We start from the raw sequence: 97,811 nt of genomic DNA, 5'->3' as shown, positions 1-97,811 counted from the left end.
TGGCGAGGACACTTTCGACGTGCTCATGTCCTCGGGGGCGGAGGGGCTGCTCAGCCTCATCCCCGGCGGCAAGGCGGGCAAGCGACTCGGGGATGCCGTCGATGCGGTTGCCGACGTCGCAGACGCGGCGGGGGACGTGCGGAAGGCCACGAAGGGGAGCGACGTATTTCACGTTACGCCTGATGGAGTGGCATTACCAAAGGGCCCGAAGCATGAGATTCCCCAGAGCTACGTCCAGAACCGGCATCGAGCCGGGAGTTATGGCGAGATCGTCGACGGAAAATTCAAGGAACGCTTACGGATCGATTCTGCCACCCCGGCGGGTCGAAAGGGGCCGAATCACAGTCACTATCATCTCGATGGCAAGGGCACGCACTACAGTCCCGCGCCAGGAGACAAGGACCCAGGATTTCAGCCATGACAGATGATCTCGAGCATGCCTTCAATGGGCTTCAGTGGCACGATGCGGTGCTTCTGAATCTATCTATTGATCGAGGCAACCCGGGGGAGCGTGACGAATTGCTGGTGGCCATTGAATGGCCAGATGGTAGGAGGGAGAGCATCCGCTTTACGGACTGCTACGGTCTTGATGTTCAGATGAACTTCGGGATGATCGTGCAGGAGTCGATCTTGGATGCAACGTGCACAGCCGATTCTCCGATGCTCTCTCGGGTCAGGCAATTCTGGCTTTCCTATGATGTTAGTCTCGATGATTTGCGTTACTTCGAGATCGTGATGAATTCCACAGCAAGTGTGATCCGTGTTTGTGCTCGAGGATTCGAGATCGAATAGGACTGGGGTAACGGGCAGCCATCACTCCTCGACCGCGGCCGCTCCTTCGTACACCCCGTGCCGCTTCGAGCGCTCGCGCAGCGCCCTGCGGGTGAACCCAGACCGCCGTGCCGTCTCCGCTGAGGTTCCCACCCAGTCCACCATTTCAGCTGCTTGAAGTATTCCGTTCTCGCTCCACAGCCATGATGCACGCGTCGATCTTCTTCACCCCGCCTCGCCCAGCGCCGACCGGGCGCGGTGGTCCGCCACCGCCACCACCACGTCCTCGGCAACCCGCTCGACCGTCTCCCGCACGGCTCGCTCGCTCAGTCGCTGCGCCGATCCGTGGTGATAGTAGAGCCCCTCGGCCATGCGCTCGTCGAAGCGATAGATCTTCTGGAAGATCGGCTCGCCCCTCGCATCGGCGGGCGCCACGGTCACCTCGAGCCGCATCTCGTGGCGCGAGAACACCACGGGCACGCCGAGCAGGGCCACCATCCCGAGCGCGAACGACGAGTGCTGGGTGGCCGTGGACTGCAGCACGCGCCCATCGACCACGTAGTCCCACGAGGGCTCGCGGCGCGCCCGGGGGTCGTCGTCGGCCAGGGCGTGGCTGCCCGGCAGCGCCCGCGCGATCAGGAACGGAAGCTCCGTCTCGAGGCCGCCGATCCTCCGCACGGGCTGCTTGCCATCCTTGCCGTCGAGCAAACCCGCATGCTCGGGATACTCGGCCTGCCCTCCGCTGTGCAACAGGTTGACCATGGGGATCTGCGCGGTGGCGAAGGCCCGGCCGTACTCGGGGGTACGCAGGTCGTCGAAGCGCTCGATCAGCACGCGGGTCCCCTCCCATGCCACGTGATCGTCGTCGCCCACGGTCGCCACCGGCAGCTCGCGCAGCCGCTGCACATGGGTGGTGGTGCCACAGGCGGCCGCCCCCACCAGAGTCGCCAGCCCCACGATCATCGACATTCGCGCTCTCACTCGACCACCGTAGGGGAAGTCGATCCCTGCTCGTAGAGATCCAGCGCACAACGTGCGGTACTGCACACCTCGCACGAACGCGATGACGTCATCCCTCCCTTTGGCCTCGACGGCGCCAGATGATCGGCACCACACCCAGCATCCACGACCAGCCGCCCGCCGTCCCTCGAGAGCGACAACCACAACCGCCGCTGTCGTCCGAGTCCTCGCTCGTCGTCCCGGTGGAATCGCCCGCGCCGGTGCTGCTTCCCTGGTCGCCGCTGGTCGCACTGGGCCCGCTCCCACCGGTGTCGAGCTCGGGTCCCGCGGTGCCCGTCACCTCCATCCCGTCTCCGGTCGAGCCGCCCGTCTCTTCACCAGCCCCCGTCGAGCCCGTACCACCCGGATCCTCCTCGACCACGCCTGCGATCACGTACACGCGATCGTCATTGGCCCCGGACAGCACCAGGTCATCGCGCCCATCTCCGTTCACGTCGCCGATCGTCACCACGTCGAAGCCGACCTGCTCCATCGCGGTGGTACCGGTGATCGTGCGGAGCACGTCGCCGGTGGCCCCGGAGAACACGGTGATGAAGCCGGCCTGGCTCACGCCCGCGGGGCTCGCGGAGTACGAGCCGATCGCGAGATCGGGGATGCCGTCGCCGTCGGCATCGCCACCACCGCGGCCGCACCCGAGCCCGTCGCCCGCGGCCACGCCACCGAACGTGAAGAGGCGCTCCCCGGTCGCACCGGACCACACGTAGGCGCGACCGGTCCCCGGCCCGAGCGCACCATCCCCGTAGTCGCCACCGTAGATCTCCGGCACGCCATCGCCATCGAGGTCGCCCACCCCCGCCACGAAGAAGTGCCCGAGGTTCACCGCGCTGGCGTCACCGAGCAGCGGTGGATGCACGTCGCTGCCGTCGTCGCCCGAGAGCACCCACACCGCACCTCCGTTCCCGGACGCGCCGATCACCACGTCGGCGATGCCATCGCCATCCACGTCGCCGATGGGACCGGTCCCACCACCGAGCTGCTCCCCCACCGCGCCATCACGGATCCATCGCGGCGTCGTCCAGTCTGCGGCACCGAACAGCGCCACACGCCCCGCGCTGGTCCCCATCGTGGGATCACCGGGGGCGCCCACGAGCACGTCGGCCAGGCCGTCGCCATCCACGTCGCCCACGCCGGTCACCGCCGCACCAAAGCGATCGCCGGGGACGTTGCCGATCAGCACGGCGATCTCCGAGCCATCGATCCCGGAGTAGAGATACGCCCGACCCACCGTTCCCATGGCCCCCGGAGCGCCCGGAGCCCCGGCCAGCACATCGGGCGTACCGTCACCATCCACGTCGCCCGCGTCGGCGATCGCATACCCCAGACGATCACCGGCCACCCCGGTCCAGGCCTGCAGCTCCGCTCCCGTGGCTCCCGAGTACAGGTACACACGGCCGGCATTGGCTCCGCCCCGTGGGTCGAACGGGGCGCTCGTCAGCGCCTCGCTCACGCCGTCGCCGTCGACGTCTCCCACGGCGCTCACCGCCCAGCCGAAGGACCCGCCCTCTCCCTCGAACGTGTGCAGGACCTCGACCTCGGGCTCGACGAACGTGCCCGGCTCGGCCAGGGCTGGCGTCGACCACGAGAACAAGGCCAGCGCCAGCGCAATTGCGATCTCGACGAGTCGTTGGACGTGCATCGACGAGAACGCTAGCGATACGCGCCGCGCTCTCGCTTTCAAGATCGTGCTCGATGCGGCCCGGCCGGCGGCCGGTGCAGGCGTGCCACCAGCTCGCGCAGACACCGACGGTCGAGGCGTCCTCGCCAGCGTGACGGCGGCGCCCCGAACATGCGGCGAAAGGCCTCGGTCAGGTGGCTGTGGCTGCAAAACCCGGTCTCGAGCGCGAGCGCGGTGAGATCCACGCGCGAGTCGCCCAGGCGCTCGAGCACCGCGTGCAGGCGAAGGCGGTGGCGATAGGCGTGGATCGTCAGGCCCGTGTGCTGCCGAAACACGCGCGCGGCATGGAACGGCGACGCGCCCACGCTCGACGCCAGGGCTTGCAGCGAGCGCGCCTCGCAGTAGCTCGATGCCAGCTCGCGCTCGAGCGCCCGCGAGAGCTCGGCTCGTCGCGCGGCGCTGCGCGAGCCCTCGCGCGGGGCCGCGACGGCGGCCCGCGAGAGCACGCTTGCGAGTACTCCGAGCAGCGACTCTTCCACCATCAGCGGATCGGGCGGCAGATCGGGCGGCGACTCGGACACGACCGGCGCCTCCCGTCCCCGCACGGAACGCTCGATGTGCCGCGCCAGCATCGACACCGCGAGCACGAGGTTCGACGGGGCGGGTGCCCACGCCGTGTTGAACGGCCGCTCGCCACGCTCGGCGAGCGTCGGCGCCACCTCCATCGCCACCTCGGTCAACAGCTGGTCCTGGACCGCCACGAACACGCAGTGATCACCGCGGGGATCGACCAGACGGCGACGGTAGGGCTGCCTTGGATTGTAGAGCACCACATGGTTGGAGGTGGCCACGAGCTCGCGGCGCCCGGACTGAGCGATCTCGACGGCCGTGCCCGGAAACGCCAGCAACGGCCATGGGCCCGAGCGATTGTCCCTCGACCACAGCGGATGGCCCGCGTCACAGTCGAACCGACCCATGTGCAGCTGCGCACCCGCGTGGAGCACGGTGTCGACGTCGGCCACCAGCGTGGATGCTAGCCGATGAGGTGCGGCGGCGAAGGGCGATTGGGATGAAACCGCGGCGCGCGAGGAACCCCCGCGAGAACGTGCGTTTGGGGCTCCGATCCCTGGCTCGAGATCCCCGCACTCGACACCACCCATGGGCCCTGCGATCCTCGGTGCGGAAGGGCATGATCATGAATTCGCGCAACATCGGAGGGTGCTTCGCAGCGGCGCTCTCCCTGGCCGCCTGCGGCGGCGAAGGAGGTCGCGAGGACGAGGGCGGCGAGGCCGGCTTCCCCACCGCGACCATCACGGCCACCGCGACCGCGGGCTCGGCCACCGAGGGCGAGGACGCCGATGCCTCGGCCACCCAGGGCAGCGCCACCATGGGCAGCGCCACCATGGGCACGGCCACCACGGTCGACCCCGACGACACGGGCTCCTCGGTCTACTTCGACGTGGGCTCGCCCGACGGCGGCGCCGACTGCAGCGGCATGATGGGCGACGGCGACACGCACTCGTACATCTGGATCGCCAACTCCTCGCAGGGCACCGTGTCCAAGATCAACACCGAGACCCTGGTCGAAGAGGGACGCTATCGCGTGCGCCCCGACTCGGCCGGCAACCCGTCGCGCACCTCGGTCGCGCTGTCGGGCAACGTGGCGGTGGCCAACCGCGCGGGCGGGGTGGTGAAGATCTACACCAACACCGACGAGTGCCAGGAGAGCAACGGGATGCCCGGGATCCAGACCAGCACCGGGGCCGCGGACATCCTCGCGTGGGGCGTGGAGGAGTGTGTCGCCTGGTACACGCCGTTCGACTACCAGACCCAGCGACCGCTGGCGTGGGCGCAGGGCACCATCAACGACGCCACCTGCCAGTGGGAGAACGAGAAGCTGTGGACGTCGGGGCGCTACGGCGCGGGCAATGCCGACGTGCTGCTGCTCGATGGCGAGACCGGCGTGGTCGAGGCCACCGCGGTGGTCCCGAGCGTGATCGGCTGGGCCGGCCTCTACGGCGGCGCGGTCGACAGCGAGGGCAACTTCTGGTCGGTCGACCACAACTGGGACGGCCCCAGCACGCTGGTGCGCGTGGAGCGAGCCACCATGGCCGTCTCCACCTGGCCGGTCACCGGTAGCGTTCACTACGGCCTGGCCGTCGACCCGCAGGGCCGCGCGTGGCTGTGCGGCAACGGCGGGGTCTCGCGCTTCGACCCGATCACCGCCACCTGGACGCACTCGCCACCGATCAACGGCGGCAGCGCGCTGGGCGGCTGCATGACCGACGACCAGGGCACGCTGTGGCACAGCCCCTACCCCACCGCGGCGATGTACGGCTTCGACACGGAGACGCTCGCCATCACCCATCAGATCCCGATCCCCGCCTACTGCCACGGCGTGAGCATCGACTTCGACGGCAATGTGTGGGGCGTGCAGTTCGGCGGCTCGGATGCCTATCGCATCGACCCCGTCACCCAGACCGTCGACACGGTGACCGGCTTGGTCGGCGCCTACACCTACAGCGACATGACCGGCTTCGCGCTCAGCTCGGTGGGCGTCCCCAGCGGCTGATCCGCATCGCCGCCGTCGGCGCCCGCACGAGCCCTTCGCGAGGCCGCCCGGTCCGGCCCACGGCCCCCGGGCGTACGGGTTTCGTGCCCAAGCACGCATTTCGGCCTATGATCCGCACCAGCCAAGCTCATGTGCGGAATCGTCGGGTACACCGGTCACCATGAAGCTGCCCCCTTGCTGCTCGAGGGCCTGCGCCGCCTCGAGTATCGCGGCTACGACTCGGCCGGCGTCGCCGTCCACGACGGCAAGGCCACCCGCATCGTCCGCGCCGAGGGCAAGCTCTCGAGGCTCGAGGAGCAGCTCGGCAAGACCCCGGTGACGGGGTCGTGCGGCATCGGCCACACGCGCTGGGCGACCCACGGCCGCCCCTCCGAGCACAACGCCCACCCCCACCGTCAGGGCAAGGTGAGCGTGGTGCACAACGGCATCATCGAGAACCACCTGCAGCTGCGCTCGCGATTGCAGGAGCAGGGGCGCCGCTTCGACAGCGACACCGACAGCGAGATCTTCGCCCACCTCATCGAGCAGGAAGTGGAGCGGCACGGCAGCGACCTGCGCCTGGCCGTGGCCCGCGCGCTCGATGGCGTCAAGGGCACCTGGGCGATCTGCGTGGTGCACGACGACCACCCCGGCGAGATCGTGGCCGCCCGCAACAACGCCCCGCTGCTGCTGGGCCTGGGCGGAGAGGCCAACGCCGCGCCCGGAGCCGACGGCGAGAACTTCGTGGCCTCCGACGTGGCCGCCATGCTCAGCCACACCCGCCGCGTGGTCGACCTCTTCGACGGCGACACCGCGCTGGTCACCCGACGGGGCATCTCGGTGTTCGACGCCGAGGGCGAGCAGGTGCAGCGGTCCGAGCGCTACATCGACTGGAGCCCGGTGGCGGCCGAGAAGCAGGGCTATCGCCACTTCATGCTCAAGGAGATCCACGAGCAGCCGCGGGTCATCAGCGACACCCTCGCCGGTCGCGTGGAGATGGACCGCGCCGACGTCAACCTCGACGGCCTGGATCTGTCGGTCGGGTCGCTGAAGCGGCTGACCATCCTGGCCTGCGGCACCTCGTGGCACGCGGGGCTGGCGGGCAAGTACATGATCGAGCAGCTCGCCCGCATCCCGGTCGAGGTCGACCTGGCGTCCGAGTTCCGCTACCGCGATCCCATCGTCAAGGACGGCGACCTGGTGATCGCGATCTCGCAGTCGGGCGAGACCGCCGACACCCTGGCGGCGCTGCAAGAGGCGCGGCGACTGGGGGCCAGGAGCCTGGCGATCTGCAACGTGGTGGGCTCCTCGATCGCGCGCGCCTCGGAGCACGTGATCTACACCCACGCCGGGCCCGAGATCAGCGTGGCCTCGACCAAGGCGTTCACCAGCCAGCTCACCATGCTCACGCTGCTGGCGATCTACCTCGGCAAGCGCACGGGGCACCTCGACGAGGCGCGCATCCGAACGCTGCTCGAGGGGCTGTCGGCCCTGCCCGAGCACGCCACCAACGTGCTGGGGCAGCTCGCCGCCATGCAGGTGGTGGCGCGGCGCTACATGAACGCCCGCGACTTCCTCTATCTGGGCCGCGGCCTGGGGTACCCGGTCGCGCTCGAGGGTGCGCTCAAGCTCAAGGAGGTGAGCTACGTGCACGCCGAGGGCTACGCCAGCGGCGAGCTCAAGCACGGACCGATCGCCTTGGTGGACGAGGAGCTGCCGGTGGTGGGCATCGCGCTGGCCGGACCCGGCTACGACAAGGTCGTGTCCAACCTCGAGGAGGTACGGGCCCGCGGGGGCAAGATCATCGCGCTGGGCACCGTGGGCGACAGCCACATCGCCGGACTCGCCGACGACGTGATCCTGCTGCCCAGCGTGAACGAGGTGCTCCAGCCGATCCTCGCCACGATTCCGCTGCAGCTGCTCGCGTATCACATCGCGGTGCTCAAGGGCACCGACGTGGACCAGCCACGGAACCTCGCCAAGTCGGTCACGGTGGAGTAGGCAAAAAGGCGCCGTTTCCCGCAGGTACGTGTCGCGTTAGACTCCGCCGGGTGACGCCCGAGGAGATTGGTGCGCTCCAGCAGCAGCTCTACGCGCTGCAAGCCGAGAACGCCGCGCTGCGGCAAGAGCTGCAGCGCCTGGCCGCCCAGCAGCAGGCCTCCGCACAGCGGCGACAGCAGGTGATCCGGGGCGGCGGCCGGCTGCTCATCCCGCTGCTCGACCGGCAGAAGGTGGTGCGCTCGTTCGGCAAGCTGGTCGAGACCACCGGTGGCTTCACGGCGGCCCGCGAGCAGTGGCCCACGCGCGACGAGGTGCTGACCGATGCGCGGCTGTTCCTCGAGTCGCTGGTGCGGTTCTTCATCCGTCGCCGAATGTTCTTCCTGATCCTCGGCCTGCTCGGGGCCGTGATCCCGGGGATCCAGATCTGGCTGGTGGTGCAGCAGAACCAGATCATCGACAAGCAGACCGTGCTCATCGAGGAGCAGCTCCATCAGTCGGAGATCCAGGTGTTCGACGTGGTGTCGCGCTCGCTGACCGAGGGCGACCGCAACGCCAAGCTGATGACCGGTGCGCTCTTGTCTCGCGCCGAGCCTCGGTTCCTCGAGGGCGTGATCGAGGAGGCGTTCGATCCCGAGCTGCAGGGTGCGTACCAGAGCGACGCGATCCATGCGGCCACACGCCGGCTGGAGGACGCGGCCTTCCGCGGCCACCTGGCCCGCGCCGCCGTGCGGGCGTTCCACCGGCAGCTGCGGCCCGAGGACGGCACCGCCGTCGATCCGAAGGCGGTCGAGGCCATCGTGAGCACCTCGCTGCCGCCGCTGCGCTTGATCCTCCGCGACGCCGCCGATCGCGTGCCCGAGGTGCTGCGCATCGGCGCCCAGGGCTCGGCCAGCGACGGCGCGCTCGACGAGCAGGTCAATGGCTACCTGGTGCAGGTGGGCATGACGATGCGGCTGCATGCACGCCTGCTGCGCGCCAGCGGTCGCGAGACCGAGCTGTTCGAGGATCTCCGGCCCCTGCTCCAGCGCGTGAAGTGGTCCGAGCTGCCCGGCAGTCGCTTCGCCAAGTCGTGGACCCGCGCCATGGAGGAGCTGCTCATCGAGCTCGCGCTCGCACCGGACCTGGGCGCCGAGCTGACGGCATCGTCGGATGACGCGACCCCGGCCAAGGGCCTGGCGATCCTCCGCGAAGGCGTGGCTGGTGAGGGCGTGCAGTGGGACGACCTGTCCGCACGGGTGGGCTCATGAGGATGCGATCGCGCTGGTGGCCAACGGGCGCCCCGCTGGCGCTGACCGGGCTGCTCGGGCTCCTCGGGCTCCTCGGTATGGGAGGCTGCCCCGACCGCTCCACCCCGCCCACGGTCGTGCCGACCGAGACCGAGACCGAGCCCACGCCGTCGCCCTCGCTGGGGCCCGACGCATTCGTGCGCGCCACGGGCCGCGGCGCCAACGAGGACGAAGCCTATGCCGCCGCTCAACGTGCGCTGACCGAGGCGGTGCTGGGCGATGTGGCATGGCTCGAGCTGGCGCCGCTGTCGATCCACCGCCGCGGGGTCGACCTCCAGCTCGTGACGGCCGAAAACGGCGGGATCGAGGTCGCGGTGGGGCTGCCCCGCGAGCGCGTGTCGGCGCTGGTGCTCGAGCTCGAGAGCACGGTGCCCCCACCGCGGGGCCCGCTGGCATGGCAGCAGGCGATCCAGGCCTATCTGCAGGCCCACCTGGCGGCGCATGCCTGCGTGCGCCGCAGCCTGCTGTTCACCGTGCGCTGCGAGACCGGCGACACCGGCACGGCCGACGACGATCTGCGGCGGCTGGCCGACGGCCTGGTGTTCGTGTCGGCTCATCCCGATGGCGTGCCCGTGGACGTCGAGGGCCACCCCTTCCGCACGCCCACCGTGTTCGCGGTGTGGAACGGCGTCCCGCTCGCCGGGCTTCCGCTGCACCTCGACGGGCCCGGGGTGGCCGCGCTCGAGGCGGACCACCTGCTCACGGACGAGCACGGCCGGGCGGTGCTGCGATTGCGGGCGGACGAGCGCCTCGAGTCGATGAGCCTGCGCATCGACGGCGCCGCGCTGCTGGGCCCGCGCGCCGATGCAGCGCCGCAGACCGAGCTCCGCATCGAGCCGCGCCGCGTGGGCCTGCAGCGCTGGTCGCTGGTCACCATGCGTGGTGGCCGGGCGCCCAAGGCCGACGATGACGCCGAGCTCGTCGTGCGTACGCGCCTCCAGAACGCCGGCATGGGCATTCCGCTGCCGCTACCCTCGCGCGACGCCGAGGCGCTGCGCACGGCGACCGACGATCGCCGCGCCGAGCGACTCTCCGCAGTGGCCGATGCGATGAAGGGCAAGCTCGATCTCCTGCTCGTGCTCGCCTACGACACCCGCTTTGCCAGCCGCATGGGTGGGGGTCGCGTGTGGTACGAGGCCGAGGGCACCCTCGAGGCTCGCGATGCCTGGACCGGTCGGGTGCGCACGCTGGCCAAGGCGAAGGTCGAAGCCGACGGCAAGGGCGACGCCAACGCCGAGGCCGCCGCCGCACGCAAGCTGGCCGAAGCACTGGCGGCCGAAGTGCTCACCTCGCTCCGCGGCGCGCGCTGACTGGTATCATCGCCTCGGCATGCCCGCTGAACCCAAGCTTTCCCTGTGCCTGTCGGTCGCCGCCTTGTTCCTCGCCGGCTGTGCGGGCAAGCGTGGCGACGCCGATGCTCCCGTGACCACGCGAGTCAAGTGCCTGGGCGTCAATGCGTGCTCGGGCCAGGGCCAGTGCGCCGCCCAGGCGACCGACGGCAGCGAGCTCAACGCCTGCGGCGGGCAGAACGCGTGCTCGGGCAAGGGCTGGCTCGAGGTCGAGCAGAGCGAGTGCACGAGCAAGGGCGGTACCGTGCTCGAGGTGGTGAGCCAGAGCGCACAGACCTGCGTCGCCGATCCCTCCGTGCCGCGCCTCTCGGCCGACGGCGCGGGGACCCACTACAACCTCGGCGACGGCGGCCTGGCGATCGAGGGCTACGATCCAGTCGCCTACTTCCCCGAAGGGGGCGGAGCACCGCAGCCGGGTCGCGCCGACCTCGAGCTGCAGCACGAGGGCGTGACCTACCGCTTCGCCACCCCCGAGAACCTCGAGCGCTTCCGGGCCGCTCCCGGCCGCTACGAGCCGGCCTACGGGGGCTGGTGCGCCTACGCCATGGGCAAGACCGGGCGCACGGTGAAGGTCGATCCCGAGGCGTTCCTCATCGAGGGCGATCGCCTGCTGCTGTTCTATCGCACCAAGATGGCCGACACCCGCGAGAAGTGGGCCGAGGAACCAGGGCAGCTGCGGCCACGAGCGGAGCGCGAGTGGTCCCAGCGCACGGGCGAGTGCCCCACTGAGGCCGCCAAGGACTGACGCCAAGGGAGACTCGATCATGACGATGCGACGGCTGATCGTACTGCGCCACGCCAAGAGCGACTGGGACACCAAGGCTCAGGGCGATCACGCCCGACCGCTCAACGAGCGAGGGCGCCGCGACGCTCCGCGGATGGGCAAGCGCCTACGCGAGCTCGGCTGGGTCCCCCAGGTGGTGGTGAGCAGCGACGCCGTGCGTACCCGTGAGACCTGGGCGCGCATCGAGGACGCCCTCGGCGGCGAGCCGACCGTGACCTTCACCAGTGCATTCTATCTGGCGGGCATCGAGGCGATCCGGGCGGCGCTGTCCGAGCTGCCGGGCAACGTGGAGACCGCGATGGTCATCGGCCACAACGACGGCTGGGAGAACGCGCTCTACGAGCTGAGCGGGGTACGGGTGCGGTTGACCACCTGCAATGCGGCGCTCTTGCACACCACGGCCGAGCACTGGAGCGACGCGGCTGCGCGCAGCGACTGGGCGCTCGAGGAGCTGCTACGCCCCAAGGAGCTGTGAGCACGGCCGCGCTTCGTTCATGGCGCCGCTTCCCTCGGCTCCTCGAGCCAGGCCCGGGCCTGCTCGAGCCCCGGGTGCGCCTTGCCGAGCTGCTGCTCGAGCGCGGAGAGGAGGGCCTCCCGGAGATCCGCCCGCCCCTCGGCCGACCGCTGAAGCTGCATCCGCGCCGCCCCGCGCACCAAGAGCGCCTCGACGCGCAGCGCCCCGGGGTCGTCGCCGATGGCATCGAGCACCTCCTGCGCCCGCTCCTGTGCCCCCCTGGCATCACCACCCCGTAGCCTGACCCGCGCCCCGACCATCCGATCCAGCCGCTCGATCGCTGGCGCCTCGATGTCGTCGCAGCGCTCGAGCTCGGACAGTCCGCTCATCAAGGCCGCCGCGTGGTCGAGCGTGTCGGGGGTGGCTCGAGTCAACACCTCCACCGTCTCGCGCAGCTCCACCCGCTGCACATCGAGGCACGCACGACGAAGCATCGCGTCGCTCGGCTCCGCCTCCCCCGACTCGCAGGCGTTGGCCTTGCGCTCCATCCACCCCGAGGCCGCCGCATCGAGCTGCGGCTCGATCTCCTTCCAGATCGCCACGGCATGAGGACGCGACGTCGCGAACAACGCGTCCCTCACCGCGTGCCGCTTCGCGTCGTCCCACACCCCATCGAGCGAGGGCTCGCCCTCCGGGCACGGCGGCACCGTGACACCGGGCTGCTCACCGCCCAGCTCCGCGAGCCCGAGCCACGACAGTCCCCCCGCCGCCAAGCCGACCGCAACCGCGAGCCCGAGCCACCGCGCGCGCCCCGTGCTGGTCCCCTCGGTGGTCCGCGCCGTCCGTCCCATGCGAGCGGGCAGCACGGCCCGCAGCTCGTCCCTCAACGCCGCCATCGAGGGCCAGCGCCCCTCGGGGTTGCCCACCAGCCCGCGCAGCAGCACCTTGCTCAGGGCCTCGGGGATCTCGCCCTGCCCCGCCGTCGACCGCCCCGTGGCGGCCACGGCCTGCGCAAAGCCGGCGATCCCCTCCCGCGCAAAGGGTGGCTGTCCCAGCAGCACCTCGTAGAGCGACAGACAGAACCCGAATTGATCGCTCGCCGCGTCGTATGGCAACCCGCGCAGCAGCTCCGGCGGCAGGTAGGTCGAGTCCATCGTGACGCTCGACTCGTTGACCGAGACCAGCGCCGAGACCTCCATCGACGACAGCGGCATGAGCCCACCGGGCGATGCCTGGGGGAGCGGACCGGACTGGCGCGCCCGAAAGCGCGCCATGAGGGTGGCATCGCTACGCGAGCTGTGGCTCGCCTCGCTCCTGCGATCGAGCCCAAATTCCACCAGGTGCGGCACGCCCTGAGCATCCACGCGAATCACCTCGGGACTGATCCCTCGATGCACCAGGCCGAGATCGTGCGCGGCCACCAGTGCATCGGCGATCTGCACGAACAGCGCCACGACCTTCGACCACTCCCACGATCCCTCGCGCTTCCAGTCGCGCACGGCGATGCCCTCCACCAGCTCCATCGCCAGGTAGACGTGCCCCCGAGCGATGCCCACGTCGTAGACGGCCTGCGCATTGGGATGCGAGAGCCGAGCGAGGGCACGGGCCTGGTCCCGCAGTCGGGTTCGTTCCTTCGCCCCTCCGCGTCCCACTCGCAGCGACCGGATCACCACGCGGCGGTCGAGGTCGGGGTCGTACCCCAGCTGGAGCTCTTCACGGCTGCGCTCGGAGATCCGCTCGAGCACGACGTAGCGGCCGATCCTGCGCTCGCGCTCGCTACCGAGCCACTCGCGCAGGCGATCCCAGCGGCGAATGAGCGCCTCGTGGGCGATCTCCGCCGTCGCGCCCCCTCGGTTGCGATCGTCGCGAACGACCAGCCGCTCGTCGACGAAGTGTCGCAGCACGGCCTCGGCCACGGGGCGCTGCCGCGGATCATCGGGCCACAGCTGCTCGATCGGCACGCGCCGACGCGTGTCGCCGGTGTCGTCCTCCCCCAGGCCCACCAGCTGCGTCAACAACAAGCGTGCCAGCTGCAGCTCGTCGTCGGACAGCGCGTCCACCAGGGCATCGGCCCGACGCTCGAGCGACCCGATCACCCCGCCGAGCTCCTCGTAGACCTCGACGCCAAGCTCCCGCCCTCGCCGGCGCTGCCACATCAGGTCGAGCGTGTACTGCAAGAGCGGCAGCGCCCCCGGCTCCACGCCCACCTCGGACACGATGCGCTCGGCCAGGCCCTCGGGCAATCGAAGACCCACCTGCTGCGCGGGGAGGGTGATGGCTGCCTCGAGCTGCGGCTGTGACATCTGGGCCACGAACACGCGATGGACATGATCGTAGGCGACCGAGTCGAGGCGAGGGCCGTGCTCGGAGAGCCGCAGCTCGCCGCAGCGCCCCAGGAAGTCGACCCGCAGCAAGAGGATGCAGCGAACGCCGGTGTCGTCGCTCACCAGCGACCACAGCCGTCGCACGTACTCGAGCCGAACCTCTCGGTCGGCCGTGTGCGTGAAGATCTCCTCGAATTGATCGATCACCAGCAGCAGCGGCTGCGACTCGTCCTTGCGCGCGGCCAGGGCAGCATCGAGGGCCGCCAGCGGGTCGCTCCCCGGACGAACGAGCGCGTGCTCCCAGTGGTCCCCGCGAGTGGCGAGGATGTCGGGCACCGCCCCGGCGAGCACCAGCGACGACTTGCCCGTGCCCGAGGCCCCCGCAACCACCACCAGGCGCGGCTTGCCCTCGCGCTCCAGCCCCTCGAGGCAGCGAACGATCTCCCGCCGCTCGACCTCGCGACCGTGGAAGAACGACGCGTGCGCGGCGTCGAACGCCAGCAGTCCACGGTAGGGGCGGAACACGAACGGGCGGGTGTCGAACCCGTCCTCCTCCCGCGCATAGAGCTGCACCGCTCCCCAGTCGAGGTGCGTCGGGTCGAGGGCCAGCCGGGCACGGCCGTGCATCAGCGCATCCTCGAGCGAGGCGTGCCGTACCAGCAGCTGCTCGTAGAGCGACTCGGTCAGCGTGACCGAGCCCTTGGTCGACAACGGATGGCGAGACGCCACCACCGCCTCGAGACCCACCGCGTGCAGGGCCTGGGCCACGCTGCCGAGGTGGTTGCCCGGCTCGCCCGCATTGCCACCTTCGCACGCCGCGAGCACCACCAAGCGCAGCCCTCCGACGCGTGGAGACAGCATGGTGCGCCAGGTGTCGGCCGCGACCGTCACGGGGCGATCGTCGCCGTCGAGCACCAGTCCGAAGCTCTTCCCCTTGCGACCGCCGTGGCACAGCAGGTGGAGCGCCGCGAACGGGCGGCCCTCTCGCTGGGCCCGTGACAGCGCATCCACGATGCCCTCGACGCTCGCGTGCGGCAGCACCTCGAGCGCAGCCTCCCCCTCGGGATGGCCCTTGGCGCAGGCGCGTCGCAGCGCCGCGTCGTGGGCAGCGGCCGGGACGGCACCCGCGGCCGCCGACCACGCCAGCAGGATCCGCCCCCCCTCGGGTCGTGGCGAGGGGCTCGCCTCCCTGGTGGTCGTCTCGGGTCGCTCGTAGCGCAACAGCACCCGCGGCAGCGTGCCCACGTGCACTCCACGACCGGGCAAGGTGAGCAGCTCCCAGGGCAGCGCATAGAGCTCGGCCGCTGCGGACCGAATGGTGATCAGCACCCGACCGCCTGCATCGTGCGTCCTCGAGATCGCGCTGGCCCGGCTGGGCCACGACGCGCGCTCGAGGAATCGAGCCAGCACGTCGCCCACGCGCTGGACCACCGAGGGCTCCCGGTCGGGCCGCCGTAGCGCCTCGAGATCACCGAGCAGCTGCTCGCTCCAGTCGATCTCGAGCACCTCGCGCCCCCCACCGTCGGTCCGCAGCGTGTACGTCTGCGGCTCGAAGCGAAACGCATAGGGATCCTGGGGCTCGTGGGTACGCGCGAGCTCGAGGGTCAGGTGCAGATCTGCCGCATCCATCGTCCGGCCGTGCGAATGATACGGCGGCCGCGTCGCGGGCGCGACGAACCGCCACGACGGGGCCGTGCGCTACTTCTTGCCCCCGAACAAGCCCTTGAGCCCGCCGCGAAGGCCCTTGGCCTCGGATGCGGACGTCGACGACTGCGCCGCACGCAGCTCGATGGCCCGCGCCTGTCGCTCGGCATCGATGAGCCGCGGATCGAGCCTGGCCGCCCGACGAAACGCATCCACGGCCGCCGAGCTGCGCCCTTGATCCGCGAGCACGAAGCCCATGAAGTACTGGGCCCGAGCCAGACGAGGCGATTGCTCGATCACCCCCACGAGGTTGGTCTTGATCCGCTCGATGTCCGCCGGCCCCTTGTCCGAGAGCTGGTACTCGCACCAGGCGATCGCCGCCATGAGATCGGGCTCCTCGGGGTCGTACCGGGCGGCCTCGCGGTAGCGCTCGAGCGCGCGATCGAACCGGTGCGCGCGCAGCAGCTTGTCGGCCTCCTTGGCCAGCAGCTCGCTCTGGAACACGGCGTGGGCCTTCGCGGTGGCGTCTCGCCCGTCCTCGTTGGGCTCGTGCTCGCCCCTCTCGATCCTCTCGCGCAGCTTGTCGCGCTGCTCTGCATCGCCGAGCAGCTGCTGGGCCTCGCTGAGAGCCGCGAACACGTGGTTGACGCGCTCGTGCAAGTGCTCGCGCCCCTGGCTCTTGAGTGCATCGGGATGGAATTTGCGGCTGAGGTCTCCCCACGCCTTGCGAAGGTCCCGCTTGGTGGCGGTGAGCGGCAGTCCGAACAGCTCGAAGGCGTGGGCTCCGGCGGTGATCTTGGACTCGAGCGCCTCGAGCTCGGCGTCGAAGCCGTCCTCGGCGACCGCTCCGGCCTCCACGGCGGGGAGGTCGTCCCGTGTGCGGTGCACGGGCGTGGGCACCGGCGTGGGCGCGGCCGCCCGTGGCGTTGGAGGAGGCGTGGGCGCGGCCACTCGTGCCGTCGCTCGCGTGGTCGGAGCAGGAGTCGGGGTCGTCGCTCGCGGCGGGGCCGAGCCGACGACCTCCGCGCCCGTGCGCAGCATCTGGCACGCCCACAGCGTGTAGACCAGCTGCGCCGCCCGCCGCACGCCGGTCCCCGCCGCCAGTCGTTCCAGCGTCGAGCCTTGCTCGAGCGCCCGCAGGATCGCCTCGTCGCCGGGACGAAAGCCGAAGTGCGATCGATAGCGGGCCAGCGCGCTGGTGGTCTGCAGCGGCCCCTCGAGCGCAGCTCCCATCTCGCTCTTCACCCGCACCTCGTCGTAGGTCACCCCCACCGCGGCGAGGATGAGGCCCAGGACGTTGAGCGGGAGCAGATCGTCGTCGACCCCCGCGCCGTCGCCCACCACCACCGTGACTTCGCCGCTGCGCAGCCCGAACAGCTGGGCCAGCTTGTGCGTGCACTGCTGCCGCAGCCCCTCGAGCAGCCGCGGCCGATCGAGGATCCCCAGCGTCAGCAGGTGCTCGCCCAGCAGGCCTCCCGAGACGGCCATCGCCTCGAGGGCCTGCAGCAGCCCGTCATCGTCGACCAGCCGCATCCCCAGGAGCACCTGGCCCAGGACGTCGGAGGGCGCGGCCCAGTCGGTGAACACGGGCATCCCGCCGCGAAACCACACCGTGCGCATGCCCGGATGTGGTGCTGGCTGCGGCACCACCATCGTGCCGGTGAAGCGCTGGCGCAGCAGCGCAAACATCAGCCGCGGCATGCTCACCTGCTCGAGGCTCACCCGCTTGGACGCGCCCGCCCCGGCCTCGGATCCGCTCATCCCCGTAGAGCCTAGCATGGGGCTCATGGCGGGAGCGGGGGCGGGAGCGGGAGCCGGGCTCGTCCTCGGGCCCGCTCGCCAACCGGCTGGTCGACGCCCACCGGCGCTTGGTACCGTTGGCCTGCGCATGAGCATCAGCTTCCGTGACGGCCAATTCCGCGTGCGCTTCTCGGGCGTGACCGACATCGGCCGAGTGCGGGACCACAACGAGGACAACTTCCTCCTGCCCGAGGTGATGCCGCTCGCCGTGGTCTCCGATGGCATGGGCGGGCACGCCAGCGGCGAGGTCGCCAGCTCCATCGCGGTCTCGACGATCGACGAGTACTACCGTCGTACCGCCACCGATGCGCCGATCACCTGGCCGTTCCGCGTGCCCCCGCTGCACGAGCAGCGCGATCGCATGACCACCGCGGTCAAGCTGGCCAACACGCGGATCTACGAGACCGGCCGCGCCGACCCCAACAAGAAGGGCATGGGCTGCACCGTCGACGCGATGTTCTTCGCGCAGGGCCGCTTCTACATCGGGCACGTGGGCGACAGCCGGGTCTATCGCATCCGCCGCGGACAGATCTCCCAGCTCACCGAGGACCACTCGCTGCTCAACGACTACCGCCGCATGAAGGAGATGAGCGGGGCCGAGATGGAGGCGTTCCCGCACAAGAACGTGGTGGTGCGCGCCCTGGGCCTGGCCGAGCAGGTCTACGTGGACATCCTCGTCGACGAGTACCAGCGCGACGACCTCTACCTGCTGTGCTCCGACGGCCTGTGCGGGATGCTCGACGACGAGACCATGCTGCAGACCGCGACTCGCTTCAACAGCATCGACACCGCGGCCACCATGCTGGTCAAGCTCGCCAACGAGGCGGGGGGCAACGACAACATCACCGCGATGCTGGTGCGGATCGAGCTGTAGGCCCGCCCACGACCTGCCGCGTCAGCTCGGCAGCCGCAGCCCTGGATGCAGGTAGGGCGCCACCTCGGCCACGTTGCCCTCGGCCATCCGGCGCAGGGCAGCCACCGCATCGAAGCCCTCCACCCCATCCTTCGGGGGCGTGAACGGCAGCTCGAACGCTTGCTCGCCGATGCCAGCCTGGTCGTCGATGCGGATCGCCCGCAGCCGCAGCCCACCGCTGTCATAGCGCAGCGGCAGACCCGTTGCCTCCCACAGACACAGCTCGATGGTCGCCACGCGCGTCACATGACACGGCACGTCGAGGATCCGCTCGGGCACGCTCGGATCCTCCGCACGCCCGCGGTCGAGCAGCTCCCGCCGGGCACGAAGCCGCTCGACCACCAACCGTCGCTCGTCCTCGGCCAGCCCCAGATAGGCGTCGGCCAGCGTACCCAGCGGGGACGGCAAGAACTCGGTCGGGGCGCTGCCCACGATCCATACGCCGTCCGGGGTCTGGATCGTCGAGCCCATCAGCTGCCGGGTGCCCTCGGCGCCCAGCGGCACCTGCACCGTCCAGTTCTCGCGCCGGTAGCCGCCGGGGCGCGCGAGCACCTCGAGACTTCCGACCACCCCGGCCGGGCCCTCCACCGCGTAGACCACCGCGAGCGCCTCGGTGGTCAGCGGCGAGAGCTCCCGCAGGATCGCCTCGCGGTCGGCCGGCAGCGACGTACCCTGGCTCGAGGCACGGGGCAGGAGATCGTCCATCCGCTCCAGAACCTCGTCCCGATCGGGGCTGATCGGCGGAGCGCGGTCGCACGCACCGAGGCTCAGGCCCAGGCCCAGCCCCAACGCCGGGGCCCACTTCCGCACGCGCCGCACGAGGGCCATCGAAGGACGAGGCATCCCGAGGGCGCATAGCACGGCCGGGGCGGCTCACGAACAAACCAGCGAATCTCGGGCACCAGTCGCTGGCCTGCGGCGGTCGACCCTCCGTATGCTCTGCTCGATGGCCGTTGCGCCTGGGCAGAGCTCCACCCCCCTCTACGCGTTCGAACAAGGGGTGGGCCGCGGCAACCACCGCGATCTCGCCGCCGCGCGAGCCCAGCTCGCGGTGCTGTGGGCTCGGCTCGACGGAGACGTGGAGCAGCTCGAGGCGATCGAGCGCAGCGACCCCGAGTCCTGGAAGCTGTTGCTGCGCTACGCAACCGACAGCCCCCTGAGCATCAAGTGGTACGACGACCGCCGGCCCGAGCTCGAGAAGAAGCAGCGCCAGTACAACCTGCTGGTCATGTCGACCGTGCTCGGGGTGTTCGGGCTGGCGTTCATGCTGCCGTTCCTGCCGCTGCTCATGGTGGTGCTCCAGGATCGGCTCGCGCTGGGGGAGAGCGCCTCGTCCGGCGGCCTCGTCGACATGGCGGCCCTCATCGGGGTGCTGGTCAGCGGCACCACCATCGCGCTGCGGTTCTCGGCCGTCGGCGTGCGCTTCCGGCAGCAGGCGGCCGTGTTCCACAAGGCCAGCGCGGCGCTCAAGGACCAGCTCTATGGGCTGGAGACGGAGTGGCGCCACAAGCCCCTCGTGGAGACGATCGAAGAGGGCGAGGGCGGCACACGGCTCCACCCCGAGCTCGAGATGGCCATCCGCAGGGCGGTGGGCGATGCACGAGCGATCATGGATCAGGAGCGCGACGACTACTTCGACACCCTCACCATGGACGTCAGCGCGCTGACGGATGGCGCCTCGGACGTGACCAGCCTCGGCTCGAGCGCGGTGTTCCGCAACTACACCCGACAACGCCGCGCACTCCGGGCCCAGCTCGCCGAGGCCAGGAGCGACGCACACGCCGGGCGGTCGCTCGCGACCTCCCACCACGACGACCCGAACGACGCATGAGTCAGGGATCCGGGGCCCGGCCACGAGCCGGGGCCCCTGGTCGGGCCCGGAAAATCCGAGCAGCGCATACTGCGGGCTGAGCCCGCTCACACGCGCCACGGGATCGAACCCCGACCGCACCCCGGCGGGGGACTTGAGCCGGACCCCCTGCGAAGCCGACACTCGTGTCGTGCGGGAGCACGACGGTGGGGGACGATGATGGACGGGCTGACCGGGTTCCGCTTGTGGGCCGTGATGGTGATGGTCGCGACCCTGGGCGGGCACGTGATCTACTTTGGCTTCGGTACGTGGCTCTACCGCCGCTACTACGTCGCGCGGCGCGATCGGGCCGCCGAGTGGAAGATCCAGAGCCGCTGGGTGCCCGACAAGCTGCATCGCTGGGGCATTCGAGTCGCGGCCGTCAACATGACCATCGGCGGCGCGCTGTCGGGCACCTTCGCCTACTTCTACATGACCGAGGGGGTCTCCCAGCTCTACCTCGACGTGGACGAGTACGGGTGGACCTACACCCTCGTCAGCGCCGTGGTGCTCTACGTGCTGGTCGAGGCCGCGGCGTACTACACCCACCGCTGGCTGCACGTGCGCTACATGTTCAAGCGCTTCCACCAGTGGCACCACCGCGTGGTGGCCCCCACGCCCTACATCACCGTGACCATGCACCCGGTGGAGTTCACCCTGCTGCAGCTCACCGCGTTCCTCCCGGTGTTCGTGCTGCCGGTCCACGCCGTCGCGTTCATCGTGGTGCTGGTCTACAACCTGCTGTTCAACCTCATGGACCACTCGGGCATCGTCATGGAGCACCGGCTGCCATGGCACTCGTCCAGCCGATTCCACGACGACCACCACCTCCACTTCCACTGCAACTTCGGCCAGAGCCTCGACTGGTTCGACCGCTTCCACGGCACCCATCGCCGCCACGGGCGGCGCTACGGCAAGGACGTGTTCGGCGGCCACGGTGAGGCCTCGGCCCCGGGCGAGCAGCCCGGTGCCTACGTGGAGTACTGACCATGCAAGACCTCCCCCCGCCCCTTCGCACCGCGGAGCAGCGCGGCCTGCCGCCGATCCCCTGGGGTTGGTTCGTGGTGGGCCTGTCCGATGAACTGGCGGCCGGTGACGTTCGGCCCATCCGTTACTTCGATCGCGATCTGGTGCTGTGGCGCACCGAGGGTGGCCAGGCGCAGGTCTGGGACGCCCACTGCCCTCACCTGGGCGCGCACCTGGGCTACGGAGGAACGGTGCTGGGCGAGAGTCTGCGCTGTCCGTTCCACCACTTCCGCTTCGACACCGCCGGTCGCTGCGTGGAGGTTGCGTCCTGCGACCGCATTCCTCCCACCGCCAAGGCCTCGCCCTGGCCGGTGGCCGAGCACAACGGCGCGATCATGGCGTGGTTCCACCCCGAGGGGCACGCACCCAGCCACGAGGCTCGCGTGCTCCCCGACGAGGGCTGGACGAACGACCGCAGCATCCGCTGGACGCTGCGCAGCCATCCGCAGGAGATCGGCGAGAACACCGTCGACACCGCGCACATGAAGCCCGTGCACGAGACCGGACAGTCGCGCGTGCTGTGGGGACCGAGGCTCGAGGGCCCCTACATGCGGATCGGCCTGCGCTTCGTGGCGCCCGGCTCCATCGTGGGCATGGACGGCGACAACGACGTCGAGCTCGACGTGACCATGGTGGGAGTGGGCCAGATCCAGGTGCAGGCCCACGTGCTCAACGCCGACGTACGCGCGCGCTATCGCATCTGCAGCACGCCGATCGATCGCGACACGATCCACGTGTACGGCATCGCCAACATGATGCAGACCGGCGATCCCGAGTTCGACGAGGAGGTCAGCGAGCTGTTCTTCGAGGCGCTGACCTCCGACTTCGCCAAGGACTTCGACATCTGGGAGAACAAGGTCTATCGCCCGCGCCCGGCGCTCTCGGCCGCCGACGGTCCGATCGGGGCGTATCGTCGCTGGTCGCGGCAGTTCTACCCGGCGTCGTGGCAGGCCGACGGGCGCGCGCCGGAACCAGCGGCGGGCGTGGTGGAATCGCCGGCCGAGCCGAGCGCGCGAGCGTCATCGATGCGCGGGCGAGCCGTGGATGCGCTGCACTCGGTCCAGGGGCTGCTATGGCGGGTTCGAGGGGTGATCGACGGCGTGCGCGGGGTCGACCCGGGGATGCACGACGACCATGGGCACGTGGGCTCCAACGGACATGCGTACCGGGCAAACGGTAGCCACGGGGCGAGCAGCACCAACGGACACACCGACTCCAATGACGCGAGCCCCAGGGGGACCGTTCCCAAGATCACGGGTCCCAAGATCGGCAGCGTGGCCGAGTACTTCGACACTCTTCCTCAGCGCTTCGTATCTTCGGCCAGCCGGGGAGTCGACGCGGTGTTCCAGTGGGACATCCCGGGGGAGGACGGAGCCACCATCCATGCGATCGTCAAGGACGGCACCATGGAGCTGCGCGAGGGCAAGCACCCGCAGCCCACGGTGACCATTGCGATCCCGGCCGCCGACTACCTCAAGCTGATCAACGGCGAGCTCGACGGTGCGCGGGCCTTCACCACCGGCAGCGGCAAGGTCTCGGGCAAGCTGCGGATGGCGATGAAGATGCGCAACATCTTTCCGGTGGCGAGCTGACGGCCGAGCCGGTCGTGGTTCAGCGCCTCGACCGCCCGCCGAGCCCAAGACCGACGAGGTGATCGCAGCTTCGAGGCGAGGATCGCCAGCAACGGCAAGGGGCTCACTTCGCGGTACCCATGCCCGCGGAGAGCGACTCGTCGGGTGCGAAGATCTCCTCGACCGACGCAGCAGCGAGCGCCCGCCGGAACCACCGCTCGAGGAGATGCTCGTCCTTGGTGGAGAGGATGCGCCGACGCGTGGCGGGAGGCATCGGCAGGGACCGTAGATCGAGCACGTCGAGCAGCGAGCGAGCGCGTCCCTTGACGAGACCTTCGGTGAGGCCCTCCGCACGACCCTTTTGCATGCCCTCGGCACGGCCCTTTTGCATGCCCTCCGCACGACCCTTTTGCATGCCCTCGGCACGGCCCTTGCGTAGGCCCTTGCGCATGCCCTTGTCGATCCACGGCTTCATCAAAATGTCTTCGTCGGTCATCGATAGGCTCCCGGGGTTGATGGCACGGTGAAGAGCCGCATGGATCGGCGAGCCCTTCTTGAACACTCCGTTGGTATAGGCCCAAATCGTGATGACGTCATCTGAGCTCTTTGGGTCCAGCATGAGGGTCTCGACCAGGGGGACGAGGCTCGCGGCTCGTTCTTGGGTTTGCGCTGGTGGGTTGCGGTATGCGTGCAACAGGGCGCGGGCGAGCTCGACGAACGCGACGGTGGAGCGATCGGGGTGAGGATCGTCGAGCACGGATCGACTGAGATCGTCGGCGATCATCTCGAGTTCCACGGGTGGGCCGAAGGCGGCGAGGACCTCGGGCGGGAGATCGATGATCTCGGAGAGGCGAGTCGGCGAGGTCCAGGCGCGGCGCTGGAGCAGGACGATGGGGAGGATGAACGGGAGAGTCTGGGCGCGGCGACGGCGGTGCCTTCGATGGCGGTTCCACAGGAGGAGGAGGTACTCGAGCTCTCGCAGGGGCAGCAGGCGATCGCGCGTGGACTGGTGTTCGAGGGCGATGTAGAGGCCGATGCGCCGCGAGGTGCCGCGCAGACGCACCGTGAAGAGGAGATCGGAGCTGCGCCGGCCGAGCTTGCGGCTGGTGTAATCGGCGGATGCGAGCTCGAGGGTGTTGAGATCGAGATAGGCGAGGCATCGCGGAGGAAGCACGTGCCGCAGGAGAATGGACACCGTATCGGTGCGCGCGAACACACGCCGAACGAAGGCATCATGGATGTCTCGGGGGTACCGACGTGTTCGCATGGCCCGGTGGCCTTGCGAATTCGGTTCCGGGAGGTGCGTCGAATGATCTCGGCGGGTTGGCGAGGCGAATCATCGAAGGTGGTCCACCCGTTGGCCGGCTCGTGGCCAACGGGTGGGCCGGCGTGGCCCGAAGGGGATGAATTCGAGGGGTGATGGAGGTGACTCACGAAGGGCCCAAATCGTGAGACGGACTACCGTAGCGGCTGCCCAACCGGTCAGGCACCCGGCGGGTTTGACCGCCAATCGGCTCCCCCCCGATGATTGCCCCACCCGTGACGGAGCCCAGCGACGAAAACGCGCACCCGATGGTCGGCCAGACCCTCGGCGAGCGCTACCGCATCGATGCCCTGCTGGGCGAGGGCGGCATGGGGGCCGTGTTTCGGGCCACGCACCTGAGCCTCGATCGTCCGGTCGCGGTGAAGGTGCTGCATCCGCGCGTGTGCAGCGACGAGCAGATCGCCAAGCGCTTCGACCGCGAGGCACTCGCGATCAGCAAGCTCGACCACCCCAACTGCGTGCAGGTGATCGACTTCGGCACCACGCCCAAGGGGATGAAGTACCTGGTCATGCAGTTCCTCGAGGGTCGAGAGCTGCGTGATCTGACCGGCTTCGGGCTGCCCGTCGTGCAGGTGGTGGACTACGGGATCCAGATCCTGCGTGCACTCGAGCACGCGCACAAGCGTGGCCTGGTGCACCGCGACCTCAAGCCCGAGAACATCTACCTCGTCGAGGACGATGACGGGCGCACCGTGTGCAAGCTCGTCGACTTCGGCATCGTCAAGCTGCTCGAGGGCGAGGGGCAGGAGAAGCTCACCCGCATGGGCATGGCGTTCGGCACGCCCACGTACATGAGCCCGGAGCAGGCCGCGGGCGGCAAGATCGACCCGCGCACCGATCTCTACGCGGTGGGCGTGCTGCTCTACGAACTGCTCACCGGGATGCCGCCGTTCGACGCCGACGAGCCCGGAATCCTGCTGCGCATGCACATCCTGGCCGAGCCGCCGCCGCTGCCGGAGACCGTGCCCAAGGCGGTGGCCAACGTGGTGCTCAAGCTCCTCGCCAAGGAGCCCGACGATCGCTACGCCGATGCCCGTGAGGCCCGGCGCGCCCTGGCTGGCTCGTACCGGCTGCCCGCGAGCACGACGGGGAGGCTCGGGGTGGCGGTCGGCGCCGTGCTGGCCCCCAACGCGTCCACCGATCCCGCCGTCGTGCCCGCGGCGTCGGACGCCCCGGACAGAGCGCCCACCAGCGCCGATGCAGGGGCAGCAGACACACGAGCAGAGGCCGCAACGCCGCCGCTCGTCGCAGGGGCGGCCGCCGCCGTGCCCGAGCCCGCGTTGCCGATCACGAGCGAGCCCACGCCCGAGCCCGAGCTGTTCGTACGCTCGGGCGGCACCGTGCTCGCAGGCTCGGACGCATCCATGAGCTCCATGAGCCACGGAGCATCCCCCATGATCGTGCCCGGCCCCGGTGCCCCCATGGGCCACGGCGCGGCCATGAGCCACGGCGCAGCCATGAGCCACGGCTCATCCCCCATGGGCCCGATGAGCTCCGGTATCGCGCCCTACGATCCCCTCGCCGCCTCGAGCACCAACGTCCCCATGGTGCCGCCCCCCTCGGGCATCTACACATCGGGCGCGCACTCCATGTCGGGCTCCTACCCCATGATGCCGGCCCCGGCGATGCGGCGCCCGACCAAGCAACGCAGTCCCGCGGTGGCGATCGTGATCGTGCTGTTGCTGCTGACGTGGGTGGGAATCGCCGCGGTATGGCTGCTGAAGAAGGACGAGGACGCGAGACCCGGGGCCCCCAGCACCCCGGGGGAAGCTCCCGGGCTCTATCGCTTCGCCGATAGCGGCAGCGATCGTGATGCCGAGGCCGGCGCCACGACCGATCCGGGCGATGACCGCGGTGCAGCCGAGCCCGACCAGCCCGCGGCCGTGCCCGACCAGCCCGGGCCCACGCCCCGCACCACCACGACGTCCTCGAAGGGCAAGGGCAAGGGCAAGGGCAAGAGCAAGAAGCCCAAGAAGAAGGACGACGACTAGTCATGACCATCGACGCGGCCGCCAGCCCGTTGCAGCCCGGGGACGTCTACGAGGGCTTCGAGATCCGCCGCGTCTTGGGCCAGGGCGCGTTCGCGTGGGTGTACGAGGCCAGCCACGCCAACTTCCCGCAGCCGGTGGCGCTCAAGCTCTCCAAGGCGCCGGTCGACTCCGAGGAGACCGCGCTGCGAGCCCTGCGGGAGATCCGGATCCTGGGCACGCTCTCCAACCCGCACGTGGTGCACATCTTCGACCACGGGCTCGGGGAGGACGAGCGCTGGTACATGGTGATGGAGCTGCTGCAAGGGGGCGAGCTGACCTCGCTGCACGACTTCGACCAGCCCATGCCTCCATTGGAGGCGGTGCGCTTGATCCAGCAGGCGTGCCTGGGCCTCGACGAGGCCCATCGCGAGGGCATCGTCCACCGCGACGTCAAGCCCGACAACCTGTGGCTGCAGCCCGATCGCAGCGTGAAGGTGCTCGACTTCGGGCTCGCCCGGGCGTGGGACACCGACAACACCATCGGCGCCAACGCGACCATGGGGCACATGCTGATCGGCACCCCCCACTACGCCCAGCCCGAGCAGATCAAGACCGGCAAGCTCACCCCGGCCAGCGACGTCTACAGCCTCGGCGTGGTGCTCTACGAGCTGCTCGTGGGTCGCACACCGCTGTTCGTCGACCAGCGCGTCTCACAGGTGCGCGAGAAGCTGATCGACGATCCGCTCAAGTGGCTCGTGGCGCACGTCAAGGAGCCGGTGGTCCCGCTCGAGCGCTACCCCGAGGGCCAGCGCCTGCCCCGACGCCTGCTCGAGCTGGTGGCGAGCACGCTGGCCAAGGATCCCGTCGGACGTCCCGCCACCGCGGGCGTGCTGGGCAACCGGCTGGCGTGGATCATGCACCACGATCTCGGCCACACGATGGGCGCGGTGCTGCGGGTCATCTACCCCAGCGGCGCCGAGCAGCGGCACCTGGTGCTGCCCGGCGTGCATCGGCTGGGCGTGGGCACCGGACCCGACATCAAGCTGGCCAACGACGAGAGCCCCACCGTGTTCGCCTCGCTCGAGTGGGCCGGGGCCCCGCACCAGGCCGAGCTGCGCCCGCTGGTGGTCGACGGCAGCGTGCGCGCCAACGGGAGCCCCGTCACCCAGCGCGTGCGATTGCCCGCCGGGACCATGATGGAGATGGGCGCGTTTCGGCTCGAGCTGCGCTACCCGGCTCCCAAGCCCGCCCCCAGGCCCCAGCCGCGGCGGTGAGCCCGGTTGCAGGGTCGGCAGCGGAGTCTGGCTGCCACCAGGCTCCGCCCCCTGTACCATTGTCGCCCGATGGCACTCGAGCTGAAGGTTGGAGACACGCACGAAGACTTCCAGGTGCTGCAGGTCCTGCGCAAGTACCCACACGCGTGGGTCTACAAGGTGCGCGCCCCGGGCCACGACGAGCCGGTCGCGCTCAAGCTCTCACTCGATCCCGTGCGCGACGAAGAGGCGGCACGCCGAGCCCTGCGCGAGGTCGCGGTGCTCGAGTCGCTGACCAACGCCCACGTGCTGAAGGTGCACGGCAGCGGGCTCACCAGCGCCGAGCACTGGTTCATCCTCATGGAGCACCTGCCCGGCGCGCAGCTCAATCACTGGCACGACTTCGATCGACCGCTGCCCGCCGCCGATGCCGTGGGCTTCGTGCACCAGGCGTGCCTGGGCCTGGCCGAGCTGCACGCCGTGGGCGTGGTGCACCGCGACCTTCGACCCGAGCGGCTGTGGATCACGCCCGATGGCACCGTGAAGCTGCTCGACTTCTCGTCGGCGCGCTCGTGGGGCGAGGGGGCCACCGCCGACAACGTCACCGTGGGGGTCCAGGTCGCGGGCTCACCCGAGTACACCGCCCCCGAGCAGGCGTTCGGCACCGAGCTGAGCCCCGCCACCGACGTCTACAGCCTCGGGGTGATGCTCTACGAGATGCTCACCGGCAAGTCGCCGCTGTTCCCGGCGCTGTCGTGGAGCGAGTCGCGGAGCAAGCACGCCGACGATCCCGGGGCGTGGATGCGAGCCCACGCCCGGGTGCCGCCCGCGCCGCTGCGCGAGCACGCGGTGGCGGCCGAGCTGCCGCAGAAGCTGGCCGACGTGCTGGCCGCCGCGCTCGCCAAGGACTCCAAGGCGCGACCCGCCACCGCGGGCGAGCTGGCCAACGAGCTGGGCTGGGTGCTGCACCACGATCTGGGCGCCGCCCAGGCCGGGATCCTCAAGGTGAGCCCCGTCGAGGGTCTCGTCGAGGAGGGGCTGCGGCCACGCTACGCGCTGGTGCTGCCCGGCAGCCACCGCGTGGGGACCGGAGCGGTCGAGCTGCGCGTCGCCGACCAGGGTGACGATGCCGTGCTGGCCGTGATCGAGTGGGCCGGCGCGCCCAAGCCCGCCGAGCTCGTGGCGCACGCCGAAGGGATCACGATGAACGGCAACGCCGTGACCGAGCGGGTGGCCTGGGAAGCCGGCAGCACGGTCGTCGTGGGCGGGGTTCGGCTGCAGCTCACGTATCCCAAGGGGTGATGGCCCAGCGGCAGATGGACCACGAATCCACGCGCGACGCTCCAACGGCCTCGGCCTCGATCCGCGACGGATCGGCCCTCGACGGCTTGGCCCTCGACCCCACGAGCCCCATTGGTGCCGGGACCATGGTCGGGCGCTACGTGGTGCTGCAGAAGCTCGGCGCAGGGGGCATGGGCGTGGTCCATGCGGCGTATGATCCCGAGCTCGATCGCAAGGTCGCGCTCAAGCTGGTCGTGCCCGAGAAGGCGGGCCGAACCAGCCGCGTGCGGCTGATGCGAGAGGCGCAGGCGCTGGGCCGGCTCTCGCACCCGCACGTGGTCGCGGTCTACGACGTGGGGGCCTTCGACGATCAGCTCTGGATCGCCATGGAGCTGGTGCAGGGGACGACCCTGGCCAAGTGGCTGAAGACCACGCGGCCGTGGCACGAGGTGCTGGCGGTCATGCGCAAGGCAGGCGAGGGCCTCGCGGCGGCCCACGCGGCGGGGCTGCTGCACCGCGACTTCAAGCCCGACAACGTGATGATCGGCGACGATGGCCGCGTCCGCGTGATGGACTTCGGACTCGCGCGCGAGCACACGGCCGAGGACTCGAGCGGCTCGCAGTCCGGCCTGGCCGGGCACGGCGCCCTGGCGGCCACCGTGACCCGAGCGGGTGCCGTGGTGGGAACGCCGGGATACATGTCGCCCGAGCAGTTCGCCAACCAGCCGCTCACCGCCGCCGTCGATCAGTTCGCATTCTGCGTCACCGCCTGGGAGGCGCTCTACGGGCAGCGGCCGTTCCGTGGGCGCTCGGTCGAGGAGCTGGCCACCAACGTGCTCCATGGCAATCTGCGCCCACCACCCCGGGGCAGCGCGGTGCCCGGATGGCTGCGGCGTGCCTGCGAGCGTGGCCTGGCCATCGATCCCGCGCAGCGGTGGCCGTCGATGACCGCGTTGCTCGACGTCCTCGCCAGGGGTCATGCCCGCGTGCGCACGCGCCGGGCCGTGGCCGCGGTGGGCGTGCTGGTGCTGCTCGGGGTCGGTCTCGAGGGACAGCGACGCTGGGACCTCGCGCGCCGCACCACCGCCTGCGACGCCACCGCGGCCGAGCTCGACCCCGTGTGGAATCCCGAGCGCGAGCAGGCGATGCGGGCAGCGCTCACCTCCGCCACGGCCGATCGGGTCACGCCCTGGATCGAGCGTCGGGTCTCGGAGTGGCGCGAGGCTCGGGTGGAGACCTGCCTCGACGCCGAGGTACGCCAGCAGTGGGCCGCCGGCACCGTCGATCGCTCGCTGTGGTGCCTCGATGCGCGGCGGACCGGGCTGCAATCGCTGGTGGAGGAGCTGTCTTCTGCCGACGCTCGGCTGGTGCACAAGGCGGTCGTTGCCGCGGCCACCCTGCCGTCGACCACGGCTTGTCGTGATCCCGCGGCGTTGGCCTCGATGACCTCGCCACCCGACGGCGATCGCGAGTCGGTGCGGCTCATCCGAGCCGACGTGATCCGTGCCGCCAACCTCGAACGCGCCGGCGAGTACGAGCGCGGGCTGGCGCTCGCCCGCGACGCCCTGACCCGCGCCCAGGCGCTGGGCTGGGCCCCGCTGGTGGCGGAGGCTCGCACGCGCGTGGGATGGCTGCTGCAGCGCAGCGGGACCTTCGCCGAGGCCGAGGCCGAGCTCGAGCGCGCGTACTTCGAGTCCGCTCGCGGCGTGGCGCCAGAGGCCGGCTTCGAGGCCGCCGTGGGCCTCGCCCGCACCGTGGGCTTCGACCAGGATCGCTACGCCGAGGGACGGCGCTGGGCTCGACTCGCCGACGTCGCACGGGAGGACGTCTTCGACGGCGAAGGCCTGCGCAAGGCCCTCCTCGCGAGCGTGCTGGCCAACGTCGAGCTCGACGCCGGCGACCTCGACCAGGCGATGGCGGGCCAGCGCGAGGCCCTCGAGCTCTACGAACGAGCCGTGGGCAACGAGCACCCCAGCGTGGCCACGGTCCTCTCCAACCTCGCCAACGTGCACCACGCGAAGGGTGAGTTCGAGCAGGCCAACCAGCTCTACGCACGGGCGGTGGCCATCTCGAAGCAGACGCTGGGCAACGACCACCCCGACGTGGCCAATGGCCTGAACAACCTGGCCGCCATCGCGACCCGCATGGGCGCGCATGCGGATGCCCTGGCCCACGGCGAGGAAGCGCTCGCGATCCGCGAGCGAGCGCTGGGCAACGAGCACCCCGACGTGGCCGACACCCTCAGCAACCTCGCCGTCGCACACATGTCCATGGGGGCGATGCCCCGAGCCCTGGAGCACGGCGAGCGAGCGCTCGCGATCCACGAGAAGGTGCTGGGACCCGAGCATCCCCGCATGGCGGCGATCCTCGCCAACCTCGGCCTCATGCACGAGGCCATGGGACACATGGACGAGGCCCGAGTGCTCTACGAGCGGGCGCTCGCGATCAGCCGTGCCGCACTCGGGCCCCACCACCCCAACGTGGCCCTGTGCCTCAACAACCTCGCCAACCTCCACCACGAGGTCGGCAACCTCGCCGAGGCCGAGCGGATCTACGCCGACGCCATCGTCGCGTGGGAGCAGGGCCTGGGACCCGAGCACCCCAACCTGGTGCCGTCGCTGGGGGGCAAGGCCAAGGTCTTGCTCGAGCAAGGGCGCGCCGCCGAGGCCGTCCCGCTGGCCGAGCGGGCGGTCGCCCTCGGGGAGCAGGTGGGCACCCTCCCCGCCGAGCTGGCCGACGCCCACTTCACGCTCGCCGAGGCGCTGTGGGACGCGTCGGCCGACGCGGGGGCGGGGCGCGTGCGGAGCATGGAGCTGGCTCGACGGGCGCAAGACGAGCTGCGCGGAGCCGGGGATGTGGACGCCGAGTTCTCGAAGGAGCTCGAGACCTGGCTCGCGACCCGCCGCGACGGACCGTAGCGACGGATCGGATCCGGCGCGGCGACCGACGCGACCACCGATGAACGCCGCTGGATCCTGGTCAGAGCCTTGCAGCGGTCGGGTCCCGGATCACGCCGTGATTCGTGAGCACGGCACGGAGGATGATGACTCTTTCCTTCACGAGCGCCGCCGTCCTGCTCCATGCCGCAACCACCGCCTGCATCTCCGGCGTCGACCTCGACCACGAAGGCAGCCTCGACTCGTCCGACGGCGCTCTTGGCACCGCGAGCGAGCCCGAGCCCACCTCCGTGCTCGACCCTGCCGGCTGGATTGGCGTCTACCACTTCGAACACCCCGACCTGCCCCTCGGCGAGCGCGGTGATCCGCATGGCACCTACTCCCTGGTCAACTTCGAGCTGCACGCCAGTGGTCGGGCCACCGTCGTCTTCGACGACTGTCACTTCGATCATCCCCTGACCCATCACTACCGCTGGGCCCCGTCGCTCGAGCCGGGCTGGCTCGAGCTCCAGCCCGGCCCGAGCGAATACGACCTGCGCCTGCTGGGCATCCAGAAGGTCGACACCCTTCGCATCGAGCTGCTGCCGCGGGATCATGCGCTGCGGTTCGAGGCCGATGGGGAGATCAATCCCTTCTTCGTCTTCTGGCCCGGGGAATCATGCTGGATCGACCGGTGCACCACGCCATCGATCATGCAGGTCGACTACTGCGAGGGCGAACGGCCGGAGCACTGAAGCGGTGGCCAACCGGCGGCCGCCCGGTCTATGCTGTTGGTCATGCGACCCATGGCCCTTCGCGTCTCGATGATGACGGCCTTGGTGGCATTGGCGTTGGCGGGCCCCACCGAGCCCACCGCACACGCCTGCGTATGGGACTACGAGACCTATCACGCCGAGGCCGAGTCCCTGCCCTGCGTCTTGGATGCCATCCTGGGCTTTTGGCCCAAGCACACCGATCGCTATCACGAGGTCCGGCTCGAGGCGACCGAGCATGCCCTGCGCTGGGTGCCGGGCTGGGCCGAAGGCCTCGATGCCAAGGGAGTCTCACTGATGAAGCTCGGTCGCATGGAGCAGGCCGAGGCGGTGATGAAGCAGCGACACGCCCTCGACCCCGACGCCTACCCCGGCCACGCCAACCTCGGCACCCTCTACACCTTCACGGGCGACTACGAGCCCGCGCTCACCCACATCGACCGGGCGATGGCGATCGAGCCCAAGGCCCACTTCGGGCGCGAGAAGTACCACCGAGCCCTGGTCGCGTTCCTGCAGCGGGTGAAGGCCGACCCCTCGGTGGCCAAGTCCGAGAACTTCCTCGGCGTCACCCTCACCGACGAGCAGCGCCTCGGTGGCTCCAAGGAGGTCTTCGATGGCCTGGGTCTCGACGAGGACGCCTTCGATGCCCTGGTCTCCATGATCACGGTCTATGGGGCCGAGGAGGTCGGTGAGCTCTACCTGACCCTGGGCGAGCTGCTCGCTGCGCGGGGTCACAGGCGGCTCGCCTACTCGGCCTATGCTCGCGCCAAGGGCCTGCTGCACCCGCGTCGCCGCGAGCTGGACCGATGGATGCAAGCGCTCGACGACGCGATCTTCGAGCAGTTCAAGAAGGACGCCAAGGCCGGGAAGATCGAGTCCGCCAACGACCCCGAGGATCTCGCTCGTGGCGACAACTACGAGGGAATCAAGAGCCTGTACTCCGGCAGGCGTCGCCGCGCGCGAGGCTTCCGCAAGGACTACGAGAAGTGGGAGCAGCAGCAGCTGAAGAAGGGGCTGCCCATATGGACCCGCGAGGGGCTCGATCAGATCTATGCGCACATGCAGCGGGTCTCCAATCGCTGTGCGTCGCCGGGGCTCATCGAGGACGACATGGCACCGCCGATCGGAGGCGAAGGAAGCGAGCCCGGTGAAGCGCTCGAGAACGAGGCGACGCCATGAGACGGATTGCGAGCGTGTGGTTGGGTCTGTTGCTGGTGGTGGCATGCGAGCGCAACGAGCCCTCGGCCGAGCCCACCGCGGTGGGTTCCGAACGCACGCCGACGTCGAACGGACCGCCCAAGCCGGCACCCGATGAGCCGTCCGCGGCAGAGCCAGAGCCAGAGCCCGCCGGGCCCTCTCCGCAGGAGCAGGCTGCGATGGCCCTGCTGCAGACCGTCGAGGCGCTCGGCGAGCTGCACCTGTCCCGGGCCCACGACTGCGCCGGCCTGGCGACCGCCCTCGAGGGCTTCCACCGCGACCACGGCAAGGACCTCGCCGAGGCCGACGCCGAGACCCTCGCGTGGATCGACGCTCATGACGAGGCCCGGACTCGCATGAGCGCCGCAATGGGCTCGGTCATGACGGCATCGATGCGGTGCCGCGACGACGCACAGTTTGGAGCCGTGCAGGATCGCTTGTTCGGAGCGAGCGCGAAGTAGCCGACCTGCTCACTTCTCCTTGAGCGGATTGCGCTCGGGCGCCTCGTCCACCGGAATCATCGGAAACAGCTCGCGCAGCACGAAGTTGAACGCGGGCACGCGGTGGCGCATCCACACGTGGGCATCGACCGGCTTGGCCCCGAGGTTGGCCTTGGGCTCGAGTGCGGTGCGTCCCAGCGAGATCGTGGTGCAGCCGGCCGCCGCCCCGTCGGCGATCACCAGCTGCAGCAGGCGCAGGTACACGGGCAGCTCGGCATTGACCGAATAGTCGACGCCCACGTAGTAGCCGATCGCCTCGGCCCCATCGATCACGGTGGTGACGAACCCGACGATCGCCTCGTCGTTGCGGATGACCGAGCACACGAAGCGGTCGCCCAGCGCCGCCTGCATGGCCGAGAAGTACCCGCAGGGGATGGTGGCCAGCCGCACCGCCGCCCGGGACTCGACCTGGAGGTAGAGCGCATGCAGCTGCTCCTCGATGGGGTGGAGGTCGGCCACGCGCTCCACCCGGTAGCCCGCCTGCTCGAGGGTCTTGCCGATCTTCTTGATCTTGCCGCGATACTTGGCGGTCAGCCGCGACAGGTAGTCCTCGAAGCTGCGACAGGGAGGATCGAGCGCCAGCACCATGGTGGGGTCGCTCTTGATCGTGCGGTAGCTATAGCGCTCGAGCACGGTCGAGGGCGCGTAGCTCTCCCCCACGAGATCCTTGATCATCACGAAGTCGATGCTGCCGTGGAGCTTCTCGCCTCGTCGGATGCGATAGAGGATCTCCGCCACCGCGCGCCAGCCCAGCTCGGGGTCGAGCCCCTCGGCGAACGCGATCCCGTGCAGGCCGCTCGACACCAGGTTGCCGCAGACCAGCACCCGCTCGCGCACCTGCCCCAGGATTCGCTTCGCGGCCTTGCGCCCACCACCGCTGCCCACCAGCTGCTCACCGCCAATCCGGGCGATCTGACACGCGAGGATCACCGCCGGCGTCTCCTCCCGGTAGACGATGGCGTAGCGGGGCTCGGTATTGCTCGGCGCGTTGCGCTCGAGCGCGCCCAGGTAGGCTCGCCCGAGGAACACGCTGGCCCCCGCCGCGATCGCATCCCAGTGGGCCGGGTTCAGGAAGTCGATGCCGTCGGCGATCACGTAGCGCAGGCCCAGCGGCGTGTGGCGCTCTTGATGGCGTCGTTCGGCATCCTGGAGCTTGGAGATGACCTTGTCGAGCATGGGACCCTCCGCGGGATCGATCGATGGTAGGTCGCCCGCCGCACCCGAGACCAGCGTCACGATCGAAGGGGATCGATTTCCAGCGATCGACTCGCGGTCGGTCGCGACTCGTACGCCGCCATGCATCGCCAGCCATTGGCACCCGCGCAAGTCGCGCGAGATCGGCCCTTCGAGACCATGACTTACGGACCCATCCAATCCGAACCTGCGCGCTTGCTGTTGCCGCTGCTCCTGCTCACCCCGCTTGCCTGCGGCTTGCCTTCGGCGGGCACGGACACCGACTCGAGCGCGGGGACGGACCCGAGCGTGGGCACCGACACCGACTCGAGCGCAGGTACCGATGCCAGCGCCGATGGTTCGACCACCACCGGCGAGCCCGACCATTGGGACGACGTGCTCGAGCCCGTACCCGGCTCGCGCCTGCGGCCGCTGGTACGCACGGCCGAGGACGACACCCGGGTCCAGGTCGGGTGGTACGACACCCTCTTCGAGACCCCGTGTGCATTCGCCCACACGCCCAACGGCGACCTGCGCTGCCTGCCCACCACCAGGGGCAGCGACGTGTGGCTCTACGCCGATGCCGGCTGTACCGAGCCCGTCCTCCAGGACATCTGGATCCCCGAGGGTGCCACGGTGGTGCGCGAGAGCGGCGGCTGCTTCGGCTCCACCTTCCATGAGGTCGGCGAGCCGGTCGCCGAGATCTACTACAACGCCAATGGGCCGTGCGAATTCTTCTCGAACGACGCCGCGCATCGCGTGACCGCGATCCCCCACGATCAATTCGTGTCCGCCACGGTGACGCCGCTGCACGGCAACAACCGCATCGTTCCGCTCTTGCTTCAGGCCGAGGACGGTGCGCAGCAGATCTTCGGGGCCTGGGATCGCGATCACGGGGAAGAGGTCGTGGCCTCGGACGATGCATCGGGCCAGCTGCGATGGTTCGGACGCCGGCAGCCTCGCGTGTCGACCTTCTACTTCGCCGATGCCAGCTGCACCGATCGCGTGGCGGTGGCCGAGTGCGTCCCCGATTCCGAGCAGCCGACGACGGCCAGGGAGACGGAGGCCGGATACTGCGGCGCCCTGCTCGGCCGTCACGAGCTGCTCGAGGAGGTCGGGCAGATCTATCAGCTCAGCGACGGCACCTGTCAACCGGGTAGCCTCGGCGGCTCCAGTTCGAAGTCGTGGCGCGTGGGAGCGCCGCTCGACGACACTGCGTTCGCCGTGGCCTCGACCATCGACGACGGTGGGGCTCGCCTGCGTCACGACGTCTACACCAACTCGGAGGGTGCGCCGGTACTGCCCTCACAAGGGGTCCGCGATCAGCTGCTCGCCGAGGTGGGGTGCCGCTGGCGTGATCCGGTCACGTACTCCTACGATCCCTCGACGACCGCAACCTTCGACTGCGTGCCGATCGACGCGGCGGGTCTCGATAATCGCTACCAGGACGCGGCCTGCACCCAGCGACGGGCCTCGCGGTGGGTGTCCGAGGAGTCGTGCCCCGGTGAGGCGCTGTACGCCTACGGAGACGGTATGGTGGCGGCGATCGACGGGCCCGCACCCGGCGGGGCCGGCTACTGGCTCGACGACATGGACGCCTGCGTGCCCGCTCCGCCCGACGACGGCGGCGGCTTCGGCGAGTACGAGTACTACGAGGTCGACGAGGGGGCGCTCCTCGAGGTAGTCCATGCGGTCGACGTGATCGAGTGAGCCGCGGCCCGCAGCGCGCCCCGGTCGGAGCCCGCTATCATCCCCCGCATGTCGGGCCCAAACCCCCTGGTCGACGATCGCGACATCGCGTTCCTGCTCCACGACGTTCACCGCGCCGAGGACCTCGTCGCGTATCCGGCCTTCGCCCACCACGATCGCGAGACCTTCGACCTCTACGTCGACAGCGTCCGCCGCCTCGCTCGCGAGGCGCTCTACCCCGCCTACCGCACGATGGACGAGCACCCACCGCGGCTCGAGCCGGACGGCCGCGTGCGCGCCCACGCGATCATGCACGAGCTATGGCCCCGCATGGTCGAGCTCGGTCTCATCTCCGCCACCCGCCCCGAGGCCGTGGGGGGCATGGCGCTGCCGCTGCTCGTCTCGACCGCCGCCGACGTCTACTCGATGGCAGCCAACCTCGCGGCGTTCGGCTACGTGGGCCTCACGCGCGGGGCGGCCCACCTCATCGAGGCGTTCGGCACCGACGAGCTGCGCGAGCGCTTCATGACCCCGATGCTCGAGGGGCGCTTCACCGGCACGATGGCGCTGACCGAGCCGCACGCGGGCTCGAGCCTGGGCGACCTGACCACCAAGGCCGTCCCCACCGAAGGCGGGCACTACCTCATCCGCGGCTCGAAGATCTTCATCTCCGCCGCCGACCACGGCATCACCGACAACGTGGTGAACCTGACGCTGGCGCGCATCGAGGGCGCTCCCGCGGGCACGGCCGGGATCTCGCTGTTCGCGGTGCCCCAGCGCCGGCCCGGTGATGGGAGCGGCGACGACTGGGTCGACAACGACGTGCACGTGACGGGGGCGATCCACAAGGTCGGCTGGCGCGGCCTGCCCAGCCTGGCGCTCTCGTTCGGCGAGCGCGGCGACTGCCACGGCTGGCTGGTGGGTCCCGAGCACCGCGGCCTGGCGTGCATGTTCCAGATGATGAACGAGGCCCGCATCATGGTCGGCCTCAACGGAGTCGCCACCGCCTCGGTGGCCTATCACGAGTCGCTGGCATACGCGCGCGAGCGAGCGCAGGGGCGGCCGCTCGGCGACAAGGACCCCACCCGGCCGCCGGTGGCCATCGTCGAGCATGCCGACGTTCGTCGCATGCTGCTGCGCCAGAAGGCGATCGTGGAGGGCGGGCTGTCGCTGGTGATGCAGACGGCGCGCTGGGCCGACGACGCTGCGCATGGACCACCCCACGCGCGCAAGCGCGCCGCCGCGCTGCTCGACTTCATCACGCCGATCACCAAGAGCTTCCCGGCCGAGCGCGGCTATCTGTCCAACACCCTGGCCCTGCAGATCCACGGCGGCTACGGCTACTCGAGCGAGTACCTGCCCGAGGCGTGGCTGCGCGACCAGAAGCTCAACAGCATCCACGAGGGCACCACCGGGATCCAGGCGCTCGACCTGCTCGGGCGCAAGGTGCTGCGCGAGGGCGGGCGTACGCTGGCGCTGTTGGCCGAAGAGCTGCACGCGGCGGTCGCCGAGGCGGCGCAGGCCGGCGTGGACCCCCGCTTGGGCCAGGCGCTGCAAGGGGCGATGACCACGACCGCCGAGCTCGTGGCCCACCTCGGCGCCCTGGCGCAAGCGAACCCCACCGAGGCGCTGGCCCATGCCACCGACTTCCTCGATCTGCTGTCCACCGTGGTCGTGGCGTGGCAGTGGCTTCGACAGGCAACCGTGGCGACCAGATGTCTGGAGGGCCTCGCTTCCGGCCGCGGCCGCGAGGGGTTCTTGCGAGCCAAGCTCGCGACGGCGGAGTGCTTCTTCGACGCCGAGCTCCCGCGGGTGGCTGCACTCGCCCACCGCTGCCGTCACGATCGTTCCTACGTCGAGCTCGACCCGCGGTGGCTGTGAGACCGATGCGAGAGTCGGTCCCGACCTCCGTGCTACGCTGGCGGCATGCTCGCGCGCGTCCTGGTGTGGGGGGTGCTGGTCCTCGCCGCCTGCGGAGGCAGCTCTGCACCTCCGAGCGCCGACGACACCACCCATGCCAGCACGTCCACGTCTGCGGACTCCACCTCATCGGGACCCGACTCGAGCAGTGACGACACCACGAGCCTCGACTCCGGCTCCGTGGACACCACGGGCACGACCTCGGCACCCGATCCCACCGACGACTCGACCACCGGCACACCGTCTGCTTGCGCCATCGTGACCATCGAGGGCGAGTGCGGCCCCGTCACCGCGTGCGAGAGCCCCTCGACCCCGTTCCAGGCCCAGTGCGAGGGGCCGCCGAGCGAGCAGTGCTGCGTCCCGGCCGGACCACCGTGCAGCGTGGATGGAGCGCCGGGCCTGTGCATGCCCACGGCCGAGTGCGGAGCCGGCCTGCAGACCACCGCGGGCCTGTGCCCCGGCGCCGCCGACATCCAGTGCTGCACCGACCCGAGCACGGCCTGCGATCCCGACGCGATGCCCATGCCCAACGAAGGCCTCACCGAGGAGTCGTGGGATCCCGCGTGCCCGCCGGGCATGGTGATGGCGGGCGACGTGTGCATCGATCGCTACGAAGCCGCGCTGGTCGAGCTCGACGTCGCTGGCCAGGTCATCGGGCACCACAGCCCCTATTTCAACCCGGGCTCCACCCGCGTGCGTGCCGTTTCGCTGCGCGGAGCGATCCCCCAGGGGTACATCACCCAGGTGCAGGCCGGCGAGGCGTGCACCGAGGCCGGCAAGCGCCTGTGCACCGACGCCGAGTGGCTGCGCGCCTGCCAGGGTGCCGGCACGACCACCTACCCCTTCGGCAACATGGCCGAGCCCGGGCGCTGCAACGACGCGCGCGCCTCTCATCCCGCGATCGAGTACTTCGGCACGAGCGACGCATGGATCTGGTCGGAGCTCGGCCACCCCTGCATCTCGCAGATCCCCGACAGCTTGCACGTGACCGGCCAGCACGAGGACTGCATCACCGAAGACGGCGCGCTCGACATGATGGGCAACCTCCACGAGTGGACGGCCGACCCGGCGGGCACCTTTCGCGGCGGGTTCTACGTGGACACGGTGCTCAACGGGCCGGGATGCCTCTACGCCACCACCGCCCACGACGTGACGCACTGGGACTACTCGACCGGGTTTCGCTGCTGCGCCGATCCCTGAGGAGCATCGGCGCATCACCGAACCTCGCCGCAGCGGGCTCAGAGCTTGGGCCCGACCGGCGTGCCGGGACCCGGGTTGGGCATGGGCGGCGGTGAGCGGATCGTGTCGTCCGGCGGAGGCATCGGCGCATCGACCTCGGCGCCATCGTCGTCGGGCGGTGGCATCGGCGGCGGCTCGTCCATGGGGGGTTCGCCGTCGCTCGGATCGGGCATCGGCGGGATCGGATCACCGTAGGTCGGATCGGGCATCGGCGGCGGGGGCATCGGCGGCACCCCCCTGGTCTTGCAACCGGCAGCCACCGTGCTCCCGAGCACGAGCACCAGTGCTCCCAACGCAGGGCGCACCAGGGCAGGCCCGCTGGGCGGCAACGTGGGACGAGTGCCCTTGTGGTCCTTGGTGCGCGAGCCCATACGGGCACTTTGTTCGCGTTCTCGCCTCGTGTCAATCGCAACGGACCCACCAAGTGCATCGCCCTCATGGCAAGCGTGCCACGATCTCCTCTGCAAACGAGGCCAGTGCCGAACCGAACTCGTCACTGCAGATCGAGCGCGCACCGCCAGTCCCACCGAACTCGTCGACGACCTCGTGAACCCGAACCGGCGGTACCGCACGTCCGGCCGCGCTCTCGCATCCGGGCCCGATGCCAAAGTCACTCTGGAACCCAGGATCGTCCATCGAGTCCTGGTAGACGACCGAGCCGTCGGGAGCGACGCCGTTGATGGCCATGACCAGCGCCCCTTCGGATCCCAGCTGCGCGAGATAGCGATCGACCGGGTGCATCACCGCATCGAGATCCGCATCGGCATCGGGGACCTCGTTGGCGTCCTCATCGAGATTGGCCGAGCGGCACGAGCCCCCGCTGCACACCACGCCAGCGTTCCAGCACACGGCCGAGGTTGGAGCAGGTGCACCGGGATCCGACCAGAACACCCGATTGCCGTCGGGCAAGAAGATCGTCTCGTGGTCGGCGTCGTACGAGCAGTCTGCTTCGTCGGTGACGAGAACCACCGCCAGCAAGGCCCCCTCGCGGCGAAAGCCATGCTCGCTCTCCCCCTCGGTCCGGCTGAGCAAGATCGCCCTGGACATCGACTCGAGTGGTTGCTCGAAGCCACAACCGCTGATTCCCTGGGGCAGCATGCACTCGAGTGCCTCGAGCACGGAACCCTCGGGCACGTTGGTCGTATCGGTCGATCGCTCGACGTCGATCCACGGTTGGGGGAGATCGAGCGAGGGAAGCGCACACGCGCCGAGACAAGCCTCCTCGTAGGCATCGATGGTCATCACCCCCTCGAACACGAAGTCCTGTGCGCGCTGCTGACAGCTGGTGGCAACGAAGTGCCCTTCCTCGTGACTGGTGGACCCGCACCACGGGTTGCCGTTGTCGGTGGTGGTCACGGCCACGCGGTAGTCGATCGGCGGCGAGGCAGTGTCGAGCACCGCCACCAACCCCGCGGCACCACTGGCAAGCTTGGCTTGCTCCTCTCCCATGGAGCCCGAGTCGTCCACCACGAACAGAATGTCGACCAGGCGTCGCACGGGGGCGGGCCCATCACCGCTGGAGCCACCGTCCGAGTCGGACGAGTCGATCACAGGATCCCATCCGGTGCCCACCATCGGGCCGGTCGACGCATCGAGATCGGCTTCGACCGGACTCGGACAGTAAGAGCCCTCGCGCTTGCAACCCGATACACTGGCGAGTATGACGGCGAGTGAGGCCAGCGAGAGTCGCGCATTGATGTCCAACATGATTCATCAGTCCTTGGATTGGTCGATGGTCGATGGTCGATGGTCGATGGTCGATGGTCGATGGTCGATGGTCGATGGTCGATGGTCGATGGTCGATGGTCGATGGATGGTTCAGTGCACGAACGTCTCCGCTTCGCGCACGAAGTCACGCAACGAGACGATCTGCATCGGAGCATCGAGATCCAGAAATGCATCGAACATGGCGAGCGCGGTGTCCTCATCGTGGACCGGACCGAGCTCCCATTCGCCCGGATTGGGACCGGACGAGGACACCGGCACTGGCCCGAGCGCCGCAATGGCGTTCAGGAACCCCGCCCCTGGCTGCGGTACGCCGCCACACATGCGCCCCGCCGCGAGCTGGAGCGCCTGGTAGCGGCGAGTGAGCTCGGCAAAGCTCCAGTGCCGAGTCGGGTCGCGAGGATCGGCCACCGTCGAATGGGAGTGAGGGGCACCGCCGGTCAGGAATCTCGACAACGTCGCAGGCATCGTGCGTGGATCGACGTGAAACCGAGAAGTACCGGTGTCGGCACCATGACAGCCGTTACAGGTCTCGAGCGAGAACCGGTGCCACGCACACAGCTCGGCAGGACCGACCGGCAGTGTCGCAGGGCCCCAGAAGCTCGTTTCCGACACGAACACATTGCCGCCCGGGTGAAGACCGATCCAGCCCGGCAACGAGAACGCAGCCCGACAGCCGCCGACGGAGAGGGTCGGCTTCACGATCACGTCGACGAAATTCGCGACGTCCGCGTCGCCGATCGTGTCGTGGAGAGAATCACTGGGAGTCATGTCGAGCGGCTCGCGTGCGAGCACGTTCGGTCCGTTGGTCACCAGCTCGAAGCTACGCATCTCCTGGTCGGGAGCGAGCGCGTCTTCATTGGTCCTCAGGTGCAGCAGCGAGGGTGTCCCCGCGCTCGACGCAACGACGCTCTCGGTCAAGATCTCCAGTTGCTCGCGCCACTGCTCCGAGAACGCCGCTGAGGGGTCGTCTAGATCGAGCCAGGCCTTGGCCCACGCTCGCGTACCTTCGCAGTCGGAAATCGGAACCCGATACTCGAAGATCACGCTGAACGGAAGCATCTCGCAGGTCGCCGGATCCTGGACCCCGAACACGAAGCGCAGCTCTCCGGCCGTGGTCGCTCCCGCCGCGATCGTGCCCCCATACCCAGGGCCAGAGCCATCCTCCGCGATCGTGCCGAGGTCGACGCGGTTGACGATCGCCGCGAGCCGAAGGGGCGCCTGGTCGAGATCGAGCTCGACGCCGCCGCTCTTGCGTGGCCACGCATCGAGCACCCGCCCGTGCATCTGCGCCTTGCGCTCGGGGATGTCGTCGCCATCGAGCATCCAATCCTTCGACCACTGCTCGAGCCAGGGCTTGGTCATGTCGCCACCCTTGGCGTCGCCCGACACCCCCTTCATCAGGTGCTTGAAGGTCCACGCGCCATCCGGATTCCCGGGCCCTGGACGGCACGGATCGGCGGTTCGCGTGGGGTCCTGGACGACCGCCGGGTGGGTGATCATCAGCGCCCGCCCGTGGGAGACGTCGAGCGCAGGTGGCACATACACGACACCGGGCACCATCACGAGCCCTCCGGCCTCGCCGTCCGCCAGGTCCAGATCGCCGACCTCGGCGTGGGCAACCATGGACCGCCCCTCGAACCTCGACGATGGGCCCTCACTGGGTCCCAGTCGCTGCTCGAGCGAGTCACCGAGATTCGCGACTCGCTCGAGTTCCATCGGTTCGAGGCTTGCCAGCAGCGTATGGAAGCCGGGACCCGGGCTCTCGGGGATGCGCCCGGCCCGAGCCAGCATGTCGGACTCGAACAAGGCCAGTGGACTCTCCTGCTCGCCCACGACCACGACCAGGCTGCCCTCGAGCGCCGGGTCGAGCATGGGGCCGACGCGGTAGTGGATGGCGACGTCGAGTCCCGTGGTGGTCGGCTCGGGTAGACGCTGGATGTAGAGGTCGGCTGCATCCGATGCCCCGAGGGTGGGCAAGGGCTCCGGAGGCAGCATCGGCGCTCCGATGGCATCGCAAGGCTGACGATCGTCGGGCGCCCCACAAGCGCCGACCAGGGCCGCGGTCAGCAGGAGTGCTCTCATGACGGGATCGAACGAATTCGCGGCTCGTAACATCGTTGACTCTCCACTCCCTGCTGCATACGAACTTGCAGCCAAGTATCAACTACACGCACCAATTAGGTTCAGGTCGCTTCGCGTGATGCTCCCGTCGCGGTGACGGGCGTAGAGCATGGCAGCGTACGCGCTCGGTCCAGTCGGCGGGTTCGACAGCCGGAGCTCCGAGCTGGCGATGGTGATATCCACCCCCAACGCATCGGATCCCAGCGGACGCACGCACCGGCTGCCAAGATCAGAGAACCCGACCTCGTGGCTCGACCCATCGTCGTACCACAGCACGACCGAGATGCTCGTGATCTCGTCGGTGATCGTCGCCCCGCTCAGATGAAGGAGGCCTTCCTCGACGCTGCAGATCGGGCACAGCGTGTGATCCGGCTGAGGACGTACCCAGTCGAGATCGAGTGACTCGGTTGCTCCGCACGAAGGGCCACCAGGCGGAGCAACATCTGGGGCACAGCCGACCTTCGAGAGGTTCTCCAGCGTCATGCAGGCGACCTGAGCCGCCGTTGGCCCCTCTTCCGAGGCGGCCTCGCAGCTCAGCTCATTGCAGGCCGGGGTCGGCGAGTCCTTCGATGCACAGGCTTCTCGGACCGCATTGCACACGGTCACGAGCTTCTGAGGGCCTCCGAATGGCCCGATGTCCGTGCTCGTGGCGATCGATGGGCCGTCGTCCCATATCGACTTCATCAAGCCACAGGCATCGTCGGGTGTGTACGACCAGATCATCGCCGCCACCGCCGCGACGACGGCGGTCGAGATCGACGTGCCCGAGAGCGGGCCATAGAAGTCGACGCCTCGGCGGTCCGAGGGGAGCCCCATCGCGGACCCATGACTCCCACAAGCGGCAAGGCTGGCGACGGAATCGTCGCGAGCGATCGCGAGCTCTCGCGTATGACCGTCGACTCCCGAGATCGGAAACAGCGTGAACGGCTCGTCGGGGCACGGCCCTTCTGCGGGCCACCCGCCTTCCGCAAAGATCGCGGGAGCGGTCGGCCCGACCTCCCCCTCGACCGTGTTTGCGTTTCCACCGGCGGCAAGCAGCAGGACTCCCTCCTTGCCGAGCTCGCGCAGAATCGACTCCACTGGATGCGGCGGAGCATCGGGCTCGACCAGCTGAGCCGGATCCCAGCCAAAGGCCATGACCACGATGCGGTTGACGTCGTCTTGGTCGTGGCGGGCCTCGATCAGGATCTCGCTGAGGGGTGGTATGAGCGTGGCAATGCTTCCATGGAATCCACCTTCCTCGATCGTGTCGAGGGTCGGGTCCGTGTCGGGCAGCGGCAGACCGAGGCGCGTCCGGACGCAGCGACCAACGTGGCAATCACCATCGCCGATTGTCGCGTCCCCGAGCTCGGCGATCATCGCCGCGAGCAGCTTGCCGTGGATTGCCTGCCCGTTCTCGGTCCGCCGAGGCGCGGTGTCGACCACGTAGATCACCACGGGGCGACTGCCGGGGGCCTGCGGGTCCGGCTCGAACAAGTCGTCGGGATCGACCGGAAGCGGCTGGATCGCCCGATGAAAATCTCTGGCGTGAGCAAGCTCGATGGCGGTGGCCGCGGGTACGACGGTGCAATTGGGAGCCCATGTGTGGGCCCCCGCACTTTCGAAGGGCAACTCGAGCTTCGTGGGAGCAGGGTCGGCCTCCAGCCATCGATAGAGGCAGTAGTGGTCGCTGGTATCGAGCATGTCTTCGGTCAGGAGACTCGTGTCCCACTCTCGCACCCCATCACCATCGAAGTCGTCGGGGCATGATGCGACTCCGGGCCCGAACCCCACGACCCACTCGTCATCGGGGCACGATGGCTCGGGTCTCTCACAGGTCGGAGAATCCTCGATCTCACAGGGACACGCGGTGAGCAGGATGAGGCCAACCCCCGCGATCGAATTCCTCTTGCGCATGTTCACCATGTTCACTTCACGCACCGCGGCTACGCGGGCGCGCCGTCCTTCCCGGAGCATCCGAGCCCTTCGCTGACTGCGATGACTCATTCGCGGTTTCTCGATCGATCTCACGGAGTGATGCGAAGAAATCTCGAGACCCTGAGAATCGGTGTCATTTCGCGATGTTCTCGCCATCGCGACCGCGCCGGGAGAGCCGGCTTGGACAGACCAGCGCAAGGAGCGCTAGAGTGGGGGCGCCCGTGACCCCCAAGGACATCGCTCGCATGCTCGACGGAGGGCCAGGGGCACGCGAGCCGCTATTTCGCACTCTCATCACATTCATCCACAAAGAGGCGGCCCGCCACCTCTCCAGGTTTCCAGAGACGACCAAGGACGACGTTCTCGACCTCGTGCACGACGTTTGCGTGGCGCTCCTCGAGAACGACGGGAGGACCATGCGCGCCTGGAATCCGCTTCGAGGAAGGAACCTCGAGAGCTACATCCGAATGGTGACCCGCTGTAGGCTGATCAGCAGGGATCACAAGGCACTACGAAGGCTGCCGGCTGCCCCGATCATGCGGCTCGACGAAGCTCAGCCGGCTGATGACGCGAAGAACCCGGAGGACTCGTTCGCCAACGCCATGCTACTCCAGCGCATCATGGACGAACTCGACGGGGAGCTCGGCGATCGAGACCGGCTGCTGTTCCACCTGCTCTATGTGGAGCAGGTGAGCTCCCAGGAGGCCGGCGCCCTTGCTGACATGACGGAAGGAGCGATCAATACTTGGAAGCATCGCCTCAAGCACAGGGTCGCGAAGATCAGGGACAGGCTCCAATGATCGAACCAGACCACACCGATGTGCTGCTCGATGATCTCGGGCGTTTCGAACGAGCGCGCATGGCCCCGGCCGATCCCGAGTGGGAAGCGGTCGTCGCTGGACACCGGGATGCAGACGAGGTCGCAGCCGCTCGGCTGGAGCGTGGGGATCCACCCGCGGAGATCGAGCGCCGAAGGCCACTCTACACCCCGCTCGACGACGACGAGGTGGTCGCGTTGATGCGCTCGGTGCACGAGCGCATCGTCGGCGAGAGCGGGCCACCGGCTCGCGCCCGTCGGCCCTTGCGTACGGCGCTCGGCGTCGTGCTGGCCATCGCGGCCGCTGCGATCCTGTGGATCTGGTCGCGCCCGACGGCCGGTCTGCCTGACTACGCGCTCGAGTTCGGCGGGGGCCTGGCTCCGATCCGAGGTCGGAGCGCCAACGATCTCCCCCGCTATCGGCCCGACACCCCGTTCGAGCTCACCCTACGCCCGCGAACCGCCACGGCCCAGCCGGTGGAGCTGGCCATGTTCGCGTATGAAGGTGGCGTTGCCGAGCAGGGCACGAGGCTCGAGCTGCATGAGCGGACCCGAGTCAATGACGCGGGCATCATCCATGTGTCGGGTCCGTTCTCTGCGCTGGGGCTCGATCCTGGCCAGTGGACCATCGTGGCATGCATCGCCTCGCCCTCGCGGCTCGAGACGTCGCCATCTCGAGTCTGGGCCGCCAAGGATTCCGTCGAGCAGCGGGTGCTTCGATTCGAGCTTTTCGCGCTCGATCCGAGCGAACCTCTCGAACGATGAAGCTGTCGCGCGCCCAGTTCATCCGGGGGATCCGAGTGCTCGCGCTCGGCCCGGTGCTGGGGTTGACGAGCCCACGGGGGCGCCTTCCCGTCGCGGTAGGAGGTGCTCGCGAGCTGTGGTCCGACGGCCGCTGCACCGTGAGAGACGGTGATCGGATCCATCTTTGGCTGGAAGGCTCGTGGGATCCGAAGGCGCTCGAGCACGACTGGGACGGCACCCCCCTGCCCAGCTCGAGCGTGACGGTCGATGCCGACGGTCGCGGCATCATGCTGTTGTTGCGGCCGCCGCAGCCGAGCGGGCGATTCACGCTCGCCTACCACGATGGCCGGCGTTTCGTCCTCGACCTCATGACGCCCGGCGATCCGCCCAAGGGAGACATCTTGCCCGGAAGACGAGCGCTCGTAGCGGCCACTTGGGAGGCCGTCGAGACCTTCGAGTCGCAGGACGACATCGTGCGCGCCGAGGCTCTGATCGAGCAGATGCGGGGCTTCCCGCTGTCGCTGGACATCGCCTTGCAATCCGAGCTCTTCTCGCTTCAGCTCGCACGCTGGTTGGGTCGGTTCGACGGACTGCAGGTCGGGCTCGAGCGCGTGATCGACATCTCCAGGCGCTACGGGAACGCCCCCCTCTACGCCACCGCGCTCTGCGAGAGAGCGCTGCATCTCGGCCACATCGGCCACTTCGAAAGGGCGGCCGCCGACGCCGACCTCGCCGCGGCCGTCCCCGGTCTTGGGCTCTATTCCGATCAGCTCCAGGTGAACGTCAGTTGGGTCCACATCCACCGTCGAGAGTACGACCCCGACGCGCACGACCCGTCGGCCGAGCTCGCCAGGGCGCATGCATCACTGGAACGGAGCGAGAGCTCGCTCGCAGAAGGGGCCCGTCTCAACCTCGCTGTCGCAGCCAGCCAGGGTCGCTCCCCCGATCTGGCCGCGGCCAGGCGATGGATGGACCAAGTCGATCTCGCCGCGCTCAACCTTCGCGACCGCGTGTTCGCCCATCTGGTCCTCGCCCGGATCAGCCACGACGCTCGTGTCGTGCGTTCGGAACTCGAGCGCGCCGCGAGCTACGCAGCGCTCACCTTCGACGATGACGAGATCCTTCGTGTGCTCTACGCACGTGCACGCTTCGAGCAGGAAAGCGGCGCACCAGGAGCCGCCCTGCGCCACTACGAGGAGGCAGAGGCGATCGTGGCTCGCCAGGCGCTCCTGCTCACGCTCGAGCACGAGCGAAGCTTCTTCGCGGGCCGCGATCGACGAAGTCGATCCCACTACCTGTCGCTGCTGGATCGAGACCCCACCAGGGCGATGTGCATGGTACTCGGGGCGCGAGCTCGCCATCTCCACTCGCTGAGCGTTGCCGTGGACTCCTCGCCGGAGTACGTCGAGGCGCTGACCCGCCATCGCGAGAAGCAGGGGGAACTCGAGGCGATGCAGCGGTCCAGCCGCGAGCTTCCCCAGGTCGAACTCGAGATCTCGACGCGTCGTGCGAACCTCGAGCGAGAGCGGCTGGCCAACGACCTCCGCGCGGCCCGGGCCAGGCTCTCGAGCGAGTCCCCACCGTGGATGTGCCCGATCGACGCCCGTGGCGAACGCGACGTTCCCCAGGGGACCGCGTTGTTGACGATGCACCCACTCCCCGAGGCCGGACGATGGTGGTTTGCTTGGAAGCGGTACGGTGAGCAGCCGCTCCCCCTCGTCATCGAAGGTGCCATCGATGCTGCGTCGCGATGGCAAGCAGCAAAGCAGGTCCTCTGCACGATGCGCGACGATGATCACCTCGCCGGGCTCGAGCAACTGTGGGTCGTCCCGACCGGCGAATTCCTCGACGTGGGCTTCCACACCCTCTTGGCAAGGATGTGGCCCCAGGGGCCGTGGTGAGCTACAGCCTCGGCCTCGGCCGACGATCGCAACGCAAGCCCTCGGGACGAGCGGTGGTCATCGTTGGCGACGACGATGGCAATGGAGTGCCGGGGCTTGCCGCCGAAGAAGGGGCCTTCGTTCACGAAGTCCTCGCAAGGGCCGGGTGGTCGGTGGGCGGGAGCTGGCGACCATGGCACACGGCTCCTCCCCCCACGTTGCTGCACTATGCGGGTCACGGCTACCGCTCCGGGGAGCTGGGAGAGGACAGCTACCTCGCGCTGTCCCGATACGAACGGCTCTCGGCAGTGGAGGTCACCAGCCATCACGACGCGCCGACCGTCGTCGTCCTCGGAGCCTGCGAGTCCGGAGTCACGAGCAACGCCGTGATCGATGGAGGCATGAACATGGCCGCAGCCTTCATCCTCGCGGGGGCTGAACTGGTCATCGCGCCGGCCTTGGCGGCAGTCGACGGTGAACGGGCCTACGCGCTGAGCCGCGCGCTCTACCGCGCTGCACCGAACCTCGAGGAACCCGCCCGAGATCTCCTCCGAGCGCTGCACGAGCTCCAGGCTCGAGACGAGGAGTTCACTGCATGGCGAGCCTGGCGTCCCTGACCTGCCACGCATCCCGGCCGGACCCTTCGCGACCTACGGTGCTGGACGTAGGCGAGCACCCGACGCGAAGATGATAGATTGCCACGATGACCGACTTCGCCTCGATGCACCGCCGCCTTCGCCGTGCGCTCGACGTGTCCTCGTTGCTCGTGCTCGGGGCTTTGGCTCCCGCATGCGCCGCGGGTCAGGAGCAGGAGCCGGATGCGAAGTCCAAGACCGAGGTAGTCGAGACCGAGGTGACCAAGGTCGACGACACCAAGCTCGACGACACCAAGACCGACGACACCAAGCTCGACGACACCAAGACCGACGACACCAAGCTCGACGACACCAAGCTCGACGACACCAAGACCGTCGAGCCGCCACCCGATGCGATCCCGCATCCGAAGGAACGGAGCCGGCCGACGTGTCCAACGACCCAGTGGTGTGCCCCCCGGAGCCTGGTCGAGTCGATGCGCACCGAGTTCGCGATCGCGTCCGAGGACGTCGAAGGCTGCCCCCGCGTCGTCGATGGCACGATCAGGCTCGACGCGAAGCTCCTCGAGGGTCACGAGCCTCCACCGCGCGGCGTGAGCCAGAGGGGCAGCCTGAACGTCGACACGACCAAGGCCAAGCGCACGGAGGGTGACACCGAGACCTGCTGCTACGACTGGACGATACCGTGTCCAGGCGGGCGCCCGCTGCTCATCGATGGACGCCCATGGATCGCGGCTCTGCGTGCAGGCCATGGTTGGTCGGCCCGGTTGCCCGAGCTCCCGCCATCGTCCGCGCTGCCCCCTGACACCCGCGCCCGCATTGGCGAGCAGTGGTTGCACGACGCCCTGACCGAGCACGCATCGATCGCCTCGTTCGCCCGCGCGCGCGAGGAGCTGCGGGGCATCGGCGCCCCGCTGGCACTCCTGGAGGCGTGCGAGCGCGCTGCGCAGGACGAGGTGGAGCACGCACGACTGTGCTTTGGGCTGGCCGAGCGCTATGGCGGACGAGCGCTCGAGCCCACCGCGCTTCCCGAGATCTCGCCGCGCAGCGCCGATCCGCGGGAGGTCGCGCTCGACACCTTCGTGGAGGGCTGTGTCGGCGAGACGATCGCGGCCGTGTGTGCCCGACGGGCCGCTGGCGAGGCGACCGATCCGGTCGCCCGTGCGGTGCTCGAGCGCATTGCCGACGACGAAACCGAGCACGCGGCGCTGGCTTGGCGCACGGTTGCGTGGCTCGTGCAGCGCGAGGGACCGCGCGTGTCGATGGCGATCGCTGCCCTGGCCGACGAGCTGCGGCCTCGCGATGCGGAGCTGCCGGAGGCGAGCCCCGATGCCGCGTGGTTGCTCGACCATGGCCGCCTCGACCCACGTGCCCTGGCCCAGGCCCGGATGCACACGTGGCGCGAGCTGATCGATCCGCTGCTCGCAGCGCTCGGTGGCCCCACCACGAGCGCGCCGGCCCGCGCCCCAAGTCTTCGACCGAGCTGAGCGTCACCCGGGATCGGGCATCGGGACCACCGTGCGCCCGCCATTCGCAGGTTGCCCACGCGAATTGCGTCTCACTTCTTCGCCGCGCGCTTCTTCCTCGCGGCCGGCTGCTTCTTGACCGCCGTCTTCTTCTTGGCCCCCGTCTTCTTCTTCGCCCCCGTCTTCTTCTTCGCCGCCGTCTTCTTCTTCACCGCCGACTTCTTCGCCGTCTTCTTCTTCCCCGTCTTCTTCTTCGCCCCCGTCTTCTTCGCCGACGTCTTCTTCTTCGCCGACGTCTTCTTCTTCTTCGCCGTCTTCTTCTTCGCCGTCTTCTTCGCCGCCGCCGCCGTCTTCTTCGCCGCCGGCTCCTCGGACTTGGCCGTCACCTCCGTCTTCGGCTGCGGGAGCTTGCCGAGCAACGGGTCCAGTGCCCGCTCCAGCACCTCGTCGTCGCACTCGAGCCCGAACTGAATCACCTCGGCGACCACCGTCTCGGTCCCCGCCTCGAAGATGGACCCGCTGTCCACCATGTAGAGCCATGCGTCGTAGCGTGGAGTCCCGTCTGCATCGACGATCGTGCGCAGCTCGAGGAACCGAGGATGGATGCGCTCGTCCTCTTGGCCGTCGGGGCCACGGCCCAGGATCTCTTCGGCCGTCTCCTCGGCGCCGCCGTAGAGGCGATTGGCGATCTCGAGCTGCCGCCGTCGAACGTCGTCGAGCGCGTCGAGAGTCACGGGATCGAGCACGGCACCCACTCGAAGGTCGGGCGTGGGCGCGTCGGAATCGGAGGAGGAAGGCGTGGCTTGGTCGTCGAGATCGGTCACGGGGACGATCAAGCCCTCTTCGGACCCGTTGACGCAACCCCATCCGCCCGGTCGGCCGTGATCTTTCGGATGGAGCCGGTCGAATGGAGCTCATCGAGGAGCACCTCGATGGCCTTGGCTTCGTGCTCCACGGCGTGGCGTGCCACCAGCTCATCGACGATCCATGCGCGTTCGGTGCGGAGATCGTCGAGTAGCCCCTTCATGCCGGCGCTGCAGCGCAGCGCGACGCCGACACTGACGACGAGCAGCTCGGAGCCGTCCGGGCAGCACTGGAGCAACCTGGAATCCGACGAGATGCAATCGCCTGCGCGGAGCACGTCATCGGGTGAGCGCCGCGGATGCTTCATCCCCAGGCTCGTGCTGGCGCAAAGCCACTGCTGTCGAACGCGCGCATACAGCTCCTCGTCGAGGGCCCCGATCGCGCGCGCGCACGTCTCGTCTACGATCGGGTCGGAGATGCCGCCCACGGGATGGGGCGCGGCGTCCTGCGGAAAGCAGACCGCGATCGTGTTCCTGAGCACGTGGTCGACGGCAGCCTCGAGGAGTGCGTCGAGCGTCAGGAACGGCGGCACGAGGCTGACGGAGACGCACATGTGCGGCTCCTCGTCGATGGCCTCGCCGACGTGCCACGCCTCGCCCGGCCAGTACAGGAGCTCGCCAGGGTTTCCGTCGATCGTCACCGAGGCCCACGACTCCGGCATGTAGTCGGAGGGCCGTTGCGAGAGCGCACGCTCGAGCGCGGGATTGGCCTCGACCTGGGGGCCGCTCCACAGCCGCATGCGCTTGCGACCGGAGATGACGAACTGGAAGACGTCCGCACACTGCTGGTCGGCGTGCGCTCCAAAGGCCGTGCGATCGTAGTTGCCGAGGAATGCAATCACCGCTGGCGTCGCACGAATGCCGTTCAGGCTCTGATAATCGAAGATGAAATCGCGCACACGCTCACAGAATGCGAAATCGACCAACTGGAGGCCATTGACCACCAGACCGAAGCGTTGGCCGTCGAGCAGCCGCATCATGCGTTCGGTGTACGCGGCGAGGCTCACGTCGCTCTCGCGCGGCAAGAACTCGGCCGGAGCGTGCGCGAGGCCCGCCCCCTCATATCGCGCGTCGCGAGCCTCCGGACACACGAAGAACCGCACCTTGATGTCAGGGATGTCTCGGTTGCGACCCCGCTCGTCGACATTCCGGCAGGCGGCAACGATCCATCCCCACAACTCTTCTTCCGAGGCGAGGTGAGCGCGCAGCACGCGTGGATACCGAGATGCGCGATCGAGCGCGAAGTCATCGACAGGGAGCTTGGATGTTCGATTGTGTGACATCTCGCGCGTCAGTCGATGATGGTACCATTTGCCTTGGCGTCGCGGAGCGATACGACCATGGCCGAGACTCTTCACTCCGAATCAGCGCTGCGGATTCCACTGGTGCGGCACCTCCTCGAGGACCCCGCGATCCAGTTGATCGAGCGAGGAATCGACAACACCTGGTTCTATCGACAATGCGTCTCGCAGCAGATGACGGGATTCAACCCGTTCTCTACATCCGTGTTCTATCCGGCCATCTCCACGCTCGCGACCTGGTTGCCCAATCGCGCGCAGTCGGCGCGTGAGCACAACCGGCATGATCGGCTCGTTCGCGAGCTGAACGGCGCCTTCCACGACTACCTGCACTGCTGGGGGGTGCTGGCGATCAACGAGCTCATGCCCAAGCTCGGTTTCGGGCGCACGCCGATCACCGAGAAGAACATCGAGGACTTCGTATTCTGTCAAGCCGTCGCGGAGATCGCCGCCAGCGTCGGCACCGACTACTGGTACCTCTGCGCGACCGACCTGAACGAATTCTGCGATCTGGGCACGGCTCCGTATCAGGGCTACCAGACTCGCTACGACGAGCGCGCTCTGCCCGAGTACCGCAGGTTCAATCCGTCCTTGACCGTGCAGCGACGGGAGTTCTTTCACGAGTTCGCGCAGATCTATCTCACCGGAAGCATCGACGGCTTCGACCTGGCGGACGTGCGGTCGAGCCCCCGGCTGGAAGCGTGGTTGAGCCACGAACTGCGCCAGGCCGTGCAGGTGCGGGCGTACTCGCGCCAGTGGTTCTCCTACCTGGCACATCAACCGATCGCGTACTCGAACGAGCAGCTCGTCGCCCCCTTCGAGACCATCCGAGGATGGAGACGGGAGCTGATGATCGGGATGAGCGAGATGCTCTGGGAGAAGATCAAGGGCGGGAAATTGCACCGGTTCGAGAGCTGGGATCGCGAGGAATCCTGGACCAGGCCCAGGCAGCGTCCGATCGACTTTCGCTTCGTCAACCTCAATTGCGTCGAGCCCGGAGAGCTCCGTGGCTTCGACTTCGACGAGTGTCCAGAGGGGGTGTTTCGCCTCTACGTGTATCAGCGACTGAGCCAGATGAAGTTTCGTCCGGGCGATGGTTTGCTCGCGCAGCTGCTCCCGCGCGTCATCGATACACGAGACCCATCGCTGGTCTCGTGGTTGCTCCAGCACCACGAGCGGGTCACCGCGTCGCACAGCGAGCCCGACCATGTCTTCTTTCCGCCCTGACCGGAGCACGCGATCCGTCAGTGACCGGCAGTGACCGTCAGTCCTGCGACAGGCCCGACTGCCGCAGGAAGGCCGTCGTGGTCGGTGCCCGCGCACGAAAGTCGATGAAGACGTCCATCGGATGGCGACTGCCGCCGAGCGCCAGCACGGTGTCGCCGAATCGCCGGCCGATGGTGGCCATGCCCTCGAGGTCGTCGAGCCCCACCTCCTCGAAGGCAGCGAACGCGTCGGCGGCGAGCACCTCCGCCCACTGATAGGAGTAGTAGCCCGCACCATAGTTCCACGAGAAGACGTGGATGAAGCTACAGATGGACCGATCGCCCTCGAACCGCCGACCGATCTCGGTCGAGGCCGAGACTCTCGCCTGTAGATCCTCGAGCGACTCGGGGCCGTCGGGGTCGAAGCTATGATGGAGCTCGAGGTCGAGAAGGGCGAACCGAAGCTGGTGAAGGTTCGCCCTTCCGGCATGGAACGTACGCGCCGCACGGAGCCTCTCGATCGACTCCTGGGGAAGTGGCTGCCCCGTCTCGACGTGAGCCGTCATTCGTCGCAGCGTCTGTGCATGATGGCACCACTTCTCCATGAACAGGCTCGGAAGCTCGATCGCGTCCCACTCGATGTTGCTGTTACCCGCCACCAGCCCATACGGCACCTTCGTCAGCACGTGCTGCAGCGCGTGCCCGAATTCGTGGAACAAGGTCTGCATGTCCTCGAACGACAGCAGGGCGGGCCGAGAGCCGATGGGCCGGACGAAGTCGCACATGACGTACGCGGTGGGAAGTCGATCGCCGCCGCCATCCGGGCGCGGAAAGAGGGCACTTCGCCGGAGCCCGCCAGTGACCCACGCACCGCCGTTCTTGTTTGCACGCACATGGAGGTCCAGGAACAACATCCCGAGCGGTGTCCCGCGCTCGTCCTCCACGAGATGGCAGCGCACGTCCTGATGCCAGCCCGCCGGTTCCGGCACCTCGCGGATCGTCACGCCGAACAAGCGATCGATCAGCTCGAGCAGGCCCTCGAGCACCCGCGGCAATGGACAGTACGCGCGCACCTGCTCTGCGTCGATGCCATGGCATGCCTCGCGCGCGCGCTCCATCCAGAACAGGCGGTCCCAGGGCTGGAGGTCGTCGGCCTCGGGGGCGCCGGCTCGTCGGGCCAGCTCGACGAGCTCGTCCAGCTCACGCTGCGCGACCGGGTAGACAACCCGACGAAGCTCTTCGAGCCACTCCAGGACGCGGGCGACGCTACCGGCCATCCGGCGTGAGAGCTGGCATTCCGCCCAGCTCTCGGCGCCGAGGAGCGCCGCGCATTCACGACGCCGGCGGAGGATCTCGAGGATGACCGGACGATTGTCCACGGAGCCCGAGGAGGCCCGGGTGACCATGGCCTCGTGGAGCCGCTCGCGTAGGTCGCGGCGCCGGCTGTGGAGCATGAAGGGGCGGAAGCTCCCCTCGTCCAGGGTGATCCGCCAGGGACCCGTCTCGGCCGTGGCACCGGGGACGGAGCTCGCATGCGCGGCGAGCTCCAGCAGGCTCCGAGGCAGACCGGCGACCTCGGACGGCTCGGTCAAGTCCATCGCGAAGGTCGCGGTGGCGTCGAGCACATTGTTCGAGAAGGTCGTGCACAGAGCCTCCACCTCGAGGGTGAGCTGAAGGAATCGGCGCCGGGGCGCTTCCGCGAGGGCCACTCCGCTCAGGACTGCGTCCTGCAACAGCGCCTCGACGGTGCGTTGCTGGCCTTCGTTCAGCGTCGCCCACCTGGGGCCCCGCCGCAACGACTGCAGCTTGTCGAAGATCGCTCGACTCTGCCGGAGCTTCATCGTGAAGTCCAGGACGCGCGATTGCGTCGCCTGATGGGCAGCGCGCAGCTCGGGCGTGTTCTTCACCGACAGCAGGTGCTCCACGGAGCCCCAGACGAAGTGAATGCGATCGTCGATGCGCTCGATGCCGCACACGAGCTCGGCCCAATCCGGCGCCGCCTCGTTCTCGAGTATGACCCGCGCAGCCTCGACCTCGCGGAGCAGCGCATCGACGCCGGGAATCACATGCTCGGCCCGCAGATGGGCGAAGTCGACCACGCCCGTCTCGACGGTGAGCGGATTATCGGCATGAGCGAGAGCCACGGACTCCACCGAGGCAAGCTATCATGACCCGTGTCGTCGTACAGAGGCCCGTCATCCATCTTCGGTGAGCCGGCGCGCATCGTCGAACCTGCGCTCCTCGATCAATGCTCGGTGCGCGATCTCCAAGAAGGACTGCATCGCCGGGAGCAGATCGTCTACACGCACAACGGCAACCGAACCCTTCAGCCGGAGGAACTGCTGGAGCGCATCCGGCGAGTGGCACCGCTCGCAGGCATCCAGCGAGTCGCCAACATCTCGCACCTCGCGGACAGCAGCTTCTACGTGTTTCAGTCCTGTCGGCCCAATCTTCACTGGCACAGCTCGAGCGGGCAGAACACCGGAGCTCAAGGCAAGGGCCGCACGCCGACGCAAGCCAAGATTTCCTGCATGATGGAGGCCCTCGAAGGATTCTGCCAGGAGCCGCGCAGCCCCCGGTTGATCCGCGGCTCGTACGACCATCTTCGTCACCAGCACCTGCTGCTCGACCCCCAGTACCTCGAGCTCGTGGAGGGCGTCGAGCCGCCGGCTCACTCCGAGCCGCTCATGTGGACGCCGGCCTACTCCGTCGAGCTGGACGCGGAGCTATGGGTGCCCGCCGAGGCGATCTACTTTCCGTTCTTGCCCGAGGACTACCAGGTGCAGAGCTGGTTTCCCTGCGTCACGGTCGGGGTCGCGGCCGGGGCCACCTACCTCGAGGCGGCGACACATGCGCTGTACGAGCTGATCGAGACCTACTACCAGCGCTGCTTGCAGGAGAAGATGGTCGAGATCACGGAGCTCGACCAGGACGATCTTCGCTCACAGGGCGACCTCGGCCCGGTGCTTCCACAGGTGAACGATGAGTACGCGGTGCGTCTCTACGCGGCGCGGCTGCCAGGTGTGCGCAACATTCCGATGGTCTTTGCCTATCTCATCGGCGCGGACCGAAAGCTCTACGCCGGCTATGGAGCCTGCGCCGATGTCCCGACGGCCATCAGTCGTGCCGTCAGCGAAGCCGTCCAGTCGCTCGTGACCGTTCTCAGCGGCACCCGCGAGGACATCCCGAAGAAGGCCATGGCACCGTCGAGCGAGCGCTACGATCCGAACGAGCGCTCGGCGCAGAGGCGCTACCCCGTTCGAACGCTCGCAGAGTACACGCAGGAGGTCGACGAACGACACTTCGCGGACCTCCGAAGCGAATTCGAGTGGATCGTCGATTGGCTGCACGAGCTCGGCTTCCACAAGGTGTGCATCGCGAACCTCACTCGATCCGGTATGGACATCCCGGTGGTCAAGGCGCTCGTCCCGAGGATGCCGCCGCGAAGCGATCACCGCGGGCGAGAGCGAGCAACGCTCGATGCGATTCAGGCGGCCAGGTTCGGCTGGGCGTACAAGAGCTGAGTATGCGAGCGATGCGAACGATGCGAGCGAAAATGCCTCGAGAGCACGAGACCATCTGATACATCCGACATATTCGACAGTAGTCAGGACGAGCGAAGACGCTCCAAGTGCTCGAAAAGCAACATGGAACAATTGGCAGAAATGCGCCTACAGGCCACGAGCGTGCTTGCGGGCATCATGTGAGGCTGATAAGCTACATGGCCCTTACGGGCAAAGGAGTCTCTGATGGAAAAGAAGTCGAAGAAGAAGCTGACCGTCGAGGAGCTCGATCTCGAGCAACTCGAGGGCGTCACCGGTGGAACCACGTCTGGCGCACCCGATGCACCCGATGCGCCCGATGCGAAGGAGGTTCCGTTCAAGATGAACACGGGCAAGCCGCTCCCGATCATGAGCTGATCTCGCTCCAATTCGTTTGGCCCTCCCTTCCCCTGGAGGGGAGGGAAACGACATACCACGCGTTTGAAGATCCGAATCCATTCCGGCCGCAGCGTCCCGAGTGTGGAAGTCTCCGAGAGGCTTCCAGGCGCCGAGACTCGTCGCCCCATTCAGCGTGGCGACATCGCGCAGGCGATTCGCGATGGTGTCCATGTGGTGGGCATCATCGACGGTGAGTTCCAGCAAGCGAGGGCCGTTTCGCCCAGCGAGCTGATGGATGCGCTGCGATCGGGGATGCGTGTCTATGGTTCTTCGAGCATCGGCGCCCTGCGGGCGGTCGAACTCGAGCGATACGGCATGATCGGCGTAGGCGCCGTCTTCGCGCTCGCGAAGGAGACGTTCGGCTTCAGGGACGACTTCGTCGCCACGACATTCGACGAGGAGCGCGGCGAGGAGCGCGGCAACGGGCTGCCCTTCGTTGCCTTCGCGCTGAACGCCAGGCGCCTGGTCGCGAGGGGGGCACTCTCGGACTCGGCGGCGGCGAACCTCTGCCAGCACTATGCCCGTCTGCACTTCACACGGCGAAACGAGGCGGCACTCGAGCGCTTGCTCCGCGCATCAGCACCGAGCAGCCAAGAGTTGGTGGAGGCAATGAAGCAAGTCTTCGCCGCGGGCAATCCGCTGCGAGACGATGGACTGGCACTCCTCTCCCGGATCGACACCGATCTGCGCGAGGTGGAAGCACGAAACCAACGGATCGCCTCCTTGCAGCAAGCCGATCGAACAGGCCCTTGGCCCCGAGGTGTCGTCCGTGCTGACGGGAGATGAATTCGCGCTCGAGCGCGAGGTGAAGACGCCTCGTCTGTTGAAGCTCGCGTTCGCCTCGAAGGAAGAGACCTGGCGGTGGATCGTCCGGGCGTGCGAACGCATCGACCACCGCGGAATGAGCACCGAGCTCCCCGGCGTCTCGGCCACCTACTTCGTTCGTCCGGACCGAGAAGATCCACGGTTCGACAGGGTCAATGTTGCCCACGATCCTTCGCCGTTCGTGCCGCTCGCGACCGACGTGGATCTCGCGGGCTACTGTGACCGGGTGACGGCGCTCACGGGTGGCAAGCGCTTCGGAGCCGTCGTGCATGGGCTCGAAGGCGTGAGCGTCGACCTCTGCGAGAGGGTCCGTGAGCTCCTGCGGGACTACCAGCGCCGCAACGGTGTGCGGGCCTCGCCGACGGTCATGGCGATCTTCGGCAACTACGCGCGTCCTGCCTTCGGCGCGCCGCGAGAGAGCGTCGAGGACTACTTCCAGCTCGTCGTTCAGGGACGAACGCGGTTTCGCTACTGGACGGGCGAGACGATCGCGGCCGACTCGTCGCTGGAGCGAGCGCTGCTGCGATCTCCGACCGACTACCAGACCGCGGAGGCGTCCTCGCAGGTCTTCGAGGCCACCGCTGGCGACCTGCTGTACTGGCCGGGGACCACGTGGCACACGAGCGAGGCCGTGGCGGGAACGCCGAGCATGAGCTTGATCGTGCGCCTGAGCGCTCCGTACTTCACGCTCGAGAGGGCGACGCATCGCGCGATCGTGAGCTGCCTGGGGCGGATCTCACGGTCGAGTGCTCTCGAGCAGGAGGCGCCCCGGCCCGGCGAGGAGATGCCGAGCGAGCTCATCCGTGCGAGCTGCGAGAAGCTCGTTCGCGTGCTGGGCACGAAGCTCTCGCCGAGCGTGCGACATCAGTGGCTGTGTGCCCTGACGAACGCGGGGATCAAGTACCCCAGGCAGCAGCGAGGCGCGGTGCTCATGGAAGGCGATCGAATCTGCGCCACGGCCGAGCGACTGCGCTACGTCGTCGTCGGGGACCAGATGTGCGTCGCCAGCCGCGGCCTCGGATTCGTTTCCGACGGCGGCATGGCGCCGATGATCGACGAGCTTCGCTCCGAGCAGGCTCTGCTGGTGAGCGACCTCGTGCGACGATACTCCGCTGAGTACGAGGCGGATGGAGTGAAGCACATCCTCGACATGCTCTACGCGACCGGCGCGGTGAGGCGAGTCGAGAGCAGCGGTTCCGGCTCGGAGGAGCCGACGGCGTAGACCCGATCGCTCGGGCGAAGATGGAAGAGCACGTGATGAGGCGTTACGTCGTCCCGCCCGAGGTGCAGCTGGTGCGGCTTCCGGCCGGGCTGTTCGCGACGACGCCGCTCGGTGCCACGGGATTTACGGGATGCAGCGTCGATCTCATCGAGGAGGTCGTGGCGGTGGCCGGGGCGCACGGAACGGAGGAGGCGATCGTCGCGGCCCTCGCGGAGGACCATGAGGGCGAGGTGATCCGCCAGTGCTTGACGCGACTGACCCGGCGCGGCGTGCTCGAGCTCGACGACGGCGGCGAGGTCGAGGCACGCGATCCATCGGGCGCCGGCTCGCCAGAGGCAGCCGCCTTCGCGGAGGCAGTGCCGGCCAGTGGCGCTTGGGGCGAACGAAGCGAAGGCCGCCGGCCGGAGGTGCTCGTCCTCGGCGCGGGGACGCTCTCCGACGAAGTCTCCGGCCTGTGCCGCATGAGCGGCGCGGAGGTGGTGTGCCAGCCGCTGGGCTGCACGCCGGCGATGCGTGCGATCTACGAGCGGGCCGAGACCGCGCATGTGTTCCCGCCGATGCATGCGCGACGCGATCGGCCCGGCGATGTGGGCGAAGAGGACGGGCAGCGATTGAAGCAGGCGATGGCGCGCGCGGACCTGACGGTACTCTGCCTCGATGACGTGCTGATGGGGCACCTGTACGAGGTTCGCGATCTGGGCCTGGAGGTGGGGCGACCGATCTTGCCGGTGGTGGCGCGCGCCCGGGACGTGCAGGTGGGACCGCTCCTCGTGCCCCAGACCGCGCACAACCTCGAGTCGCTGGTGGTGCAGCCGGGCGAGGCGGGGAGAGGCGTGGATCGGGGGGTGCTGTCGCTGTTCAGCGCGGCGCCGAGTCGATCGCTCTCGCCGGAGATGCGTGCGTCGCTCGCGGCGTTGCTGACCCAGGCCACGCGAGACCCATGGGGGCTGCTGGCGTGGTCTCGACATCGGGTCGGGGAGATCACTCGACAGGAGCCGATCGCGTTCGGCTCCTTGACCGTCGACCCGCACGCCCGCGGCGAGAGCGGCTATCTCCCGACGTACCTCAACGGCAACATCTTCGCGGACGAGCGACGTCTGGCGCAGATCCGCGACGAGCTGTTCCGTGAGCGCCTGGTAGCGATCCGGAACGCATTCGATCCCGAGTTTGCCGAGGCCGTCCACCGGCACCTCGATCGGGTCGCTCACTGGAACCACAGCGTGGCCCACGAGCCCGGCTTTCAATTCTCGTATCTCGACATGACGGGTGTCGACTTGCTCCCGCCCCTCAAGAGCTTGTGGGCGGCGATGCTCGGCACACGATCGCGTGCGTGGATGGAGGCGCTGTGTGGCCGTCCCTGTGATGGCCAGGTCGAGGTGACCAGCAGCTGGTACCCTCCGTTCGGCTACGTCACGCCTCATACCGACGGCGGAGCGAGGCGTTCCATCGCGCTGGTGTGGCACCTGACCAAGGACTGGGACGACCACTGGGGGGGCGACTTCCTCTGGTATCCGAGCGGCAGTGTCTTCCGGGCCAGCTTCAACAGTCTCTTCATGTTCCGGGTCACGGCGAACCGTAGCCTCCACGCGATCGCGCCCGTCAGCCCGGTGGCTCGTGCCAAACGCATGGCGGTCGTCCTGTGGTGCGGGACGAGCGAGGCCAACAGCTGGAACACGAGCAGCCGCGTCGAGCACGACGAGATCGTCGCGCAGACGTGTGTGCCGCCGGTCCGGCGAGGCACTTCGCTGATGAGCCTCCCGAGCCCCGGTCACCAGGGGCAGGGCCACTCTCACCTCGACGGGCGGCGGTGAACGTGCAGACCGGCGCCATCGACTGGGAGCAATTCGAGCGCCTGGGCAAGGCCGTCGCGCAAGCCTGGAAGGCGAGCGACTACGACGAGGAGCGCTTCCCCGAGCTCGCGCAGGCGGCGTTGGAGGCGTTCGACTTCGATCGAACCTTCGATCTGGGGGAGGCCGTCCGGTGGATCCTGACGCGGAGCGAGAGCCCGGGGACGCCCCAGTTCGCCGATTGCCACCTGACGGTATTTCGCACCGATCGATTCGTCATCGATCTGAACATCTGGGTGCACTCCGGGATCGTCGTTCATTCCCATGCCTTCGCCGGTGCGTTCCAGGTGTTCGCGGGGAGCAGCTTCCACGCCCCGTTCGTGTTCACCCCCCATCGCAGACTCGGCTCGCAGCTGCTGCTCGGGGCGGCCGAGCCCCGCGCGCTGGAATACCTCGTGCCGGGCGACACCGTCGCGATCCGACCGGGCCTGGGTGGACTCAACCACGCGCTGGTCCATCGCGAGCGCCCCTCGGCCACCGTCGTGGTGCGAACGGATTTCTTGCCCTGGCACGAGCCGCAGTACGAGCTGCTGCCGCCGTTCATCGCGTGCGCGCCTCACCCTGCGAGCAACCGCAACCGGCTCATGCAGGCGCATCACGGCCTGCGCGCGCTGTTCGACACGAACCCGGAGGCGTTCGCCCGCACGCTGGTCGAGGATGTGTCGCGGATCGATGCGCCGTCGCTCGTCCAGCTGTTCGCCGCGTGCACACACGAAATCCAGGTGTCGGGGTGCCTGGAGGAGCTGATCCAGGCCGCCGTCGCCCATCACCCCGCGCTGGATGGTCTGCTCGCTCCCGTGCACCGGCAGCGGCACCGGCTGCAGCTCCTCGAGCGGACCCGCGCCAAGGTGGTGCTCGACCGCGAGCTCAACACCCTGTCCGCGCTCCTGCAATGGGGGCGCTCGCGCGAGGAGATCTACGGCTGGATTGGCAGGCTCGACCCGAGCCAGTGCGACGAGGCCACGATCGTCGCTCGCCTCGCCCAGCTCTTCGACAAGTCGGCGCTGTCCCTGCGCTTGCCCGAGCCCGCCCGCCGGCCGCTGCTCGAAGCGGCGCTCTCGGACGAGGATGAAGGGCAGATGCTGCAGCGAGCTCATGCGGAGTACGAAATGCAGCCCGACGCCGACGACAAGCTGCGCACGATCTACCAGCGTCTGCTCGGGATGCCCGAGCTGGCCATGCTCCTAGCCAGGGCGTGATGATCCGTCATGGAGGTTCCATGTCGTCGTTCTTGCCAACCTACCTCGACCCAGAATCCTTCACCCAGCCGGCAAACCTGGACTGGATCCGCAACGAGCTCGCGCAGGATCGACTGGTCATCGTTCGCGACGCGTTCCACCGTGAGCTGGCGGAGGCACTCCACGCCGAGCTGGAGCGTGCGTCGTGCTGGAGCGTGCGCCGCGACTACGGCAAGCACCACCAGGTGTTCCACGAGGTGCTCGGCGGAGAGGCGCTGACGCCCGGTCTGCAGACCCTCGGTGAGGCCTGGCGCAGCACGGCGACGCGCGAGTGGATCGAGCAGCTCCGCGGCCGGCGGTTCGTCGGGACGGCGCAGGTCGAGGCGATGTGGCTCTACCCGGGCCACTACGTGAGCGCGTACGCCAAGCCCGCCGGGCGATCCATGTCGATGTACTGGGATCTGACCAGGGACTGGGACGACGAATGGGGAGGCAACCTCGTCTGGCTGGCCAGCGGGACCGTGATCCGGCCGAGCTTCAACACGCTCCTCTTGTGTTCCGATGTCCCGGGAGTCGATCGATACTCCATCACGCCCGTCAACCCGACCGCTCGAGGAAGGCGGTTCGCCGTGACGTTCCTGCGGTGCGAGGAGATCGCTGCGGACGAGGACGCGCTCGATCTCGATGGCGGGCGGCATCCCCTGGTGGCGGCGACCGAGATGGCACCGATCCACATCGACGATGACATCCTTGCGATGCCGGGCTTTCGCGAGCCGGGCGAGGCGACGTCGTAGGTCCCCATGGTGAGGCGCTACATCGTCCCGGCCGAGGTGCAGCTGGTGCGGCTTCCGACCGGGCTGTTCGCGACGACGCCGCTCGGCGCCACGGGGTTCACGGGAGGCAGCGTCGGGATCCTCGAGGAGATCGTGGTGGCGGCGGCGGCGTACGGGACCGAGGAGGCGATCGTCGCGGCGTTCGAGGAGGACTACGAGGGTGAGGCGATCCGCCGCTGCTTGACGCTGTTGACCCGGCGCCACGTGCTGGCGTGCGAGGAAGACGACGAGTCCGGAGCGCGCGCTCCATCGGGCGCAGGGTCACCGGAGGCAGGGGCTCCCGCCGAGGTGGTGCCAGCGAAGGGGTCGCCGGGCGAAGGCCGTCGTCCAAGGATGCTCGTCCTCGGCGCGGGGAGGCTCGCCGACGAGATCTCGAGCCTCTGCCGCGAAGGCGGGGTCGAGGTGGTGTGCCAGCCGCTCGGCTGCACGCCGGCGATGCGCGTGCTCCACGAGCAAGCCGAGACCGCGCACGTGTTCCCGCCGGTGCCCGCACATCCTGGTCGGCCCCGTGATGCGGAGGAGGACGACGCGCAGCCGTTGAAACAGGCGATGGAGCGCGCGGACCTGACGGTGCTCTGCCTCGACGACGTGCTGATGGCGCACCTCTACGAGATCCGTGATCTGGGCGTGGAGCTGGGGCGGCCGATCTTGCCGGTGGTGGCGCGCGCCGAGGACGTGCAAGTGGGGCCGCTCCTCGTGCCCCAAACGGCGCACAGCCTCGAGTCGCTGATGGTGCAGCCGGGGGCGGCGGGCAAGGGGGTCGGTCGGGAAGCGCTGTCGCTGTTCACCGCGCCGCCGAGCCGGCCGTTGTCGTCGGGCGCGCGGGCGTCACTGGCGGGACTGCTGGCCCGGGCCGCGCGGGACCCATGGGGACTGCTGGCGTGGTCGCGACATTGGGTCGGGGAGACGACTCGACGGGAGCCGATCGCGTTCGACTCCCTGACCGTCGACCCGCACGCCCGCGGCGCGAGTGGTCATCTACCGACGTACCTCAACAGCGACATCTTCGCGGACGAGCGGCGGCTCGGGCAGATTCGCGAGCAACTCTCCAGCGGGCGCCTGGTCGCGATCCAGAACGCGTTCGACCCCGAGTTTGCCGAGGCCGTGCACCTGCATCTCGACCAACCGACGCCGTGGGAGACGAGCATCTCGTACGAGTACTTGCAGTTCATCTATCGCAAGATCGAGGGTGCCAGCCTTCCGCTCCCATTGAGGAGCTTGTGGACGGCCCTGCTCGGTACGCGATCTCGTGAGTGGATGGAGGCGCTGTGTGGCCGTCCCTGCGATGGCGACGTGGATCTGCTGGCCTTCTGGTACATGCCCGGTGGCTACGCGACGCCGCACTCCGACGGAGGCAGCGGCCGATCCATCGCGCTGGTGTGGCACCTGACCAAGGACTGGGATGACCGCTGGGGGGGAGAGTTCATCTGGCATCCGAGCGGCACCGTGTTTCGACCGAGCTTCAACAGCCTCTTCATGTTCCAGGTCGCCGCCAACCAGAGCGTCCACTCGATCGCGCCCATCAGCCCCGTCGCGCGCGGCCCTCGGCGGGCTGCGGTCATGTGGTACGGAACACATCGGCCTCACGACTGGAACAGCAGTCGAGGCACGAGCAAGCAGGCACTCATCCCGTACAGCAGCCAGCGACCCGTCGAGCGGACCACGACGGTGGTGAGCATTCCCCGCCCGGGGAGAAGGCCGCGCTCCTGACCGCCCGCGACGCCTCAGTCGGAGGTAGTATACTCGCCGCCGTGCTGGCCGAGGTGCAGGCCCCAGGAGCGAAGCAGGGTGATGGGCTCGTGAGCGAGAGCGGGAGACAGTGAGATGGTTGGTCCATCGTCGATTCGTCGCGCATCCGTTGCGATGACCATGGCGCTCGTGCTCGGAGGGCCGGGCGGCGTGCTGCCGACTTCGCTCGCGTTGGCCACGCAGCGCATGGCGCCGAAGGCCGCCGTGGACTTCGACGCGCTGATGGCCCAGGCCGAGGAGCAGCGCAGCGCGGGCGAGCATGCAGCCGCGGCTCGCTCGTATGCGGCCGCCTACCGATCGCTGCCCGAGGGCGAGCGAACGGGTCTGATGGGCGAGCTCGCAGTCGACAACGCGCTGGTGGACTACCGAGCGGCATACGAGCAACGGCCGGAGCGAGCGCTGATCGAGGAACCGCTCGTGTTGTTGGTGGAGCTCGAGGAGGAGCGAACACGGGCCCACGGCGCGGGCGAGGCGGAGGCGGTCCCTCCGCGGCTGCTCGAGGAGCAGGATCGTCTGCGAACCCAGCTACAGGCGCTCGAGGACGCCGAAGTGGAGGACGCGATCGAGCCGCTACCGCCGCCCGTGGAGGAAGACCGCTCGGAGCAGACCCGCCCTTCCAAACGATCGCCAACACCGCGATGGATCTGGGCCGGTCTTGGGGTCTCCGCCGGCCTCTTCCTGGTCGGGGCGAGCACGGTCATTGGAACGGGCGTGTGGCTGACGGCGCCCGAGTCCAGGTCGTTCGGGTTTCGACCCCAGCTCATCGAGGCCGGTCTCGCCACCAGCATCGAAGGCGTCAGTGAACCTGGCGACTCGAGCAACCCGGATGCCAACAACGGCGCGTTCTTCGAGGTCAACCCGGCCGAGCTGCCGCCCTTCGTGGACATCTGCGAGTACAACACGCACGACTATTCTCTCGACGGCAACGGCTTCTACGCCAAGGGCGAGCCCCTGACTGCCAACGGTGGCCAGGGGAGCCGAAACATAGAGGTCGCCAAGGTCTGCAGGCGAGGCGAGAACCTCCGCAAGGTCCAGGTCGCCTTTGGCATCGTGGCGATCGCGGGTCTCGTGTCGACCGCCACCTTCACCACGCTGCTGCTGCTCCACCGCCGCCGCTCGCACAAGGCCGCCAGCGCGTGGCAGCGGCGAGGGCTCGGCTTGCAGCTCGGGCCGACGCCAGGCCAGGGCTTCGCGGTGGGGCTCCAGGGTCGTCTCTAGCGAGCCACGCTACAGCGTCTTGAGGTACTCGAGGATCGCCTCCCGCTCTCGGGGATCCAGATCGGCGGCGAAGCGATGCCCGCGGTTGTCATGCCCCGGCATCGATGTATCGTAGCAGCGTCGGCGTCGGTGCCGCGGCGCGAGGAAGTCCAGACCACAGTCTCCCGCCTCGAGCACCAGCCCGCCCACCTCCACGTCGTAGCGATCGTTGGCGGCGGCCCGCCAGCGCCGGGGGCGAGCCTCGGGGTCCAGCACGCCCTCCAGGGTGGGCACCGAGCCGTTGTGGAAGTAGGGCCCCGAGACCCATATGCCATGGAGCGGAGGCGCCAGGTAGCCCACGGGGGCCTCCTCGATCGCATCCTGACCGAAGTCACCAAACCAGCTGTCGCGATAGTGCGCGCGCATCTGCCGGGTGATGCCACGGTGCAAGAGCATGTCGTCGGTGCCCACCACGTCGATGGGGATCACGCGACCGGGATACTCGCCGTCCGGACCATAGTGGCCGTGGCAGCCGCTGCACTCGCGCTCGAACAGCGCCCTTCCCTCGCGAACCCGCGAGGCGTCGAGGGGCCCGCGGTAGTGAGGCACCCCGAGGTGCTCGATGTCTTCGAGCAGCGCCTCGAACTGCGGCTCCCAGGAGTGGAACTTCTGACGTCCCCGTGCCCCCAGCGCAAACTGCATCAGCGCTCGCCCCGAAACGGGGACGTGCCCGTCGCTGTAGAGGAAGTCCTTGAACTGGATTTCCACCCAGTTCCCCGGTCGCGATGGCGCGGGCGTCGGCCTCGACGCGTAGCGACGGACCAGGGTGAAGCGCAGGTCCTCGTCCCGATGCGCCATCGCCTCTCCGAGGAAGTAGAACGCATTGATGGTTCCCGCGGCCTCGGACAACACCACCCTCGGCTCGTCCCGTCGGGGCTGCGGCAGCCGCAGGTACGAGAGGTCATCGAGCAGCATGGTCAGGTCCACCGTGGGGTTGGGCGGACCCACCACGAGCTCACCATCCACCCGGCGGCTGTGGCAGAGCAGGCAATTGAGCGTCACCCCGCGCGCGCCCACCGGCATCAGGCCCACCGGCATCGACGCGCCCTCTTCGGCGAACAGACCGTAGCGCTCCGCGTAGAGCTCGACCCGTTCCTCGTCCGTCGCCACGCGGTAGCGATCCCGAAGCGACGGCTCCCACGTCGTCCACAGGCGGTCGTACTGGCGACGCGTCATGAGGCGAGGGAAGTAGGGAGTGGTGCTCAGGTGCTCGACGACCTGGGCGTCGGCGTCATCCGATCGACAGCTTCGACGCTCGGCGGCCCGCGAGCAGGCGTCGGGCGGCAGTGAAGAGCGAACGGCACAGCCGAGCGCGATCATCAGGACGATGATCGAACCCAGCACGAGTGTCGCAATCCGAAGCACCTTGCTCGATTCCTGGCGCAGTACGCACCGCGCACGGTCTCGACGAGACCGAATGGTGGCAGTCTAGGAGACGCAACTTCGTTTTCACGCTGGTGTCGGCCGCGCCTCGAAGATCACGGATGATCGCGAAGGCAAAGGGGCGCAACCAACATCCAATGCACGACGAGCCGGCCGACCGGATGCACCGGCACGCGGCGGCCTGGCTTCAAGCCCCGAAGTACATGTACGCGATGAAACCGACCGGAATCGCGAGCCCAGCCGCCACGAACCACTTCCCCCGCCCCCAGAACCCCAGCCGGCCCTTGATCATCAGCATCCCGGTGATCGCCAGCACGATGAGGCTCACCGCGAACAGGTCGGCGATCCACGTCCACCAGCCCTTGATGTTGTTGAGGTGCAGGACGTTGACCTCGTAGATCAGCGGGTGGGTGTCGATGCGCTTGATCGAGCCCTTGCCGGTGACGGTGTCGACCGCGACCTCCTCGCCCTCGCCGAAGAACACCCGCAGCTGGGTCTCGGTCTCCATGAACCGCCCCTTGACCAGCTCGGGCGGCAGCTCGAGCCGCTCCACCACCGCGGCCTCCATCGCGTCGTAGCTCTCGGTGGGCAGCGGACCGATGTCGACCTCGACCGTCTCGAACGAGTAGTTCGGGTTCCAGTCCTCCATGTGGTTGACCGCGATGCCCGAGATCGAATATGCGAGCGTGAGCGCCGTGGCGGCATAGCCGATGTCACGGTGCAGCATGCGGACGAGCTTGCGCCACTTCATGCGTCGCTCGGCAATCGGGAGCGAACAGAACGAGCCTGCGGCTCAGACGTCGCTGATGACGGCGCCGCGGCCCTCGAGCTGGATGACGACCATGGGCTCGGTGACCGACTCGGGGTCGAACGGCTTGCCCGCGTCCTCGGCCATGTGAGCCTCGAACTTGCGCGTGTCCTCGAGGCTCAGGGTGCGCACGCTGACCTTGCCCTCGGCGACGGCGCGCTTGCCCTTGGCCGACGGCGGGAACACCATGTCGCCGTCCTTGACCTTGAAGCGCATCTTCATGCCGGGGCGCTCGCCCGCCATCTCGAACCAGCAGCCCCGCATGGTGCACACGTCGGTCACCATGCCCTCGACCCGCACGACCTTGCCGTCGTAGTCCGAGGGGACGTCCATCACCTGCTCGATGGACACGGCCTGCTCGCCCTGCAGCGGCGCGCCGTAGACGGTGCCCTTGGGCTGCTCGGCCGCAGCCGCGGGCGCGGCCTCCCCCGGGTTGGCGCCCGGGTTGGCGCCCGGGTTGGCGGCCACGTCGGCCGAGGCCTGGGCCTGGGGCTGCGCCGCCGAGGCCGTGGCCGGCGACTCGTCGCAGGCGGAGGCAGAGACGAGGACACCAAGGAGGCAGAGATGCAGCCGACGCATGACGAAGTCGCTTCTAGCCCAACCAACGGGCCGGCGCCAACCCCCAACACCGCCATGAGTCACTTCGTAGACCCTCGTCCAGGAGCCAGAGCGCGACCCCGCGCGTGAGCCCACGACTCCGTGTAGCCTCACTCGTCGTCGTCGCCGCCGCTCCGGGCCATCTCGAAGATCCGCGGCGGGCGAGGCTCGCCCTCGAAGTAGTCGGCGGCCTCGAGGCGCCCGAGCTGCTCGAGGCTCCGCACCAGCACCTTGCCGCTGTCGGGATACACGCAGACCTCGTCGGGGTCGTGCGCCCCGATGGCCAGGTACACCAGGTCGCCCTCGTCGTAGGGATTGGCGATCTGGTGCGCCATGCCGGTCCCCGCCGGACACGACACGCAGTCGCCCGCGCGCAGGGGCATGACCTCGTCACCGTAGCGCAGCACCCCGCGACCCTTGAGGATGAAGAACGCCTCGTCCTCGCGCATGTGGCTGTGGAACGGGCACGTGGTGCGCCCGGGCGGGAGCTGCATGAGGTTGACGCCCAGCTTGCCCCCTCGCGGTCGCATCGACGGCGTCAGCGGCTTGAACTGCGCCCCCCAGCGCTCGCCCAGCAAGCGCTCGATGGGCAACACGGAGTCGAGGTTGACCACGACCGGCGGAATGTCCGTCATCGGCCTGGATGATAGGCGGGTTCGGGCTCGGGCATGGGGGAATCGAGCCGCCGCGTGCGACGCCAGCGATGCTCGAGCCACACCGGACCAAAGGGCAGGAGCGCGAGAACGGCACCCATGACCGCATGCCGAAGGCCCAGCCGGTGGATGCGCACGACGCTTCGCAGAGCGATCACGTACAGGAGCAACAACATGCCGTGCAGCCAGCCCACCCATGCGGTGGCCGCTGGCATGCCCGCCGCGTACTTGAGCGGCATCGCAATCCCGAGGAGGATCACGAAGCTGGCGGTCTCGGCTCGCCCCAGGGCAAAGAACCAGGGCACGACGGGATCGGGCTCGTTGGTGGTCATGGAGATCTCCTCACGTGGCCCCAGGGCGCCACACCATCAGGGCCAGGGCCGCCAACAACGACGACACGCAGGCCACGGCACGAAGCCCGGAGCGCGAGCGACCGGGCTCGACGCTGCTCACCGCGAGGTCGACGGCGAGCAGGCCCAGCACCAGCGAGCCCGAGATCCACGGGGCCCCGAGCGAGGCCCCGGTGGCACGAACGAGCCCAAAGCCCGCCAGCGCGGTGAGCAAGAAGCCCGGAGTGGCCAGCCAGTAGGCGGCCCGCCGCCGGATGGCCGGGGTCCCGCCCATGAGCGCCACCGCGATGCCCATGGCCAGGGCCAGCACGCCCACGAGCTTGAAGAAGCGCAGCCACAGCCAGGGGTCGCTCACGATCGCACCTGCCTCACACGAAGATCTCCACCGAGAGCTTGTCGTCGCGATTGAGCGACTCGAACAGCTTGCGGCGGAATTTCTTGGCCTTGTTGACGAGCTGCCCGCACATCTCGTCGATGGAGATCATCGCCATCACCGTCTGGAGATAGGCCTCGATGAGGTCGTCGAGTCCCAGGCCCAGGCGGTTGAAGTCGCGTCCGTCCATCAGCAGCAGCCGATCGGTCTGGGTGGACCAGGTGCCGTCTTCCTTCTTGTAGGAGAGGTTGGTGCCCAGCATGTCCCACGAGTCGTCGGCCTTGGACAGCGAGGAGGTCAGCGGGGTGCGAGCGCGCCGGGCGTAGATGGCAATGGGGCGAAAGCCGTTCTTGCCCGCGACCGCCATGCAGCGCAGATCGGCCACGTAGATGTCGCCCTTGCGATCGGGCACCGTGCCCACGTGATAGAGGCGTCCGGGCTCGGGCGCCGCGCTCCAGCTCGAGTTGCCGATGAGCGCCTGGACGATGAACTGATCGTAGTGCTGCTCGGAGTCCATGAAGCGCTCAAGCTCCGCTCGCGAGGTGATGGTGTAGACCCCCTGCCCCGCGTTGCTGTAGGGGTTCTTGATCACCCCCAGGCCCCCCATGCGCTCGATCCACAGCGGGACCTCGGCCCGCGAGGCGTCCCAGATGGTCTCGGGCACGTGGATCTTGAGGCCGTCCTTGGCGAGCTTGGCGTTGAGCAGGTCGTAGGCCTTGGCCGCCACCAGCTTGTTGCGCCCGCCCGCGAGGCAAGCGATCGCGGGGTTCAGGATCGGCGTGCGGCTGACGGGCGGCAGGCGGTTCCACGGCCGCTGGGTCACATAGCGCATGGCGGCGCGGATCGGCACCCACTGGCCCTCGGCCGAGCACACCTCGAGGGTGCGGCTCTCGGTGAAGCGCGCGGTGCGTTCCATGTCGCCGTCGTGATAGGGCACCAGGTGCACGGGCTCGCGGGTGAGCTCGGCGATGGTGGCCGCGTAGCCCGAGGCCTCCATGAGGTTCTTGTCGTACAGCACGGCCAGCTCGCCGGGAGGCAGCGCGCGCGAGTTCATCATGTCGAGGAAGGTGTGCTCGACCAGCAGGCGATAGCCGGCCATCTCGTCGGCCTCGGCGATGAGCGGCATCGACTTCTGTCCCGAGGGGCACGAGTTGGTCTCGATGATGACGATGCGCCGCTGGCCGCTGCGATTGCTGGTGACGAACAGGTCGGCCCCGCCCCAGCGAAAGTACGACGGCGTGTACCCGAGGATCCGCCGCACGGACACGGCATCGGCCTCGGGATGCAGGTGACAGTAGCGCTCGGCGATGCGCTCGTTGCCCAGGTTGAAGAAGAACCGCACCAGCGGGTGGATCTGGGCGTTGAGGACCCGCTCGTAGAAGTGCTTCTGAGGGTCGAACTCACCGGGTTTGACGAGGACGGGGCTGGCCACGATGGAGTCTCCGCGGGCGAGGATGGCACGAACCCCACCGGTCTACACGCCACGTGGGGGAAACGTTGGTGTCGCGGCCGTGGCTCAGGCCATGCGGAGCATGTGGCGAGGCCACAGGTGCCACTCGAGCACGGCGCAGCGGGCGGGCGCGAGGCCATCGACCGTCAGCTTGGTCAAGCCGGCCTTCTTGATGCGAAAGCCGCCACCATCGTCTCCACAGACGATCAGCGAGACGAAGCGCCCGAGGTCGGGCTCGTGGCCGACGACCATGACGCGATGCTCGTCACCAAAGCGCTGGGCGATCGCGCTGACGACGTCGACGGGGCGTGCCCCTGGTCCGAGGGCCGGGCACTCCTCCACGCGATCGTGAATGCCCAGCGCCGCGGCGACCACGTCGGCGGTCTGACGCGCACGCACGATGGGGCTGGTCAGGATCCCGTCGAGGACCACGCCCAGGCCGTCCCAGGAGCGGATCGTCCGGCGCAGGCGCTCGCGTCCCTCGTCGGTGATCGTGCGCTCCGCATCCCGAAGCTCGGGGCTGGAGTCGACCGCCATCGCATGTCGCAGGACGTAGAGCTCCATGGCGGCCTTCCTCTCGTCCGGGCACTCAGCTCGGTCCCGGCTCGGCTCCGTTCTCGGGGGCATCCTCGGGCGGGGCATCGGGTGCGACGACCACGTCGACCCCCTCGCCGCGCGGCATGGCGAAGCGGCTCTCGTCGATCGCCGGGTTGATCTCGACCTCCGTGATCTCCTGCACCACCTGCTGGATCTTGGCGTCGATGACCTGGCGGTAGGCCAGCTTGATGCCGTCGACGTCGCGATAGTCCTCGAAGCGCACCTCGAACGGCTGCTTGCCCATGGGCGTGACCTGCTCGAACCCCTGTCCGACCTGCAGACCCGACTCGGCGTCGAAGCTCATCACGACCTCCAGGCCCGAGCCGGACTCGAGCCGAACGTCGTAGATGCGCTTGCCGTCCACGGTGCGCTCGGCCACCGTCTGGGCGCGCTCGAAGTAGCGCTTCCACTCGGCGGCCAGCAGCACGCTGCTGGCCCATGCATGTTGCTCGGCCTCCACCCCGAAGAGCCGGCGACGCCCGTGGATGGGGTCCTCGGCCCAGATCTCGTCCCCACGCTTGCCCGCGCGCATCGTGCCGATGCCGGGGACCTTCTGCTCCATGTAGAAGTCGCCGGCCTCCCACCAGATCTCCAGATCTCCGTGGATGTTGTGGCCGACCATGTCGATGGTGCCGCGATAGTGGAAGCTCTGGACGCGGGCGATGGCGGCCTTGCCTCCCATGGCCTCGGTCGCGCGATCGAGGACCCCCTGGGCCTCGGGCAGCGCCGGGGTGGCCTCGGCCGCAGCGGCAGGAGTTCCGTCGTCCGCCTCGAGCGAGGCCTTCGAACCACCTTCGTCCTTGGCTGGAGCGGAATCGCTCTTGGTACAAGACGGGCTGCCGGCCAAGGCCCACAGCACGGGACCGATCCAGACCCAAGGGCGTCGGTACACGAGCACTAGCGAGCAGCGTACCAGGGCGAGCCCCCACCCGACCAGAGCGGCGCTTGGCGGCCGGCGCTCAGGGAGTGGGGGATGGGCTGGACCCATCCGGGGGCGCCGGGGAAGCGGGATCGGCAAGCGTCGGAGGTGGGCCCAAGGCGCCCACCACATGGCGCTGCGCGGCCTCGAGCACGGGGTCGCGCCCGGCGGCGAAGTCCTCGCGGGTCTCGACCACGGGCACGTCGGGCACGACGCCCTTGCCCTCGACCACGGTGCCCTTGGGTGAAACGAAGTCGGCCACGACGTACTGCAAGAGGGCGCCGCCGTGGAGTTCCTCGATCAGCGAGGGCAACGCGGCCCCCGCCGAGGGGTGTGCGCCCACCACGGTGATGCGCCCCAGATCGTGCAGGCCCACCACGAACAGCTCGGACGCGCTGGCGGTGCCTTCGTCGACGAGCACCGCGACTGGACCATCGAAGGCCTGAGGCTGGCCGTCGACGGCGAGCTTCTGCTCGAAGTCCCGAAAGCGCAGCGTGCCCAGGCTGCCGTCCTCGCGCAGCAGGAGGCGGGCCACGGGCACCACCATCGTGCCCACTCCGCCGGGATTGCCGCGCAGATCGATCACCAGGCCCCGCATGCCCTCGCCCCGCATCTCGGCCATCGCGCGGGTGACCTCCTGGACCATGGGAAGCATCCACACGTTGAAGGCGAGCAAGCCCACGTCACCGTCGAGCATGCGGTGCTCGACCCGGGTGGGGATGTCGCGAAGGTTCCCCAGGGTCACGCGCTCGCCCTCGGGGGGCAGGCACGGCACGATGCGGATCGCCAGATGCGGCTGCGGCTGCGGCTGCGGCTCGACTCCATCGTCCGGCTTGGCTGGTGGTTTGGTCGGTGACTTGGTCGGATCGGTGACCTTGAGCTTGTGGGTCATGCCCGCGCGCTCGCACGAGAGGCGCACCGCGACGGCCCGGCTCACCTCCAGGGCAAGGGCGTTGGGCTCGGTGCGGCCGCGGACGCGCTCGACGAGGCGACCGACCGGTTCGTCGTCGATCGCGAGCAGGGTGGCCCCCGCATGCACGGGCCCCTGCGGGCCATCGGCACGGCTCTCCACCACCACGAGCTGATCCTCGATCCAGCGCACCGTGAGCGCGGGCGAGGCAGGGCCCATCGACTCCTCGTTGCGCGAGGGGGGGAACAGGCGCAGGTGGCTCTGCCCCAGCTCGTCGAGCATGGCATTGATGTGCGCGTAGGCCTCCGCGTCGGAGGAGGCCTTGGCCACCTTCTGCGCGTAGACCTCGCGCAGCTCGTCCCACTGCAAGCAGCCCAGGGTCGGATCGAAGTGCTTCTCGAGCACCGTGCGCCAGACCTCGTCGAGCAGGGGCGCTTGCGCCCCCTCGACCAGCGGCGGCACCTCGGACAGGTCGAGGGTGGACCAGTCGTGGCACTCGGGCGGGGGCACGTCGGGGGTGGTCGCGGCGGCCGGAGCGGCCCTTGCATCCCCGGTGGCCTCGGGTTCCTTGCACGACAACAGGCCGAGGCCCGCCGTCGCCAGGCGGAAGCAAGCGATCCAGCCGACGCTTCTCGAGCGGCTCGAGCGGCCAGGAGACGGGACGGTCACTCCCCGGTCACTCGTAGGTGACGCGCTCGAGCGCACCGAGATCGAGGACGACGATCTCTTGTCGACTGAGGCTGAGGATTCCGTTGCGCTGCATACGGTTGAGCGCGCGCGAGATCTCCTCGCGGACCGTGCCCAGACGCGCGGCAACCGTGTTCATGTCGAGCTGGCGCGGGATCACGCAGGGCGTGCCCTGCTCGGCGCCGTTGCGCACCGCCAGCGTGAACAAGAAGGAGGCCAGGCGTCGCTCCACCGAGCGCAGCGACAGGTCGAGCACGAGGTCGATGAGGCGGTTGGCCCGGAAGGCCATTTGCCGCATGAGCGCAAACGCCAGCTCCTCGGACCGAGCGATGAGCCTGACCACCTCGTTGGTGTCGAAGCGCCAGATCTCGGAATCGACCATCGCGAAGGCCGAGGCCGCGGCACGCACGTCGCCGGGGAGGAAGCCCTCGCCGATGAGCTTGCCCGGCTCCGCCAGATAGAGGATCTGCTCGCGGCCCTCGCTCGAGATGAGGCTGAGCTTGAACTCCCCAGACTTCACGAGGAATAGCCCGGGGCCGGGCTCGTCGCGCCGGAACACGGATCGCTTGCGCTTGATCTCGATGAGCTCGGCGTTGCGGCACATCTCGTTCATGACCTCGTCGGGAATCTTGTCCCAGCCAGCCCATCGCTTGAGCGACTTGGCGATGAGCTCGGCCTCGGCGGCGTCGACTGGCATGGCGCGGAGCATACCCGTTGGGCGAGGGACATGCGACCGCTCACGCCGCAAGCGGCGCCGGGAGTGAGCGGGTCGGAGGAACGCTTGCGGGGGGCGGGGGACGGGGCTTCAAGTCGTTGAAATGACTGGGTTCGATACGGTTCGAGCCCGGCGAGTGACGGAGGCCGCGAGCGTCATCCGTGCCGGCCGGCTACGGGGGGGCGGGCGGTGTCCTGGCGCAGCGGAATCCGACGGCATTGCTGGAAGAGCCAGGTCCGCTGCTGCTCCGAGCGGTCGTCCGAAGAGGCGGGGCGGTATTGGTCCACGCACCGCCGCGCTGCACCCGTGAGGTGCCGGTGTCCGGGCCCGCTGGGTCGACCAGGTCGGCGGGGTCGTACTGGCCCCCGTACCAGTCGGCCGTCCACTCCCGCACGTTGCCGGCCATGTCGTGCGCCCCGTATGGAGAGACCCCGAGCGGCCTGCTTCCCGCCAACCACGTCCTGCCAGCCCCGCAGCCGTAGTAGGAGGTGCCACCAGCGCTCATCACGGCATGGGTACAGCTCGCCGTGGGCGTGTCACCCCATGGGTACTCCCGCCCGTCCGTTCCCCGCGCTGCCTTCTCCCACTCTGCTTCGGTCGGCAGCCGCTTCGTCCCATCATCGGCCCACCGGCAATGGCTGTCGGCCTGAAACCAGGTCAGGCAGTTGACCGGGTGGTCTTCACGCCCCACGACCTTCCAGTTGCAGTTGGCGCTCGTGCCCGGCTCACTGCATGCGCCGGCATCCACACACGCGGCATAGGCCTCCACCGTCACCTCCGTCTCGTCGATCCAGAACGCATCGACGTGCACTTGGCGGATCGGCTGCTCGTTCGACTGCTGGGTCGAGCCCATCTCGAACACCCCGCCCGGCACCTCGACCATCCCCAGCGGAGGCCCACACCGGGAGACATCGAACTGGCAGCTCGCGCACGCCAACTGCCCCAGGCCGAACCCGACGCTCTCGCACGTCGCTCCGTTCCAGTCGGTGCCGTCGCACTCCTCGCCGTCCTCGACCTCGCCATTGCCACACTCGGCGATGGGGCCGGTGGAGGTCGCGTCCGTCGTCGAGTCGGCGATCGTGCCGCTGCTCGTGCTCGTGTCGCTGCTCGTGCTCGTTTCGCTGCTCGTTTCGGCCACGGGGGCAGGCAACGGATGCGGGTACTCCAGGCATCCCGTGACCGAGACCACGCCCACGAACATCCAAATCCGTCCTTCCTCCATGCTCGACTCCATCGTTTGCGTTTCGACATCGACTGTCCCTGCTCAGAAGCAGCCCGAGAGCGACAAGGCGCCGCCGCCGGGAAGGAGCGAGAGCGAGGGCTGGATCGCGACCTTCGGTCGGTGCGGCTGGCGGTAGCGCTCGAATCCCGACCGGCCCCTGCGATACGCACGGCTGTGGAGCGCGAGCGCCAGGCCCGTGGCGGCGATGGGGATGCCGGTGGACCAGCCCACCTGGGCCACCAGCCACTCGGGGGAGCGCGTTACGTTCACGTTCTTGCCGTACACGAGGAAGTCATCGCGAAAGAACACCACGGCGGCGATGGCCCTCGATGCGGTCCACCATGCCATCCCGGAGCCGAACAACGCCCAGCCCAACCACGCCCGCGGGGTGATGCTCGTCCTGCCAAGGCGGACGTCGTCATGGGCGAGCCACGTCCCGCTCCGCGCCGCCCCGCCGCCGAGCAGTCCCATCCCGACCCATGCCCCGATCGCTACGGCGGGCACGCCGACCTCTGCGCCCGCGCCGTCGGAGGAGTTGCAGTAGCCTTCGGTTTCCCTACAGATGAAGACCAGGGCGCTCCGAACCACCACCGCCGAGCCGGTGAGGGCGAGCCCCGTCCAGAAGAGCGGCTTGCCGCTCGGCGGCTCGGGTGGGTACGGCTTGGGGCTGGGACCCGTCGCGATGGTGTTCATCGCTCGCCGTTGTCGTCGCAGCCGCCATGCACCCCAGCTCGTGAGGCCCACGCCCACGCCTGCGAGCGCCGCTCCCCCCACGACGAGCCCGGCCGCGATGCTGCGCTCACGCCGATGCCACCGGTCCAATTGTTCGCGAAGGCCGTCTTCGTCCGGGTACTGGTCGATCTCCAGCGCGGTGAGTTGCTGGTCGTGCCACGCATCGACGGCACCGAACGTCCACGCGCCGACACCCACGAGACCGATGCCTCCAACGAAGGCGGCGGTCCCGGAGCCTACCTTTGCCCATTCGAGCCCGGGACGCGATCGTGGCGGCTCGGCCAGCGCGTGCTCGTCATCGATCGGCTCGTCGGGCTCTGGCTCGGACGTCTGGACCGCTCCGGAATCCGGCTCGGCCGGCTCGGTCGGCTCGGCGCTCGCGGTCTCTTCCTTCGGCTGCAGTTCCTCGAGCCTGTCCGTCACCCGCGCGAGCTCCTTGGCCAGCCCAGGTGACACAGCCCCGTGCCGTGCCTCATGGCGCTCGATCAGCGCAACCTCTTCTTCCAGCAGCGCGAGGTTCTCGGGATCCGCCTCCTGGGCGAGCACCAACTCGTCCACCGCGAGGTTGAACGCGAGCCTCTCGTCCGCGTCGGGCCGAGCGCGCTGGGCGAGCGCATCGAAAGCCGCCGCATACGCACGCGCCGCCTCCACGTGGTTGCCTGCGGCCCGGTACGCCTCGCCCTGCGCCATCAGCTCGGTGGCCGACTCCCGCGGCGCTCGATCGTCGGCGACCTCCACCTCGTCGAACGGGCCCGGCGCTGCGCGTGCGCAGGGAGCCGCCACCATGCCCGCGAGCGTCACCACGACGACCATCGATGTGAGAGACGAGCGAATTGGAACTGGACGACGCATGACGGCTCGCTCCGCCTCGATCCCGATGTCGGTGCCCACCGTGCTCAGAAGCGGCCCGACACCACCACGGTGCCGCCGCCGGGAAACAACGAGAGCGAAGGCTGCATCACGACCTTCGGGCGGTGATGCTGCTCGAACTTGGTCCGGTTCTTGCGGTACGCACGGCCATGGAGCGCGAGCGCCAAGCCCACGGCGGCAACGGGAACGCTCGTGAACCAGCCCACCCCATCCATGATCGATGCGGGGCCGTCCGCTCGGGTCCCGCCGAAGAGGATCGCCAATGCGATGCCTCTCGATATGACCCACCATGCCGTGCCGACCCCGAACAACCCCCAGCCCAGCTGCTCACGCGGAGTGATGCTCGTTCCGCCACGAAGGACGTCCCCGTGCGCGAGCCGCTTCCCCCTCCGTGCAGCCCCTCCACCGAGCAAGCCCATCCCGACCAAGGTACCGATCGCACCGTAGGTCACGCCGTACAGCAAGCCGATGTCACAGTCGACCGCTGCGTCCGCGTCATTGGACACACAGTTGAGGGCCGACGCGCCCCGAAGCAGCACGGCCGAGGAGGTGATGATGATCCCCGCCCGGACGAGGTGCTTGCCGCTCGGCGGCGCGGGTGGATACGGCGGGAGAGCGAGCGGGTCGTCGTCATCGACGCCTGCTTCGGGGCCAGGCGCGTGCTCGGTCGGCTCGGCGCTCGCGGTCTCTTCCTTCGGCTGCAGTTCCTCGAGCCTGTCCGTCACCCGCGCGAGCTCCTTGGCCAGCCCAGGTGACACAGCCCCGTGCCGTGCCTCATGGCGCTCGATCAGCGCAACCTCTTCTTCCAGCAGCGCGAGGTTCTCGGGATCCGCCTCCTGGGCGAGCACCAACTCGTCCACCGCGAGGTTGAACGCGAGCCTCTCGTCCGCGTCGGGCCGAGCGCGCTGGGCGAGCGCATCGAAGGCCGCCGCATACGCACGCGCCGCCTCCACGTGATTGCCTGCGGCCCGGTACGCCTCGCCCTGCGCCATCAGCTCGTTGCCCGACTCCCGCGGCGCTCGACCGTCGGCGACCTCCACCTCGAACGGGTCCGGAGCAGCGCGTGCGCAGGGGGCCGCCACCATGCCCGCGAGCGTCACCACTGCGACCATCGACGTCAGTGACACGGAGTCCGGTATTGCACGACGCATGACGGCTCACTCCACCTCGATCTCGAGGCTCGTCGCACGCTCCCGCGGCCGGAAGCGAGTGCCGACGATCTGCCGCTTGGCACACGCTCCCGCGGCGTTTCGTTGCTCGGTGGTGAGGTGCTTGACCTCACCGCTCCGCGTGACCTCGAACAGCACGGTCACCGCCTCGCCCACCATCTCGGGCGCGCACTTGGCCTTGATCTTGCGCGCGAGCTTCTTGCGGAGCTCGGCATCCGTGGGCGGCGTATTCTTGGTTGGCGGTGGCGGCGATGCAGCCGCGGGCTCCGGCAGCGGCGCCGGCTCCGGCAGCGGCTCGGGCTCGGGCAGCGGCTCAGGCTCAGGCGGCACGATCGCCCGCGGCACCCGGATCGTCGCCGCGAGCGTCCTCCCTGGATCGAGCGCCAGCGACGTGGTCACGTGCTCGCTCGCCCCGGGAACGTCGAGCCTCGCCTCGTGCCGCCCCGCGGCGAGACCGGAGAGCCGCACGCGACCTTCGCGGTCGGAGTAGGCCAGCTCGTCGCCCACCCGCACGCTCACGCCGTCGACCGGCTCGTCGGTGTCCTGCCACAGGATCCTCCCCGCCCACACCGCCTCGCGCACTAGCACCAGCTCGACGGGTACCTTCGTCGACGCCTCCTCGAGCGTGACCGGGCCGTGGCGCTTGGCCGAGGCCCCCACGCGATAGCGCCCGTCGTCGACCCACACCGCGAACGCACCGCGGTCATCGGTCACCGCCTGGGCGACCGGTCGCGACTCCGTGCCCACGTGCACGCTCGCGCCGCGAAGCGCCTTGCCGGCCTGGTCGCGCACGTGCCCGACCAGCTTTCCGCCGCCGCTGCGCATCGCGAGGTCGAGCTCGGTGCGCGACTCGCCAGGTGCCAGGACCAAGACCTCGGTGGCGTGGTGGGCCGGAGCAAAGCCCTCGGCCGAGGCGGTCAAGCCGTAATAGCTCGGCACCAGCTCCTTCAGCGCATACTGCCCCCGTCGATCCGATCGCGCGCAGGTGGGGATGCGCCGCAGCTCCGAGGGCGCCTCGGGGTCGAGGACCCACGCACAGACCCGAGCGCCACCGACGGGTGCGGCATCCGGACCAGCGGCAGTGATCCGGCCCGCGAACGAGCCGGAAGCCTCGAGCCAGGCGCGCGGCGGCAGCGTGCCCCGGCGTGCGAGCGCTGCGACTTGCTCGGCTGCGGTCTGCGGTCTCGGTGGCCCGGAGGACTTGGCCACCTCGGGGTCGACGTGGATCGACACGTCGATGCCACCTCCATCGTCGGGCCGGGGCTCCGATCCGAACGACACCGGGCTCGGGCCACTCGAGCGCGAAACCTCGGTGGGGCGCTGCGCGTCGTCATGACTCGCGTCGAGCTCGGGGGCCTGGGGGCTCGTCGCGAGCACGAGCCCGTAGCTTGCCCCGACGCTCACGCCCACCACGACGAGCCCTGCAGCCGCTCTTGGCCACCATCGTCGCGGGGCTGCGGCGAGACTCGGCGGCGAGTAAACCAAGGTCCCATACGAGCCGGCGTCCGTGCTCGCCCGCTCGTCGAGGGCCGGCCGAGTCGCGGTCGTCTGCCCAGTGGAGGCCATGACGGTGCCAGGATCGGTGCCCGTCGAGCCGGGCACGCTCATCGTGGCCGACGCGCTCGCCGTGAGGATCTCCGTCTTGGGCATGCGCTGCGACGAGGCCGGCCCCGGACGCGGCGTGATCGCAGTGGCCCCGGCGGTCGAGGAGCTCGCCGCCACGATCGGCTCGAAGATCTCCGTGCCATCCACCGCGCTCGGAACCAGTGCCAGCCGCATCGTGGAGGCGCCGTTCGGTCCCACCGCCGCGAGCGCGGCCTCGAATTCCTCCATCGACTGGAACCGTGCGCTCGGATCCTTGGCCAGTGCGCGCAGGATGATCCCCTCCACGGCCGGGAAGATGCTGGGCTCGATCGTTCGCGGCGGCGGTGGAGGCTGCTGGGCATGCAGCACCAGCACCTGGACCCCGGTGGGAGCCGAGAACGGCACTCGACCCGTGAGCATCTCGAACATCACCACACCGAGCGCATAGACGTCGGTGCGCGCATCGACCGGCTGGCCCATGGCCTGCTCGGGTGCCATGTAGAGCGCCGTGCCCACCACGTCGGCCGCCCCCGTGAGCGCGACCGTCTCCCCCGCCCCGGAATCGGTCTTGGCGATTCCGAAATCGAGCAGCTTCATCACGTCCGGATCGCCGCGGCGCCGCGGCGCCACGAGGAAGCAGTTGGAGGGCTTGATGTCACGGTGGACGATCCCCTGCTCATGAGCCGCCGCGAGCGCCCGCACGATCTGCACGAGCAGCGCCTGGGCGCGAGGCCAGCCGAACCGCCCCGTTCGTGCGAGCAATCGTGAGAGGTCCTCCCCCTCGAGCCGCTCCATCACATAGTAGAAGCAGCCCGAGGGCAGCTTGCCGAAGTCGTAGACCTCCACCACGTTGGGATGGCGGATCCTCGATGCGGCTCGCGCTTCCCGTTCGAACCGGCGCGCGCTCGACTCGTCGTAGGCCAGGCCCTGCTGGAGCACCTTGAGGGCGACCTCGCGGCGCAGGGCGACCTGCTCGGCCACGTAGACCGCCCCCATGCCTCCCTGACCGAGCAAGGAGACGATCCGGTAGCGTTCGTCGACGAGCTCGCCGACGACGGGGAGGGCAAAAGGTGCAGACATTGTGACGCGACGGTGTGCTAGGCAATTGCTCAGTTGCACACGGCAAGTCTCCCGTCCGATGTCACACGGACCCGGCGGACCTCGTGCCAACCTCGGCACGAATTCACTTCCCGTACATGAATGGAAACGTCCACCCGAAACCCAAGCACCACGCAGGGCGAGCGTGCGAAGACTCACACGACGAACGGCGTTCAGCATCCGACACTCGTGCCGCGCAGGTATGTCAAGGGAAGCCTCGACGTGTTGACCCGATTGGACTACGATGCTCACCATTGGAGCCACAATTTGGTGCATGTGCGCGCAAGATGAGACATCGTGGTTCCAGATCGTGCGCTTGGCCGCCGATGTCGTAGCCAAGGCGGACGATCGTGCCTGGGGCGACTTTTGGGAGGCCATCGCACCGCTCTGCATCCAGCGGCTCCGCAAGCACTCCTTCTTGATCCCGTTCGCGCGTAGCGAGGACTTGCGTCAAGATTCGCTGACTTTGTTGTGGGAACGTCTACAAGTCTCCGATTATCGAAAGCTTCGCGTATTCTTCGACCATCAGAAGGTCGACATGGACGAATCGATGAGATCGGAGCGGTTCCGGGCTTGGCTCTGGCGAGTCCTCAAGCATACGCAGATCGACGTACTGCGCCGTCATCCCGACTATATTCGCCATCGTCCTGATGTGAAGACCAACTCAGAAGATGGCAACGAGCGCTGGCGACGGTTGGTCAGCCTCCACTCTTCCATTGCGAACGCACGGGATGGTGCGACCGCGCGCCTGACCGTCAATCGCCTCCTCGAGTACCTAGACGAGTCGATTCCGTCGCGATTGCGCATGGCTGCGGTGTTGGCCGAAGAGGGGGGACCCATCGAGGAGATCGCCGAGCGCTTACAGGTACGAAACGTGGAACAAGCTCGTGGATTGCTCGAGCATGCGTACGCACGCTTGCGCTATCGAGCGGCACTCGAGCTCTGGGCCCAAGGGTACGGAGATGGGGAAATCGCCCGCCGTCTCGCGCTCGGTAGCGCCGAACGAGCACGGCGTACCGTGGATGCGGCCAAGGAATCCCTCCGGCGAGCCTTTCAAGACGGTCGCGAGAGAGAGCCATAGGATGGACTGTGACACTGCGCTGGTGCTCATCGACGATCTGGCTCGCGAGACCCTCTCCGAGATCGAGCGGGCGGCACTGATCTCACACTTGCGAGGCTGCACCAACTGCCGTGCTGGTCTGAGCTCTTGGTCCGTCTTCGAGTCCGTCGGGGAAGATGAGCCCGATCTTGCCCTACCACCTCGGTTCTCCCTGGAGGGCTGCGTAGGACGTGGCGGCATGGGAGTGGTGTGGCGCGCGCGGGATCAGGAAACTGGCCGGGTCGTGGCGCTCAAGACGGTGCGCATACGAGACCATCGCGCCGTGATCCGGCTCAAGTCCGAGTTCCGTATGCTCAGGGACGTCGAGCACCCCAATCTCGTCCGTCTCGGTGAGCTCTTCGAGTACTCCGGCTCTTGGTTCTTCACCATGGAGTTGATCGAGGGCGCAAACTTTCTCGACTACGTGCGCCCGAATCACTTGGAAGGAGCCTCGTTCGACGAGGCTCGGCTACGAGCAGCGCTTCGGCAACTCGCGGCCGGGCTCCGCGCACTGCACTCCGCGGGCAAGGTCCACCGAGACGTCAAGCCATCCAACATCCTCGTCGATCGAAACGATCGGCTCGTAGTGCTGGACTTCGGCCTAGTGAGCGACATCGACGCCTTCACGCACGACGAGCCACCCGCCGGCACGGCGGCATACATGGCCCCGGAGCAGACTTCCGGTGGTCAAGTGACGGCACAGAGCGATTGGTACTCGTTCGGTGTGCTGTTGTTCGAGGCATTGACGGGCCGGCGGCCGCACGAAGGAACTGGCATCGATGTGATCCTGGCGAAGCATGGCACCGTTCCTCCCTTCCCGTCGGAAGTCACCCCAGGAGCCCCTGCGGACCTCGAACACCTGTGCATGCGCCTGCTCTCGGTGTCGCCCGACGAGCGACCGAAGGAAGCGGAGATCCTGCGGAGCTTGGGAGTGCTCGAATCCAGGGGTCCGACCGACGTCCCGTCCACGAACTCGACACCGTTCATCGGCCGGCATCACGAGATCGAGCGGCTACTGTCGAGCTTGAGAAGACTCGAGGACGATGGTGCCGCGATCGTGATCATTCGTGGCGACTCCGGCATGGGAAAGACCGCGCTTGCACGAGAGTTCTGCGATCGAGTAGAGCTCGACCAGGGCGCAGTCGTGCTGCGCGGAAGGTGCCACGAGCGGGAGTCAGTCCCATTCAAGGCCCTGGACGGCGTCATCGACGTGCTTGCGCGCTACCTCGGGAGACTCGAGGACGACGACCTACGAGCGGTCAGGCCCGGTGGCGTAACTCACCTGGGCCACATGTTCCCGTCGCTTCGTCGCTTCTTCCCGCTGCCGCTCAGCGAAGCGGAGCTGATTCCCGATCCGCAGCAACTGCGTGTCCGGGCCTTCGGTGCCTTTCGAGACCTCGTGAGCCGCGTGGCCAGGGTCCGTCGGCTGGTCATCTGGATCGACGACTTCCAGTGGACGGATGCCGACAGCTTGGCGCTGCTCGTGCACGTCATGCGCCCCCCCCGGTCCCCCTCGTTGCTGCTGCTCGTCACGGCGCGCGTGGATGCCGTCGACGCACCGCCTTGGCTCAACGAGCTTGCGGGCAAGCAACCGAGCATGGCTCAGATCATCGAAGTGAATCCACTGTCGCCCACCGAGGGTATCGAGTTGGCCAAGCTACTGCTCGAGCACCACGACTCGCCGGGAAATGCACATGCGCTGGCAGCGGAGAGCGGTGGTCACCCGTTGCTCCTGCTCGAGCTCGTACGCGGTGTCCAGCAGCTCGGGCGTAGCATCGAAGGCTTGCGACTGGAGGACGTCATCGCGGCTCGCATCTCCGCGCTCGACTCATACCCGCGGCGCATTCTGGAGCTCTGCGTCATCGCTGGCGGTCCGATCAGTCAGAAAGTACTTGCGCGTGCCGCGGGGTCCCCGGAGGAATTCGCCAAGGCGGTTGGAGTCTTGCGCGTCGCGAGCCTCCTACGATCGCTACCCATCCGCGGGGGCACGATGGCCCTCGAGACGTACCATGATCGCGTCCGCGAGGTGATGTGGGAGGCGCTCGACCCGGTTGCTCGTGCGAGCGGGCATGCTGCGCTGGCGGCCGCGCTCGAGCGGAGCGAGGAGCGGGAACCCGAGCAGCTCGCCATTCATTGGGCCGGCGCGGGCGCCAACGCGCAGGCATTTCGCTACGCGGTCGAAGCAGGTGACCGAGCGGTCGCCGCGGTCGCCTTCGATCGCGCCGCTCGAGCGTACCGCCGGGCCATGGAGCTCGGCGGGCAGGCGACCACCAGGAACCCCGACCTGCTGCGAAAGCTCGCCGACGCGCTCGCGAACGGCGGGCGCCTGACCGAAGCGGCCGAGGTCTACCACCAGGCCTCCGAGGTCGCCGACCCCACGAGTGCCTTGGAGTACCGGCGACGCGTGGCCGACTGTCGGCTCCAGGCCGGGCACCTGGAGAGTGGCGTGACCGTGCTGCGGGAAGTGCTGCGCTCGATTGGCATGAGCCTGCCACGAAGCCACCGGTCGGCCCTCCTCGCTCTCGTCTACCGCCGTGCCCACGTACGCCTGCGGGGCCTGGCGTTCCGAGAGCGTCATGAGAATCAGATCGCTCCTGAGAAGCTAAAGCGGATCGACATTTGCTGGTCGGCTGGCTTTGGCTTGAGCATGTTCGATACCTTCATTGCTACGGAGTTTCAGGCTCGTCACCTCATGATGGCGCTGGAAACCGGGGAGCCGACTCGAGTGGCGCGCGCATTGACCCTGGAGGCCGGCCACCGTGCACTCGACGGAATACGTACACGGTCCGAGGTGGAAGAGATCCTCGGCAAGGCCGCGGAGCTCGCTGATCGCTTGAATTCGCCGGAAGCTCAGGCGTTCTTGGTCTCCGTTCGTTCGCTGGTGGCGTATTTGGCCGCAGAGTGGAGACAGTCGTGCGACTTCGCACAACGTGCTGTCGAGCAGCTCAGCACGCGCTGTCGCGACGCTTCATGGCTCCTGACGACGGTGCGAACGTTTTGGATGTGGTCGCGCTTCTATCTCGGTCGTACCCGCGAGATGTGTGAGTCCATCCCGGGACTACTACGCGAGGCGGCCGGCCGGGGCGAGCGCTACGCGTGGACCGCATTCCAGACCGGACTGCCGAACTTCATATGGCTCATCCAGGACGACCCCGATGCTGCCGATGCGAGCAGGCAGGAAGCGATGAAGGGGTGGGCCAAGGACCGTGATTTCCTGTTGCAAGGACAAGAAGACCTCGTGGCACGAGCCCATATCGCACTGTACCGCGACGACCCCGCTGCGGCGTGGAACGATGTCTGCTCGACCTGGCCCATGATGCGCAGGTCGTACTTGCTACGTATCGAGTACATGCGCAACGAGTCATGGCTTCTGCGGGGACGATGCGCACTCGCGTTGGCCTCGCGTCGAGACGGTCGAGAGCGTGAGAAACTGCTGCAGCACGCCGAAGCGATTGTGCGGAGGGTACGAAGGGAGCGGTTGCCGTGGGCGTCGACATTGGCCCGCTTGATCCAAGCGGGCGTACTCGCCCAGTGCAGCCAAGTGCCGGCTGCGATCGAGGAACTCAACGTGGCGGAGCAGGAGTTGCGTGCTCGATCCATGGTGCTCTACGCCTGTTGCGCCCAGCTCGTGCGGGGGCATCTACTCGCGGATGCTGGCGGTCGCGAGCTCGTTGCCAGAGCCACGGAGACGATGAGCGCAGAAGCCATCATCGCGCCGAGCCGCGTGGCGAACGTGCTCGTGCCGGGCTTCGATGTCGCGGCGGACCTCGTGAGCACCCGGTGAGGTTGGTGGTCGAGCGCCTCCGGCCCGCCCCTTCGCTGCGCCTCGACGCCGCTGCTGTTTCCATGCCGAGGAATGGAGCCGCGAGGCCCTCACGGTTCCTCGAAGCGCCCGCCCACGAAGCGCCCGTTCTTGAGGCCCTTGGGCGGGCTATCGGGCGCAATCTGGCGCAGCCACGTCCACGTGTAGATCCCGCTGTCGTGTCCGTCGGAGAAGCGCAGGTGCAGGGCGTAGGCTCCGGCCTCGGCCATCAGCTCGATGCCCAGATCGTCGGGCGCCTCGTGATACTGAACCACCGTACCGTGGCCCTGGCACGCGGCGCAGGGGCACCACCCCCGCAGATAGGCGATCGGAAGCCGAGAGACGGCGCCGTCCTCCCACTCGATGGTGAGCTGGGCCTGCGAGCGGGACAGGGCAACGTCGACCGGCTGGGGCACGCGCCGGAGCATAGACCTCATGAGCGTCGCCGGCCCGTCGCCGGCGGCGCTCGAGCGACAGCCCCGAACGCGCCCGAAATTTGGTGGTAGGCAGATGTAGGATAGTGTGGATGCATGAACGCGGTCCATGAGCCTCTCCGCCTCCGCCCGCTGCCTCGACCCGGGCGTCCCTACTACGAGCGCCGCCGCAGGCGGTCGAGCAACACGGCCGAGGCCCTGGAGCTGGCGCTGACGCACGCGGCCAATCGAGGCCGGCTCGACGCGGTGCTGGTGGTCGACGAGCAGGGCATGCTGGTGGCCAAGAGCGACACCAGTCTCGACCTGAGCATGCTGGCCGCGGTCACCCCGATCGTGGGTCGCGGCAAGGCCATCCCCCGCATCCGTCGCAACGGCGAGTCCCGCGACATGAGCGTGGACGTGCTCGAGCTGATGGGCGAGGTGCTCTACGTGGCGGCGCTTGGCGGCAGCTACCGCATGCGAGCGCGCGAGGTGGCGGGCACCATCGCGGCGACCAAGCGGATCCTGGCGTAGCCAGACCGGCGCAGAACCGGTCGAGCGCCTCGAGCTACTCGGTCACGGTGAGTTCGAACGGCCCGCGCAGCTCGACGCCCACGTCCACGTAGACCTGGTACTTCCCGGTCTCGATCGGGTGCCCGTCGGCGCCGCCGAAGTCGGCGATGTAGAGCGCGTTGTAGGCGGGCTCGGCGTCGCCACTGCGCACGGGCTGCACGGGTACGAAGGTGGGCACGATGGTCGGGCGCTCGTCGAGCCGCACGAGGATCACGTGACCCGAGAGCATGGGCTGGTTGAACTCGGTGCGGACGATGGCAGCCTCGTCGGAGGTCTGGATCGCGACGCGGATCTTCAGGCCCTCGCGCACCGAGCCGGTGCCGGGCACGTCGAGCTCGGGCGCAAGAGGCGAGCGCTCGTCGAGCTCGTGGCGCACGTGGGGGCTCTTGGTGGCGAACGACTTGGGACGCGGTGCGTCGCCCTGCAGCTCGAGCCCCACGGTGTTGGAGCGAACGTCGTAGGCAACCGCGGTCACGGAGATCCGTCCCGGGCGCAGCGGAGTCTCGAGCTTCTGCGCGAGGTCGATGGACTTGACGCCGGCGTACGTGGCCGTGGCGTTGATCTCGTCCGGGGGGTCCCCCGCCGCCGACGGCAGCGGTCGAGGCCCGCGACGCAGGCTGATCAGAGGCTTGGCGAACGCGAGCTCACCCGAGGCGTGATCCTTGACGAACACCAGGAGGTTGGGCTCGAAGTTGACCTGCCACGCCCGCAGGCCCGATTGGAACGAGCCCAGCAGCAGCGGCACCGTGGCCTGCGCTCGGAGATCCACCTGCGCCGGGGCACCGAGCGCGAGCCGAGGGGGTAGCGCGGCAGGATCCGGTGCGCCGGCCTCCACCGCGTCGGAGAGCGAGCCCTGCAGCTCGAGCAAGCGCTCCTCGGTGACCGTGAAGTGCTCGGCATCGGACAGGTGCAGCAGCTTGATCAAGGGATCGGATTCCGTGGTCATCGGTGTGGTCTCCTTGGGGGGCGCGGGCGGGCGAGGGCTCGGCTCGACGGTCCCGGCATGGGGCGCGGGCTCGATGTTGGCCGCCTCGGGCTTGTGCGTGGCAGAGCCCGAGCACGCGCTCGGGCCGAGCCCCAGCGCGAGCCCGAAGAGAACGGAGCGGCCCCGGCTCGTCATACGTCGGACATGTCCTGCACGAGCAAGTATGGGTGACAGACCGGGCAGTAGCGGTTGAGCGACCCCGGCTGCGGACCGCTCTCGTACATCAGGCACTTCTTGTTCGTGTAATTGCAGTGCGAGCCCTGGCTGTCGTACTGCAGGTGGTGCGCCGGGATGCCGCCGGGCCGGACCTTGGTGACCTGCTTGAGCGAGTGCCCGAGCTCGTGGTTGATGGTGTTGATGAAGTCCTGCTCGTCGTTGGGAGTATAGGCGTTGACGATGCCCTTGGCGTAGGACGTGCCCAGGTACATCTCCGAGGATCTCACCACGAGCGACTTGATCTTGAGCCTGGTGTGCGTGGCGTCGGTGCCCGCCACCACCACGTCGGCCGGTAGGTTGACCTGCACCATCCGGGGATCGTCGCGATTGGGACTCAGCGTCACGTCCCCGTTCTTGAGGTTGCCGCTGCGCGCGTTGCCCCATGCCCAGGTCGAGGGCGTACCCGACGGCGAGCCCGACGGCGGCGGCGTCTCGATGTAGTCCTCGGCTTCCCAGAGGCCCGAGGTGAGCAGCTTGGCGCCGGCCGTCTGGGGCGGGTCGATGACGAGCGCCCCCACGTTGACCTGGAGGGGGAACTTGTCGCTGGTCGTCCAGGCATTGACGTTGACCGCAGTGGTGTTGTTCCCCGGGGCCCACAGCGCGTTTGCATTGAGCATCCGAAACATCACGGGCTTGTCGGCCTCGGCGGGAGCCAGGGCCCAGAACTTGGCCTCGTGGACGTCGCCCACCATCAAGCCATCGGTGGTGTTGCCCTTGAAGTTGTTCTTGTACGCCATGACGTTCATGTCGACGTAGTAGCTGATCATGTGCTTGGGGTAGATGACCGGCGGATCGAGACCATCGGCCGTGGAGCGGGTCATCTCCTTGACCCCCGCCTCGGCCATGATGGTCTTGACGTCCTCGTAGGTGTCGGGCGCGTCGCCGAAGTCCTTGACGGTGATGCCCTCGACCTTGAGCTCCTTGTACCAGAACTTGCGCCACACCTGGATCGGATCGGTGCACATGACCGGCTTGCGCTTGCCGAGCTCCGTGTGGCCATCGATGTACTTGCCCAGGTGCGGATCCTGCTCGATGTAGGCGGCCAGGTAGAACTTGTCGCCGCCGAACTGGGACAGCCGCACCTCCTTCTTCGCATGGCCGGTGCTGCCCGTCTTCTCGGTGACGTGCACGATGTCCTTGCGATCGTCCTTGTCGAGGTGCTTGACGTCGGCGGTGATGTCCTTCCACGTCCACTTGTGCGTGCCCGTGGGCAGGTCCACGCCCCAGTTGGCAGTCTTGCGGTTGTCCTTGTGCTCGACCAGCATGAAGTGCAGCACGACGTTCTCGATCGGCTCTTCCAATTGCGCGCCGATCTCGATCTTGCGGCCGGCCTCGCCCTTCTTCATGTTGATGAAGAAGCGGTTGTTGGTCGCGTCCCAGGCGTTGGCCTTGCCCACCACGGCGGTGTAGTCGAGCTTCACCTCCTTGATCTTGACCACCGTGAAGCGGGCCCAGTCGGCGTTGCGCTTGATCTCCTTCTTCAGGCCCCCGTCCTTGCGGTCGAGCGCCACGTCGAGCCGTACCTCGCGCAGCTTCTTGCAGCTGGTCTTGCCCTCGACCCACAGCACCTTCTCGGCGGCCTTGAGGTCCTTGACGGTGAAGGGCCCCGCGGGGCTCTTTTGCTTGGTGCCGTCGGTCTCGGCGTCGAACAGCTCGACCTCGCCGGAGGTGTTGGTGGCGTGGATGAAGACCTCGTAGTCGTCGGTCTCGTCGGGCCACTGACTGGAGTCGAGCTTGTCGAGCACCAGCTTTCCGCGGCCGTGGTTGCCGCCGTTCTGGGCATGGAGCAGGCGCCCCACCTTCACCTTCTGCTCGTCGGTCAGCGCCTTTTGGTCGGGCAGCGCCTTGTCCTTGAGCGCGGTGTGGTAGGCCGAGATCGGCTCCTGGTCGGGGTCGACCTGCGTGCCCTTGACCGCGGACGGGTCGTGCTGGTGGACCGCCATCACCAGCTCGACCACGCCCAGCTCGGGCTCGGGCTGCTTCTCCTCGGGGGCGGCCTTGATGTGTGCGTCCTCGGGATCGGCCAGCTCGAGCTTGATCTTGAACTTGCCCTTGGTCTTGCCGCGCAGGTAGAGCGACAGCGGCTCGTCGCCGGTGAGGTCATTGGCCTCGAGGTCCTTGTCGAGGGCCTTGGTGCACTCGTCGTCGGTGAACACGTCGACGTGGGCCGGGGTGCACACCAGCTTGGCCGTCTTGGTGAACGGGTACTTCTCCTCGTTGGTCTGCTCGAGCGAGACCTCGATGCGGGTGGCGCTGGCCACGAATTTCTCGGGCTCGGTGCTCTCCTGGTGCTTGGAGAGCTGCCGGTCGAAGAGCACGGTCTTGTACTCGAGCTCGATCTTGGGCGTGACCACGTTGATCCGCTCGAGCCTGAACTTGACCAGCACGATCTCGCCGGCCTTGACGGTGGCCTCCACCTTCTTGGTGTCGGGCAGCATGAAGCCGTCGAGGTGGGACTTGGGCAGCGGATCGGTGACCTCGACGTCGTAGGCCTTGGCATCGAGCGGGTCGAACGGGGCAAAGCCCGAGGAATCGGTGGTGCCGCTCTTGCCCGCGGCCTTGACCGTCACGCCCTCGACGCCGCCGCCCTTGTCGTCGAGCACCTGCACCCAGATCGCGCCCTTGATCACGGGGCAGTCTTGCTTGGTGGCCTCGACTGCCTTGACGTGTTGCTGATCCGTTGCGTGGGCGCACTGGAGCGTTTCGCCGCAGATGGGACAGGATGCCATGTCGTTCTCCTGAGACGGTGGATGGCGGTTCAGGGCGTGAGCTCGACGATCCTCCTGCCCTTGGTCAGGGCACGCAGGCGCTCGTCGAGCAGGCCGACCTTGATCGTGTCGGGAAGCTTGCGGTGGGCCAGGAGCTGCAGCGCCCAGGCCCGGTCGGGTGAGCGCTCGAATTGCTCGCCGAATTCGATGCACAGCTCGATGAACGTGAGTACGGCCTGGCGCCCGAGGATCGCGTGCCTTGCTCCCGTCTCGATCGCGCGCTCGACCAGCCCGCGCGCGCGGTCGTCCCCGAGCTCGGCGTGCCAGGCCGGGTGCTCGGCGCGAAGGTGCGGCATGATCTGGTCGACGAACTCGTTGCGGTCCGAGGCGCCCAGAGTGGCGAGCTGCTCGCTGCTGATCGTGAGCACGGTACGGGTCACCAGCCTCCGGAGCGGAGTCTACCACGGTGACATCGGCGGCCCGGCGCCACGGTCGAAGCGCCACCGAGGCGCGGCGCTACGCCACCGAGATGCGGGGAGCAGAGCCCGGACCTCGTGCCAGGCTGGCCTCGATCGCCTCGCGCAGCGCCGCTGCGTCCCCCGTGGGCACCACGACGAGCCCCGGCTCGGGCTCGAGACCACATGCATCGCTGGCGATCACCGGAACTCCGCGAGCGAGCGCCGTGAGCAGGCGTCGCGGCGCGGTCTCGACATGAGCGGGCAAGACCACCAGGTCGGCGTCGTCGAGCGTGCCCGGGCGAGTGGGCGGCAGCCCGGCAAGCCCCCAGAAATCGGGCTGCTCGAGCACGGGGCCGCCGAGCACGAGCGAGACCCTCAGCTCCGACAGCGCCTCCCGTAGCTCGTAGGCCCCCTTGCGGCCCAGGGTGCTGGCGGGAAACCACACCCGCGCGGGACCGTCCCCGCGCGGCTTGGGCTGGCGTGCAGGCGTGCGCGGTGGTCGGGCCCAGCCAAGGTGCACCGCGCGATCGCCCAGCGCCCGCGCGAGCCCGGCGTGCGGGGTCACCAGGTGTTCCGCCGCCGCGAGGGCCTGACGCTCGAGCTCGGTCGCGGCCGGGTCGGCCCGAAAGTCGGCGAGCGTGGAGCTATAGGGGTGCTGGTGATGCGCGCGATCGAGCGCGTCGTGCAGCAGGTGAAGCGGCGGCCGGGTCATCAGCACGTCGAAGCGACGCCCACCGAGCGCTCCCAGGCGCCACAGGTGCGGCAGCAAGGTCTGAGCCACCACCAGGTGCGTGGCGCTGGGCGGCAGGCGCTGCGCCATCGCGGCGGCCAGACGGGCCTCGTGGCGCAGCAGGGCCTGCTGACGCGCGGCTCCCTGCGCGGCGAGGCGTCGGGATTGCAGCGCGCGCCGCAGGGTGAGCGCGGGGAACTGGTGCACCGCCGCGAATCCCTCGCTGCTCCACGCATAGCGGGCCCGACGAAGGCGCTTGCCGTCGAGCGGGAGCAACAGGATGTCGGCGGGATCGCGCCGGGCCGCCATCCACGCGTCGTGCTCGGGCCACACACCATCGACCAGCCATGCTCGATGACCCGTGCGGATGACGGGCGTGGGCCGTGCTCGATGGCAATCGTCCTGCTGGCACGACAGGCAGCTGCGCGTGCCATGGGCATCGGAAACCAGGTGCAGGCGACGCTCGGGCTCGGCGCGAGGCTTCGTGCCCTGCCCTTGCTCGCGGGCTCCCTGGTATGGATAGCCCCGCAGTCGCAGCACCAGCGCGTCGGGCAAGAGCTCGGCCTCGATCCGAAACGCGCGATCCCATCGCACGCGCAGATCGACGTAGTTCCACATCACGGTCGCGTCCTGTCCCGCCGCTGCGGCCGAGCCGGGCACCACGCGCGAGTGGGCGTGGCGCTCGACGATCTCCATTCCCGCGCGACGGGCGGTGTCGTAGAGCGCGTTGCTGAGCTGACACAGACCGCCCGCGATCGAGGGGATGATGCAGCCCTCACGGACCTCGCGGCCCTCGACGAACCCGCGCATCGCCCATGGCGGCCCCACCTGCGCCCAGAACCCCAACAGCTGCCCGGGCGCGACCTCGACCTCGTGCAGCGAGCGGATCGCCCGGCGCAGGTTCTCGACCTTGCCCGCCTCGAGCACCCACTCGGGCCCGGCGTCGGTGGACCAGAGGGGGGTGCGCGAGGAGGCCAGCACCGGGGCCTGCCGCAGGCTCGCCCCGGGCGGCAAGCGCCGCGGGCCCCGAGGGCCGAGATCATCCAGCAGGCGTCGGGCCTGGTGCGCGGTGACCTTGGCGCGCCAGATCGCTGCGCCGACGCGCGTGGGCAACGCGCTCCCCTGGGCCTCGTCCACGGGCACCTCCACGCCCGGAGGCCCCACCTCATTCCCACGGCTCACCATCGCGCCCGCAGCCCCACCGATGGAATCACGTAGCGAAATCCCTGCGCCGTGCACTTGGCGATGCCGCTGGCCGCGGCCGCACGGAACATCGCGTTGCCCTGCTGCCGCAGGAAGTCCGCGGGGATCACCGATTCCCCGCCGTCGCCGCGGTCGGGGGTGCACAGGAACACCTCGCTCGAGTAGGTCGAGTTGGCCACGTCGAGCACCGCGTGCAGCTGCCAGTCGGGCCAGCGCCAGATCCTCTCGATGCGCAGATCGAGCTGGAAGAACGGCGGCAGCCGGGCATTGTTGCGGTTGTCTCGCAGCGCATCGACGTCGCTCTGATCGCCCACCGGCGCGGTCCAGGGCCGCCCCGTGTGGTAGTGCATGCGCCCGCTGAAGTACCATTTTTGGCTGATCTTGTAGCCGAGCACCAGGTTGAGGATGTGGCGCTGATCCCAGTTGCTCGGCGCCGAGCCACCCACCGGGAAGTCCCGGGTGCTGCGCGAGAGGGTATAGGCGATCCAGCCGAAGGTGCGCAGCCGGGGATCGAGCTTGAGCAGGGTCTCGAGCCCGTAGGCCCACCCGGTGACCTGGTTGATGATGTCCTCGAGCTCGTCGAGCGGCTCCTCCTCCGAGGCCGCCGCCAGCTCGTAGTCCTGCAGGTTCGTCAGCCGGCCCAGGTAGGCCTCTTGCTGCAGGCGCAGGCGGTCGTCGAACAGGTCGAGCTCGTAGCCGAACGAGCCCTGGATGTTGCGCTGGAGGCCCCGCTCGAACCCGAAGTTCTCGATGCCCGGGATCGGGATCGGAAAGCTGGGCGGCTGGTGATAGGCGCCCACCGCCTGCTTGAGCACCAGCCGCGGCCCCACGCGCTCGCGCATGAGCAGGCGCGGATCGACACCGGTCGCATAGGTCACTCCGCGCGCGCGCGGCAGATAGGGGCTGTTGCCGCTCTGAAGGTAGAAATCGGTGCGAAGCCCCGGGCGCAGCTCGAACCCGGCCTTCTTCCACATGAGCTCCAGGTAGCCCGCGGTGACCACCACCGTGCGCTCGCTGAGCAACAGCCCCAGATCCTCGGTGATGTCCTCGGGCTCGAGCTTGGGCAGGCGAAACATCTGGATCTCCTGATCCAGGCCGAACCCGATCGCGGCCGCATCGCTGACCGGCACCACGAAGTCGGCACGCGGTGCCACCCGCCACTGGTCGTTGCCGATGCCCTGCACCACCCCGGTCTGGTCCAGACCCAGCACCACCGCGTAGACCGCCGAGCCCCCGCCTCGCAGGCGCTGGCGCAGGCGGTTGTCGATGCGGTGGAACTGCGCGCGCAGGAACGTCTGCTCCGGGATCTCCTCGCCGAACTCGTCCGTCCTGGCCTTGGTGCCCAGGTCGTCGTAGCTGCCGTAGGCGAAGGAGGTGATGTCCAGGTTGCGACCTAGGCTGTGATCGAGCCGCAGCTGGTAGTCCCAGAACGCGATGCGCACGGTGTCGTTGACCAGCGAGAGCACGCCACCGGTGTAGCTGTAGCGCCCGGCCATGGTGAGCGCGCCGCGGGCCGGACCGCGCGCGCACTGCGGACCACGGAGGCCGGCCGCCTTCTTCTCGGCGCGCGAGGGCTCGGTGCAGCCCGGCTGCTTGCGACGGTCGAACGGAATCTCGAGCAGCCCGCCCGCATCGGTGAGCCGCACGTCCACGTCGCCGTGCACGCGGTCGCGCCGTGCGGGCACCGTGCGCGCCTCGATGATGCCGCTGGTATAGCGACCCAGCCGCACGGGAGCCCCGCTGGGGTAGAAGTCGACCGAGTCGATGAAGTAGGGGTGGATCACCGACGGGCCGATCGCCACGTGGAAGAGGATCGGGACCCGCGTGCCGTCGAGGTAGTAGCCGGTGTTGCCCGGCGCGGCGCCGCGAA

At 68.7% G+C, this 97,811-nt stretch carries 75 protein-coding genes (1 of these 75 only partly in view); 39 read left to right on the top strand and 36 right to left on the bottom strand.

Annotated elements, in window-relative coordinates; translation table 11 throughout:
• The coding region (locus tag OEB96_RS08125; RefSeq protein ID WP_266214906.1) for a hypothetical protein at positions 1 to 421 on the top strand (421 nt) is incomplete at its 5' end.
• Positions 418 to 792: a hypothetical protein gene (locus OEB96_RS08120; protein WP_266214905.1), complete on the top strand. Its 375-nt coding sequence runs from the start codon at positions 418 to 420 to the stop codon at positions 790 to 792. The genes OEB96_RS08125 and OEB96_RS08120, both read left to right, overlap by 4 nt.
• A gap of 204 nt (positions 793 to 996) precedes the next feature.
• Here the strand turns inward: OEB96_RS08120 and OEB96_RS08115 are convergent, their stop codons facing one another.
• From OEB96_RS08115 to OEB96_RS08105, 3 genes are all read right to left on the bottom strand, one after another.
• Complete coding sequence (locus OEB96_RS08115) at positions 997 to 1,752, bottom strand: hypothetical protein (protein WP_266214904.1); 756 nt, start codon at positions 1,750 to 1,752, stop codon at positions 997 to 999.
• An 88-nt stretch (positions 1,753 to 1,840) separates the two neighbouring features.
• A complete protein-coding gene (locus OEB96_RS08110; protein WP_266214903.1) occupies positions 1,841 to 3,427 on the bottom strand; it encodes an FG-GAP-like repeat-containing protein in 1,587 nt (528 codons plus the stop codon).
• Between the two features lie 38 nt (positions 3,428 to 3,465).
• Positions 3,466 to 4,428 (bottom strand): helix-turn-helix domain-containing protein, encoded by a 963-nt coding sequence (locus tag OEB96_RS08105; protein WP_266214902.1) that lies wholly within the window; start codon positions 4,426 to 4,428, stop codon positions 3,466 to 3,468.
• 173 nt (positions 4,429 to 4,601) lie between these two features.
• Between OEB96_RS08105 and OEB96_RS08100 the strand changes: the two genes are divergently transcribed.
• The 6 genes from OEB96_RS08100 to OEB96_RS08075 all read left to right on the top strand — a co-directional run bounded on the left by OEB96_RS08100 (position 4,602) and on the right by OEB96_RS08075 (position 11,852).
• A complete protein-coding gene (locus OEB96_RS08100; RefSeq protein WP_266214901.1) occupies positions 4,602 to 5,978 on the top strand; it encodes a Vgb family protein in 1,377 nt (458 codons plus the stop codon).
• A 129-nt stretch (positions 5,979 to 6,107) separates the two neighbouring features.
• Positions 6,108 to 7,958 (top strand): glutamine--fructose-6-phosphate transaminase (isomerizing), encoded by a 1,851-nt coding sequence (glmS, locus tag OEB96_RS08095; protein WP_266214900.1) that lies wholly within the window; start codon positions 6,108 to 6,110, stop codon positions 7,956 to 7,958.
• A gap of 50 nt (positions 7,959 to 8,008) precedes the next feature.
• Positions 8,009 to 9,205, top strand: a complete 1,197-nt coding sequence (locus OEB96_RS08090) for a hypothetical protein (protein ID WP_266214898.1) — start codon at positions 8,009 to 8,011, stop codon at positions 9,203 to 9,205.
• On the top strand, positions 9,202 to 10,554 hold the full coding sequence (locus OEB96_RS08085; RefSeq protein WP_266214897.1) for a hypothetical protein: 1,353 nt from the start codon (positions 9,202 to 9,204) through the stop codon (positions 10,552 to 10,554). Before OEB96_RS08090 ends, OEB96_RS08085 begins: the two co-directional genes overlap by 4 nt.
• 19 nt (positions 10,555 to 10,573) lie before the next feature.
• Positions 10,574 to 11,338 carry a YHS domain-containing (seleno)protein gene (locus OEB96_RS08080; protein WP_266214896.1) on the top strand — a complete coding sequence of 255 codons (765 nt, stop codon included), beginning with the start codon at positions 10,574 to 10,576 and terminating at the stop codon, positions 11,336 to 11,338.
• 19 nt (positions 11,339 to 11,357) lie between these two features.
• Positions 11,358 to 11,852 (top strand): SixA phosphatase family protein, encoded by a 495-nt coding sequence (locus OEB96_RS08075; RefSeq protein WP_266214895.1) that lies wholly within the window; start codon positions 11,358 to 11,360, stop codon positions 11,850 to 11,852.
• A 17-nt stretch (positions 11,853 to 11,869) separates the two neighbouring features.
• Here the strand turns inward: OEB96_RS08075 and OEB96_RS08070 are convergent, their stop codons facing one another.
• Both OEB96_RS08070 and OEB96_RS08065 read right to left on the bottom strand, forming a co-directional pair.
• Positions 11,870 to 15,784, bottom strand: coding sequence for an nSTAND1 domain-containing NTPase (locus OEB96_RS08070; RefSeq protein ID WP_266214894.1), 3,915 nt, complete (start codon positions 15,782 to 15,784; stop codon positions 11,870 to 11,872).
• A gap of 69 nt (positions 15,785 to 15,853) precedes the next feature.
• Positions 15,854 to 17,560: a tetratricopeptide repeat protein gene (locus tag OEB96_RS08065; RefSeq protein WP_266214893.1), complete on the bottom strand. Its 1,707-nt coding sequence runs from the start codon at positions 17,558 to 17,560 to the stop codon at positions 15,854 to 15,856.
• Between the two features lie 127 nt (positions 17,561 to 17,687).
• On the opposite strand from OEB96_RS08065, the gene OEB96_RS08060 reads away from it, so the two are divergent.
• Positions 17,688 to 18,473 carry a Stp1/IreP family PP2C-type Ser/Thr phosphatase gene (locus OEB96_RS08060; protein ID WP_266214892.1) on the top strand — a complete coding sequence of 262 codons (786 nt, stop codon included), beginning with the start codon at positions 17,688 to 17,690 and terminating at the stop codon, positions 18,471 to 18,473.
• Between the two features lie 21 nt (positions 18,474 to 18,494).
• On the opposite strand, the gene OEB96_RS08055 is transcribed toward OEB96_RS08060, so the two are convergent.
• Positions 18,495 to 19,355 (bottom strand): hypothetical protein, encoded by an 861-nt coding sequence (locus OEB96_RS08055; protein WP_266214891.1) that lies wholly within the window; start codon positions 19,353 to 19,355, stop codon positions 18,495 to 18,497.
• Between the two features lie 103 nt (positions 19,356 to 19,458).
• On the opposite strand from OEB96_RS08055, the gene OEB96_RS08050 reads away from it, so the two are divergent.
• From OEB96_RS08050 to OEB96_RS08040, 3 genes are all read left to right on the top strand, one after another.
• On the top strand, positions 19,459 to 20,343 hold the full coding sequence (locus tag OEB96_RS08050; RefSeq protein ID WP_266214890.1) for a hypothetical protein: 885 nt from the start codon (positions 19,459 to 19,461) through the stop codon (positions 20,341 to 20,343).
• A gap of 195 nt (positions 20,344 to 20,538) precedes the next feature.
• Positions 20,539 to 21,348, top strand: coding sequence for a sterol desaturase family protein (locus OEB96_RS08045; protein ID WP_266214889.1), 810 nt, complete (start codon positions 20,539 to 20,541; stop codon positions 21,346 to 21,348).
• 2 nt (positions 21,349 to 21,350) lie between these two features.
• Positions 21,351 to 22,979 (top strand): Rieske 2Fe-2S domain-containing protein, encoded by a 1,629-nt coding sequence (locus OEB96_RS08040; protein ID WP_266214888.1) that lies wholly within the window; start codon positions 21,351 to 21,353, stop codon positions 22,977 to 22,979.
• 103 nt (positions 22,980 to 23,082) lie between these two features.
• On the opposite strand, the gene OEB96_RS08035 is transcribed toward OEB96_RS08040, so the two are convergent.
• On the bottom strand, positions 23,083 to 24,225 hold the full coding sequence (locus tag OEB96_RS08035) for an Rpn family recombination-promoting nuclease/putative transposase (protein WP_266214887.1): 1,143 nt from the start codon (positions 24,223 to 24,225) through the stop codon (positions 23,083 to 23,085).
• Positions 24,226 to 24,497: 272 nt separating this feature from the next.
• On the opposite strand from OEB96_RS08035, the gene OEB96_RS08030 reads away from it, so the two are divergent.
• From OEB96_RS08030 to OEB96_RS08000, 7 genes are all read left to right on the top strand, one after another.
• Entirely contained in the window at positions 24,498 to 26,273 is a 1,776-nt protein-coding gene (locus OEB96_RS08030) for a serine/threonine-protein kinase (RefSeq protein WP_266214886.1), read from the top strand.
• A 2-nt stretch (positions 26,274 to 26,275) separates the two neighbouring features.
• Positions 26,276 to 27,526, top strand: a complete 1,251-nt coding sequence (locus tag OEB96_RS08025) for a serine/threonine-protein kinase (RefSeq protein ID WP_266214885.1) — start codon at positions 26,276 to 26,278, stop codon at positions 27,524 to 27,526.
• A gap of 69 nt (positions 27,527 to 27,595) precedes the next feature.
• Complete coding sequence (locus tag OEB96_RS08020; RefSeq protein ID WP_266214884.1) at positions 27,596 to 28,807, top strand: serine/threonine protein kinase; 1,212 nt, start codon at positions 27,596 to 27,598, stop codon at positions 28,805 to 28,807.
• A complete protein-coding gene (locus OEB96_RS08015; protein WP_266214883.1) occupies positions 28,807 to 31,704 on the top strand; it encodes a serine/threonine-protein kinase in 2,898 nt (965 codons plus the stop codon). Before OEB96_RS08020 ends, OEB96_RS08015 begins: the two co-directional genes overlap by 1 nt.
• Positions 31,705 to 31,826: 122 nt before the next feature.
• Entirely contained in the window at positions 31,827 to 32,417 is a 591-nt protein-coding gene (locus tag OEB96_RS08010) for a hypothetical protein (protein ID WP_266214882.1), read from the top strand.
• Between the two features lie 42 nt (positions 32,418 to 32,459).
• On the top strand, positions 32,460 to 33,614 hold the full coding sequence (locus tag OEB96_RS08005; RefSeq protein ID WP_266214881.1) for a tetratricopeptide repeat protein: 1,155 nt from the start codon (positions 32,460 to 32,462) through the stop codon (positions 33,612 to 33,614).
• Positions 33,611 to 34,093, top strand: coding sequence for a hypothetical protein (locus OEB96_RS08000; RefSeq protein WP_266214880.1), 483 nt, complete (start codon positions 33,611 to 33,613; stop codon positions 34,091 to 34,093). Before OEB96_RS08005 ends, OEB96_RS08000 begins: the two co-directional genes overlap by 4 nt.
• Positions 34,094 to 34,102: 9 nt before the next feature.
• Here OEB96_RS08000 and OEB96_RS07995 read toward each other — a convergent pair whose 3' ends face one another.
• A complete protein-coding gene (locus OEB96_RS07995; RefSeq protein WP_266214879.1) occupies positions 34,103 to 35,308 on the bottom strand; it encodes a GNAT family N-acetyltransferase in 1,206 nt (401 codons plus the stop codon).
• A gap of 177 nt (positions 35,309 to 35,485) precedes the next feature.
• Here OEB96_RS07995 and OEB96_RS07990 point away from each other — a divergent pair, with 177 nt between their 5' ends.
• From OEB96_RS07990 to OEB96_RS07980, 3 genes are read left to right on the top strand one after another with little or no spacing between them, the layout of a single operon-like run.
• A complete protein-coding gene (locus tag OEB96_RS07990; RefSeq protein ID WP_266214878.1) occupies positions 35,486 to 37,015 on the top strand; it encodes a DUF7481 family protein in 1,530 nt (509 codons plus the stop codon).
• A 48-nt stretch (positions 37,016 to 37,063) separates the two neighbouring features.
• Positions 37,064 to 38,875: an acyl-CoA dehydrogenase gene (locus OEB96_RS07985; RefSeq protein ID WP_266214877.1), complete on the top strand. Its 1,812-nt coding sequence runs from the start codon at positions 37,064 to 37,066 to the stop codon at positions 38,873 to 38,875.
• 45 nt (positions 38,876 to 38,920) lie between these two features.
• The gene (locus OEB96_RS07980; protein WP_266214876.1) at positions 38,921 to 40,114 is read left to right on the top strand and encodes an SUMF1/EgtB/PvdO family nonheme iron enzyme; all 1,194 of its coding nucleotides are present in this window, start codon (positions 38,921 to 38,923) and stop codon (positions 40,112 to 40,114) included.
• Positions 40,115 to 40,152: 38 nt separating this feature from the next.
• Here the strand turns inward: OEB96_RS07980 and OEB96_RS07975 are convergent, their stop codons facing one another.
• The 4 genes from OEB96_RS07975 to OEB96_RS07960 form a co-directional block, all read right to left on the bottom strand.
• Positions 40,153 to 40,524, bottom strand: a complete 372-nt coding sequence (locus tag OEB96_RS07975; protein WP_266214875.1) for a hypothetical protein — start codon at positions 40,522 to 40,524, stop codon at positions 40,153 to 40,155.
• Between the two features lie 64 nt (positions 40,525 to 40,588).
• Entirely contained in the window at positions 40,589 to 41,728 is a 1,140-nt protein-coding gene (locus OEB96_RS07970) for a hypothetical protein (protein WP_266214874.1), read from the bottom strand.
• Between the two features lie 243 nt (positions 41,729 to 41,971).
• Positions 41,972 to 43,963, bottom strand: coding sequence for a hypothetical protein (locus OEB96_RS07965; protein WP_266214873.1), 1,992 nt, complete (start codon positions 43,961 to 43,963; stop codon positions 41,972 to 41,974).
• A 78-nt stretch (positions 43,964 to 44,041) separates the two neighbouring features.
• Positions 44,042 to 45,898 (bottom strand): S8 family serine peptidase, encoded by a 1,857-nt coding sequence (locus OEB96_RS07960; protein ID WP_266214872.1) that lies wholly within the window; start codon positions 45,896 to 45,898, stop codon positions 44,042 to 44,044.
• A gap of 242 nt (positions 45,899 to 46,140) precedes the next feature.
• On the opposite strand from OEB96_RS07960, the gene OEB96_RS07955 reads away from it, so the two are divergent.
• From OEB96_RS07955 to OEB96_RS07940, 4 genes are all read left to right on the top strand, one after another.
• Complete coding sequence (locus OEB96_RS07955) at positions 46,141 to 46,719, top strand: sigma-70 family RNA polymerase sigma factor (protein ID WP_266214871.1); 579 nt, start codon at positions 46,141 to 46,143, stop codon at positions 46,717 to 46,719.
• 652 nt (positions 46,720 to 47,371) lie between these two features.
• The gene (locus OEB96_RS07950; protein ID WP_266214870.1) at positions 47,372 to 49,381 is read left to right on the top strand and encodes an ATP-binding protein; all 2,010 of its coding nucleotides are present in this window, start codon (positions 47,372 to 47,374) and stop codon (positions 49,379 to 49,381) included.
• Positions 49,378 to 49,977: a CHAT domain-containing protein gene (locus tag OEB96_RS07945; protein WP_266214869.1), complete on the top strand. Its 600-nt coding sequence runs from the start codon at positions 49,378 to 49,380 to the stop codon at positions 49,975 to 49,977. Before OEB96_RS07950 ends, OEB96_RS07945 begins: the two co-directional genes overlap by 4 nt.
• An 86-nt stretch (positions 49,978 to 50,063) precedes the next feature.
• Positions 50,064 to 51,440 (top strand): ferritin-like domain-containing protein, encoded by a 1,377-nt coding sequence (locus OEB96_RS07940; protein ID WP_266214868.1) that lies wholly within the window; start codon positions 50,064 to 50,066, stop codon positions 51,438 to 51,440.
• A gap of 71 nt (positions 51,441 to 51,511) precedes the next feature.
• On the opposite strand, the gene OEB96_RS07935 is transcribed toward OEB96_RS07940, so the two are convergent.
• Both OEB96_RS07935 and OEB96_RS07930 read right to left on the bottom strand, forming a co-directional pair.
• Positions 51,512 to 52,243 (bottom strand): hypothetical protein, encoded by a 732-nt coding sequence (locus tag OEB96_RS07935; RefSeq protein ID WP_266214867.1) that lies wholly within the window; start codon positions 52,241 to 52,243, stop codon positions 51,512 to 51,514.
• Between the two features lie 8 nt (positions 52,244 to 52,251).
• Positions 52,252 to 53,493, bottom strand: a complete 1,242-nt coding sequence (locus OEB96_RS07930; RefSeq protein WP_266214866.1) for a JmjC domain-containing protein — start codon at positions 53,491 to 53,493, stop codon at positions 52,252 to 52,254.
• Positions 53,494 to 53,622: 129 nt separating this feature from the next.
• On the opposite strand from OEB96_RS07930, the gene OEB96_RS07925 reads away from it, so the two are divergent.
• Entirely contained in the window at positions 53,623 to 54,807 is a 1,185-nt protein-coding gene (locus tag OEB96_RS07925; RefSeq protein ID WP_266214865.1) for a hypothetical protein, read from the top strand.
• Between the two features lie 37 nt (positions 54,808 to 54,844).
• Here OEB96_RS07925 and OEB96_RS07920 read toward each other — a convergent pair whose 3' ends face one another.
• A complete protein-coding gene (locus OEB96_RS07920; protein ID WP_266214864.1) occupies positions 54,845 to 56,938 on the bottom strand; it encodes a M3 family metallopeptidase in 2,094 nt (697 codons plus the stop codon).
• A 21-nt stretch (positions 56,939 to 56,959) separates the two neighbouring features.
• Between OEB96_RS07920 and OEB96_RS07915 the strand changes: the two genes are divergently transcribed.
• The 9 genes from OEB96_RS07915 (at position 56,960) to OEB96_RS07875 (ending at position 67,598) form a co-directional block, all read left to right on the top strand.
• Entirely contained in the window at positions 56,960 to 58,309 is a 1,350-nt protein-coding gene (locus tag OEB96_RS07915; RefSeq protein WP_266214863.1) for a YcaO-like family protein, read from the top strand.
• Between the two features lie 225 nt (positions 58,310 to 58,534).
• Positions 58,535 to 58,705: a hypothetical protein gene (locus OEB96_RS07910; protein ID WP_266214862.1), complete on the top strand. Its 171-nt coding sequence runs from the start codon at positions 58,535 to 58,537 to the stop codon at positions 58,703 to 58,705.
• Positions 58,706 to 58,807: 102 nt separating this feature from the next.
• Positions 58,808 to 59,512 (top strand): TfuA-like protein, encoded by a 705-nt coding sequence (locus tag OEB96_RS07905; protein ID WP_266214861.1) that lies wholly within the window; start codon positions 58,808 to 58,810, stop codon positions 59,510 to 59,512.
• Entirely contained in the window at positions 59,496 to 60,773 is a 1,278-nt protein-coding gene (locus tag OEB96_RS07900) for a hypothetical protein (protein WP_266214860.1), read from the top strand. Before OEB96_RS07905 ends, OEB96_RS07900 begins: the two co-directional genes overlap by 17 nt.
• Before the next feature lie 35 nt (positions 60,774 to 60,808).
• Entirely contained in the window at positions 60,809 to 62,584 is a 1,776-nt protein-coding gene (locus OEB96_RS07895; protein ID WP_266214859.1) for a 2OG-Fe(II) oxygenase family protein, read from the top strand.
• Positions 62,581 to 63,819 carry a hypothetical protein gene (locus OEB96_RS07890; protein WP_266214858.1) on the top strand — a complete coding sequence of 413 codons (1,239 nt, stop codon included), beginning with the start codon at positions 62,581 to 62,583 and terminating at the stop codon, positions 63,817 to 63,819. The genes OEB96_RS07895 and OEB96_RS07890 overlap by 4 nt, the downstream gene beginning before the upstream one ends.
• 20 nt (positions 63,820 to 63,839) lie before the next feature.
• Positions 63,840 to 64,592 carry a hypothetical protein gene (locus OEB96_RS07885; RefSeq protein ID WP_266214856.1) on the top strand — a complete coding sequence of 251 codons (753 nt, stop codon included), beginning with the start codon at positions 63,840 to 63,842 and terminating at the stop codon, positions 64,590 to 64,592.
• Between the two features lie 6 nt (positions 64,593 to 64,598).
• On the top strand, positions 64,599 to 66,341 hold the full coding sequence (locus OEB96_RS07880; protein ID WP_266214855.1) for a 2OG-Fe(II) oxygenase family protein: 1,743 nt from the start codon (positions 64,599 to 64,601) through the stop codon (positions 66,339 to 66,341).
• 153 nt (positions 66,342 to 66,494) lie between these two features.
• Positions 66,495 to 67,598: a hypothetical protein gene (locus OEB96_RS07875; protein ID WP_266214854.1), complete on the top strand. Its 1,104-nt coding sequence runs from the start codon at positions 66,495 to 66,497 to the stop codon at positions 67,596 to 67,598.
• A gap of 9 nt (positions 67,599 to 67,607) precedes the next feature.
• Here the strand turns inward: OEB96_RS07875 and OEB96_RS07870 are convergent, their stop codons facing one another.
• The 15 genes from OEB96_RS07870 to OEB96_RS07800 form a co-directional block, all read right to left on the bottom strand.
• On the bottom strand, positions 67,608 to 68,981 hold the full coding sequence (locus tag OEB96_RS07870; protein WP_266214853.1) for a c-type cytochrome: 1,374 nt from the start codon (positions 68,979 to 68,981) through the stop codon (positions 67,608 to 67,610).
• Positions 68,982 to 69,207: 226 nt separating this feature from the next.
• Positions 69,208 to 69,771 (bottom strand): PepSY-associated TM helix domain-containing protein, encoded by a 564-nt coding sequence (locus OEB96_RS07865; RefSeq protein WP_266214852.1) that lies wholly within the window; start codon positions 69,769 to 69,771, stop codon positions 69,208 to 69,210.
• A 42-nt stretch (positions 69,772 to 69,813) separates the two neighbouring features.
• Complete coding sequence (locus tag OEB96_RS07860) at positions 69,814 to 70,407, bottom strand: DUF4920 domain-containing protein (RefSeq protein WP_266214851.1); 594 nt, start codon at positions 70,405 to 70,407, stop codon at positions 69,814 to 69,816.
• A 128-nt stretch (positions 70,408 to 70,535) separates the two neighbouring features.
• On the bottom strand, positions 70,536 to 71,060 hold the full coding sequence (locus OEB96_RS07855) for a cupin domain-containing protein (protein WP_266214850.1): 525 nt from the start codon (positions 71,058 to 71,060) through the stop codon (positions 70,536 to 70,538).
• The gene (locus OEB96_RS07850; protein WP_266214849.1) at positions 71,057 to 71,410 is read right to left on the bottom strand and encodes a DUF3817 domain-containing protein; all 354 of its coding nucleotides are present in this window, start codon (positions 71,408 to 71,410) and stop codon (positions 71,057 to 71,059) included. Before OEB96_RS07850 ends, OEB96_RS07855 begins: the two co-directional genes overlap by 4 nt.
• A 10-nt stretch (positions 71,411 to 71,420) precedes the next feature.
• Positions 71,421 to 71,783, bottom strand: a complete 363-nt coding sequence (locus OEB96_RS07845; protein WP_266214848.1) for a hypothetical protein — start codon at positions 71,781 to 71,783, stop codon at positions 71,421 to 71,423.
• Between the two features lie 13 nt (positions 71,784 to 71,796).
• Entirely contained in the window at positions 71,797 to 73,233 is a 1,437-nt protein-coding gene (locus OEB96_RS07840) for an ATP-grasp domain-containing protein (RefSeq protein ID WP_266214847.1), read from the bottom strand.
• A gap of 84 nt (positions 73,234 to 73,317) precedes the next feature.
• Complete coding sequence (gene sixA / locus OEB96_RS07835; protein WP_266214846.1) at positions 73,318 to 73,815, bottom strand: phosphohistidine phosphatase SixA; 498 nt, start codon at positions 73,813 to 73,815, stop codon at positions 73,318 to 73,320.
• Positions 73,816 to 73,840: 25 nt separating this feature from the next.
• Positions 73,841 to 74,740: a hypothetical protein gene (locus OEB96_RS07830; protein ID WP_266214845.1), complete on the bottom strand. Its 900-nt coding sequence runs from the start codon at positions 74,738 to 74,740 to the stop codon at positions 73,841 to 73,843.
• A 67-nt stretch (positions 74,741 to 74,807) separates the two neighbouring features.
• On the bottom strand, positions 74,808 to 76,346 hold the full coding sequence (locus OEB96_RS07825; RefSeq protein WP_266214844.1) for a S41 family peptidase: 1,539 nt from the start codon (positions 76,344 to 76,346) through the stop codon (positions 74,808 to 74,810).
• Positions 76,347 to 76,353: 7 nt separating this feature from the next.
• Positions 76,354 to 77,061, bottom strand: coding sequence for a Crp/Fnr family transcriptional regulator (locus OEB96_RS07820; protein ID WP_266214843.1), 708 nt, complete (start codon positions 77,059 to 77,061; stop codon positions 76,354 to 76,356).
• A 190-nt stretch (positions 77,062 to 77,251) separates the two neighbouring features.
• Entirely contained in the window at positions 77,252 to 78,301 is a 1,050-nt protein-coding gene (locus tag OEB96_RS07815) for a formylglycine-generating enzyme family protein (RefSeq protein WP_266214842.1), read from the bottom strand.
• A gap of 42 nt (positions 78,302 to 78,343) precedes the next feature.
• Entirely contained in the window at positions 78,344 to 79,837 is a 1,494-nt protein-coding gene (locus tag OEB96_RS07810; protein ID WP_266214841.1) for a hypothetical protein, read from the bottom strand.
• 92 nt (positions 79,838 to 79,929) lie between these two features.
• Positions 79,930 to 81,030 carry a hypothetical protein gene (locus OEB96_RS07805; protein ID WP_266214840.1) on the bottom strand — a complete coding sequence of 367 codons (1,101 nt, stop codon included), beginning with the start codon at positions 81,028 to 81,030 and terminating at the stop codon, positions 79,930 to 79,932.
• A gap of 30 nt (positions 81,031 to 81,060) precedes the next feature.
• Entirely contained in the window at positions 81,061 to 83,736 is a 2,676-nt protein-coding gene (locus tag OEB96_RS07800; RefSeq protein WP_266214839.1) for a serine/threonine-protein kinase, read from the bottom strand.
• 292 nt (positions 83,737 to 84,028) lie between these two features.
• Here OEB96_RS07800 and OEB96_RS07795 point away from each other — a divergent pair, with 292 nt between their 5' ends.
• The gene (locus tag OEB96_RS07795; protein WP_266214838.1) at positions 84,029 to 84,835 is read left to right on the top strand and encodes a sigma-70 RNA polymerase sigma factor region 4 domain-containing protein; all 807 of its coding nucleotides are present in this window, start codon (positions 84,029 to 84,031) and stop codon (positions 84,833 to 84,835) included.
• A 1-nt stretch (position 84,836) separates the two neighbouring features.
• Positions 84,837 to 88,637 (top strand): serine/threonine-protein kinase, encoded by a 3,801-nt coding sequence (locus OEB96_RS07790; protein ID WP_266214837.1) that lies wholly within the window; start codon positions 84,837 to 84,839, stop codon positions 88,635 to 88,637.
• Positions 88,638 to 88,726: 89 nt separating this feature from the next.
• On the opposite strand, the gene OEB96_RS07785 is transcribed toward OEB96_RS07790, so the two are convergent.
• Positions 88,727 to 89,071, bottom strand: a complete 345-nt coding sequence (locus OEB96_RS07785) for a DUF971 domain-containing protein (RefSeq protein WP_266214836.1) — start codon at positions 89,069 to 89,071, stop codon at positions 88,727 to 88,729.
• A 114-nt stretch (positions 89,072 to 89,185) separates the two neighbouring features.
• Here OEB96_RS07785 and OEB96_RS07780 point away from each other — a divergent pair, with 114 nt between their 5' ends.
• Complete coding sequence (locus tag OEB96_RS07780) at positions 89,186 to 89,602, top strand: hypothetical protein (RefSeq protein WP_266214835.1); 417 nt, start codon at positions 89,186 to 89,188, stop codon at positions 89,600 to 89,602.
• 34 nt (positions 89,603 to 89,636) lie between these two features.
• Here OEB96_RS07780 and OEB96_RS07775 read toward each other — a convergent pair whose 3' ends face one another.
• The 5 genes from OEB96_RS07775 to OEB96_RS07755 all read right to left on the bottom strand — a co-directional run.
• The gene (locus OEB96_RS07775) at positions 89,637 to 90,761 is read right to left on the bottom strand and encodes a hypothetical protein (protein WP_266214834.1); all 1,125 of its coding nucleotides are present in this window, start codon (positions 90,759 to 90,761) and stop codon (positions 89,637 to 89,639) included.
• A complete protein-coding gene (locus tag OEB96_RS07770; protein WP_266214833.1) occupies positions 90,758 to 93,571 on the bottom strand; it encodes a carboxypeptidase-like regulatory domain-containing protein in 2,814 nt (937 codons plus the stop codon). Before OEB96_RS07770 ends, OEB96_RS07775 begins: the two co-directional genes overlap by 4 nt.
• A 29-nt stretch (positions 93,572 to 93,600) precedes the next feature.
• A complete protein-coding gene (locus OEB96_RS07765; RefSeq protein WP_266214832.1) occupies positions 93,601 to 93,990 on the bottom strand; it encodes a hypothetical protein in 390 nt (129 codons plus the stop codon).
• Between the two features lie 76 nt (positions 93,991 to 94,066).
• Positions 94,067 to 95,923 (bottom strand): VanW family protein, encoded by a 1,857-nt coding sequence (locus OEB96_RS07760; protein ID WP_266214831.1) that lies wholly within the window; start codon positions 95,921 to 95,923, stop codon positions 94,067 to 94,069.
• On the bottom strand, positions 95,917 to 97,811 hold the 3' portion of the coding sequence (locus OEB96_RS07755) for a TonB-dependent receptor plug domain-containing protein (protein ID WP_266214830.1). Its footprint extends 778 nt past the window's final position; only the last 1,895 of its 2,673 coding nucleotides appear in the window; the start codon falls outside the window, past its right edge; the stop codon is at positions 95,917 to 95,919. Before OEB96_RS07755 ends, OEB96_RS07760 begins: the two co-directional genes overlap by 7 nt.

It is taken from the genome of Paraliomyxa miuraensis (assembly GCF_026337845.1).
Lineage (GTDB): Bacteria > Myxococcota_A > Polyangia > Nannocystales > Nannocystaceae > Paraliomyxa > Paraliomyxa miuraensis.
The sequence above is the reverse complement of the archived record's forward strand: the minus strand, read 5'-3'. Positions and strand labels throughout refer to the sequence as shown.

Coding starts and splice junctions, on each gene's coding strand:
- OEB96_RS08120 (WP_266214905.1), top strand. CDS start 418: ATGACAGATGATCTCGAGCATGCCTTCAATGGGCTTCAGTGGCACGAT.
- OEB96_RS08110 (WP_266214903.1), bottom strand. CDS start 3,427: ATGCACGTCCAACGACTCGTCGAGATCGCAATTGCGCTGGCGCTGGCC.
- OEB96_RS08100 (WP_266214901.1), top strand. CDS start 4,602: ATGAATTCGCGCAACATCGGAGGGTGCTTCGCAGCGGCGCTCTCCCTG.
- glmS (WP_266214900.1), top strand. CDS start 6,108: ATGTGCGGAATCGTCGGGTACACCGGTCACCATGAAGCTGCCCCCTTG.
- OEB96_RS08085 (WP_266214897.1), top strand. CDS start 9,202: ATGAGGATGCGATCGCGCTGGTGGCCAACGGGCGCCCCGCTGGCGCTG.
- OEB96_RS08080 (WP_266214896.1), top strand. CDS start 10,574: ATGCCCGCTGAACCCAAGCTTTCCCTGTGCCTGTCGGTCGCCGCCTTG.
- OEB96_RS08075 (WP_266214895.1), top strand. CDS start 11,358: ATGACGATGCGACGGCTGATCGTACTGCGCCACGCCAAGAGCGACTGG.
- OEB96_RS08070 (WP_266214894.1), bottom strand. CDS start 15,784: ATGGATGCGGCAGATCTGCACCTGACCCTCGAGCTCGCGCGTACCCAC.
- OEB96_RS08065 (WP_266214893.1), bottom strand. CDS start 17,560: ATGAGCGGATCCGAGGCCGGGGCGGGCGCGTCCAAGCGGGTGAGCCTC.
- OEB96_RS08060 (WP_266214892.1), top strand. CDS start 17,688: ATGAGCATCAGCTTCCGTGACGGCCAATTCCGCGTGCGCTTCTCGGGC.
- OEB96_RS08055 (WP_266214891.1), bottom strand. CDS start 19,355: ATGCCTCGTCCTTCGATGGCCCTCGTGCGGCGCGTGCGGAAGTGGGCC.
- OEB96_RS08050 (WP_266214890.1), top strand. CDS start 19,459: ATGGCCGTTGCGCCTGGGCAGAGCTCCACCCCCCTCTACGCGTTCGAA.
- OEB96_RS08045 (WP_266214889.1), top strand. CDS start 20,539: ATGATGGACGGGCTGACCGGGTTCCGCTTGTGGGCCGTGATGGTGATG.
- OEB96_RS08040 (WP_266214888.1), top strand. CDS start 21,351: ATGCAAGACCTCCCCCCGCCCCTTCGCACCGCGGAGCAGCGCGGCCTG.
- OEB96_RS08035 (WP_266214887.1), bottom strand. CDS start 24,225: ATGCGAACACGTCGGTACCCCCGAGACATCCATGATGCCTTCGTTCGG.
- OEB96_RS08025 (WP_266214885.1), top strand. CDS start 26,276: ATGACCATCGACGCGGCCGCCAGCCCGTTGCAGCCCGGGGACGTCTAC.
- OEB96_RS08020 (WP_266214884.1), top strand. CDS start 27,596: ATGGCACTCGAGCTGAAGGTTGGAGACACGCACGAAGACTTCCAGGTG.
- OEB96_RS08015 (WP_266214883.1), top strand. CDS start 28,807: ATGGCCCAGCGGCAGATGGACCACGAATCCACGCGCGACGCTCCAACG.
- OEB96_RS08010 (WP_266214882.1), top strand. CDS start 31,827: ATGATGACTCTTTCCTTCACGAGCGCCGCCGTCCTGCTCCATGCCGCA.
- OEB96_RS08005 (WP_266214881.1), top strand. CDS start 32,460: ATGCGACCCATGGCCCTTCGCGTCTCGATGATGACGGCCTTGGTGGCA.
- OEB96_RS08000 (WP_266214880.1), top strand. CDS start 33,611: ATGAGACGGATTGCGAGCGTGTGGTTGGGTCTGTTGCTGGTGGTGGCA.
- OEB96_RS07995 (WP_266214879.1), bottom strand. CDS start 35,308: ATGCTCGACAAGGTCATCTCCAAGCTCCAGGATGCCGAACGACGCCAT.
- OEB96_RS07990 (WP_266214878.1), top strand. CDS start 35,486: ATGACTTACGGACCCATCCAATCCGAACCTGCGCGCTTGCTGTTGCCG.
- OEB96_RS07985 (WP_266214877.1), top strand. CDS start 37,064: ATGTCGGGCCCAAACCCCCTGGTCGACGATCGCGACATCGCGTTCCTG.
- OEB96_RS07980 (WP_266214876.1), top strand. CDS start 38,921: ATGCTCGCGCGCGTCCTGGTGTGGGGGGTGCTGGTCCTCGCCGCCTGC.
- OEB96_RS07975 (WP_266214875.1), bottom strand. CDS start 40,524: ATGGGCTCGCGCACCAAGGACCACAAGGGCACTCGTCCCACGTTGCCG.
- OEB96_RS07970 (WP_266214874.1), bottom strand. CDS start 41,728: ATGGTGGGCACCGGATGGGATCCTGTGATCGACTCGTCCGACTCGGAC.
- OEB96_RS07965 (WP_266214873.1), bottom strand. CDS start 43,963: ATGAGAGCACTCCTGCTGACCGCGGCCCTGGTCGGCGCTTGTGGGGCG.
- OEB96_RS07960 (WP_266214872.1), bottom strand. CDS start 45,898: ATGCGCAAGAGGAATTCGATCGCGGGGGTTGGCCTCATCCTGCTCACC.
- OEB96_RS07950 (WP_266214870.1), top strand. CDS start 47,372: ATGCATCGCCTCGCCCTCGCGGCTCGAGACGTCGCCATCTCGAGTCTG.
- OEB96_RS07940 (WP_266214868.1), top strand. CDS start 50,064: ATGACCGACTTCGCCTCGATGCACCGCCGCCTTCGCCGTGCGCTCGAC.
- OEB96_RS07925 (WP_266214865.1), top strand. CDS start 53,623: ATGGCCGAGACTCTTCACTCCGAATCAGCGCTGCGGATTCCACTGGTG.
- OEB96_RS07910 (WP_266214862.1), top strand. CDS start 58,535: ATGGAAAAGAAGTCGAAGAAGAAGCTGACCGTCGAGGAGCTCGATCTC.
- OEB96_RS07895 (WP_266214859.1), top strand. CDS start 60,809: ATGAGGCGTTACGTCGTCCCGCCCGAGGTGCAGCTGGTGCGGCTTCCG.
- OEB96_RS07885 (WP_266214856.1), top strand. CDS start 63,840: ATGTCGTCGTTCTTGCCAACCTACCTCGACCCAGAATCCTTCACCCAG.
- OEB96_RS07880 (WP_266214855.1), top strand. CDS start 64,599: ATGGTGAGGCGCTACATCGTCCCGGCCGAGGTGCAGCTGGTGCGGCTT.
- OEB96_RS07875 (WP_266214854.1), top strand. CDS start 66,495: ATGACCATGGCGCTCGTGCTCGGAGGGCCGGGCGGCGTGCTGCCGACT.
- OEB96_RS07865 (WP_266214852.1), bottom strand. CDS start 69,771: ATGAAGTGGCGCAAGCTCGTCCGCATGCTGCACCGTGACATCGGCTAT.
- OEB96_RS07860 (WP_266214851.1), bottom strand. CDS start 70,407: ATGCGTCGGCTGCATCTCTGCCTCCTTGGTGTCCTCGTCTCTGCCTCC.
- OEB96_RS07855 (WP_266214850.1), bottom strand. CDS start 71,060: ATGACGGACATTCCGCCGGTCGTGGTCAACCTCGACTCCGTGTTGCCC.
- OEB96_RS07850 (WP_266214849.1), bottom strand. CDS start 71,410: ATGACCACCAACGAGCCCGATCCCGTCGTGCCCTGGTTCTTTGCCCTG.
- sixA (WP_266214846.1), bottom strand. CDS start 73,815: ATGGAGCTCTACGTCCTGCGACATGCGATGGCGGTCGACTCCAGCCCC.
- OEB96_RS07820 (WP_266214843.1), bottom strand. CDS start 77,061: ATGCCAGTCGACGCCGCCGAGGCCGAGCTCATCGCCAAGTCGCTCAAG.
- OEB96_RS07815 (WP_266214842.1), bottom strand. CDS start 78,301: ATGGAGGAAGGACGGATTTGGATGTTCGTGGGCGTGGTCTCGGTCACG.
- OEB96_RS07800 (WP_266214839.1), bottom strand. CDS start 83,736: ATGTCTGCACCTTTTGCCCTCCCCGTCGTCGGCGAGCTCGTCGACGAA.
- OEB96_RS07795 (WP_266214838.1), top strand. CDS start 84,029: ATGTGCGCGCAAGATGAGACATCGTGGTTCCAGATCGTGCGCTTGGCC.
- OEB96_RS07790 (WP_266214837.1), top strand. CDS start 84,837: ATGGACTGTGACACTGCGCTGGTGCTCATCGACGATCTGGCTCGCGAG.
- OEB96_RS07780 (WP_266214835.1), top strand. CDS start 89,186: ATGAACGCGGTCCATGAGCCTCTCCGCCTCCGCCCGCTGCCTCGACCC.
- OEB96_RS07775 (WP_266214834.1), bottom strand. CDS start 90,761: ATGACGAGCCGGGGCCGCTCCGTTCTCTTCGGGCTCGCGCTGGGGCTC.
- OEB96_RS07770 (WP_266214833.1), bottom strand. CDS start 93,571: ATGGCATCCTGTCCCATCTGCGGCGAAACGCTCCAGTGCGCCCACGCA.
- OEB96_RS07760 (WP_266214831.1), bottom strand. CDS start 95,923: ATGGTGAGCCGTGGGAATGAGGTGGGGCCTCCGGGCGTGGAGGTGCCC.